Below are 115343 nucleotides of genomic sequence, written 5' to 3' on the forward strand. Positions count from 1 at the left end.
CCGACCGGGCTTTGTCAGAGATCGGCGGCAAGGGGCTGTTTACGGAGGAACTGGAGAGCCAGCTTCTGTCCGGCGAACTCGATATTGCCGTGCATTCCTCCAAGGACATGCCAACCGTTCCGCCTCAAGGTCTGCATCTCTCTGCCTTCCTGCCGCGCGAAGACATGCGCGATGCCTTTATCGGCCGCACCGCACCGAAACTTCTGGAGCTACCGCAGGGTGCCGTGGTCGGCTCGGCATCCCTGCGCCGCCAGGCGCTGATCCGCCGCCTGCGGCCGGATCTGAGCGTCATCATCTTTCGCGGCCAGGTGGAAACCCGCCTGCGTAAACTCGAAGAAGGTCAGGCGGATGCCACGCTTCTCGCCTTTGCCGGCTTGAAGAGGCTGGGCATGGACAATGTCCCGACGGAAATCCTCGATCCGAAGGATTTCCCGCCAGCTCCCGCGCAGGGTGCGATCTGCGTCGAGAGCCGCGTCGGTGACACGCGCATGGACGTGTTGCTGTCATCCATCAACGACATGCCCACCTATGATGCGGTCACCTGCGAGCGCGCCTTTCTGGCAGCCCTCGATGGTTCCTGTCGCACCCCCATTGCGGGCTATGCCACGTGTGACAGTGAGGAGCTGCATTTTTCCGGCCTGATCCTCACCCCGGACGGACAGACGAGCCACAGCGTCGAGATTTCCGGAGCTCGCAAGGATGCCGAAGCTTTGGGTCGCAAGGCCGGCGAGGACGTGCGCGCCCGGGCCGGCAGCAACTTCTTCGATGGCTGGAGCTGAGCCGATGCGGATCGTCGTCACCCGGCCGCATCGTTCGGGCGAAAAGACGGCCGCAAAGCTTGAAGCCCTCGGCCACGAGCCGGTGCTTCTCCCGCTGTTTCATCCTGTCCACCACGGCCAGCGCGCCATCCCGGCATTGTCGGACCCGCTATCAGCCATTGCGGCCACCAGCGCCGAGGCCCTGCGATCGCTGGAGACCCTGCGCGACCGACTTGCACCCCATTGGTCAAAACCGCTCTTCGCCGTCGGCGAGGCGACGGCGGAAGCGGCAGAAACAATCGGCTTCACGAATATCTTCACCGCCTCGGGCGATGCGGTGGGTCTCGCCGGGCTCGTCGCGGAGCATCGCTCCCTTTTGAAGAACGAGGGCCCCCTGCTTTATCTCGCCGGTACGCCACGAGGCACCGTGTTCGAAGACGGCCTTGCTGCTGCCGGGATCCCATTCCGGGCAGTCGACTGTTACGAAATGCAGCTGTCAGATCTTTCGGACGATATGCTTGAAACGGCGCTTCTGAAGAGAACTGCCGATGTGGTGCTGCTTTATTCATCGGAAGCGGCAAAGGCATTTTTCCGTCACGCGTCGGCGGAAAAATATGTGGCGGCGCTGGGCTCTACACAATTCGTCTGCATCAGCCGCAATGTGCTTTCGCTGGTTCCGGAAATCTTTCGCGAGAATACAGCGGCGGCAGAAAGCGCGAACGAAGCGGCGATGTTTGAACTTCTTCCCGGTAAGTCGGGAACCTAATTCGGGCTCGCCCCTTTCCTTTGCCGCCGTCACTGACTAGGTTTAGACTATTGCAGGCAGAAATGAGGTTGTCATGGTATCGGGAAAGCCGCCACGCCACTCCAAGTCCAAAGCCGAACCGGTCACCATCGACCTGGACGCAAAAGACGTGAAAGCAATTTCCGCCGACGTGGACGCTGCCAAGACTGACGACCGGACCAGCGAGAAGGCCACAACCGGAGAACCCGGCGTTTCTGAACAAAAGCCTGCGGCAACCGCAGCGGCGAACCCTGCCCCGGTTTGGGACCAGCCACACAAGACCCCGATCGAGCCCGAACCGAACGTCCACAAGGCAGAGGCCGCAGCCGAACGGCCACAGGGGGAGAAGCCCGTGGACAAGCAGACAGAAGCCGTTTCGACGACCCCTGTTCCGCCTAAAACCGATGCGAAGCCCACGACAGGTACCATCGGGGCAAGCGCCTCTTCCTCCGCCGCAACCGGCGCAAAGCCTGCGACTTCTGCTTCCACATCATCGGCCTCTGCCGCATCCGGAAGCGCGACTGCCAGCGCAAGACCCTCGACCAGCACCCCATCGTCGGGACCGGTCAGGCCCTCCACGCCGCAGCAACCCGAACGCAAACAGGCCGCAACCTCCGGCCTCATCGCGGCCGGTATCGTTGGTGGCCTCGTGGCGCTCGCCGCTGCCGGCAGCATGCAATATGCCGGCATCCTGCCGTCCTTTAGTGCCGGCAGAACCGGAAGCGATGAGATCGCGGCACTGAAAACCGATCTCGGTAGTCTGCGTCAACAGCTCGCCAATGTTCCGACCAGCAGCGGAGATACTTCGGCGCTGGAACAACGCATCGCAACCCTCGAGAACGCAAAGGGCGAGGCGCCACAGGTAGATGCACTTTCGGAAAAAATAGCAGCACTGGAATCCGCGCTCCAGTCGGAGCGATCCGCGCAGGCTTCAGCGACGGCGGATTTGACGCGTCGACTGACCGATGCGGAAGCGAAGGTCAATGAACCGCGCGACGATATCGAAGTCGCCCGCGCCATCGCATCGGCCGCTCTGAAGGCCGCGATTGATCGGAGCGGACCGTTCCTGACCGAACTCGATACGCTCTCCAAGGTGACCCCTGACGATCCCGCCATCGCATCGCTGCAATCCTTTGCCGCAACCGGTGTGCCATCGCGTTCGGAACTGATGCAGAAGTTTCCGGACGTTGCCAATTCCATGCTGTCCGCCATCAATCAGCCCGATCCCAACCAAGGCATCGTTGAGCGCCTGACGGAAAGCGCCTTTTCGCTGGTGAAGGTGCGCCCGGTTGGAAATATCGAAGGCGAGACACCCGACGCCATGATCGCGCGGATGGAGAACAAGCTGCGCAATGGCGATCTTCAGGGAGCGGCGCTCGAATGGAATGGACTTCCCGAGGTCGCCAGGACGGCATCCGCCGATTACAAAAAATCTCTGGATGCACGGATCGAGGTTGAAAACCTGGTGGGTGGCACCTTGACCCGCGCCATCACCAGCACCGGTAAGCAGGGGTGAGGGCATGACCAGAATTCTGACTTTCGCCCTTATCGTTCTGGCGCTCGGCTTCGGTTTCTCGTGGCTGGCGGATAGGCCCGGCGTGCTTTCCATCGTCTGGCAGGGCCAGCTGATCGAAATGAGCCTGATGGTCGCCGCCTCGATCATCGCGGCGCTGGTTGCCGCCGTCATGCTGGTCTGGTGGATCGTCAACGCCATATGGACGTCGCCGAACGCCGCCCGGCGTTATTTTCGCGCCCGCAAGCGCGACCGTGGTTATCAGGCGCTCTCCACCGGCCTCATCGCCGCCGGCGCCGGCAATGCCATCCTCGCCCGCAAGATGACGGCCCGTACCCAAGGGTTGCTCAGCGCCGACCAGGAGCCGCTTATCCACCTGCTCGATGCACAGGCTGACCTCATTGAAGGCAAATATGACGAGGCGCGACGCAAATTCGAGGCGATGTCCCGCGATCCCGAGACCCGGGAGCTTGGTCTTCGCGGCCTCTATATCGAGGCCCGCCGTCAGGGGGCCTATGAGGCCGCCCAGCAATATGCCGAGGACGCGGCGGAAAAGGCCCCTTACCTGCCATGGGCAGCGCAGGCGACGCTGGAAAACCGCTGCCGCAATGGACAATGGGACGACGCGATCCGCCTCCTCGACCAGCAGAAGGCGGCAGGCGTCATCGAACGCGGTGAGGCGGAACGCCTGAAAGCCGTGCTTCTCACTGCGAAGGCCGGTGAAAAACTGGAAAGCGATCCGGTGGGCGCACGCGAGGATGCCAAACACGCCCTCAAGCTCGCGAAAAGCCTTGTGCCTGCAGCATTGATCGCCGCAAAATCCTATCTGCGCGAGGACAATCTGCGCAAGGCAGCAACGGTTCTGGAGCCGGTCTGGAAGACCGATCCGCACCCGCAGATAGCAGAGCTTTACGTGCGGGCGCGCAGCGGCGATACGGCTATTGACCGCCTGAAACGCGCCGAACGGCTTGAAAGCCTGAAGCCCAACAACATCGAATCCCTCTTCGCCGTGGCGCAGGCCGCACTCGACGCCAAGGAATTTGCCAAGGCGCGAGCCAAGGCAGAGGCCGCCGCCCGCATCGAGCCACGCGAAAGCATCTTCCTGCTGATGGCCGATATCGAGGAGGCTGAAACCGGCGATCAGGGCCGGGTGCGCTACTGGATGGCGCAGGCCCTGCGCGCGCCGCGTGATCCGGCCTGGGTGGCCGACGGCATCGCCTCGGAAAAATGGCTGCCCGTTTCGCCCGTCACCGGCCGTCTCGATGCCTTCGAATGGAAAGCGCCTTTCGGCCAGCTCGAAGGCCCCGTCGAAGATCTGACCATCGAAAATGCGATTGCTGCAGCACCGCCCCGCGCCGAACCCGCTCCCGCAACCATCATTGTCGACAAGGCCGCCGAGCCTGTTCTCGAGCCGAAACCCGCTCCACCGGCTGCGCCGATCGAGGTCAAGCCGGTCGTATCGGTTCCCAAGGAAAAAGAACCGGCGACAATCGAAGCACCGGCGGAAGCGGACATGGCCGACGCGAAGGCCGAAGCGGTACCCTTTTTCGGCGGCGCGCCGGATGATCCGGGCGTCAAGAAACCGGGCGTGGAAGCCGAACCCAAGACCCGGCTCAAACTCTTCTGACGAACAGGCTATCAATGTTCAACCAAATACAGTCGTTTATTCAGAACCTCGTCGGCCAGCACACGGATGAATTCGGCCCTGATGATCTGAGGGTAGCAGTTGCCGCCCTCTGTTTTCAGGTGATGGAAGCCGACGGCACAGTCTCGAAAAGCGAGCGCGACCGTCTTCGCGAAATCCTCCAGGATTATTATCATCTCGACGCCGGCAAGCTGGACGCGCTTCTCACCGCAGGCCAGGAGGCCGGCAAGGAAGCCGTCGATTATTATCGTTTCACCACCGATATCCGCCGCCATCTCGATGAAGATCAGCGCGTGGAGCTTATTGGCATACTCTGGGATATTGTTTACGCTGACGGCGAACGAAGCGAAATGGAAGACCATGTGATCTGGCGTGTCGCCGATCTGCTTGGCGTTTCAGTTCGCGACAGGGTTCTGCAACGTCAGCAGGCCGCCACGAGGTCCGGGCCCGCTGAAGAAAGCGAAAACAAAGACGATGCTGTTTGACCCTTCCAGGCAACAGAGCAGACAACCTTCCCTGCTCGTGGTCCTGCATCAGGAACGTTCCACGCCCGGCCGCGTTGGCCAGATGCTGGTGGAAAAAGGCTATCGTCTGGATATAAGACGCCCCGCGCTCGGCGATGACCTGCCGCAAACGCTGGAAAAACATGCGGGCGCCATCATCTTCGGCGGCCCGATGAGCGCCAATGACCCGCATGATTACGTCAAGGCCGAAATCGACTGGCTGAAGGTACCGTTGAAGGAAAACAAGCCCTTTCTCGGCATCTGTCTTGGCGCGCAGATGCTGTCCAAACATCTGGGCGGCAAGGTCGAGGCCGACAGGGAAGGCAAGGTGGAGATCGGCTGGTATCCGCTTCACGCCACCGAACACGGACGGCTCCTGATGCCGCATTGGCCGAAGATGGTCTATCATTTTCACCGCGAGGGTTTCGAACTTCCCCGGGGAGCCGAGCTTCTGGCGTCAGGCGAGACCTATCCCAATCAGGCTTATCGATATGGAAAAAATGCCTGGGGCCTGCAGTTTCACGCCGAATTGACACGCGCCATGATGCATAGCTGGGTGGTGCGCGGCGCGCAGCGTTTCGGCATGCCTAATGCGCAGGTCGGCAGCCAGCATCTGGAGGGCCGTATGTTGTTCGACACGCCGCTCCGGTCATGGCTCGGCAATTTCCTTGATCTGGTTTTTGAAGGCAAGGCGCAGCGCTGAAGCAATCCGCCGTCAGTGCGGCGCATCCAGATTGTCGATCCTGCGCAGCTTTGAAAAGCCGAGCGCCCAGATAACCGCGACAGCAAGCGTGCCCGCTCCCCCGATGACGACGGCAGGCACCGCACCGACCACATGGGCCATGGTGCCGGCGCGGAATTCCCCCAGCTCGTTGGAAGCGCCGACAAACACCATGTTGACCGCATTCACGCGCCCGCGCACCTCATCCGGCGTCCAGAGCGCGATCAATGTCTCCCGCACATAGACGGACACCATGTCCGATGCGCCCATGACCACCAATGCGGCAATGGACACCCATGCCGTTTCGGAAAGCCCGAATACCACGGTGGAAATACCGAAGAGGCCGACGCCAACGAACATCAGAAGGCCGGCGTGGTGGCGGATGGGCCTGAACGCCAGAATAACCGCAACGGTGATGGCGCCGATACCGGGAGCCGCGCGCAGAAGCCCAAGGCCCCATGGGCCCAGCGTCAACACTTCTTTGGCGAAAATCGGCATCAGAGCGACAGCGCCGCCGAGCAGGACGGCAAAGAGGTCGAGCGAAATTGCGCCGAGAACAACTTTCTCCTGCGAGATGAATTTAAACCCGGCCAGCATTGTCTCAAGGCTGATGGCTTTCGCCGGGCCGCGCTGTTCCGGTTTACGGATTGTCACGGCCAGCGCCGCCGACACGATGAAGAGAACGAATGCGACGCTATAGGCGACGGAGGCGCCAGCACCATAAAGCAGGCCGCCGGCGACGGGACCAAGAATGGACGCCATCTGCCAGGAGGAAGAATTCCAGGCTATGGCGTTCGGCAAATCCTCGACGGGTATGAGATTGGGCGCCAGCGACTGAACCGCAGGCCCCATGAAGGCACGCTCGATCCCGAACACGACGAGAATTGCGAAGACCGGCCAGGGAGAAAAATTGTGCGTCACCGTCAAGCCAAGCAGGGCTGCGGCGCAACCGGCCGCGATCACAAGACATATGGCCATGATGCGCCGGCGATTGTGCCTGTCGGCGACAGTTCCGGTGACGAGGATCAAAAGCAGCGACGGCAGAAACTGGAAGAGACCGATCAGACCAAGATAAAAGGCATTGCCGGTGACCTCATACATCTGCCAGCCAACGGAAACGCTGACGATCTGGATGGCGAAGGCCGAAAAAAACCGGGCGCTGAAAAAACGACGATAGGAACTGTGCCGGAATGCACCGAAGCGGTTTTCGGCAGAAGGCAGGGACATCGGCTGGGCGCTCTCGAGACAATGAGAAGTTTGCAATAGAGCGATATCACGGGAAGCGCCAGCCCTTCCGTTCAGGGGGATGACGAAAAATATGATCGGTTTCCGTCCGAAATCCCGCTGCAAATCCATGAACGGGATTATGGTGATCGACGGTCGATCCGACCAAAGATCATTACGATCTGGCACAACACTTGCCGGTTCACGGTTCAATGTCTAAATGTCTAGCAACCAAGATACGGAGATATTGATGCTTGCCCTGTTTCAGACCATCGATCTGGCCTTGAACCTCTATACGTGGGTGCTGATTGCCAGCGCTATTTTTTCCTGGCTTTACGCCTTCAACGTCATCAATTCCCGCAACCAGTTCGTGAACGCCATAGGGAGTTTCCTGGTCAACGTCACGGAACCGGCCCTGCGCCCCATTCGCCGCATTCTGCCCAATCTCGGCGGTATCGACATTTCGCCGATCATCCTGCTGCTGATCATCTTCTTCATCCGCTCCTTCATGTGGAACACGCTCTATCCGATGACCGTTTGAGCGGCCCCTGGCAAAAGCACCATGATCATGTCCGCCTGCCTGTTCGCCTCACACCGAATGGCGGGCGGGATGCGATTGACGGCGTGGAACAGGATGCGGACGGAAACGCGCATCTGAAGATACGCGTCAGCGCCGTGCCCGAAGGCGGCAAGGCGAACAAGGCCCTCATTGTTTTGCTGGCGAAAAAGCTGGGCCTGCCCAAATCTTCCATCACCTTCATTTCAGGCGAAACGGCGCGCAAAAAAATCCTCCGGATCGATACCGACCCGGAGGATTTCGAAAAGCTTTTTAAAAATCTGGAAGCATCGACCCGATGCTTACACAAAGCCCAGCGCTGATCAGCCCTGTGCCTTGTAGCGCTCGATGGCTTCAACGATCAGCTTCTTGGCAACGTCGACATCCTGCCAGCCGCCCATCTTCACCCACTTGCCGGGCTCCAGATCCTTGTAGTGCTCGAAGAAGTGCTCGATCTGCTTCAGCGTGATTTCCGGCAGGTCGGTGTAGTTGTGGACCTTGTCGTAGCGGCGCGTCAGCTTCGGAACCGGCACGGCCAGAATCTTCTCATCCTTACCGCCGTCATCTTCCATGATCATGACGCCGATGGGGCGAACATTGATCACGCAGCCCGGAACCAGCGGACGGGTGTTGCAGATGAGAACGTCGATCGGGTCGCCATCGTCAGACAGCGTGTGCGGCACGAAACCATAGTTACCCGGATAGGTCATCGGCGTGTAGAGGAAGCGATCGACGACCAGCGCACCCGCATCCTTGTCCATCTCGTACTTGATCGGATGGCCACCGACCGGCACTTCAACGATGACATTCACGTCATCCGGCGGATTCTTGCCTACGGAAATTGCATCGATACGCATTCGCTTCCCTCAATTCGACGGGTTGGATTTGGTTTTCGATACTGGGAAAGTCGCCGCATTGCAACATGGCTTTGGGCGGATAAGGCAGAATGCGGGATTTGAGGGTATCGCTATTGCGCATGGCAAAGGCGGAAAGATCAAACGGGCTTAAAATCCACCCGCAATTTTTATCAGTTCCAGACGAAACCGACTTTGCGCAGTGATTTGCCGCCGAAGTCTTCCATGCCTTCTGCAATATCGCGGCCGCCATGCGAGCGGAAAAAACGATTGGCGACATCGCTGTCTTCAAGGCACCAGACGACGATACCGTTGCAGCCGAGCGACGTCAGCAGCCGGCGCGCCTCCGTGAACAACAGGGAGCCAAGCCCGATGCCCTGATATTCCGGGCGCAGATAAAGCTCGTAAATCTCGCCATCATGCGGCAGCCCGCGCGCCCGGCTGAGGCCCAGCGTCGCATATCCGGCAACCACACCGGCCACTTCCACCACCAGCATGGTGGCGGATCCTTTGGTCGCCTTCTTCCACCAGATTTCGCCGCGGCGCTCCAGCATCTGCGTCAACGGCCTGTGCGGGATTAGCCCGGCATAGGCCTGTTGCCACGACAGACGGTGCGCCTCGGAGATGGCGCGCGCATCATGCGGTTCAGCACGGCGAACATCGATGGATAACGTTTTCATAACGCGATTCTGGCCCCGGCCACGGAAACTTACCAGTCATAAAGGTTAACGCCGGCAAGCTTACCCACAGCCTATTCATGTGGACGACCGACAAAAATTAACGCATCCTTAACCTTTGGCACAAGCACCTTTCGACTCATGCACACATAAAAACGAACGCATAAAAAAACCCGGCTCGAGGCCGGGTTTTTTCGAATTCATAACGACAAGCCGCAATCAGACAGCGAGCTTGGCCTTTTCGAAACGCTTGCGATCGTTGGCGTCCAGGAACATCTTGCGCAGACGGATGGACTTCGGCGTCACTTCCATCAGCTCGTCGTCCTGAATCCAGGAAAGCGCGCGATCGAGCGTCATGCGGATCGGCGGCGTCAGCTTCACGGCTTCATCCTTGCCGGCAGCGCGGATGTTGGTTAGCTGCTTGCCCTTCAGCACGTTCACTTCGAGATCGTTATCGCGAGAGTGAATACCGATGATCATGCCGGCATAGACCTTTTCACCCGGCTCGATGATCATCGGGCCGCGATCTTCCAGGTTGAACATGGCATAAGCCACAGCTTCGCCCGAACCGTTCGACAAGAGAACGCCGTTCACGCGGCCGGCAATCTGGCCCTTGAAGGGCTGATAGTCGTGGAACAGACGGTTCATGATCGCCGTGCCGCGGGTGTCGGTCAAAAGCTCCGACTGGTAGCCGATCAGGCCACGGGTCGGTGCATAGAACTTCAGACGAACGCGATTGCCGCCGGAAGGACGAAGCTCGGCCATTTCAGCCTTGCGCTCGGACATCTTCTGAACGACGACGCCGGAATGCTCTTCGTCAACGTCGATCACGACTTCTTCGATCGGCTCCAGCAGGGTGCCGTTCTCATCCTTGTGCATCACGACGCGCGGACGCGAAACGGCAAGCTCGAAGCCTTCGCGACGCATGGTTTCGATCAGAACCGCCAGCTGCAATTCGCCACGGCCGGAAACGAAGAACGAATCCTTGCCTTCGGCTTCTTCGATCTTCAGCGCAACGTTGCCTTCGGCTTCCTTGAACAGACGGTCACGGATAACGCGGCTCGTGACCTTGTCGCCTTCGGTGCCAGCCAGCGGGCTGTCGTTGACGATGAACGACATGGTAACGGTCGGCGGGTCGATCGGCTGCGCGGTCATCGCCTCGGTGACGGAGGGGTCACAGAAGGTGTCGGCAACAGTACCCTTGGAGAGGCCTGCAATGGCGACGATGTCGCCGGCATGGGCTTCTTCGATTGACGTGCGCTCAATGCCGCGGAATGCGAGGATCTTCGAGATACGGCCGTTTTCAATAACCTTGCCGTCCTGGCCGAGAACCTTCACCGCCTGGTTCGGCTTGATGGAACCGGAAGCGATGCGGCCGGTGATGATGCGGCCGAGGAAGTTGTTGGCTTCAAGGATGGTGCCGATCAGGCGGAACGGACCTTCTTCAACCTTGGGCTCCGGAACATGTTCGAGAACCAGATCGAGCAGCGGCGCAAGACCCTGATCCTTCGGGCCTTCCGGGTTAACGTTCATCCAGCCGTCACGGCCGGAACCGTAGAGGATCGGGAAATCGAGCTGCTCGTCGGTGGCGTCGAGGTTTGCGAAGAGGTCGAAGACTTCGTTGATGACTTCTTCGTGGCGGCCATCCGGACGGTCGATCTTGTTGATCGCGACGATCGGGCGAAGACCGACCTTCAGCGCCTTGCTGACCACGAACTTGGTCTGCGGCATCGGGCCTTCCGAGCTATCGACCAGAACGATCGCACCGTCCACCATCGACAGGATACGCTCGACTTCGCCGCCGAAGTCGGCGTGGCCGGGGGTGTCGACGATGTTGATGCGGACACCCTTCCACTCCACCGAGGTCGCCTTGGCGAGAATGGTGATGCCACGTTCCTTTTCGAGATCGTTGCTATCCATCACGCGCTCGGCGACACGCTGGTTGTCGCGGAACGAGCCGGACTGCTTCAGAAGCTCGTCCACGAGCGTCGTTTTTCCATGGTCAACGTGCGCGATGATCGCGATGTTGCGAAGTGCCATTGTTCAAAATCTCTGAGGTTGGGCGCCACTATCGTGAGATGCGCCAATTTAGTTTGGCGCGCTCATAACCTTTTTTTTGCAAATGCGAAAGGGGGGGCCTTGTCATAAGGCCCCTGCGCTCAGGTTCTAGCTCAGAAATATGACAGTCTTTTATACCGAACTCTTAGACGAGGCCACGCTTCAAAAGCATGGCGTCCGGGCTCGGCATCTTGCCGCGAAAAGCAAGATAGGCCTCCTCCGGATCGATGGAACCGCCGACGGAGTAGATATTGTCCTTCAATTTGCGCGCCATTTCACCATCGAAGGGATTGCCGGTTTCCTCGAAGGCCGAAAAGGCATCGGCGTCCAGCACTTCCGACCACATGTAGGAATAATAGCCGGCAGAATATCCGTCGCCCGAAAACACGTGCTGGAAATGCGGTGTCGCATGCCGCATGACAATGGACTTCGGCATATTGAGCGCGGAGAGCACCTCGCCTTGCACAGCCATGGGATCGCTCACGCTTTCCCGGGTATGGAACGCCATGTCGACGATTGCCGAAGACGTGAATTCCACCGTGCTGAAACCGGCATTGAAGGTCTGGGCCGCAAGCACCTTGTCCAGCAGTTCTTTCGGCATGGATGCGCCAGTTTCGTAATGCAGCGCGTATTTTTCCAGAATTTCCGGAACGGTCAGCCAATGTTCGTAAAGCTGCGACGGCAACTCCACGAAATCACGCGAGACGCCCGTTCCCGAAACGGAAGGATAGGTGACATCAGACAGCATGCCGTGCAGGGCGTGGCCAAATTCATGAAACAGCGTGCGCGCATCGTCAAGCGATAGCAGCGCAGGCTTGCCCTCGGCCGGTTTTGCGAAATTGCAGACATTGTAGATGATCGGTATTTCGCCAACGATGCCGTTCTTCAGGGGCAACTTGTGCTGCGACTGGAAAGAACTCATCCACGCGCCGGAACGCTTGGAAGGACGGGCGAAATAATCGCCAAGGAACATCGCTTTCAGATCACCCTTGTCGTCGCGGATTTCGAAAACCCGCACATCCGGATGATAGGCAGCGACATCCTTGATCTCGACGGCGCGAATTCCGAAGAGCCGGTTGGCCACATCGAAACAGGCCTCGATGATTTTTTCCAGCTGCAGATAGGGCTTCAATTCAGCCTCGGAGAAGTTGAATTTCTGCGCTCGCAGCTTTTCCGCATAATGGCGCCAGTCCCAGGGCATGACATCGTGGTTCTTGCCCTCCTGCGTGATGATAGCGGCAAGCTCTCCCTCTTCCTCGCCGGCGCGTGCCACGGCCTTTTCCCAGACCTGTCCCAGAAGGCTGTTCACGGCATCCGGCGTTTTCGCCATCGTGTCGTCCAGTTTGTAGGCCGCGAAATTCCTGTAGCCGAGTAGCTTTGCTTTTTCCTCACGCAGCTCCAGCGTGCGATGAACGGTATCGCGATTGTCGGTTTCGCCGCCGTTTTCACCACGCGCCACCCATGCCTTGAAGGCCTGTTCGCGCAAATCACGGCGCTCGGAAAAGGTGAGGAAAGGTTCGATGATGGAGCGGGAAAGGGTGACGGCGAATTTGCCGTCCTCACCATACTCGCGGGCGGCACCCGCCATCGCATCACGCAGGAAACCGGGAATGCCGGCAAGTTCCTCTTCTGCGGAGAGCAGCAGCTTCCAGCTCTTTTCATCCGCCAGCACATTCTGCCCGAATTTCGCACCAAGACCGGCAAGTTCCTCATTGATCGCCGCAAGACGCTCCTGGCGGTCTTTCTGCAGCTTGGCGCCGGAGCGCACGAAACCCTTCCAGTGTCGCTCGAGAACCCGCTTCTCCTCGCCCGTCAGGCCAAGCGCATCTCGCTCGTCCCACAGCGTGTCGATACGTTTGAACAGGGCCTCGTTCATGCCGATCTTCGAATAATGTCGTGACATTTTCGGCGCGATTTCCCGCTCCAGCGCCTGAATGGCGCTATTGGTGTGCGCCCCTGCCCTGTTCCAGAACAGGGCCGAAATACGGGAAAGCTCATCGCCCGCGATTTCGAGTGCGGTCACGGTATTTTCGAAGGTGGGCGCCTGAACATTGCCGGCAATCGCATCGATTTCCTGTTCGTGAGACAGAAGCGCAGCTTCGAAGGCGGGGCCGAAATCCTCATCCTTGACCGCATCGAATTTTGGCAGACCGTTATGACCGTTCCAGGTAACGAGTGCGGGATAAGCGACGGTCTTGGATGGCATTTCATCTTCCTTGTACAATTCCGGTTTAAGCCCATATGGGCACGCCTCCACCGCCAATTCAATATGCCGGAATTTGGTGTGGAATACGCAGGTGCCGCCATCGCGAAGTATTGACCGGCCGGGCGACGGCGTGGTCTGATTCATCGCAATAATATCCCATGATGGAGATATGTATTATGGAGATTTATTCTTTAAGAGCCTCTAATAATTTCCTTTTCAGAGACAATTCCAGAAACGCCAGACCTGTAGACGGCACCGATTTCGGCAAGGCAGCCCAGCCGGACGCAGCGACCGGCTTCGAAGAGACGATAAATCGCATCGATTTCACCCGCATCAGCCCCCGCGAACTACGGGAAATCGCACAGAAATATTACGAGGCCGGGAAAATCAGCCACGATACCTGGCTTGAGCTCTCGTCCGAACTACCGGCACAGACGCTGAACGCCAATGGCGAGGTGATCGATACAGCTGATGTAACCGATGATACGGATTTCGACTTTGTGACCTATTTTTCCGATAGGATGGAGATTGCCCGTTCTATCGGCACCGCAGATGAAGTGGAGAAAATGCAGGATGTGCTGTCTTTTTTAGCTTCGACGTGATGACTAGCATTATGTTGCGGAGCGTCCCGCGACCGAACTGACAAATACTTTACTCGATTTTCGACAATATGATTTGCTTACCATTGCTTATCGCCCGGAATTTAGTAAGGCTGGCTTACGAAAAGGCGAAGCATGGGCACTAAACGCGAAAAAGATTCATTGGCATTTTTGCTGAACAGCGGCGCGCGCCTGCTGAACAGTGCATTTGAGCGCCGTATTTCTGAGGCCGGACTGGGCCTGACACCCGGCGAGGCGAGAGCCTTGCTGACGGTTGCCGTTGTGGATGGCAGCAAGCAGTCGGACATCGCCGCCCGTCTCGGGATCGAACCCATGACAATCTGCGCCTATCTCGACAAGCTGCAATCGCTCAACCTCATCGAACGCCAGCAGGACCCTCAGGACAGGCGTTCCAAGCGCATCGTGCTGACGGAGACCTCCACCGACATGCTGGAAGCCGTGCGCCAGGAGATCGATGAACTCGTCCGCCATGCCACGCAGGGCCTGAATGAAGAGGAAGTCGCGCTCTTCCGCAGCTTCCTGCAGACGCTTCGCAACAATCTGCAGCCGGAACAGCCGGGCCAGAACGGCTGATCGCAATGTCGTCAAAAACGATCATGTCAACAAGGCGCACGGCAATTCTTGGAGCGTTGCTGACGGCGCTGGCCCCCATTTCCATGTCGATCTACACGCCGGCCATGCCGGAGCTGACACGGGTTTTCGCCACCACCGAGTCCGCCGTAAAACTCAGTCTCTCCCTCTATTTTGCCGGTTTCGCCATAGCGCAGCTGCTTGCCGGGCCGGCGTCCGACGCCTTCGGGCGGCGCAAGGCGAGCCTCGTCTTCCTGTCGATCTTTCTCGGCGGCGGCTTGCTCGCCATCCTTGCCCCGACAATTGAAGTGCTGCTTTTTGCCCGGCTTGTCCAGGGCATAGGCGCCTCCGTTGGCATGACGGTGGCGCGCGCCGTGGTGCGGGATCAGTTTGCCGGCGCGGAAGCCTCCAGCATCATGAACCTCATCGGCATCATGCTGGCCGTCGGTCCCGCCATGGGACCGACAATCGGCGGGCTATCGCTTGCGGCTTTCGGCTGGCAATCGGTATTTTTCCTGATGGCCGGCCTCGGCGCCATCGCCATCTTCTGCGTGGTGGTTTTTCTGCGCGAAACGACGGTCCCGGACAGAAGCCTGATCCGTCCCCGTCGGCTCCTCTCAGCCTATGGGACGTTGTTGACCGAGCCGCGTTTTCTTCTCGCCGCACTGGTACTCGGCGGCTCCATAGGCGCGCTTTATGCGCAGGCGACCATGCTGACTTTCATCCTTATCAACGAAGTCGGCATGTCCCCCACAGCCTTCGGCGTCGGCATGCTGATGCAGACCGGCGCTTATTTCTTCGGCTCCATCGCCCTGCGTTATATCGCACCGCGGCTGGGCGACCGCCGTTCGGTCATGCTCGGCCTCTGTTTTTCCGGCATGGGTGGCCTTCTCATCATGCTGTCGGTGTTCCTGGTGCCGCCGTCCTTCCTCTCCATCATGGGCCCAGTGGCAGTGGCGACAGTCGGCATCGCCTTGCTGACGCCCTCGATGGTGACGGCCGCCCTTGCGCCCTTCCCGCACATTGCCGGTTCGGCATCGGCCATGATGGGTTTTATCCAGATGGGATCGGGTTTTGCGGGCGGAGCCGCGGCCTCGCTGGTCGGCTCGCCTCTCACCGGCTTTGGCATCATCATCCCGGTGATGGAGTTTACGGCAGTCGCAAGCTACATCGGCTTCAGGATCGTCTCCAAAAGACAGACGTGAAAAAACCCGCAGGGCGTTCCCGCCTGCGGGTTTTTCTTATCTGTACCTCAGTGAAAATTACTTGCTGAGGTTACGCTTGGCCAGGGTGCGCAAGCGTAGCGCATTGAGCTTGATGAAGCCGGCCGCATCCTTCTGGTCGTAAGCACCGTGGTCGTCTTCGAAGGTTACCAGCGCGTCGGAATAAAGCGACTTGGCGCTCTCGCGGCCGGTTACCATGACGTTGCCCTTGTAGAGCTTCAGCGTCACTTCGCCTTCCACATGTTCCTGGCTCTTGTCGATCAGAGCCTGCAGCATTTCACGCTCGGGCGAGAACCAGAAGCCGTAATAGATCAGTTCGGCGTAACGCGGCATCAGCTCGTCCTTGAGGTGTGCTGCACCCCGGTCAAGCGTGATGGATTCGATCGCGCGATGCGCGGCCAGCAGGATGGTGCCGCCGGGCGTCTCGTAAACACCGCGAGACTTCATGCCGACGAAACGGTTCTCAACGAGATCGAGACGACCGATGCCGTTTTCACGACCGTAATTGTTGAGCGTTGCAAGAAGCGTGGCCGGCGACATTTCAACGCCGTTGATGGAGCAGGCATCGCCCTTGCGGAAACCGACCTTGATGACGGTTGCCTTGTCCGGGGCCGCTTCCGGCGAGATGGTGCGCATATGCACATATTCCGGAGCTTCCAGTGCCGGGTCTTCCAGAACCTTGCCCTCGGAGGAGGAATGCAGAAGGTTGGCGTCAACCGAGAAAGGCGCTTCGCCCTTCTTGTCCTTGGCAACGGGAATCTGGTGCTGTTCGGCGAAGTTCAGGAGGTCGGTACGGCTCTTGAACGTCCAGTCGCGCCAGGGGGCGATGATCTTGATATCCGGGTTCAGCGCATAAGCCGAAAGCTCGAAACGGACCTGGTCGTTACCCTTGCCGGTGGCGCCATGCGCAATGGCGTCGGCGCCGGTCTTCTTGGCGATCTCGATCAGGTGCTTGGAAATCAGCGGACGTGCAATGGAGGTGCCGAGCAGATAGACGCCTTCATAAACGGCGTTGGCACGGAACATCGGGAACACGAAATCCCGAACGAACTCTTCGCGGACGTCCTCGATGAAGATTTCCTTGATGCCCAGCATCTCGGCCTTCTTGCGTGCCGGCTCAAGCTCTTCGCCCTGGCCGAGATCGGCGGTGAAAGTCACGACTTCCGCGCCGAGTTCCGTCTGAAGCCACTTCAGGATAATCGAGGTGTCGAGGCCGCCGGAATAGGCGAGAACGACTTTCTTAACGTCTTTCGGGAGTGCCATAATGATGTCCATCTGCATGATGACGGCATCGGGGTACCGCCATTTCCTTGGGATTTCGGCACTTTTACAGTGCAACCCCAAAACTGTGAAGCGATTTTCCGAAAAGATGCGCGACAAAACAGCGAATGGCGCGAAAGGGCAACGCGCATTTGCGAAAGGCCAAATGCAAGCCACCGGCTCTTCATGACTGGAACGAAGGGTTTGTCACATGCATTATGGAATTTCGCGCTTTAACATGGAGCGTCTCGATCGACTTGAAGACCGTGAATGAAGCCACTCAGGGTTCAGGCAACGTTGCAAACGGCTGGAAACAGCACAAAACGACGCGAAGGAGAAACCTATGACGACCATCCACCCCGCATTCAAGGAAGATAATGTCGCCGTCATCACCGGTGCCGCATCCGGCATCGGACTTGCCGCCGCGCGCAAATTCGCCGGTTTCGGCATGAGCGTCGTGCTCGCTGATCTCGATGGCGACAGGCTCGCCGCAGCGCACGCGGATATTCTGGCCGTCGCAAAGGACGGCGAGGCGCAGATCGTCGCAATCCCCACCGACGTGTCGAAACTCGATGAGCTGGAAGCGCTGGAACGTGCTGTCATCCAGCGTTTCGGGCGGGTTCACGTGCTGATGAACAATGCCGGCATCCAGCCCGGAAGCGCCATTTTTGGCCCGCAGACCAATTGGGAAAAAGTCATCAACGTCAACCTGATGGGCGTGGTGAATGGCAGCCGCGTCTTCGGGCAGGGCATGATCGCCCATGGCGAGGCCTCGCTCATCATCAATACAGGCTCGAAACAGGGCATCACCACCCCGCCCGGCGATCCCGCCTATAATGTCTCGAAGGCGGGTGTAAAAGCCTTCACGGAAGCGCTCCAGCACGAACTGCGCAATATTCCGAACGGCGCAGTTTCCGCCCATCTCCTGATCCCTGGCTTCGTCTTTACGGGCCTGACGGCGCATGGCAGGACGGAAAAGCCGGCAGGGGCGTGGACCGGCGAGCAGACCGTCGACTTCATGGTCGACAGTATCGGCAAGGGTGATTTCTACATCCTTTGCCCCGATGGCGAAGTGGATCGCCCGACGGACGAGAAGCGCATTCTCTGGGCGGCTCAGGATATCGTGCAGAACCGTCCGCCGCTGTCGCGCTGGCACACGGAATATTCCGCCGCCTTCACCAGCTTCCTGAAAAACTGAATATCTGGAGCCACCGCGATTTGAAAATTGCGGTGGCTTTCGCCATGACCGGCTCGGCTTTGCCCGCCATTTCATCGGCACGCAAAAACATTGGCAGAAACGCGAAATCGCGTTAAGCAACGGCAACCTCCAGATTTCACGGGTGCCGCGATGGATTTCGTTCCAAGCCTGCCAACACTTGCCGCCTTCACCATCGCCATATTGCTCCTGGCGGTAACGCCCGGACCCGACATGACGTTGTGGATCAGCCGTTCGCTACGCGAGGGCCGCACAGCGGGTTTCATGACCCTTCTGGGAACCAATATCGGCATCACCGTACATACGATGCTTGTCGCTTTCGGTGTTGCCGCGCTCATCGTTGCCTCACCGACCGCCTTCATGATCCTAAAGACCGGCGGCGCCGCCTATCTGGTCTGGCTCGCCATTCAGGCGATCCGCAAGGGTTCGGATTTCGTGATGGTCAAGACGACCGACGAAAAACCGCAATCTTCCCTGAAGGGGGCCTTGCTGAACGGTATCTGGGTCAATCTGTTGAACCCGAAGATCATCATCTTTTTCATGACCTTCCTGCCGCAATTCGTCAGCGCATCCGATCCGCACGTCACCGGCAAGCTGATTTTTCTTGGGCTCTGGTCCATCATCGTGGCACTGCCGATCGGCATCGGTATCGTTATCGCCGCCGATGTCCTCTCCGCCTGGCTGCAACGCAACAGGAAGGTTCTGCGCGGGCTGGACTATACGATCGCCGGCGTCTTTTCGGTTTTCGCCTTCAAGATTTTCTTCACGCAAGCGCGCTGACGGCAAACGAAAAGGCGCCCGAAGGCGCCTTTTCAAACAATCAGCCGATCAGCAATTCGTCATCGTCGAGCGTCTGGCCGCGTATCTTGCGGAACATGTCGATCAGATCCTCGACCTCGAGACCCTTGCGGCTTTCACCGGATACGTCGAGCACGATTTCACCGGCATGCAGCATGATGGTGCGGTCACCATAATCCAGCGCCTGGCGCATGGAGTGGGTGACCATCAGCGTTGTCAGCTTGCGCTCGGAGACCACCTTGCGGGTCAGTTCCATCACGAACTCCGCCATACCAGGGTCGAGCGCTGCCGTATGTTCATCCAGCAGCAGCACATCCGAGCCTGAAAGCGTCGCCATGACAAGCGAGACCGCCTGTCTTTGTCCCCCGGACAACAGGTCCATACGGTCCTTCAGGCGATTTTCCAGGCCGAGATTGAGCGAAGCGATCCGCTCCTTGAAGAAATCCCGTCTGCCACGCCCAAGCGCCGGCAACAAACCGCGGCGCTGTCCGCGTGATGCCGCAAGCGCCAGATTTTCCTCGATGGTCAGCGCGCCGCAGCTGCCCGCCAGCGGGTCCTGAAACACGCGCGCCACGCGTCCAGCCCGGCTCGCGGTCGGCTTGCGGGTGACATCAGCGCCGCCGATCGTCACCTTTCCGGCCGTCGGCAGGACATCACCGGCCAGAACGCCGAGAAGCGTGGATTTTCCAGCCCCGTTCGAGCCGATGACGGTCACGAAAGAACCGGTCTCAATGGTAAGATCGATCTTGGCCAGCGCCTGCTTTTGCAGCGGCGTGCCGCGCCCGAAGACGACCTGGATATCGGAAAGGGAAATCACGATGTTGCTCCCCCGCGGCGCAGTCGGGGCAGGATCAATGCGATGGCCACCAATACCGCCGTTACGAAATTAAGATCGGATGCCTTGAGACCCAGCACATCACTCGACAAAGCGAGCTGGATGGCAAGGCGATAGGCGATGGAGCCGAAAACACAGCCGATCAGCGCAATCAGAATGCCCCGTGCGCCGAACAGCGTCTCACCAATGATGACGGCCGCAAGCCCGACGACGATGGTGCCGACACCCGAGGTCACATCCGCAAAACCGTTGGTCTGCGCAAACAGCGCGCCGCCGAGAGCGACCAGCGCATTGGAAAGCGCCATGCCGAGATAGATCTGGTTGCCGGTCTTCACACCCTGCGCCCGCGCCATGCGCGCATTGGCGCCCGTCGCCCGCATGGCAAGTCCAGCATCGCTTTCAAGGAAACGCCAGACCAGAATGACCGCAATCACCACCAGCGCGCCGACAAAGAGCGGCCGCACGAGATATTCGGAAAGGCCAAGACCATAAAATGGCGAGATCATCGTATCCTGATTAAGCAGCGCCACATTCGGTTTCCCCATCACACGGAGATTGACCGAAAACAACGCGATCATCGTTAGGATCGACGCAAGCAGGTTGAGTATCTTGAAGCGGACGTTCAGCGTGGCCGTAACGATGCCGGCGGCTGCACCCGCAACCATCGCAATCGCCGTCGCGACCCAGGCATTGAGACCGTAAATGATCAGCACGGCCGCCACGGCAGCGCCGAGCGGAAACGAACCGTCAACGGTCAGATCAGGAAAATCAAGCACGCGGAAAGCGAGATAGACGCCGATCGCCACGAAAGCGAAGACCAGTCCCAGCTCCACGGCACCCCAGAAGGCGATTTGGCTCACGATAATGTCCTTGTTATTGCCGCCACGTCGGCGGATGCGGGCATTGTTTTCGTGCCGCGCAAAGCGGGCGGCGGGTTTGCCGCCGCCCGAAGTTCGGTTGTTAGTCGATGACCTTGGTGGCGCGCTTGGTCACGCTTTCCGGGAAGGTGACGCCTGCTTTTTCAGCGGCCTTCTTGTTGATCACCAGATCAGTACCGACAGCAACGGTGGCCGGAATATCGCCCGGCTTTTCACCCTTGAGGATGCGGACAACCACGGCGCCGGTCTGCTTGCCAACGTCGAAATAGTTGAAGCCGAGGGCAGCAACCGCACCGCGCGCGACGGAATCCGTATCGGCGGCATAAAGCGGGATCTTGGCTTCCGCTGCAACGCCTGCTGCCGCCTCAAAAGCGGAAACGATGGTGTTGTCGGTCGGAACGTAGATCACGTCGGCCTTGCCGACCAGCGCGCGTGTTGCGCCCTGAACTTCAGCGGACTTGGTGGCGACGGATTCGACGATCTTCAAGCCGGCCTTTTCGGCTTCAGCCTTCAGCAGTGCGAGAGTGGAAGCGGAGTTGGCCTCGGCCGAGTTGTAGATGAAGCCGATGGACTTCGCGTTCGGCGAAATTTCCTTGATGAGCGCCAGATGCTCGCCAACCGGCAGCATGTCGGAAAGGCCGGTCACATTGCGGCCGGGCTTTTCCATGCTCTTGACGAGCTGTGCACCGACCGGATCGGAAACGGCCGTGAAAACGACCGGAATATCGCGCGTCGCCGCAACGACGGCCTGTGCCGACGGCGTGGAGATCGGCACGATGACATCAGGCGCATCGCCCACGAACTGGCGCGCGATCTGCGCTGCGGTGCCGGGGTTGCCCTGCGCGGACTCGTAGAGGAACTTGAGGTTCTCGCCTTCCTTGTAACCGGCTTCCGCAAGGGCTGCCTTGACGCCATCACGGGCGGCGTCAAGCGCCGGATGTTCGACAATGGCGGTGACGGCAACGGTGACGTTTTCAGCCTTGGCCGGCAGAACGAGGGCGCTCGCGGCTGCGAGCGCCAGAATAAATGCGCGCATGGGTATCCTCCAGTTGGTTTCTTATTGCCGTCTTATTAGAAACAAGACAGCCCGAAATCAATCGTAGAACCGCCGCAAGCCAAGCTTTCTGGCGCAGTTGTGACTTATTCAGTCGTCAGCGCCGTGGTTGGCGATCATCATCGCCTCGAAAGCCAGCCGCTCCGTCTTGCGCATGCGCTCCGATTCCGACTTCAGCTGACCGCAGGCGGCAAGAATGTCGCGGCCGCGCGGCGTTCGGATCGGCGAGGCATAACCCGCCTGATTGATGAAATCGGCGAACTTCTCGATCTGCGCCCAGTCGGAACACTGGTAATTCGTGCCCGGCCATGGATTGAACGGAATGAGGTTGATCTTGGCCGGAACGCCCTTCAAAAGCTGAACCAGCATCTTGGCGTCTTCCAGGCTGTCATTCACATCCTTCAGCATCACATATTCGAAGGTGATGCGGCGGGCATTGGAGAGGCCGGGATATTTGCGGCAGGCTTCGATCAACTCCTTCAGCGGATATTTCTTGTTGATCGGCACCAGCATGTCGCGCAGCTCATCACGCACCGCATGCAGCGAAATCGCCAGCATCACGCCGATCTCATCCCCGGTGCGGAAGATTTCCGGCACAACGCCGGAGGTGGAGAGCGTGACCCGGCGCTTGGAGAGCGACAGGCCGTCGCCGTCGGTCGCAATCAGCAGGGCCGTCTTCACATGCTCGAAATTATAGAGCGGTTCGCCCATGCCCATCATCACGATGTTGGAGACCTTGCGGCCTTCGCTTGGCACATAGGCGCCAACCGGTGTCGACCCATCGGGAAAATCGCCGAGACGGTCGCGGGCGAGCAGAAGCTGGGCGAGGATTTCCTCGGCCGTCAGGTTTCGCACCAGGCGCTGCGTGCCGGTGTGACAGAAGGAACAGGTCAGCGAACAGCCCACCTGGCTCGAAATGCACAGCGTGCCGCGACCCTCTTCGGGAATATAGACAGTCTCGATCTCGACGGGACGTCCCGCACCGCGCGGCGGGAAACGCATCAGCCATTTGCGGGTACCGTCATTGGAAATCTGCTCTTCGACGATTTCCGGGCGGGCGATGGTGAAGGCCGCCTTCAGCTTCTCGCGAAGCTCCTTGGCGACATTGGTCATATTGTCGAAATCCGAGACGCCGCGCACATAAAGCCAGTTCCACAACTGGCTGACGCGCATCTTCACCTGCTTCTGCGGCACGCCGATTTCGGCCAGCGCCTCGCCCATGTCCTCACGCGTCAGGCCGATCAGCGACGGCTTGCCGGACATGAGATCGCTATTGGCGATCAGCGGGGTTTTGACTGCCAGGCCGGCAGGGGCTTGCATTACGGACATCACGCTATCCCATCATTCCATGCATCGCACGACCGGCCTGTCAGATAGGCGGAAAATCGTCTACATGTCGAGAAAATCAAAGGCGGAGCACTTTTCGCGCATCCGCCTGTCAATGTTGCCGCGCGTTTAGCATTAAACTGGTAAAAACGCAAATGGCCGATCCATGATCGGCCATCCACCAAGCTGACAGAGTGTCAGTATTACTTGCAGCTCTCGATCTGCTTGAGAGCGGCCGAAATGCCCGAGAGCGAATAGGAATAGGAAGTCGCGGTGCCGCGGCCGGAGACGGCCTTGACGGTCATCGACTTGCCGCCCTTCATCGCAGCCACCAGAGCCGGTTCTTCGGCAGCATTTTCAACCCAGGCAGCCTTGTCCTTGGTGAACATGACGAAGTTCTTGTTATCGATCGTCACATTGACCTTAGAACCCTGCTTCAGCGGGTAACCCACCATGGCCTGCGGCTCATAGGATATGTTCTGGCCCGGACGCTGCGACACGATGAAGAAGATATCGCCGTGATCGACGCTCGCCGGTTCCTTGGCGGTCGGAATGGAAAGAACGTAGCAGACGGTGCTATTGCCCGATTTGTACGAATAGGCACCCCATGCATTGAACTGCTGGATGCGCGTGGGCGACTGTGCAGATGCTACGCCGACGCTGGTCAGCAAAATGGCCACTGCGGTTGCTACACTTCTTACAAACATAGAATTTCCTGCCGGGTTATTGTCTTCCATTGGCCCGAAGCAGCGGCGGGCTCCATTTTATGGATCGGCCACGTTCAGGTGCGGATCGTCTTTTCTCATTGTGGTCAGGAAGCGGTTACCAAACCGTCAACAACACGCATAAAATGCCGAAAACGTCTTACAGTGTTACAGATCGGCGACTCCCAGCACCCTGAGGAGAAGGGCGAGGCACGTCCTTCCGTCATGTGTATGACACACAAATTCAGGCAAGAATTTGTCACCTGCCGGGCTCGACCGGGCAGGCACATCACAGACACGTTACCCGGCTTCCTGCTGTCTTTTCAGCATGGCGTCCGCGGCGTCGTAATGTTCCATCTTGATATGGGCGCGGATCATGGCAAGGGCGGCGGTGATAACCGCGATGTCGTCGGTAAAACCGATGACCGCCAGCACATCCGGCACGGCATCCATTGGCATGATGAAATAGGCGAGAGCAGCGAGAATGATGCCCTTGGCGCGCAGCGGCGTGTCGCGGTCGATCGCGCAATAATAGGCAGCCGCCGCGTCGCGCGCAAACGGCACCTTCGTCATCACGCGCTTCAGCTTCGGCCAGAATTTGGCACGCACGACGCTCTCGCGCTCTTCCTGCCTGTCGTTTTCGCCGGGCAGAAGAATTTCACCGATTTTCACATCATCCATGATCGACGGTCCTCCGGTCACGGCTATTATATGGGACTTATGGCCCACCGTTCAATTCCCCCGGCCGGCGGCAGCCTTCTGCATGGCACCGGCCAGAAGAAAATCCTGCTCGGTCACGCCCTGCGAATCATGCGTGGTGAGGCAGACCTTCACTCGCGAGTAGACATTGGACCATTCCGGGTGGTGGTTGAGCTTTTCCGCCACAAGAGCGGACTCCGCCATGAAACCGAAAGCCTCCGCAAAACTCGAAAACTTGAAAGATCTGACGATCGCCGCGCCATCTTCCCGCAACGACCAGCCTTCAAGTTTTAAGAGCTCCTGCCGGATGGCGTCCTGCTCAAGTCTGGGATATTTCATGTTTTCACCTCCGCGTGACAGGGCGCCTGCCGTACCGGCACAACCATGGCACGCTTGAATTGCCGGAGCGACCCATAATCCTCATGAAACGCACATCCGTTCTGTTTGTTTGCATGGGCAACATCTGCCGTTCACCCCTCGCCGAAGGCGTTTTTGCCCATCTTGCCGAACTGAAAGGTGTCGCAGACCAGCTCACCGTCGATTCCGCCGGAACGGGCGGCTGGCACGCGGGCAACGCCCCGGACCGCAGATCGGTTGCGGTGGCCCGCAAGCATGGCATCGATATTTCCCGGCAACGGGCAAGGCAGGTCAGTCAGGCCGATTTCGAAACCTTCGATCTGATCCTTGCCATGGATACGAGCAACCTGGCGAAGCTGCTCCAAAAGGCGCCGGAAAACCGCAAGCACAAAATCCACCTTTTTCTGGACTATGCGTCGGGACGCCGCGATAGCGTCCCCGATCCATATTTCGGCGGTGAAGACGGCTTTCTGAGCGTCTACAACATGCTTTTGGCGGGATGCAGCTCGTTGCTCGAAAAGATGGAGCTGGATCGCGCCTCGTGAAGCGGGAAGGCCTCTTCGACGATGTAAGGTCCACCGCCCACCGATTCCTTCGACGACATCAGCACGAAACGGCCGACCGTGAAGGGCGAGGTGCGGAAGTTGCCGCGTCCGGAAAGATAATGCACCACATCGTCCAGACGCGAGGAGCGCAGTCGCGCCAGCGTCACATGCGGCATGAATTTGCGCGGATCGGGCGGGAGACCGATCCTCTGACAAATTCTCTCGACCTCGGCCTGCAGCGCATGCATTTCCGGTGAGGGGGAAACCCCTGCCCAGATGGAATGCGGTTTCTTGGAACCGAAGGAACCCATGCCGGTGAGATTGAGCTGGAATTCCGGCCTTTCGATCCGATCCAGCCGGTCAACGACCTCATCGGCGGTCCGTCCGTCGATATCACCGATAAAACGCAGGGTTATGTGATAATTCTCCACATCGATCCACCGGGCTCCCGGCAGACCACCGCGCAACAATGAGAGGCTCATAGCCGCATTGCGCGGAATTTCGAGGGCGGTAAACAGTCTCGGCATGGCGAGCTCCCCGAATCTCTTGGCAGAACAAGCATAGCGAATCACGCAATGCAGGCGGGCGCAAGTGCTTATTTTTTTTGCGCACCGATTGTCTTGATGAAGCTTTCAACAGCCGGCAAAGATTTCTCGACCATCATGGCAACTCCTTGCGTATTGGGGTGCATCTTGTCATCCAGCTTCAGCTTGTCATCTGTCACCACGCCATCCAGAAAGAAGGGATAAAGCGGCAGGTTGTATTTTTCCGCAAGCTGAGGATAGAGCGGATTGAAGCGCTTGGCATAATCTTCGCCCATATTCGGCGGCGCCATAATGCCGACCAGCAAGACGGCTATATTGCGTTTCTGAAAACCGGAAATAATGGCGTCGAGGTTCTTTTCCGTCTGTTCCGGCGCAATACCACGCAAAGCATCATTGGCGCCGAGCTCCAGAATGACCCCGTCCGTACCATCAGGAACAGACCATTCCGCCCGCGCCAGACCGCCGGAAGAGGTATCTCCGGACACACCGGCATTGGTAACGGTGACATTCATGCCCCTGGCTTTTAATGCAGCCTCAAGCTGTGCGGTGTAGCTGTCGGTGGGGGGCAGCTGATACCCGGCCATGAGGCTGTCGCCGAGGCCGACCAGTTGCAATGTCCGCTCCTGAGCCGTGGCCACGGAGGCAGAAAAGGCGGCTGCAAAAATGACGATGAAGTGAAACAGGGCGGCTTTAAATCTCATCTCGGCTTTCCTAACTTGTTTCGCATTGCCCGAAGTACCGACCGCATCGACTGCGCCATACCGCTTTCATCATATATAGGAACGAGAATTGTGACGAAAAGCATCATAGAGCTGAAGAAAGCCGACCTCACGCTCGGCAACGCCGCCGCCTCCGTTCACGTTCTCAAGAACATCGATCTTGCCATCGGTGAAGGCGAGGCGGTTGGCATTGTCGGCCCGTCCGGCTCGGGAAAATCGACCCTTCTGATGGTGCTTGCCGGGCTTGAGAGGCTTGATAGCGGTGAGATCGTCATCGCGAACACGGCGTTGCACAAGCTCGGCGAAGATGCGCTCGCGGATTTCCGCGGCAAGAATATCGGCATCGTTTTCCAGTCCTTCCATCTCATCGCAAACATGACGGCGCTGGAAAACGTCGCCGTCCCGCTGGAACTGGCCAATGTTCCGAACCCCTTCGAAATCGCCAAACGCGAACTTGTCGCCGTTGGTCTCGGGGAACGCCTCAACCACTATCCCGGTCAACTCTCCGGCGGCGAGCAGCAGCGTGTCGCCATCGCCCGCGCGCTGGCCCCCTCACCCGCCGTGTTGATCGCCGATGAACCGACGGGCAATCTCGATACCGATACCGGCAAGCAGATCGCCGATCTTCTTTTTACAAAACAGGCCGAACGCGGCATGACCATGGTCCTTGTCACCCATGACCCCTCGCTGGCTGCCCGCTGCTCACGGCAGATCAAGGTGCGCTCCGGCGAAATAGAGGGCGACAGCGCCAAGGCCCAGATGGCGCGGGCGGTCTCGGCATGATCGGCTCCTTTCTCCCGTCTTTTGCCAATATCAGAAACGCCGCGAGGCTCGCGCGGCGGGAAATTCGCGGCGGCCTGCGCGGTTTTTACATTTTCCTCGCCTGTATCGCGCTCGGAACCGGCGCCATTGCAGCCGTCAATTCCGTGTCACGCGCCGTTACCAGCGCCATCGCCACGGAAGGCCAATCCATATTGGCGGGCGATGTGCGTTTCGAACTGCGCAACAGGGAGGCGACCACAGAGGAAAGGGCCTATCTCGACGGTCTCGGCAAGATCGCCGTTTCCACCGGGCTGCGCTCCATGGCGCGCCTCGCCGACGGCTCCGAACAGACGCTGACGGAAGTGAAGGCCATCGATGGCGCCTATCCGCTCTACGGTACCTTCGTGGCGGATCCCAATCAGCCGCTGAGCGAACTTCTGGCCGCGGCCGGCGACACCTATGGCGCAATCGCTGCGCCGCTTTTGCTCGAGCGGCTCGGCATCAAGGTCGGTGACGAAATCCTGCTTGGCAATGCGAAGCTTAAACTGACAGGCACCGTGGTCGACGAACCGGACGCGCTGTCCGATGGCTTCGGTTTTGCACCGAGGCTGATGGTCAGCCGCGATGCCCTTTTTGCCTCGGGTCTCGTTCAGAACGGAAGTCTGGTCGAACATGCCTATAAAATCCGGCTGGACGATCCGGCAGCACGGACAACGATGACCGACGCGGCCAACAAGGCTTTTCCCGACGCCGGCTGGTCCATCCGCACTAGCGACCGGGCAGCCCCCTCGCTCACCGAAAACGTCAACCGCTTCTCGCAATTCCTGACGCTGGTGGGGCTTACCGCCCTCATCGTCGGCGGTGTCGGCGTCGCCAACGCCGTTCGCGCCTTTCTCGATTCCAAACGCACAACGATCGCCTCGCTGAAATGCCTGGGTGCACCGGCCTCCGTGGTCACCATGACCTATCTATTCCAGATCGCCTTCATTGCCGTTGTCGGCATCGTCATCGGCCTTGCGGTCGGCGCCATCGCGCCGCTGGTCGCCATGCGCTTTCTGGAAGGTGTGCTTCCGGTGCCGGAAGAACTCGCCTTCTACCCCGGCGCACTCGGCCTCGCCGCGCTGTTCGGTCTGTTGACGACGCTTGCCTTCGCCATCGTGCCTCTCGGTCAGGCACGCGAGGTCCCGGCGACGGCGCTTTTCCGCGAACAGGGTTTCGAAGAGGGCAGCTGGCCCTCCTGGCCCTATCTGGCCGCCACCGGTCTGCTGCTGGCAGCGCTCGCAGCACTTGCCATATTTTCGGCGGAAGACCGTTTCATCGCCTCGGTTTTCCTCGCCGCCATCGCCTTCGCTTTCGTGGTGTTGCGGCTCGTGGCGTCCGGTGTGAAGGCCATCGCCAAACGCAGCCCGCGTGTTCATTCGGCCGCCCTCCGTCTGGCGATCGGCAACATCCATCGCCCGGGCGCACTTACCCCCTCGGTCGTCCTTTCCCTTGGCCTCGGCCTCACCCTGCTTGTGACGCTGACGCTGATCGACGGCAATCTGCGGCGCGAACTGACGGACAGCCTGCCGGACCGTGCGCCGAATTTCTTCTTCGTGGATATTCAGGGCAGCGAACTGCAGGGCTTCCGCGATCTCCTGAAGCGGGAAGCGCCGGAAGGCACGCTGACCGAGGTGCCGATGCTGCGCGGGCGGATCCTCGCGCTCAACGGCGAAGATGTGACAAAAATGGATGTGCCGCCGGCCGGTCGATGGGTGCTGCGCGGCGATCGAGGCATTACCTATTCGCAGGATATTCCCGAAAACGCGACACTGACGGAAGGAACGTGGTGGGGACAGGACTATAGCGGCGAACCGCTTGTCTCTTTTGCGGCGGAAGAGGCGCGGGAACTGGGCCTCAAGATCGGCGACAGCGTCACCGTCAACGTGCTCGGCCGTAGCATCACCGCGAAGATCGCCAATCTGCGCAATGTTGAATGGGAATCCCTGTCGATCAATTTCGTCATGGTGTTTTCGCCAAACACGTTCCGCGGCGCACCGCATGCCTGGCTCGCGACACTCGCTGACCCTTCCGCATCCGCAAGTGATGAAGGCCAGATATTGCGCGCTGTCACCAACGCCTATCCGACGATCACCAGCGTGCGTGTGAAGGACGCCCTCGATGTCGTCAACCGGTTGGTCGGCCAGCTTGCCACTGCCATTCGTGCCGCGGCGGCCGTCGCACTGATAGCATCCGTCCTCGTTCTCGCCGGCGCTCTTGCCGCCGGAAACCGCGCCCGCACCCATGACGCCGTTATCCTGAAAACGCTGGGCGGCACGCGCAATCTGCTCATCCGCGCCTTCTCCTACGAATACATGATGCTCGGTCTCGCCACCGCCGTTTTCGCACTTTTCGCCGGTGGCGTCTCGGCATGGTTCGTGATTGCCCGTATCATGAAACTGCCCTCCACCTTCCTGCCGGATGTGGCGATCGGCACGCTCGTCGTCGCCCTCGTCATGACGGTTGGTATCGGCCTCATCGGTACCTGGCGGATTCTCGGACAGAAGGCCGCTCCGGTTTTGCGGCAGGCGGGTGAATAATCATCGGTTGTGCGCTGCTTAACTTTAACGATTAATTCTTTGTAATGATCGCCGAAACGTGAGCGCTTTTCGCGCATATGGTGTCTTTTCGGCCGGAAAAGGCCTTGTATCGGACACGTTCTGCCATCATATTCTTGGGCAGGCTTGCTGAAGCTCCGCAGCGGCGCCCGGGAGGTATCCCGACACCGTAGCAATTACGGAGCTCAAAAGAGGAAACAATGGCTGACTTCAATAACTACCAGAACCGCATGGCGCAGACCCGTGCACAGACTGGTGCGATGATCGATGAAGGTCTTCGCGCCTACATGCTCAAGGTTTACAACCTGATGGCGCTGGCTCTGGTCATCACCGGCATTGCGGCGTTCGCTACCTTCACGCTCGCGACCACCAATCCGGCCTTCGCACAGTTGCTCTATGCGTCGCCGCTGCGCTGGGTCGTCATGCTTGCACCGCTCGGACTGGTGTTCTTCCTTAGCTTCCGTATCCAGAACATGAGCGTTTCCGCCGCCCAGATGACCTTCTGGGTCTATGCGGCTCTGATGGGCGTGTCTCTGTCCTCGATCTTCCTGGTCTATACCGGCCAGAGCGTTGTACAGACGTTCTTCGTGACCGCTGCCTCGTTCGGCGCGCTCTCGCTTTACGGTTACACGACGAAAAAAGACCTTTCAGGCATGGGTTCGTTCCTGATCATGGGTCTGTTCGGCCTCATCATCGCGTCCATCGTCAACATCTTCCTCGCTTCCTCTGCGCTTCAGTTCGCGATTTCCGCGATCGGCGTGCTGATCTTCGCCGGCCTCACCGCCTATGACACGCAGAAGATCAAGGAAATGTATTTCGATGGTGACGAAGTTGCCGTGGCTGGCCGCAAGGCTATCATGGGTGCACTGACGCTTTATCTCGACTTCATCAACCTGTTCATGTTCCTCCTGCAGTTCATGGGCAACCGTGACAAGTAAGGGTAGGAACCCAACTGGCAAACATGCGAAAGGCGGCCCTTCGGCCGCCTTTTTATTTACCCGCATCGGAAGCTGAAGGCCCTAGGTCTGCTTGCCTTCCAGCGATGAGCAGGGTGCTGCAAAGTCACTCGATGAGCTTCAGGACCTTGTCGAAAACCTTGAGAACCTGCGGAAGCTCATGACCGCGTTTGAGAATGCGGCCATCCGTATTGACCACGCTATAGGCCCCCTGTTTCGTTGCCAGCTTGGGGTTTTTCTCGATCCTGTAGAGAGGCATTTCACCCGAGCGCTTGAAGACCGAAAATACCGCCTTTTCCCGCAGGTGGTCGATGGCATAATCGCGCCACTCGCCCTCTCCCACCATGCGGCCGTAAATGCGCAGGATCGCATCCAGCTCGCGCCGGTGGAAAGTGACCGGCAAAGGGTCCTTGTTCTTTTTATACTCACGGAGATCGATAACGGTGGAATTGTCGCGTGAAGCGGTCTGCACCTGCTGCACATCCGGTTGATCGGTCATCCAATACCTCCGATTCCACCCAAATCATCTAGTCAATGTGAGCCTGTGAAGGTGAAATTGCAAGCCTCGCGCTCGCCTTAAGAGACGGCATCGGCAATGACACGAAGGCATTTGACAATATTGGAACGACAGGAAAATCGGAAGGCGGCTACACAAAATGGCCCCCACCAAAGCCACTGCGGAGGCTGCCCTCGGCAAAAGCAGGGGTAAAAAATGGTAACCATTTAGGCAGCCATTTTGGCATGGCCTGCCGTATTTCGGTCAAACCATGGCCCGAATTGGGTGGAATAGTCCTATTGTCAATTGATGCCTAGGCACCAAGATGACCCGGTCCGGTGCATTGACCCTTTACCCCCAGCCCCCAATGCCCGGACCGGATCTTCAATCGCCCGATGGGCGATTAGGGGGTTTCATTTCCCAAAAGAATACTTGCGCCGACGATTGCCGCCGGATCGCCGCTGGCATTGGCCGTCTGCAGCAGAACGGCGCAGCCGCCCTTCTTCACCTTTGCCACCACGCTTGCTGGAAGTTTCACCGTCATCGGCGAGCCATCCCACATGCCAACGGTCTGCACATCATAGACGCTGTGCCAGTAGGACATTTTTTTCCCCTGGTTCTCGCCCTTCTGCACATCCACCGTCTGCTCGCGCGTGAAATAGGCAACCACAACATCGGCCTTGCCGCTGCCGGCGCCAATATCGATCTCCACCTCATCGCCGGCAAATTTTGACGAAACCGGCACGTTCAGCCCCTGCCCCTCGCGCTTGAAAGCATCGAGCCGGTCATAAATGCCGCGGACATCGGCGCCTTTGACATGATCGCGACCGTTCAGAATGGCCTGCGGCGTATAGACCCCGTTGCGACCAAGCGCGCGCATATAGCCATATTGCCGTTCGGTATTTTCCTTCGATGCCAGCGAATCGGTCCAGCCGAGATAATTCCAGTAGTCGACGTGGTAGGAGAGACCAACGACATCGCCCTTCTGGATCATCTTGCGCAGGGCCTCATCCGCCGGCGGGCAGGAGGCGCATCCCTGCGATGTGAACAATTCGACGACGCCCTTCACGGCCTCCTGCGCATGCGCGGATGTGACGAGGAACGTGCCGAGAAGACAAATCGACAGGCGGAATTTCAGTGGCATTACAAAAACCTTTGTCCGGCAAGATATCCAGACGAATTGATGCGATCAATCCCGCCGGGATGCAAACCGGAAAATAACGTCTATTCCCCTTCAATAGAAAGTCACGAAGGGGTGAGCGGCAATCACAAAAAAAGAGACAAAGAAACAGGAAAGACGCCGGGTTTTCTCCCGGCGTCTTTTATTGTCCTATGCTTGATCAGGCAGCCAGATCACGAAGAACGGTCTGCAGAATGCCGCCATTGTTCATATAGATCACTTCATCCAGCGTATCGATGCGGCACAGAAGCGGAACTTCCTTAACCGAACCGTCGCTGTAGGTGATCTTGGCGATCTTCTTTTCACGCGGCTTGATCTCACCTTCGAGACCATCGATCTCGACGATCTCGTCACCCTTGAGATCAAGGCTCGCCCAGGTCGTACCCTCTTCGAAAACGAAGGGAACGACACCCATGCCCACGAGGTTCGAACGGTGAATACGCTCAAAGGACTGTGCGATCACGGCCTTGACGCCAAGCAGGTTGGTGCCCTTCGCCGCCCAGTCACGGGAAGAACCGTTGCCATATTCGACACCGGCAAAGATGACGAGCGGAACGCCCTCCGCCTTGTATTTCATGGCGGCGTCATAGATCGACATCTCTTCCTTGGATGGATAGTGGATGGTGTAGCCACCTTCCTTGCCGTTCGGGCCGAGCATGTGGTTTCGGATGCGGATATTGGCGAAGGTGCCACGCATCATCACTTCATGGTTGCCACGACGCGTACCGTACTGGTTGAAGTCGGCAACGGCCACGCCATTCTCCGTCAGGTAAGCGCCGGCAGGAGAAGCGGCCTTGATCGAACCGGCCGGAGAAATATGGTCGGTGGTGATCTTGTCGCCGAAGAGACCAAGAACGCGCGCGCCCTTGATGTTCTTGAGGCCGGTGCCCTTTTTACCCATTCCGACGAAATAAGGCGGGTTCTGAACATAGGTCGACTTGTCGTCCCAGGCATAGGTCTGACCCGGAGGAACCTGGACGGCCTGCCAGTTCTCGTCACCCTTGAAGACATCGGCGTACTTCGATTCGTAAAGCTCGCGGGTGACATATTTCAGGATGAATTCCTGGATTTCCTTGGAGGTCGGCCAGATATCCTTGAGATAGACCGGATTGCCGTTCTGATCGTCGCCGATCGGCTCCTTCGTCAGGTCCTTCTGGACCGTGCCGGCAAGCGCGTAGGCCACGACGAGCGGCGGAGAGGCCAGATAGTTCGCCTGAACGTCCGGCGAAATACGGCCTTCGAAGTTTCGGTTGCCGGAAAGGACGCCAGCCGTGATCAGGCCCTTGTCGTTGATCGTCTTGGAGATCGCCGGTGGCAGCGGACCGGAGTTACCGATGCAGGTCGTGCAGCCGAAACCGACGAGGTTGAAGCCGATCGTGTCGAGGTCCTTCTGCAGGCCGGACTTGTCGAGATATTCTGCGACCACCTGCGACCCGGGCGCGAGCGACGTCTTCACCCACGGCTTGGACTTCAGACCCTTGGCAACAGCGTTGCGGGCAAGAAGGCCGGCGGCGATGAGAACCGAGGGGTTGGAGGTGTTGGTGCAAGAGGTGATGGCGGCAATCGCCACATCGCCATGGCCAAGATCGAAGTCCTCGCCCTCAACCGCGTAACGGCTGTGGAGCTGGCCGGGCTTCTTGTAGTCGTTTTCGAGAGCCGTTGCGAAATTCGGTGCAATGGTTTCGAGCGGCAGGCGGCCTTCCGGACGCTTCGGGCCGGCCATGGAGGGCACGACATCGCCGAGATGGAGTTCCAGCGTATCGGTGAAAACGAGATCCGAACCATCGCCGGTGCGCCACATGTCCTGCGCCTTCGAATAGGCTTCGACAAGCGCAATGCGGTCCTTGGTGCGGCCGGACATGGTCAGGTAGTTGATGGTTTCGCCGTCAACCGGGAAGAAGCCGCAGGTCGCGCCATATTCCGGGCCCATATTGCCGATGGTCGCGCGATCGGCCAGCGACATCGAATCGAGGCCGGGGCCGAAGAATTCGACGAACTTCGAAACCACGCCCTTCTTGCGCAGCATCTGCACGACAGTCAGCACGAGGTCGGTCGCGGTCACGCCTTCCTTCACCTTGCCGGTCAGCTTGAAGCCGATGACCTCAGGCAGCAGCATGGAAACCGGCTGACCAAGCATGGCCGCCTCAGCCTCAATACCGCCAACACCCCAGCCGAGAACGCCGAGACCATTGATCATCGTCGTGTGCGAATCGGTACCGACGCAGGTATCCGGATAAGCAATCGTCTCGCCGTCCTCTTCCTTCGTCCAGACGGTCTGGCCGAGATATTCGAGATTGACCTGGTGACAGATGCCCGTACCGGGCGGCACCACGCGAAAATTCTTGAATGCCTGCTGGCCCCACTTGAGGAAGCGGTAACGCTCGCCATTGCGCTCATATTCAAGCTCGACGTTGCGGGCAAAAGCGGTCGGCGTGCCGAATTCGTCGACGATAACCGAGTGGTCGATGACGAGGTCGACTGGAACGAGGGGATTGATCTTTTCCGGGTCGCCACCGAGCGACACCATGGCGTCGCGCATGGCCGCAAGGTCGACGACGGCCGGAACACCGGTGAAGTCCTGCATGAGAACGCGGGCGGGACGATAAGCGATTTCGGTTTCGGTCAGGCCCTTATTGTTCAGCCATTCGGCAACGGCCAGAATATGTTCCCTGGTGACGGACTGGCCGTCCTCGAAGCGAAGCAGATTTTCCAAGAGAACCTTCATGGAATAAGGCAGCTTGGATACGCCCTTCAGGCCGTTTGCCTCGGCTTTGGGAAGGCTGAAATAGATGTAATCCTTACCGTCCACGGTAAGGACGGAACGACATTGGAAACTGTCGAGTGATTTGGCCACGGTTTAAAACCCCGCATAATCTGATAGCCAACACGCGCGTGCGGACCCCCGTGCCCTAAGGCACATCAGGATGCGGGTACGGCCATTTCCGCTGTCCGCACGTGAAAGTTACTCCTCGTAACATTCAGGTCCGGCGCAAGATGATGATCACGCCGGCCGCTGGCGTGGTTGACACCCATATAGATAATTTCGGAGAAACGTGCCAGACCATTCAACGAACCTAATCGATTTTTTTATCGAGACCACGAAATCTTGTACGGAAACGCGGCATGGATTTGACGGCGGAAAATCTTGGCGTGCGGCGCGGTGAAGATTTTATATTCATGAATGTTTCCTTCAAGTTAAGCAATGGCGACGCGCTGGTGCTGACGGGTCGGAATGGCTCGGGCAAATCGACGCTTTTGCGCACGGTGGCCGGCCTGCTGCGGCCTGAAAAGGGGCGGATAACGATAGCCGGCAAAGAGATAGAGGAGGGCATGCGGCCCTCGGAGGCCTGCCATTATCTCGGCCACCGCAATGCGATGAAAACGGAACTGACCGTTTCGGAAAATCTCGAATTCTGGAAAGACTTCCTTGGCGATTTTTCCGGCGGCGCGGGTGTGAAGATCGATGAGGCGGCGGAGATCGTCGGCCTTGCCGGCATCACCCATCTGCCTTTCGGTTATCTGTCTGCGGGCCAGCAACGGCGTTTCGCCATGGCGAAGCTTTTGATCGCATGGCGGCCAGTGTGGATTCTCGATGAACCGACGGCGGCGCTTGATAAGACTGCGGACGGGATGTTTACGGATCTCGTCAAGAGCCACCTGGGGAAAGGCGGTATCGTCCTGGCTGCGACGCATCAGCCTTTGGGGCTGGAGAGTACGCAGGAATTGCGAATGACGGGGTTTGCGGGTGTGGAGGCTTGGGCATGATGGCGGTGCGCGTGGGTCATACCCCCCTCTGCCTTGCCGGGCATCTCCCCCTCAAGGGGGGAGATCGATCCGCGGCTAGGTCTCGCCCATCTCAACGCTTGAGAGTGGAGTGGTGGAAGAGTGTCTTGCCGATCTCCCCCCTTGTGGGGGAGATGCCCGGCAGGGCAGAGGGGGGTAAAGCCGCAAACTCGAGGCCGGCGCCCCAATGACCGCCCTCTTCCTCCGCGACATCAAACTCTCCATCCGTGCCGGCGGCGGTGCCTTGATCGGCGTGCTGTTCTTCATGACCGTGGTTGCCGTCATCCCCTTCGGTGTCGGCCCCGATCTTAATCTGCTCGCCCGCATCGGCCCGGCCATCGTCTGGATCGGCGCGCTTCTGTCCGCCCTCCTCGGCCTCGACCGGCTGTTTCAGGCAGAACGGGACGATGGCTCCCTTGATCTGATCCTGATGCAGGAAACCCCGCTGGTCCTGACCGTGCTCATCAAATGCCTGGCGCATTGGGTGGCGACTGGCCTGCCGCTGGTGCTGGCCTCGCCGCTGCTCGGTCTTTTCATGAATATGGACGAAGTGGCGATCGGCGCCGTCATGTTGACCCTTCTCGTCGGCTCACCCGCCATCACCTTCATCGGCGCGGTTGGGGCAGCTGTTGCCGTCGCCCTGCCACGCGGCGGTCTTCTGGTCTCCATCCTCGTCCTGCCGCTTGCCATCCCTGTCCTGATCTTCGGCGTCAGCGCCTCTTACGCAGCAGTGCAGGACCCGGCACCCTTTGTGCCGCCATTTCTCATTCTGTGCGCGATCACGTTATTTTCAGCCGTGACCGGCCCTTTCTTTGCCGCTTTGGCATTGCGCAATGTTATGGATTGATGAAACCGGCCAGACGATCCCCGATTGACAGGGATCAATTGCGGGATGGCCATTCTCGGGTTACACAAACGGCATGAACGAGCAGACTTTCGCCATCACCAAATTCAGCGATCTCGCCAATCCCACGCGGTTTCTGGCGCTGGCATCACGCATCCTGCCCTGGCTCGCAATCCTGACAGCGCTGGTACTGGCCGCTGGCCTCTATCTGTCCTTCACAACCGAAGGCGATTATCAGCAGGGTTACACCGTGCGCATCATGTATGTGCACGTGCCCTCCGCATGGCTTGCCATGATGTGCTACACGGTGATGGCGGTTTCGGCCATCGGCACCCTTGTCTGGCGTCATCCGCTGGCGGATGTCAGCCACAAGGCCGCCGCCCCCATCGGCGCCGCCTTCACGCTCATCGCTCTCATCACCGGCTCGCTCTGGGGCAAGCCCATGTGGGGAACCTGGTGGGTGTGGGATGCGCGGCTGACCTCCGTTTTCGTGCTCTTCCTGATGTATCTCGGGCTGATCGCGCTCAACCGCGCCATGGATGACCCGTCCAGAGCCGCCCGCGTCAGCGCAGTGCTGATCCTTGTCGGTTTCGTGAATATTCCCATCATCAAGTTTTCGGTCGAATGGTGGAACACGCTGCACCAGCCGGCAAGCGTCATCCGCATGGGTGGCTCCGCCATTGATGCGGAATTCCTCTGGCCGCTTTTGACCATGGCAATCGGCTTCACGCTGCTGTTCTTCACCTTGCACATCGCCGCCATGCGCAATGAAATCTGGCGCCGGCGCGTGGCCGCACAGCGGCGGCTCGCCGCCCGCATGGCGAACCGGGAGGGCTGAGGTGATGACGCACGCCTTTTATATCGGCATGTCCTATGCGGCGACCGGTCTTGTCGTTCTCTGTCTCATCGCCTGGGTGGTCATGGACGGTCAGGCGCGCAAACGGGAACTGAAGGAACTGGAGGCATCCGGCGTGCGCCGCCGGGCAAGAGCCGGCTCCGCTGGTGACGCGCAATGACGCAGGCCAGCCAGGAACAGGACACCAAAGCAAAAACAAAGGGTCGCGCACGTTATGCGCTGGCACTGCTGCCGCTTCTGCTTTTCGGCGGTTTTGCCCTTGTCGCCGGAAAAATGCTCTATGACCAGGATGTCAACGGGCTGGATATCAGCGCCATTCCCTCGGCGCTCATTGGCACCAAGGCGCCGTCGCTGTCTCTGCCGCCGCTGGAAGGCTCCAACCTACCGGCGCTCACCGACGCCGCCATCAGCGGCAAGCTGACGCTGGTCAACGTCTTTGCTTCCTGGTGCATTCCCTGCCGTCAGGAACACCCGCTGCTTCAGGAACTGGCCAAAGACAGCCGCATCACCGTTGTCGGTATCAATTACAAAGACAAGCAGGACAATGCGCTGCGCTTCCTCGGCGAACTCGGCAATCCTTTTGCCGCCATCGGTGTCGATCCGAACGGCAAGGCCGCTATCGACTGGGGCGTCTATGGTATTCCAGAAAGTTATCTCGTCGGTGCTGATGGCACGATCCTTTATAAAAAGGTCGGCCCCTTCGATGCCCGCAGCGTCGAGCGCGATCTTCTGCCGGCCATCACGGCCGCAGCCGGAAACTAACCTGCCGGCCGCACTACCTCACCCCTTGGAAATCACCCTCAGCGACGGGCCTTCAGCGATCGCCGGAAGACGGGTGCCCTCCAGCACGACCTGATCGCGACCACCGCGCTTTGCGGCATACAGGCTGTCATCAGCCCGCTTGATGGCGTCGTGGATGGAATGATCTCCCCTCGCGACGGCCGAAACGCCGAAGCTTGCGGTGATCTGTGTCGCCACGCCCCGGTTGCGCCAGTCGAGCGACGAAAGGCCAAGTCGCATGCCATTGGCAAGCTGGCCGGCCACGGCAGCTGTCTGGCCGGGCAAAAAGACCACGAATTCCTCACCGCCAAAGCGGGCCACCAGCGCATCTTCGGGCACATTTCGCCTGAGAAGATCGGAAAGGCCGATAAGGACAATATCTCCGGCGGCATGGCCGTAGACATCGTTGATGCGCTTGAAATGGTCTATGTCGCAGACAATGACCACGCCCTGCGGCGTATCGTTACGAAAATCGGGAACACGCCGGTCGAAACCGCGGCGGTTCAGCACATCCGTCAGCGGATCATGCTCCGCCGCATGCAGGTGCCGGTCAACGGTAACGGAAATCTGGCTCGCAAGCACGGAAAGCGCCAGCAGGAAGCCGAATATGCTCGCGGCAAGCTGCATGTAGAACGCATAGTCAGATTCGAAGAATTCGCCGAGCTCGACCATCGAGCCGTTCGGCGTCATCACCAGCAGCATCCCGATGCGCACCAGGGTTTCCAGCACCACAAGCGACGCGATCGCCACCATCAGCCTGTCGGCAAGCGTCACGGGCAGGTTTCTTACGAACCAGATCGGGATGGCAAGCAGCAAAGCACAAACAAAATCACCGACCACCAGTTCGCGTTTCAAATCCGGCGTGATGAAGACATGGAACGAGACGAACAAAACCGCCGCAGCCACGATAGACAGTCGCACGGTCGAATAAAGCGGTCGCTCGAAATGAATGAGCAGCGCGTGACCGTAGAGAAAAAAGGCGGAAAAGAACAACAGGTTCGAGACGATTGCCTGAACTTCAAAAGGTAGCGCGCCAAGCACCAGAGGCGTCGCGAAACCGAAAGCCGCCGAAAGATATCCAAAACCCCAGTATCGCGCCGAAGCGTGGCCGATCCTCTGCAGGAACAGGAACACCACACCAAATGTCAGCATGATGAAGGGAAGAAGATAGGCGAAATTATCTTGCACAGTGTTCTGCCGGACGGAAAGACGAGCCTTTGAACCCGGACACTACCCCAATGCCATTAAGAAAACTTGCATATAGCGCAGGGTTTTCGTGCCTCTCCGGCGAAATCCCGGCAGGCATGTTCACATTTGCGGGAGCGCGTTCTGCCATTCCTTTATCGCCTCGACAGGCCAGACCAGCATGACGACGTTCAGCGTCAGATTATCGCGGATCAGCCAGCCGGTGAAGATTTCGAAGAAGATGGCGATTATTACCGTCAGCCACACCGGCACGCGGGCGGCAAAAAGGAAACCCAGCGCCATGAAAACCGTATCCATGGCCGAGTTCAGGATGCTGTCGCCGGTGTAACCAAGCGCCATAGTCGCCGTACGGTAACGATCAATGATGATGGGCGAGTTTTCGAGGATTTCCCATGCCGCTTCCACCAGAACAGCAAGCGAAAGCCGCATGGAAAGCGGCTTGTTTCGGAACAGCAGCCAAGCGAACCAGTAGAACAGGAAGCCATGAATGATATGCGACGGCGTATACCAGTCGGCGAGATGCTGGGAATTGCCCGGCGTATTGACACCCGGCTCGAACAGCTTCACATAACCGCATTCGCAAATGGGAATGCGGTCCATGAAATAAAGGATGACGATCTGCAGGAGAAGCAGCCCGGCGGCCACACCGAACCATTTAAGCGAGCGCGAACGGGAAGCCGACATCTCCGCAACGGTCATTTTTCGTCCTTGTTGAGCGGTTCCAACGAATGGCGCATGACGAGCGGCATCTGGGCCATGGTGAAGATTATGGTGATTGGCATCGTGCCCCACACCTTGAAGGCAACCCATGTGTCGGTGGTGAACATGCGCCAGACGACCTCGTTCAGCACCGCAAGGAAGAGGAAGAATACGCCCCAGCGCAGCGTCAGCTTGCGCCAGCCCTCATCCGTCAGCTTGAAGGCCGAGTTGAAGACATAACCCAGCAGCGATTGCCCGAAAAACAGGCCGCCCAGCAGGATGACGCCAAACAGCGTATTGACGATGGTTGGCTTCATCTTGATGAAGGTATCGTTCTGCAGCCACAGCGTCAGCGCGCCGAACACGAAGACCACGATGCCTGATATCAGCGGCATGATCGGCAGCTTGCGCGTCAGCACCCATGAGACAGAAAGCGCCAGGGCCGTTGCGATCATGAAAAGACCGGTGGCGATGAAGATCGGCCCGCCGAACTCCGTCAGAACAGGGAAAGTGGAGGCCAGCCATTCGCCGCGGGAATTGGCGAAGAAGAACACCATGAGCGGGCCAAGCTCGAGCACGAATTTCAGGAGCGGGCTGATTTCCGCCACCATCTTTTCGCTTTCCTTGGAATTGCTTTCAATATCCATACTCAAACTCCCGCAATGGCCTTGGCGAAATCTTCCGCCTCGAAGGGCTCCAGATCATCAACACCTTCACCCACACCGATAAAATAGACCGGCAGCTTGTGTTTGGCGGCAATGGCAACGAGGATACCGCCCCGCGCCGTGCCATCCAATTTTGTCATAATCAGGCCCGAAACTCCCGCGACATTGCGGAATATTTCCACCTGGTTCATGGCGTTCTGGCCGGTCGTCGCATCCAGCGTCTGCAGCACGGTGTGCGGTGCGTCCGGATCGAGCTTGCCGAGCACGCGTACGATCTTTTCCAGCTCCGCCATCAGTTCCGTCTTGTTCTGCAGGCGACCGGCCGTATCGATGATGAGAACGTCGCTTTTCTGCGCCCGCGCCTGTTCATAGGCGTCATAAGCCAGACCCGAGGCATCCGCTCCAAGCTTGGTGCCGATGAATTGCGAGCCTGTGCGGTCGGCCCAGATCTTGAGCTGCTCGATGGCCGCCGCGCGGAACGTATCGCCCGCCGCCAGCATCACCTTGAGGCCGGAGCCGGAAAGCTTGGCGGCAAGCTTGCCGATGGTTGTCGTCTTGCCCGTACCGTTGACGCCGACAACGAGAATGACATGCGGCTTGTGTGAAAGATCAAGCTCCAGCGGCCTGGCCACAGGCTTCAGGACCTTCGTGATCTCACCGGCCATGATGCGAGCCACATCCTCGCCGCTCACATCCTTGCCGTAACGCTCGGAAGACAGGGCGCCAGTGATGCGCATGGCGGTCTCAACGCCGAGATCCGACTGGATGAGAAGATCCTCCAGCTCGTCGAGCGTATCCTCATCCAGCTTGCGCTTGGTGAAAAGCGCCGAAATCTGTATGGTCAGCTGTGACGACGTGCGGGCAAGTCCGGCTCGCAGGCGCTGAAACCATGTCAGCTTGGCCTGAGGCACTTCCGGAACCGGCTCTTGCCGTTCGCTCGCCGATGAGAAGCCCTTGGGCAAGGATGGTGAAACCACAGAAGGCTCGGCAGCGGCAGCCTCCGCCTCATCGAGCAGTGCATCCATCACATCCGCATCGAGCACGCCATCCACAACATCCGGCAAAGCTTCGACCTGCTCTTCGGCAGCAGCTTCCGCCTGCAACAGCGACAACGGCACGACACCCATATCGCCGGAAAGCTCGGCACCGGGCAGAAGCGGTGCGTCCTCTTCCTCGTCATCGTCGGAAAGGACCACGTCCGTGGCCTCATCCGGGGCTGGTCCGCCGGCCGTCTCCATCTCCAGTTCGGAAACCGGGTCCTTGTCGACAGGGCCATGCGCTTCGGCGTCGCTCAGCGCCGCTTCGAAGGAAGCGTTTTCATTGCCGCGTTCAGGCGCGGCATCCTCTTGCGGCCGGTCGTCCGTTTCGGCCTTGTCCTTGCCGAACGAAAAGACTTTTTTGATGAAGCCGAGGGCCATGGTCGTTCCCGTGTCTTTATCTCGTACCGCTTCAGGCCGCGTCAGCCGCCAGAAGCTTCATGTTCAGATGTTTGCCGTTGTGGCCGGTAATCGCAACCTGCGCAAGAGTGCGCGGGGCAAGATGCAGCGCCTCCACCAGCGTGAAATTGTCGGTATGGGCAAAACCGTTGTTTTCAACGAGGATCGTCTGCACCGACCCCACCATATTTTGCAGATGCGCCAGCTTCAGCGCCTCGCCGCGCTCACGGAGCCTCGCCGCCCGCTCCTTCACCAAAGCTCGGTCAAGCTGCGGCATGCGCGCCGCCGGCGTGCCGGCACGCGGGCTATAAGGAAACACATGCAGGCTGGAAATGCCGCATTCTTCCGCAAGCGTCGCGGCGTTTTCGAACATGTCTTCCGTCTCGGTCGGGAAACCGGCAATCATATCCGCCCCGAAGGCGATATCCGGCCGAAGCGACCGCACCTCATGACAGAAACGAACGGCATCTGCCCGCAAATGGCGGCGTTTCATGCGTTTCAGGATCATGTCGTCGCCATGCTGGAGGGACAGGTGCAGATGTGGCATGAAACGCGGCTCATCAGCAATAAGATCCATCAGATGGTGGTCGGCCTCGATACTGTCGATGGAGGAAAGCCGCAGCCGCAGGATGTCCGGCACCTGCTTGAGCAATGTCTTGGCGAGATAACCGAGGGAAGGCTCGCCCGGCAGGTCCGCGCCATAGCTCGTGGCGTCCACCCCCGTCAGAACGATCTCGCAATAGCCGCTTTCGGTCAGCCGGCGCGCCTGATCCACCACGGCACCCATCGGTACGGAGCGGGAATTACCGCGCCCATAGGGAATGATGCAGAAGGTGCAGCGATGATCGCAGCCGTTCTGCACCTGAATGAAGGCGCGCACATGCCCATCTATGTGCTTCACCATCTGCGGCGCGGTCGCCTTGATGCTCATGATATCGTTGACGCGCAGCTTTTCTTCCGCCGAGACGCCGAAATCCGGCAGCGCGCGATAGGAGGCGCTTTTCAGCTTTTCTTCATTGCCGAGCACCGCATCCACCTCGGGCATCTCGGCAAAGGTCTGCTTTTCCGTCTGCGCGGCACAGCCGGTGACGATGATACGGGCATGCGGATTGTCGCGCCTTGCCCGGCGGATGGCCTGGCGCGCCTGGCGCACCGCCTCGCCCGTCACCGCGCAGGTATTGACCAGCACGGCATTGTTGAGCCCGGCCTTTTCAGCCTCCGCCCGCATCACTTCCGATTCATAGGTGTTGAGACGACAGCCGAAGGTTATGACCTCGACGCCGCTCATACGGCCCCCTGCTCCGCCGCGACATCCCGCGACCATGCACCAGTAACGGGATCGACGGAGCCCGACCATTCCCATTCCGCCGGGCCGGTCATGATGACATGGTTGTCCTCGCGCCAGTCAATGGTCAGCGGCACACGGACGGGGCTGGAGGCGACATCGATGGTAACCTTCCTGCCGGTGCGACCCGTGCGCGCCGCAGAAACCGCTGAAGCGCAGGCGGCCGAACCGCAGGCGAGTGTCAATCCAGCGCCGCGTTCCCAGGTGCGGGTGCGCAGCGCGCTGTCTGAAATCACCTGCGCCAGCGTGATATTGGCCTTTTCCGGGAACATCGGATGGTTTTCGAGCAGCGGTCCGAAACGTTCAAGATCGAACTCCATCGGATCGCGGTCCACCCAGAAAATCGCATGCGGGTTGCCCATGGACATGACGGCGGGCGAATGCAGGATTGGCGCATCGATCGGCCCGATCTGCAATTCGATACGGCTGGTATCGTGGAATTCTTCCGACAGCGGAATATCGCTCCAGCGGAAACGCGGCAGGCCCATATCGACTGATATCATGCCGTCTTCATGCTCGACGGCATTCAAAATGCCGGCCACCGTCTGGAAGGTGAAGCTGGTCTTGCCGGTTTCGGAAGACAGAGCCTGCACCACACAGCGCGTGCCGTTGCCGCAGGCCTGCGCCTTCGTGCCATCGCAATTGAGGATGTCGATAAATGCATCCGTGCCACTGACACGCGGATCGTGAATGGCCATGATCTGGTCGAACTGGGTCGAAGGATCGGCGTTGAGCGCAATCGCCGCCGCCGGCGTGACCATATCCTTGCGGCCGCGCATGTCGATAACGAGGATCTTGTTGCCAAGCCCGTTCATCTTTGCAAATTCGACCGTATCCGCCATTGCCCTAAACCTGAAAATTATCTGAAAATCGGATTGCATAGGGGATTTCCCCGCGCTTTCGCCCTATATGGCGGAAAGGACAGCAAATTACCAGACTGTTACGGCGCAAACGGGGCAGCGATCAGGCGGAAGGCGCGTCGAAGACTTCGCCTGGGCGCATGGGCTGAAAACGGCTCTCATCCACCCCCTGCTCCTTGAGTGCCGCCTTGAGCGCCACGAGCGGGGCGTCCACCGCCTCATCGGTCAGCTGCACCGTACCCCAGTGATGGCCGCAGACATGCGCCGCACCGCAAAGCTTCATGCCCTCCACGGCTTCGGCCGGGTTCTGGTGCTGGCCCTTCATGAACCAGCGCGGTTCATAAGCACCGAAGGGCAGGTTGGCGAGGCGGAAATCGCCGTGCTTCTTGAGCGCGGCGCGGTAGTTGAGGCCTTCGTGGAAGCCGGTATCACCGATATGGTAGATTTTGCCGCCGGGCGTTTCGATGACGAAGGCTGCCCATAATGCCATGCGCCGGTCGTTCAGACCGCGGGCTGACCAATGGTGGCAAGGCTCGAAGTGAATTTTCACTGCGCCCACCTCAATCACATCGTCCCAGTCACCCACGTCTATACGCGCCGCTTCGACACCGGTGCGGATGATGGCATCATTGCCGAGCGGTGTGATGAAGAGCGGCTTGTGCGCCACATGCAGGCGCTTCAGCGTTTCCATATCCAGATGGTCGTAGTGATTATGCGTCACCAGCACCAGATCGATGGGCGGCAGATCCTCGAAACGGATGCCGGGAGGATTGACCCGTTTGGGACCGACGAAACTGAAGGGGCTGGTCCGCTGCGACCAAACCGGGTCAATGAGTATATTCAGCCCCGCCGTCTGGATGAGGAAGGAAGCGTGGCCAATGAAGGTAACACGGATGCCCTTGCCCTCAACCCGGGTTTCCGGCTTCGCAAAGGGAAATGGGCTTGGATAGCTTTCCGGCCAGGTGGCACGCTCGCCATTGAAGCGCCATTTCAGCAGACCCATGAAATTGCCCGGCGGCGAACCGCCGGGGTTGAAGAAGCGCACTCCGTCGAAATGATCGGAGATCGGGCCGCTATAATAGGCGCTGGCGCTCGAACGACGGGCATAGAGGGCGCCGCCCGCCAGAGCGAGCAGTCCAAGCGTGGAAAAGCGAAAGAAGTTTCGACGGTTCATGCTAAAGGTATAGGGAGCGGAATGGCGCCGTTCAAGCGGCACCAATCGCGGCTTGCAGCCGATCACGCAAAGATGAAATGCAGGCTTTGTCGGGCGGACAGCGGCATCGCCTTGACTTTTCCTGCACTTTCCTGTTTATCCCGCCCATCAGCTGGCAGTTTCACGACTCCAAGCCGCCGACCGGGACCCGCAAAGGTATAAAGAGATCCCGGAGGTCAACACCCGACAGCGCGACGCGCCCTCGGGTGCTTTTTGGCTTTGCGTCTTGTTTTTGCCAGCGAAAGCACCGACGTTTCGGAGACCCCGGAACGAAGAAGGAAGAAACGATGTTTGAAAACCTCCAGGACCGCCTTGGTTCCATTCTGAATGGACTGACCGGCCGTGGCGCGCTGACGGAAGCCGATGTTGCCGCCGCCCTGCGCGAGGTTCGCCGTGCGCTCCTGGAAGCGGACGTGGCGCTGGAAGTCGTGCGTTCCTTCACCGACAGGGTGCGTGAAAAGGCTGTTGGTGCCGCCGTCCTGAAGTCCATCAAGCCCGGCCAGATGGTCGTCAAGATCGTTCATGACGAGCTTGTCGAGATGCTCGGCACCGAAGGCGTCTCCATCGACCTGCATGCGGCCGCCCCGGTCGTCATCATGATGGTCGGTCTGCAGGGTTCTGGTAAAACAACCACCACCGGCAAGATCGCCAAGCGCCTGACGGACCGCGAGAAGAAGAAGGTGCTGATGGCATCTCTCGACACGCGCCGTCCCGCCGCACAGGAACAGCTTCGCCAGCTCGGCGTGCAGACCGGCGTCGACACGCTGCCCATTATCGCAGGCCAGTCGCCGACCGATATCGCCGCGCGTGCCGTGCAGGCTGCAAAACTCGGCGGCCATGACGTCGTCATTCTCGACACCGCCGGCCGTACCCATATCGACGAACCCTTGATGCTGGAAATGGCCGACATCAAGAAGAAGTCCAACCCGCATGAAATCCTGCTGGTCGCGGATTCGCTGACCGGTCAGGACGCCGTCAATCTGGCGCGCAATTTCGATGAGCGCGTCGGCATCACCGGCCTCGTGCTCACCCGTATGGATGGCGACGGACGCGGCGGCGCGGCCCTCTCCATGCGCGCCGTCACCGGCAAGCCGATTAAGCTGATCGGTATCGGCGAGCGCATGAACGAACTCGACGAGTTCCATCCGCGCCGTATCGCCGACCGTATTCTCGGCATGGGCGACATCGTCTCGCTGGTCGAAAAGGCCGCCGAAAACATCGATGCGGAAAAAGCCCGCGCCATGGCCGAGAAAATGGCCAAGGGCAAGTTCGACCTCAACGATCTCGCCGACCAGCTTGGCCAGATGAAGAAGATGGGCGGCATGGGCGGCATCATGGGGCTGATGCCCGGCATGGCCGGCATGAAGGACAAGATGGCTTCGGCCGGTATGAACGACAAGATGTTCGATCGCCAGATCGCCATCATCTCCTCCATGACCAAGGCGGAACGCGCCAATCCCGATATTCTGAAGCACAGCCGCAAGAAGCGCATTGCCGCCGGTTCCGGCACGGATGCCGCTGAAATCAACAAGCTTCTGAAGATGCATCGCGGCATGGCCGACATGATGAAGGCCATGGGCGGCAAGGGCAAAGGCGGCATCATGAAGCAGATGATGGGCGGCCTTGCCGGCAAGATGGGCCTCGGTGGCCTTGGCGGCGGCATGCCTGATCTGTCGAATATCGATCCGAAGCAGCTCGAGGCGCTCCAGAAACAGGCGGAAGCAGCCGGTCTCGGCAAGCCGGGCGCAATGCCCGGTCTTGGCGGTCTGCCGGGCGGATTGCCGGGTCTGGGTGGCGCCAAGCTGCCCGGTCTTGGCGGCATGCCGGGCCTGCCCGGCTTTCCGAAAAAGAAGTGAGGGGGACACCAGTGAACAATGCAGAGGTGAAAGCCCAGCTTTCCGAATACCGCCAGTCGATCGACAATATCGATGCCGCACTGGTTCACATTCTTGCCGAACGTTTCCGCTGTACCAAGGCGGTGGGCGTGCTGAAGGCAAAGTACAATTTGCCGCCGGCCGACCCGGCGCGCGAGGAATACCAGATCGAACGCCTTCGCCGCCTGGCGAAGGATGCCAATCTGGACCCGGATTTCGCCGAGAAGTTCTTGAACTTCATCATCAAGGAAGTCATCCGGCATCATGAAGCAATCGCCGCCGAACATGGCGGCACCGAAAAGACCGCCTGAACGGCGGACAAGCCATCCTAAGGAGTAAATAACATGGCACTGAAAATTCGTCTCGCACGCGGTGGCTCCAAGAAGCGCCCGTATTACCAGATCGTCGTTGCTGACGCCCGTTCGCCCCGCGACGGCCGTTTCCTCGAGAAGGTCGGTTCCTGGAACCCGATGCTCGGCAAGGACAACCCGCAGCGCGTTGAGCTGAAGGCTGACCTCATCAAGGAATGGATCGCCAAGGGCGCACAGCCGACCGACCGCGTTCTGCGCTTCCTCGCTGAAGCCGGTCTTGCCGAGCGCGCCGCTCGCAGCAACCCGGAAAAGGCAAAGCCGGGCAAGCGCGCTCTGGAACGCGTTGCTGAAAAGAAGCAGAAGGCTGAAGATGCAGCCGCTGCTGCTGCGGAAGCCTCTGCTGCAGAATAATCTGCACGGAAACTTTTGAAGAACGGGTGGCGTGGTTTTCCATGCCGCCCGTTTTTTGTTTATTTTGGCGTCAACAAACCTTAAAGCTGACGCAACCAACACCAGAAGACGGACGGCCCGATGGCAAAGCTGGAAAACCCGGTACTCATGGCAAAGATCGGCGGCGCACAGGGCCTGCGCGGCGAAGTCCGTGTCAGCACCTATACGGCCGATCCGATGGCGCTCGGCGATTATGGCAATCTGGTTACCGCCGATGGCCGCATCTTCGAAATTCTGGAAGTCCGCGAGGGCAAGAATGTCGTCGTTGTTCGTTTCAGGGGAATCAATGACCGCAATGCGGCGGAGAGCCTGAACGGTCTGGAACTTTTCGTCGACCGCGACAATCTGCCTGACGACGAGCTTGACGATGACGAGTTTTATTATGCCGATCTCGAAGGGCTGGAGGCCGTCGATGCGGAAGGCAAAAGTTATGGCGCCGTCAGCGCCGTCTATGATTTCGGCGCAGGTGATCTGCTGGAGCTGAAAGGTGCAGGCCGTCGCCCTGCCCTCATTCCCTTTTCGGAAGCAGCCGTGCTGGAAATCGACCTCGAAGCCGGTCGCATTCTCATCGATCCGATGGCCGCCGGCCTGATCGATAATCCTGACGACAAGGACGAAACCGGCGCATCGCCGTTCGGCAAGAAATAAAGTCATGACCTTCAAGGCTACCGTTCTGACGCTCTACCCGGAAATGTTTCCGGGGCATCTCGGATATTCTCTGGCGGGCAAGGCGCTCGAGCGGGGACAATGGTCGCTGGACGCCGTACAGATCCGCGAATTCGCCACCGACAAACACAGAAGCGTCGATGACACCCCGGCAGGCGGCGGCGCCGGCATGGTGCTGAAGCCCGATGTGCTGGCAGCCGCCATCGACCATGTTTCGGATGGCGACGCACGCCCGCGCCTGCTGATGAGCCCGCGCGGCAAGCCGCTGTCCCAGAACCGCGTGCGCGAACTGGCAGCGGGTGAAGGTGCAATCATCGTCTGCGGTCGCTTCGAAGGTGTCGACCAGCGGGTGATAGAGGCGCGCGGGCTGGAGGAAGTGTCGATCGGCGATTACATCCTCTCCGGCGGCGAGCCGGCGGCGCTGACGCTTCTTGATGCCGTCGTCCGTATCCTGCCGGGCGTCATGGGCAACGATCTTTCCGGCGTGCATGAAAGCTTCGAGGGCGGGCTACTGGAACATCCGCATTATACCCGCCCGCAGGCCTGGGAAGGCCGCGATATTCCGGCCGTCCTCACTTCCGGTAACCACGCCGTCATCGACAAATGGCGGCACGAGCAGGCGCTGGCTCTGACGAAAGAAAGACGCCCCGACCTTCTTGAGAAGGCTCAGGCCGAGAAGAAATAATAGGCGGTCAGCACCAGCCCGACCGCAATCACCAGCCAGCGGATGATCCATTGCGGCACGCGCCGTGCCGTATGCACCCCCGCATAGCCGCCAAGTGCGGCCGCGGGGAACATGATAAGCGCTGCCCACCAGGACACAACGCCACCGCTGACGAAGATCGTGATTGCAATGACGGCAATCACGACTGACAGCAGGTTCTTCAGCGCGTTCAGATGATGATAGCTGCCGCCCGAGGTTATTCCGAGGATGGCCAGCATCATGATGCCCATGCCGGCGCCGAAAAAGCCGCCATAGATGGAAGCAAGCCCCTGAAAGACAAGGCTCGGCAGATTGCCGGGCGAACGTTCCGCACTCGCCTTCGGTCGCAGCCATGGGCCGGCGGCGAAAACGGCGGTGGCTGCCAGAAGCAGCCACGGAACCAGCTGACGGAAGGAAGGATTGTCGAGCGACAGCAGCAGAAGCGATCCGGCCAGCCCGCCGACGACTGAAACACCCGACAGAAGGATCGCCTCGCGCCAATGGGCGCGGATTTCCGGACCATAGGCGATTACGGAGGTGATGTAGCCCGGAAACTGCACGATCGCCGATGTGGCATTGGCGACGATGGGGGGCAGGCCGGCCAGCGTCATCGCCCCGAAGGTCAGGAAGGTGCCGCCACCGGCAATCGCATTGACGACGCCCGACAGAAAGCCGGTCGCAAACAGCATAAGAACGATGAATATGGACATGGCCCCTCCCAAGGTTCTCATGCCATATCCGGCAAGTCGCCCCTTCGCAACTGCTGCAACGCGACGCACAATTGATAAAATATTGTCATGAAAGGGATGACAAATGGCGCATGCTAGTATATGTGCGCGCTTGGAATTGGGGTTTGCCCCTTTAACCGCAAGCAAAGAATGGCGAACCCGCTCCTGCCGCAAGGCATGGTCTGAAGGCATTGACCGACAGACAAAACGTTGAGCGCTCTGGCTGTTTCAGAAGAAATCAGAGGTTAACATGACCAATATCATTCAGCAGCTGGAAGCCGAACAGGCTGCCAAGATCGAAGCAAAGCGTACCCTGCCTGAGTTTTCTCCGGGCGACACGCTGCGCGTGAACGTGCGCGTTACCGAAGGTAACCGTACCCGCGTTCAGGCTTACGAAGGCGTTTGCATCGCCCGTTCCGGCGGTGGCCTTTCCGAAAGCTTCACCGTTCGCAAGATTTCCTACGGCGAAGGCGTCGAGCGCGTATTCCCGATCTACTCCCCGCTTGTCGAAGGCGTTGAAATTGTTCGCCGCGGTAAGGTTCGCCGCGCGAAGCTCTATTACCTGCGCGACCGTCGCGGCAAGGCTGCCCGTATCGTTGAAAACACCGGTACCCGCGCACGCAAGCTGAACGAGTCCGAGCGCCAGGCCGTCGCCGAAGAAAAGGCACGTCTGGAAGCCGAAAAGGTAGCAGCAGCACAGGCTCTCGCCGCCGAGAAGGCAGCAGCCGAAGCCGCAGAAGCCAAGGCAGCGGAAGAAGCAGCAAAGGCTGCGGAAACCGCAGCGGAATAAGATTTCCATTTAGATGGATTTACGGAAAGGCGGTCTTCGGGCCGCCTTTTTTGTTGTGCCAAAATGTCGGGGCGATCAAGAAAGCGGTGTAGCGGGAACACCCTGCTTGAGCCCATTCCTCCATCAAAATACATCGGCCAACCGAGTTCAAAAAACAGATTGCTTTAGGTCATACTCGAACAGCATTGCCTAATTTCACTTATTGTGCAATTTTCATGCAGTTTTAGGTGTTGATATGCTTTTTTTTAATTCTTTTTTAACAAAAAATAAGAGAGCTTTTTTTGCTGTTGGTCTTGCCAGCGCATTGATGAATATACTTCATCTTTCAGGCTCTCTCTTCATGCTGGAGGTCTATGACCGCATCTTGCCGAGCAAGAGTATTCCTTCTCTTGTGGCTCTGGTCGTCCTCCTTGTGGTCCTCTATGCCTTTCTGATGGGCTTTGATGTTTTGCGAGGCCGGATATTGGCGCGCATCGCGGACAATATGGATGACGCGCTCAATCAAAAGCTTTTCAGAGCCTCGATCAGTGCGCCGCTTGTCGCCTCCGCCAAAGTCGATGGGCTACAGATCGTCGGCGATCTCGATCAGATACGGCAGTTTCTTTCAGGTCCGGGGCCCGGCGCTTTTTTTGATATTCCCTGGCTGCCGATCTATCTGCTGATCTGTTTCGCCCTGCATCTCTGGATCGGCTTCGCCGTGCTTGGCGGCGCGGTGGTCCTTGTCATGCTGACGCTTCTGACCAATTGGCTGACCGAAAGGGCGACCAAGCAGGCTTATGCCGTGCGTGGACAGAGAAACGCACTGGTCGGCAGCAGCCAGCGCAACATCGAATCCGTCAAAACCATGGGCATGATGGGGGCGGTGACGTCGATGTGGGACGAGCTGCATTACCAGTATCGCGCCGTCACCCTGTCGACCTCCGATACCGCAGGCATGCTCGGCGCCATTTCCCGAACGTTCCGGCTGCTGCTGCAATCCGGCGTGATGGCCATCGGCGCAGTGCTGGTCATCGACGGCAATGCATCCGCGGGCAGCATCATTGCCGGCTCCATCCTTTCGGCAAAGGCGCTCGGCCCTGTCGAACATGTCATTGCAAACTGGCGCAGCTTCATGACTGCGCGGCAAGGCTGGAAACGCGTCAACGAATTTCTTGAAATGACGCCTGAGCCCGCTCCGCCGCTTTCCCTGCCGCGTCCGCAATTTACCGTCGCCGTCGACCGGGTAACCGGCGGTCCGCCCAATGGCGCGCGCGATACCGTTGCCGATATTTCGTTCACATTGAATGCGGGCGATGGTCTTGGGATCATTGGCCCCAGCGCCTCCGGTAAATCCACGCTGGCACGTCTCATGACCGGTATCTGGCCCTATGAGCGCGGCTCCGTGCGTTTCGATGGGGCGGCATTGAACCAGTGGGATTTCGAAGTTCTCGGCAAATCCATCGGTTATATGCCCCAGCAGGTGGAGTTGATGCCGGGAACGGTGGCGCAAAATATTGCCCGCTTCGATCGCAATGCAACGGCGGAATCCATCGTTGCCGCCGCCAAGGCCGCGCAGGTGCATGAGCTGATCCTCAATCTGCCGAATGGTTACGATACCTATATTGGCGATCGAGGGGAGGCGTTGTCGGGCGGGCAGAAACAGCGCATCGGCCTTGCACGCGCGCTTTTCGGCGAACCTTTTTTCGTGCTTCTCGATGAGCCGAACTCCAATCTCGACAGCGAAGGCGAGGCAGCTCTGCGCAATGCCATCGCGGACATCCGGGCGCGCGGCGGTATCGTTGTCGTCATTGCCCATCGCCCGAGCGCCATCGAAAGCATCAATCTTGTGATGGTGATGAGCAATGGCCGGATGTTCCGTTTCGGCACCAAGGAAGAGGTGCTCGCGCAGATCCTGCGACAAAACATCCATCAGGTACCGGCAGCAGAGGAAGAAACACGCAAGATCGAAAACCGGGTGAGCGAAAATGGCTGAGATGAAACAAGCCAGTACGACAAATGCGTCTATTCTCACACACTCGGCAGCAGTGATCCTTCTGGCGATAGGCCTTCTGGTCGGATTGGGAGGCTGGGCGGCTCTGGCGAAACTTGCTGGTGCGGTTGTGGCAAGCGGCCGGGTTGTTGTCGAAGGCAATTCCAAAAAGATCCAGCATCTCTCGGGCGGTATCGTCAGCGAGATCGATGTCGCCGAAGGCGACAGGGTGGAGGCTGGCCAGGTTTTGCTGCGCCTTAGCGCCACAATCGTTCAGGCCAACCTGTCCATTGTCGAGAACACGCTGGCGCAGCTCTATTCACGCCGGGCGCGTCTGGGGGCGGAGCTTGCCGAAGCATCATCCTTCACTGTCCCGGAAGATCTTGAGGTCCTGACCAATTTAAAGGCTGCAAAGACTTTTATCGATAGTGAACAGAGCCTCTTCAACAGCCGTCGCAACGCGCTGAGCGGCATGAAAAAACAATTGGCGACACGCAAGGATCAGCTCGCCGACGAGGCGCGTGGTCTAAGCGTTCAGGTGGAGGCAACCGACAACGAGCTTGCCATCGTCAAGGAAGATGTTTCCAAGACGCAGGAGCTTTACAAGAAGGGGCTCGTCACGCTTCAGCGCCTCAATTTGCTGAAGCGGCAGCTTTCCAATCTCGAAGGTCAGCAAGGCCAGTATATGGCCGCACGCGCGCAGACGGTCGGCAAGCTGAGCGAACTGGACCTGCAATTGCTTCAGCTTGACGAGGACCGCAAGTCCGAGGTGACCAAAGACCTGACCTCGATCGAAGCGACCGTGGCGGAATATGAAGAGCGACTTGCGGCAACACGCGACCAGCTGGATCGCCTCGATATTCGCTCACCGATCGCAGGGCGCATCTATCAGCTCTCGGTGCACAACATAAACGGCGTCATCCAGCCGGGTGAAGTGCTGATGCTGGTGGTGCCGGAGAAGGAAGAGCTCGCAATAGAAGCCAACATAGTTCCCAAAGACATTGACCAGATCTACGTGGGACAACCGGTGACCATTCGGTTCACGGCATTCAATCAAAGTACCACGCCGGATGTCAGCGCGGAGGTCGCCGTCGTCGCTCCCGACCTGCAGACGGATTCCCGAACAGGAACGTCGTATTACTCGCTGCGCATCAAACCAAGCAAAGCTGGAATGGAGCACATACCCGGCGGAAGATTATACCCCGGCATGCCTGCCGAAGTATTCATACAGACAAGCGAAAGGAGTGTTCTTTCTTATTTTGTAAAACCATTCCAGGACAGGCTTAAGAAGACTTTTGTTCAGGAATAAATAATTTACAAATACGCAATAATTTGATAAAAATTTATCGAAAATATTGATAGTATTTATTTTTCTAAAAAATGAATTAATATATTGTACTGTTATTTTTTATGGATTAAATATCACATACATTTTTGCCCAAAAGTAAATTTCACATCATTTCATTCTCAAAAATTTATAGGAGAGTAACATGGCATTGAAGGTAACTTTCGGTAACGGCGGTGCTTCCACAGTTTCATCGCTTACCAGCCTGGTTGACCAGGAAGCTTATAAGCTCCTCACGGAATCCACGGCACAGATCAAGAACGGCTCCTCGCTCGACTCCGGCGTTGTCAATGTCGGCGCCGTCTCGGTTCCCGGCAGCGGCGCAGGCGGCACGGTGGATGTCGGATACGACGCCAGCAAAAACGGCTTCACCTTCGACGTATCGTCGGCATGGAATTCGGTGAAGAATGCTCTCGCCCAGTCCGATACCTCTGAAAACCTTACATTCAAGGATTTCGTTCAGGTCGACGTTCACCTTGGCGGCTCGGGTTCTTCCAATGTTGAAGTTCTCAATGCCAAGCGCGGCAACATCACGACCGGCGCCGGCAACGACACGGTCACGGTCTCCGTCGTATCGAACGACAAGGCCTGGGTAAACGCTTTCAACATCGACACAGGCGCCGGCAACGACACCATCGTGGTCAAGGCAGGCGCGTTCGACGGCGGCGTTGCTGCCGGTACCAATGTCGTGAACGGTGGCGCTGGCGTCACCGACGGTAGCTTCACATCTGTCACCATCAATGCCGGCGCCGGCAACGACACCATTGACCTGAGCGGTGTGAACCTCGCATCGTCGCTGGTAACCGGCGGCAAGGGCATTGACCACATCATCGCAAGCGGTGGCGCCGATACCTTCGTCTTCAATCTCGGTGACATGGCCAAGAGCTTCGCCACCGATACCATCGAAGGCTTCAACGCCGCCGTGGACAAGCTGAAGCTGGTTGGCACGGTAATCGATAACTGGGCGGTGTCGACAATCGATAACGACACCATCCTCAGCTACAACGTCACTGGCGAGCACAAGGGTGAAAAAATTATTGTTTCCGGCGTTCACCTGACAGGTAGCGATTGGTTCACCGCATAATTCTCTTGAAGAGAATACTATTTAGCGTGGTTTAAAATGATCGTGGCCCGGAAATATCCGGGCCACGATTTTTATTATGCGCGGACAGTCGGCAATCGTGCCGGCTGCCGCAATCTTCCAAGATCAGGCCGCATTGACCTGATTGCCCATTTTACGCGCTGCGATGATGACCAGCACTCCGGCAAGCGCCAGGCAGAAGGCAAGGAAGAACATCGGCGCAATCGTGCTGCCGGTCTGATCCTTGATCCAGGGGACCACGTTCTGCGCCACGAAGCCACCCAGATTGCCGACGGAGTTGATGGCGGCGATGCCGGCGGCGGCACCCGCACCCTTGAGGAAGCGGCCGGGCAGGCTCCAGAACACCGGCTGGCCGGCGAAAATACCGGCGGCAGCGATGCAGAGGAAGGCGAACTGCAGCACCGGGTCGCTGAGCAATGCAGACATCAACAGGCAAAAGGCACCGATGAAGGCAGGGCCGACAATATAGGGCGTCTTGTTCTTTGCCTTGTCGGCGGCCAGAGGCACGACGAACAGGGCAATGGCCACAATCACCCAGGGGATGATGTTGATGAAGCCGTTGGCGGTGTTGGAAACGCCGAAGCTCTTCACGATTGTCGGCAGCCAGTAGCTGAGACCATAGGCCGCCAGCGGAAAGCCGACATAGCAAAGCGCCATGAACAGCACGCGCGGATTGATCAGCGCCTTGAAGCCGTCCTCCGCATGGTCTTCCATGCCCTTGTTTTCTTCAGCCAGACGGTTCTTCAACCAGTCCTTCTCAGCCTGCGTCAGGAACTTCGCCTTTTCCGGCGTATCATCGAGATAGAAGAAGGTGGCGATACCGGCGATAACGGCGGGAATACCTGTCGCCAGGAACACCCACTCCCATCCAGCATAACCGAGGAAACCATCGAGATCGAGCAACATGCCGCCGAGCGGCGCGCCGATGGCGTTGGCAAGCGCACTGAAGATCATGAACAGGCCGATCATGCGGCCGCGATAATCACGCGGGAACCAGAGCGTCATCAAAAACAGCACGCCCGGGAAGAAACCGGCTTCGCAAAGCCCCAGCAGGAAGCGCAGGATGTAGAACATCGTGGCGTTCTGCGTATAGGCCAGCGCGATGGTGACGGCACCCCATGAAACCAGAATACGGGCGAACCATTTGCTGGCGCCGAAACGGTTGAGGAACAGGTTGCTCGGCACTTCGAAGATGAAGTAACCGATGAAGAACAGCGAGGCGCCAAGGCCATAGGCATATTCGCTGAGGCTCAGCGCATCGACCATCTGCAGCTTGGCATAGCTGACATTCTGCCGGTCGATATAGGCGATGAGATAGAGAAGGCCAAGAAACGGCATAAGCCGCCAGGTGATCTTCGAGATAAGGGATTTTTCCGATACCATATGCTTTTCCCTCCCTTCGATTGCTCGTCGAAATGCAAATGATAAGGGGACCCATCTATATGTGCATCGCAAAATACGCAAGTTGCATTGCATCATAACCATTGGGAAGGCGCCGGAAGACAGGCCCTTTACGGGCTTTCCCTCATGATGCAGCGCATATAGAAATGTCCTGCCACTGCCTTCCGCGGCTCTGTGCATTCATATTGCCGTAAAACCGGCGATCTGCTATGAAGGTTGCCATGGGATCTAAATTCGGATGTCTCGCGCAGAATGTTTATGTGCTGCAGGACCACAAGCGTCTGCCGGCACGCTTCTTTGCGCGCGTTTCCGGGGCGCTCACAAGCCGACTTAGGCTCGCCTGACAGCATCCGCTGTCCACCGCCTTTCTGAACCCTGATTACCCTTTTCCATGACAAGGCATAGAGCCATGAGCGCACCCCGCACCCTGTACGACAAGATCTGGGACGACCACGTCGTCAATCGTGACCCGGACGGAACCTGTCTTCTCTACATCGACCGTCACCTCGTCCATGAGGTGACGAGCCCGCAGGCCTTCGAAGGCCTGCGCATGGCCGGCCGGCCAGTGCATTCGCCTGCCCGCACGCTGGCCGTCGTCGACCATAACGTTCCGACCACGGCCGACCGGCTGGAAGGCATCAAGAACGAGGAAAGCCGTATTCAGGTGGAAGCGCTTGCGCAGAACGCCAAGGATTTCGGCGTCGAATATTATTCCGAGCGCGACAAGCGCCAGGGCATCGTTCACATTGTCGGCCCCGAACAGGGTTTCACCCTGCCGGGCATGACGATCGTCTGCGGCGACAGCCACACCTCCACCCACGGCGCTTTCGGCGCGCTGGCACATGGCATCGGCACGTCCGAAGTCGAGCACGTTCTGGCCACCCAGACGCTGATCCAGAAGAAAGCCAAGAACATGCTGGTGCGTGTCGATGGCAGGATCCCCGATGGCGTCACCGCCAAGGATATCATCCTCGCCATTATTGGCGAGATCGGCACGGCCGGAGGCACCGGCCATGTGATCGAATTTGCCGGCGAGGCGATCCGGTCGCTTTCCATGGAAGGCCGCATGACGGTCTGCAACATGACCATTGAGGGCGGCGCCCGTGCGGGTCTTATCGCACCTGACGAAACCACCTTCGATTACATCAAGGACAAGCCGCGCTCACCAAAGGGCGAAACGCTGGAACAGGCCATCGCCTATTGGAAAACGCTGAAATCCGACGAAGGCGCCCACTACGACAAGGTTGTGGTTCTTGATGCGGCCAATCTGCCGCCCATCGTCTCTTGGGGTTCTTCGCCTGAAGACGTCACCTCCGTTGAAGGCATCGTCCCCAATCCGGATGATATCGAAGAGGAAAACAAGCGCACATCCAAATGGCGTGCTCTGGATTACATGGGACTGAAACCCGGCACGCGCATCACCGATATCGCCATCGACCGCGTCTTCATCGGTTCCTGTACCAATGGCCGTATCGAGGATCTGCGCGCCGCGGCGAAAATCGTCGATGGCCGCAAGGTGGCTCCCACCGTTTCTGCCATGATCGTGCCCGGCTCCGGCCTCGTGAAGGAACAGGCGGAAAAGGAAGGTCTGGACAAGATTTTCCTCGAAGCAGGTTTCGAATGGCGCGAGCCAGGCTGCTCCATGTGCCTTGCCATGAATGACGACCGTCTGAAGCCCGGCGAACGCTGCGCCTCCACCTCGAACCGCAATTTCGAGGGCCGTCAGGGTTATAAGAGCCGCACCCACCTCGTCTCCCCAGCCATGGCGGCGGCGGCGGCGATCGCCGGTCATTTCGTCGATGTGCGTGAATGGCAATAAGTTCCTGAGGCCATCGTTTCAGGAAAGCCACCCGTCCCCACAAGGGCGGGTGGCTTTTTATTATAGCCCCTGCAAACGCCGCTGCGGCTCCGTGCCGTGCAGAAACACGGCAAAAGTATCCCAGGGTGGCGTGATGGAGAGCTGGCTCAGAATACGCGCGACCTCGCCTCTGTGAATGCCCGCATGCAGGACCATATGTGAGATCATCTCAGCGCGGGACATGTAACCCTTGTCCCCATCCGTGAAGTTGAAGGCGACACATTCGCCAAGCGATGCCGGCGATGTGTTCTCGATATAATCGAGATACCAGCCATCGAGAGCGGCGACATCCTTCGCAAGATCATCCAGCTGCGGCGTTGCCTCGGTATTATCCGAGAGAAAGCCATGCGCCGTTCCCGTGAGGTGACCCGAAAAAATCCTCGCGACGACGTAATAGTGATTGATCAGCCGGATTGCCGTGTGCCGTTCGGATGCATTTTGGACGGGATCGAGGTGTTTCAGCTTCTCGAACAAGTCCCTGTTCGCCCATTGGTGATAGCCGAGCAGGCTCCTGAGCAGATCCCTCATCAGAATATCCTTTACATCTGAAAAATGTGAGCACTATGTTTATATTTTCGCCATGGAGGATGCCTTGTCTACTCGCATTGCAAAGCGGAAGACCGAGATGCGCAAGGAGCCGCGTCAGGAGCGTTCGCGGGCCACGGTCGACGCCGTCATTCACGCAGCGGCTCGCATTTTGAGCGATCATGGCTGGCGGGTTTTACCACGAACAGGGTCGCCGAAACGGCCGGCGTCAGCATCGGCTCGCTCTATCAATATTTCCCGGACAAGATTTCAATCGTGGAAGCGGTGCGCCATCGTCACCTCGAGGACTGTCTCTCTGTCATGAAGAGCGTCTCGCAAAAGCGGCAATCGCTTGCGAAATTCGTGGAAGAGCTCGTGACCGGCATGATTGGGGTACACAGCATCCATCGCGGTCTTCACAAGGTCCTTCTGGACGATGCGCCCAGCCACGAAGGGACGAACGATCCCAACAGCGTTTTCGAACAGGAATATCTCGGTCTCTACGCTGCAGCGATCGCGGCACATATGACAGCCGGCACAAAGGTCGAAAGCAGAACCACGGCGCTGATCGTATCCGATGCCATTGACGGCATCATTCATAATGCCGCCCGCCGCGGAGAGTTGCAGTCGCCCAAAGTCAGACGGGAAATGATTGTACTCGTTCACGCCTACCTGTCTCAGACAACCGGTGAATGAGAGGCCGTCAGCTCATTCCGAAATAATCTTCACCCGCTGGCCGGGCTGAAGCGTGGCGGTGGCGCTCATCGCATTGATCATGCGGAACATGTCGAGCTTCCGGTCGGTCCCCATCATCCGCGCGGCGATCGTCGCCACGGTTTCGCCGGGCTTCACCGTCACCACCCGTACCCGCAGCGGCTTCAGTGAAGCGATCTCCGGCGGCGTCATCTTGCGGAAACTGGTGCGCAGCACATTGGCGATGGAATCAAGCTGCGTATTGCCCTTCGGCACCGCCGTCAGGAAACGGAATATCTGCTGCCCGACACGAATGACGGTCACGTCGAAATCCCATTTATCCGCGCTTGCCCGGGCTGTCGCAGCCTCCAGACCGTTGATCTGCGTCTCCCTGACAGTTTCCGGCAACAGGCCGGCAACCCAGCCGCTGGTCAGGTAATTGGCAAGGGTGGTCTGTTTCGGATCGGCCACACCGTCGAAACGGATGGCCATGTCACCCGGCCCCGTCGCCAGAACCGCCTCAACCTTGTTGTCGATGACGAAACCTTCCGGCACGTCGAAACGTATACCGAGCGTTCCGTGCAGGAACGTCTGGCCCCGGACGTAGCCTTCCTGCGGGCTGTCACCGTAAAGCAGTCCGTCTATGCCATCCAGAAACCAGTCGCGTCCGCGGTCCCCAACCTGGCCTTCCTGGCCAAAAGCACGGGCATGACGGCGCGCAAGCTCGATGCGCTGCGGCGTGTTGGGGTGGCTGGAAAGAAAGTCGAGGCTCTGGTCATTTTCGGGATCGGCCGAGGAGAACCGCGCATAGGCCGCCATGGAATCCAGAAAACGCGGCGATGCGTAGGGGTCGTAACCCGCCTCGCCCAGCATGCGCACGCCAATCACATCCGCCTGCAATTCCTGCTGGCGCGAGAAAGCCGCAAGTCGCAGCTTGCCGCGTGCCAGCGCCTGCTTGCCGGCAAGATCGCTCGACAGCACTTCGGCAACCACGCGGCTGGCAATCACCTCCGCCTCCTCCCGGCGCTGGCGCTCGATGCCGTGGTTCGCCGTGACATGGCCCATCTCATGCGAAAGCACGGCTGCCACTTCCGAAGCGTCGTTGGCAAGCGCCAGAAGCCCGCGTGTCACGTAAAGATAACCGCCCGGCAGCGCAAAGGCGTTGATGGCAGGCGAATTGAGGATGGTAATGCGATAGGATTGCTGCGGATTTTCCGAAACGGCCGTCAGCGCGCCGGCAATTCGGGCAACAAGCCGTTCCGTCTTGGCGTCACGATATTCGCCGCCATAACTCGCCACGATGCGCGGATGTTCACGCGCGCCCATCTGCGCACGGGGATCGTTCTTCTGCACCTCTTCCACGGTCTGCGGATTGTCCGAGGGGCGCAGGGTGGACTGGTAGGCCGGGCTGAAAAGGGACTGGCACGACGACAGGAACACGGCAGACGCCGTCAGCACGGAACACGCGGCCGCCATCCTGCCCGAACGGCGAAGGCCTGAACGGGAGAAAAGACTCCACTGTGCAGTCATGCTATTTCTCATTCTCTATGCCTGCCCCTAACGTTCCTGATCATCCGTTAATTGCAGACCAGAATAACAGATTCGCCCCAACGAGCCATGAATGCCGAAACGGTAAAAACGATCCATCAAGTCCGGAATATTCCTGAAGAACGCAATAATTCTCGTCTTTTCTCGGGCAACAACTTGAAACTGGCAAGTGCAAATTAGCGCCATTGAAGTCATCTAAAGCGATTGCCAGCGGCACGCGTCGAAAATAAGGCGATCAGCCGTTCAGAAAACTGTCCACCGCCTTCACATTTTGTGTGGCGAAGAAATCTGCGGTCGAGCCCGCATAAACAACACGGCCGCGATCAAGAAAAACCACGCGCTGCGCCAGCTTTTTTATGTCTTCGGGGTGATGGGTGACAATAATCACCGTGTTTTTTGTTTCGCCATGCAAGTCGAGAAGCAGGGATGCCATGCCCGCTCGCAACCCCGGATCGAGCGCCGCGAAAGGTTCGTCGAGCAGCATGACAGGTTTTTTCCTGACCAGTGCCCGCGCCAAAGCGGCTCTTTGCCTTTCCCCACCGGAAAGCGTGCCCGGCAGACGTTTGTCAAAACCAGCAAGATCCACGCGTGTAAGCGCCACGTCGATCCCCTGCCGGTCTTCCGCCCGCAGCTTCAGCCCGGGGCTGACGCCGAGCGCAATATTGGTGAAAATATCGAGATGGGCAAAAAGATTATTGTCCTGGAAAATCGATGAGACCGGTCTTTCGGAAGGATCGCGCGCCTTCATATCCTCTCCACCGATCAAGATGCGACCGGAATCGGGATCCTCAAAACCGGCGATGAGATTAAGGAGCGTCGACTTGCCCGAACCGGATGCGCCGACAACGGCGGTCACCTGACCTTGCGGGAATACGCAATCGAGATCAAAATCCTGCGTTCCGAGCCGCAGCCTCACCTTGTCCAGCTCCACTGCAAAATCCGTCATATGCTCGCCCTTGCCGATTGCGATTGCCGTGAAACACCGCCTGCGGCAAGCAGCAGGCAGACAATACCAAGGATGAACGCATATCCGGCGGCATCATTGGTGCGGTAACTGCCCATATTGCTGTAAACCAGCCATGGCAGGGTGACGAAGTTTTCCGATCCGAACAGGGCAACCGCCCCTAGATCACCAAGCGACAGGGCCATGGCGAAGGAAAACGCCATGAGCAGTGGCCGCCACAGGACCGGCAGATCGGCAAACCGCAGCCGCGCCAGACCCTGAAGCCCGAGACTGGCGGAGAGCCGGCCTGTGCGCAAAAAGTGACTGTTGAAGGCAGGCTCAAGCACCCGCATGGCCAGCGGCAGGGCCATCAGCATGTTGATGAGCGCCACCAGAACGGGAGCATAAAAGCTGACATCTCCAAAGGGCCGCAACAGCAGGAACCACCCGCTCCCCAGAACGACGGGCGGCACCAGCAGCACAAGCGAAGACCCTGCCCCAAGCGTGGTGGACAGAAATCGTAGAAGTCGGACCGCATGTCGTCCGGAACCCACGGCCTGGCGCGCGCTGATGATCGCGAAGCAGCAAAGCACGACAAGGGCTGCGGAAAGCATGGCGATCGCAAGGCTGGTCGCGGCCGCGCGCAGAAAGATCGGCGCGGACAGAAGGCGCAGCAGATCGGCGCTCAGCCCTGAGACTGTTATGGCGACAAGCGGCAAACCAATCAGCAGAACCGCAAAAACGATTGCCATTCCATCCCAAAGACGGGCGCCAATACCCTTGCCGTCAAAACGGCGAAGGAGGCGGCCAAGCGAGGCAATTTCCGCTTCGGGTGCCGGCAAAAAAGCCAGAAGGCCGAGCAGGATCGCTGTGAGGACGATCTGCAGAACCGAAAGCGCGATCGCCCGCTGCGGATCGAAATCAAACCGCAGCGCCTGATAGATCGCCACTTCCAGCGTCGTTGCCGCAGGCCCCCCGCCCAGCAGAAGCACGAGCGTGAAGCTGGTGGCGCACAGCATGAAGACAAGCCCTGCAACGCCGGGAACAAGCCGCGAGACCGCCGGCCATTCAATGAAGCGGAACACGGAAACCGGCCCCATGCCGAGGCTCGCCGCCATGCGCCAATATTCGCCCGGAATACGCTCCAGCCCGGCCAGCATCAGCCGCACCGCCAGCGGCAGATTGAAGAACACGTGGGCAATGAGGATGCCGGAAAGGCCATAAATACTGAAAGGCTCATCCGCGCCGGCAAAAACGAGAGCCTTGTTCAAAACACCCTGCCTTCCCCAGATGGCAATGATGCCGAAAGCGCCGACAATCACCGGCAGCCCCATCGGCACCGCCATCAGCCGGATGATCCAGATACGCCCTGGAAAGTCCTGCCGACGGGAGAGAGCCAGTGCCACCGGCAGGCCGAGAACAATGGAGAGAAGAGTGGAAAGCATTGCCTGATAAAGCGTGAAACGCAGGATGCGCAGCGTATAGGCATCCATGATACCGGCAGCTGAAGCCCCGGCATCGAAAAACAGAAGGGCCGCGATGGCGAGCGCCATGAACAGGAAAACGGCGGCAAACGCCGCCGTTCCGAAAATGATCGACCACCTGTAGTCGCGACGCAGCATCATGCGCGAGTGTGCCTCTTCCTTAATTCATGCTCATGGCGGCAAGCCATTCATCGATCCAGGCCTTGCGGTTTTTTGCCACCTCTTCCGGGTCCATCAGGAAAGTCTTCTGCGGCACAACGAGCTTTGAAAAAGCCTCGGGCAAAGGCTTGGACGTAGCCGCGACCGGCATCATCCAGTTGTTTTCCGGAATCGCATCCTGAAAACCTGATGTCAGCGTGAAAGCGAGGAACTGTTTCGCCAGTTCCTTATGCGGCGCGTTTTTGAGAAGGCCGGAAACCTCGATCTGGATGTAATGCCCTTCGGAGAAAGCGGCCGCCTGGTATCGGTCGGTCTTTTCCGAGACCATATGATAGGCGGGCGACGTGGTATAGGAAAGCACCATCGGTACCTCACCCTTGGTGAAGAGACCGTAGGATTCCGACCAGCCCGGCGTGACGGTAAGAATACGCTTCCGGAGCTTCGCCCAGGCTTCCGGAGCCTTGTCGCCATAAACCGATTTTACCCAGAGCAGCAGGCCAAGCCCCGGCGTGGAGGTGCGCGGATCCTGAATGGCGATCTTCTGCGAGGGATCGCCTTCCACCAGCTCCTTCAGGCTCGTCGGCGGGCTTTTCACCGTCTGCGTGTCATAGATAACGGCGAAATGACCGTAGTCATAAGGAACGAAAACATCGTCCGTGTAGCCGCCCGGCACCTTGGCCGCCGATGCATCGATGCCGCTGACATCGAAGAGACCGGTCTGTTTCGCTTCCGCAACAAGATTGGTGTCGAGACCAACGACGACGTCGGCCTTGGACCCCGCCCCTTCAAGCTTCAGACGATTGAGCAGCGCCACGCCATCCGCCACACCGACGAAGTTGACCGTGCAGTTGCAAACCTTCTCGAAGGCCTCCTTCACCTTGGGACCGGGACCCCATTCGGAAACGAAGCTCTCATAGGTATAGACGGTCAGTTCCTGCCTATCCTGCGCGACGGCAAGACCGGGCAGAAACAGCGAAGCGGCAACAAGGGAATTCAGGAAAAGACGACGGCGCACGGGTACCTCCTCAAAACAAAAAGGGAAATAGCCGCTTGCCTTGAAGCCGTCTAATCCCTCCGCCGGTATGAACCGGATCAGGTTCTTCGGGTTGGCAAGCCTCTCAGCCTTTTGCACGCAAGCACAAAAGACACCCCGTTAGATCATGATGATGATGTAGTCCCGCTGTCGCTGATTGGCAAGATGGCCGAGATCAGCCCTGCGCCGTCATATGGACCAGTTCCCAGACGTGACCGTCGGGATCCTGAAAGCTGCCAGCATACATGAAGCCATGGTCCTGAACGGGTTTCCAGCCGCTTCCGCCGGAAGCAAGCGCCGTTTCGATCATCCGGTCGATTTCTTCGCGGCTTCCCGCCGTAAGACAGGTCAGCACCTCTGTGCTGCGCGTCGCATCGGCTATATCGCCATTGATGAAATCGCGGAAACGCTCTTCCTGAAGCAGCATCACGAAGATGTTCTCCTCAACGATCATGCAGAGCGTGCGGTCATCCGAATATTCCGGATTAAAGCTGAAACCCAGAGCCGTAAAAAAGCTTCTCGATGTCTCGATATTCTTGACCGGCAGATTGACGAAGATCATGCGCATTTTCTGAACTCCTCCGAACCGGGACAGGAAACGGCAATTCCGCCTCCCTGTCAAAGGCGGATGAGATATCAATCAAGAAATCGCAACCGCCGTCAGCCTTCGATTTCCTCACGCAGCATCTCCAGCTCCAGCCATTCCTCTTCCATGGCTTCAAGCTTTTCGCGCAGCTTTGTCATTTCCTGCGCCAGCGTGTTGAAGGCGGCCGGGTCCTTGGCAAAGAGATTGGGATCAGCCATGCGCTGCTCACGTTTTGCGATTTCGCCCTGCGCCTTTTCCATCTCCTTGGGAAGGTTTTCGAGCGCGAATTTCTGCTTGAAGGAAAGCTTGGCCTTGGCCTTTGAGGGATCCTGCGATGCGGAGGCGGAAGGTGCGGCCTTCGCCTTTTCCTGCTTCTCCGCCTTGCGTTTTTCTTCCGTCGCACCCTTGCGCTGCGCCATCATGTCCGAATAGCCGCCAGCATATTCGATCCAGCGTCCGTCCGGTTGATCCGGATTGGCGGGCGCGATGGTGGAAGTGACGGTACGGTCGAGAAAATCGCGGTCGTGGCTGACGAGGATGACGGTGCCCGAAAAGCCCGCTACGATTTCCTGCAACAGATCGAGCGTTTCGATATCGAGATCGTTGGTCGGCTCGTCCAGGATCAGGAGGTTGGTCGGCCTTGCCAGAATACGCGCCAGAATAAGACGGGCGCGCTCCCCCCCGGAAAGATTGCGGATTGGCGTGCGCGCCTGTTCCGGCTGGAACAGGAAGTCCTTCATATAGCCCGTCACATGTTTCAATTCGCCATTGACCAGCAGATTATCGCCGCGCCCGTCAGTCAGGTAATGCGCGAGCGTATCGTTTGGATTGAGATCCTCGCGCTTCTGGTCAAGCGTCGCAATTTCCAGATTGGTGCCGAGCTTCACCGTGCCGCTATCGGGCTCAAGCTGACCGGTCAGCATCTTCAGAAGTGTTGTCTTGCCCGCGCCGTTCGGACCGACAAGACCGATGCAATCGCCGCGATGGACGCGCAGTGAAAACGGCGCGATGATCACGCGCTCGCCGTAAGACTTGGTGATGGCTTCGGCCTCGATGACCAGCTTGCCGGATTCCCGCACGTCCGCGGCCGTCGCCTGCACCGCACCCTGCGGTCCCTTGTGGCCGCGATATTCCGCGCGCATGGCCTGGAGCTCGCCGACGCGGCGCATGTTACGCTTGCGCCGCGCGGTCACACCATAACGCATCCAGTGTTCTTCACGCTCGATGGCCTTGCCGAGCTTGTGCTGCTCCAGTTCTTCCTCTTCCAGCACTTTGTCGCGCCATTCCTCGAAATGGGCAAAACCGCGGTTGAGACGACGGGACTGGCCGCGATCGAGCCACACGGTGGAGGTCGAAACCTTCTCGAGAAAACGCCGGTCATGCGAAATCAGCACAAGCGCGCTGCGCGTCTGCTGCAACTCGCTTTCAAGCCATTCAATCGTGGGCAGATCCAGATGGTTGGTCGGCTCGTCCAGCATCAGAATATCGGGTTCGGGCGCCATGACACGGGCAAGGGCCGCGCGCCGCGCTTCGCCGCCGGAAAGGCTTTCCGGATGTTCCTGTCCCGTCAGGCCGAGATGCTCGAGCAGGTAAGTAACGCGATAGGGATCATCACCCGGCCCCAACCCCGCTTCGGCATAGGCCTGAACGGTATCGTAACCGGCAAAATCCGGCGCCTGCTCCAGATAGCGGATGGTGGCAGCGGGATGACGGAAAACCTCGCCCGACTGCGCCTCGACCAGACCGGCGGCGATCTTCATCAGGGTTGACTTGCCCGAACCATTTCGCCCGACAAGGCAGATGCGATCGCCCGGTTCCACCTGGAGATTGGCACCATCGAGCAGCGGGGTCACGCCGAAGGTCAGCTTGATGTCATCGAGTTTCAAAATAGGGGGTGCCAAGGCGTCAGGCTCCGGTCAGATCATAAGGGCGGGCGAGCACGATGGCTTTTCCGCTTTTCAGCGAGAAATGCACGGGGCCGCCATTCGCGACATTGGAAATAGTGCGGGACGAACCGAAAGCAAGCGCGAAATCCCTGAGCGGATAACGCACATTTTCAATATCAAGCCCCGCAAGGGTGGTGAGCCCGGCGACAGAAAACAGCGAACCAGGCGGAAGATCGATATCCAGTGATCCGGCAAGCAGCGGTCGCGCCTCCTCTTCACCGGAGGTCAGCGTAACCTTCAAACCCTGTTCGGCGAGCGCCACCGCATAAAGAAGATGCTGAAGCGCATGGTCGCTTCTCGCACCTCCAAGTGCACCGACCAGCAGCAGCGAGCGCGCACCGCGGGAGAGCGCCTCCGAGACCGCAATCTCGCCATCTGTCACAGCCTTTGCAGCCGGATAAGGCTGCCGCGTCACATCCGGCCAGGTCTCGAGCAACTCCTTGCTGGCGGAATCGAAATCCCCGACCCAAAGCTCCGGCACAAGCCCAAGCGGCGCGGCATGGCGCATGCCGCCATCGGCCGCAATCACGCGGCTTTCGGCAACCGCCTCTTCAAGACGATCCGTGACCGTGACATCGCCGCCAAGCAGAATGGTGAAGCGCTCTTTATCCATGCCCTGCCTTATCGCAACTGGCACGAAAAGGGAAAGCCGAAACCCGATGAAATCAGCCTATATTGATTTTCGCCGGCTTCGGGATTATGAAACGCCTCAGTGGTGATTTGCCGACCGGCTTGCAGCCACTTTAAAGAAGTCGCTAAAGGGTCGAGGAAAAGGGCAATTTCCTGGGACCGGCCGCGATTTCGCTGCCGGTTTTTTTGTTTTCGCAACGTTCTTTACGTCATCCGAAAAGAGAGTTCGACATGCCGATCAAGATTCCCGATACGCTTCCCGCTTTTGAGACCCTCGTGCATGAGGGTGTGCGGGTCATGACCGAAACGGCGGCCATCCGGCAGGATATCCGCCCGCTCCAGATCGGGCTTCTCAACCTCATGCCGAACAAGATCAAGACGGAAGTACAGATGGCGCGGCTCGTTGGCGCCTCTCCCCTGCAGGTCGAATTTTCGCTGATACGTATCGGCGGCCATCGCGCCAAGAATACGCCGGAAGAACATCTTCTGTCCTTCTATGAGACCTGGGAAGAAGTACGCCACCGCAAGTTCGACGGCTTCATCATTACCGGCGCGCCCGTCGAGACGCTGGCCTACGAGGACGTGACCTACTGGAATGAAATGCAGAAGATTTTCGAATGGACGCAGACCAACGTCCATTCGACGCTAAATGTCTGCTGGGGGGCAATGGCCGCCATCTATCATTTCCATGGTGTGCCGAAACACGAACTGAAGGAAAAGGCTTTCGGAGTCTATCGTCACCGCAATCTTTGCCCCTCATCGATCTATCTGAACGGCTTTTCGGATGATTTCCAGGTACCGGTCTCGCGCTGGACGGAAGTGCGTCGTACCGACATCGAAAAACACCCGAAACTCGAAATTCTGATGGAGTCAGAGGAAATGGGCGTTTGTCTGGTGCATGAAAAAGAGGGCAACCGGCTCTATATGTTCAACCACGTCGAATATGATTCGACCTCGCTTTCGGACGAATATTTCCGCGACGTGAACTCCGGCGTCCCCATCAAGCTGCCGCATGATTATTTTCCGCACAATGATCCGGAACTAGCCCCGCTCAACCGTTGGCGCAGCCATGCCCATCTGTTTTTCGGCAACTGGATCAACGAGATATACCAGACGACGCCCTACGATCTCGAATCCATCGGCAAACTCGCTGCGTAAATTGCGGATTGCGAATTGCCGGAAAATGACGCAACGTCCGCCGGCAATTCACGGCAATCGGAGAATGACGTTATGAGCGACGCGGCGGCACGGGAGAATTTCGGTTTCACGGCGACCGGCGAAAAGGTCGAACGCGTCACCATCTCGAAAGGCGGTTTGACGGCCAAGGTCATCACCTGGGGCGCGGTCATTCAGGATCTGCGCCTCGAGGGTCACCAGCCGCCGCTCGTTCTCGGCTTCGATAAATTCGAGGACTACAAATATTCCTCCTATTTCGGTGCCACGCCCGGCCGGAATGCCAACCGGGTCGGTGACGGCAGGTTCGCCATCGACGGGCACGAATACCAGCTGGAACTGAACGAAAAGGGCGTGACCCACCTGCATGGCGGCAGCGACGGCATGGGCAAACGCAACTGGATGCTGATGGAACATGGCGAAAGCCATGCGGTTCTGCAGATCATCGATCCCGATGGCCGCGCCGGTTATCCCGGCAATTGCACGGTCACCGCCACCTATACGATCCGCGATGGCGGCGTGCTTTCTGTGGTCTATGAAACGGTGACCGACAAGCCGACCATCGCCAATGTCTGCCAGCATTCCTATTTCAACCTCGACGGTGCGGATACCGCCCTTGGACATGAGATCAGCATCGCCGCCGACTTTTACCTGCCGACCGACGACAGACAGATACCGACCGGCGAAATCCGTTCCGTCGAAGGCACCGTCTTTGACCTGCGCCACCCGACGCCGATGCGGCGCAAGGACAATGGCGAACAGGTTCTCTACGACCACAATTTCTGCCTCTCGCCCGAGCGCCGCGCCAAGCGCAAGGTCGCCCGCGCCTATTCACCGGCCTCCGATATCGCCCTTGAGGTTCACACCACCGAACCCGGTGTGCAGTTCTATTCGGCTTTCAAGCTGAACGTTCCGGTTCCGGGCCTCGATGGCCGCCACTATGGCCCCTTTGCCGGTTTTTGCCTGGAAACGCAGATATGGCCGGATGCCGTCAATCACCCTGATTTTCCGCACGCGATCCTGCGGCCGGGCGAAACCCTGCGTCAGGAAACAGATTATATTTTCACGAAGGGCTGAGTGGACGGGCTGGTTCAGTCCAGCACGCAACCGACATAGGCACCCGAGGCCCGGGCGCGCCGCTCAATAAGGCCAGCCAGCCGTTGCAGACCGCGACCCGGTTTGCTGGCGACCCGGTCAATGGGATTGGGTAGTGAAACGGCAAGCAGCGCCGCCTGACGGGAACTGAGCTTTGCCGCCGGCACCTTGAAATGATGCTGCGCGGCGGCCTCGATGCCATAGATGCCCGGTCCCCATTCGGCAACGTTGAGATAGATCTCCATCATCCGTTTTTTCGACCAGACGAAATCAGCCGCAATCGCCAGCGGCAGTTCCAGTCCCTTGCGCAGGAAAGAACGGCCGTTCCATAAAAACAGGTTCTTGGCCGTCTGCATCGGAATGGTGCTTGCGCCGCGGGTGGAGGCCCCATCGAGCGCATTGCTGACCACGGATTGCATCTGGTTCCAGTCCACGCCGCCATGGAAACAGAATTGCCCGTCCTCGGACATCATCACGGATTGCACAAGGCGCGGCGAAATATCCTCAAGCGGCACCCAGCGCCGGTCATATCCCTGCAGGGTCACCAGATCGGCAAGCATCAGCGTTGAGACCGGCCGGAAGAACGGCAGGGCATAGACCGGGATCAGCAGATAGGGCAGGATCAGCAATGCCAGCAAGGTCATGACGATGCGCTTGGCCAACGTGCGAAAATCCACCTTCGGACTGCTCCGGTCTTCCGCCAGCACGGCGTAATCTGCGTCGCTTTCAGGCGTACTGCTCAATATCGGTCCCAGCCCCGCGCCAAATCGAAGCCTTTCATAGTCCATCGCCGCCTTCAAGGCGAGTCCGGTCAAACACTTGCGCTCCGGAATCACAAAAAGGTTTGCTTGGCCCGGCGCGGCATGCCAAAGAGCGGCATGGACGCTCAGATGACGAATTTCGAAACAAGGCTGCGCGAAAACGCGGCAAAGACCGAAGCCTTGCTTGGCCGCCTGCTATCCGCAGAGACGCGCACGGACGAGATCACGCGTCCGCAAAACCTGCTCGAAGCCATGCGCCATGGCGTGCTGAACGGCGGCAAACGCCTTCGGCCTTTCCTCGTCATTGAAAGCGCTGCCCTGCTTGGTGGAGATGCCGACGCTGCCCATTATGTCGGTGCCGCACTTGAATGCCTCCATTGTTATTCGCTGGTGCACGACGATCTTCCGGCCATGGACGATGACGATCTGCGCCGCGGCCAACCGACCGTGCATCGAAAATTCGATGAGGCGACAGCCATTCTCGCCGGCGACAGCCTGCTGACGCTCGCCTTCGATATCATCGCATCGGATGAGAATCCGCTTCCGGCGGATCGCAAGGCGGCACTGGTCTTGGCGCTGGCCCGCGCGGCGGGTATCGGCGGCATGGCGGGTGGTCAGGCGCTCGATCTTGCTGCGGAAAAAAAGGGTCCGGACGAAGCCGGCGTCATTACATTGCAGGCTATGAAAACCGGTGCGTTGCTGCGGTTTGCCTGCGAGGCCGGCGCGATCATCGCCGGCAGCGATATTTCCGAAAGGCAAAGACTGCGCCTCTTCGGTGAAAAGATCGGCCTCGCCTTCCAGCTTGCCGACGACCTTCTGGATTTGACGGCCGATGCCGCCACCATGGGCAAGGCAACCGGCAAGGATGCCGCGCGCGGCAAGGGAACGCTCGTGGCGCTGCGCGGCGAAGACTGGGCGCGCAGCCAGCTGCGGGAGCAAGTGGCGGAAGCCGGCGAGCTCCTGGCCCCTTATGGCGAAAAGGCCGCGATTCTCATCGCGGCCGCCAGATTCATTGCTGAAAGAAAAAGCTGAGCGGCTCCCACTCAGCTTTTCATCATCCAATCAGCCCTTGAGCGGCGAAATCAGCACTTCGACGCGACGGTTCTGGGCGCGACCGTCAGGCGTTGCATTGGATGCGATCGGCTGCGAGGCACCGAAACCGAGTGTCGAAATACGACGCTGATCGACGCCGCGCGCACCGAGATAATTGGCAACCGAGGCGGCACGACGCTCCGAGAGGCCCTGATTGTAATCGGCGCGGCCGGTAGAATCGGTGTGGCCGTTGATGTCGATCAGCGTGCGGTTGAACTTGTTCAGAACGATGCCGACGGAATCGAGGGTCTGATAGAAGGGCGGGATGACCTGATCCTGATCCGTCGCGAAGGTGATGTTCGACGGCATGTTCAGCACGATGCTGTCACCACGGCGGCTAACCGAAACGCCTGTACCCTGAAGCTGGGCGCGAAGTTCGGCTTCCTGGCCATCCATGTAATTGCCGATGGCGCCACCGGCGAGCGCGCCGATGCCCGCGCCGATAAGCGCGGCATTACGGCGGCCGGTCGGTGAACCGCCGACAGCCAGACCACCGAGAGCGCCGACGACGGCGCCGATGCCGGCACCGCCCGCGGTGTTCGACATCTTCTGCTCACCCGTATAGGGATCCGTCGTGGTGCACGAAGAAAGATAGGTCGCGCAAAGGGCAACGATCGCAATTTTTTTGATCATGTAGTTTAATGCTCCGAGAGGTTCAGGAGGTATGACAGTGGAATTCCGGCCTTTTCACGGTACTCTTTACTCCGCCGCATCTTTCCGGCCAAAACGCTTTTCGATGTAATCGGCGACAAGCGCTTCGAAATCGCCGGCAATGTTGGGACCACGCAGGGTGAGCGCCTTTTCTCCGTCGATGAAGACCGGTGCTGCCGGGCTTTCGCCGGTACCGGGCAGGGAAATGCCGATATCGGCATGTTTGCTTTCACCCGGACCGTTGACGATACAGCCCATGACGGCGACATTCAGCGCCTCGACACCGGGATATTTGTCACGCCAGATCGGCATGTTCTTGCGAATGTCGTTCTGAATGTTCTGGGCAAGTTCCTGAAACACGGTGGACGTGGTGCGCCCGCAGCCAGGACATGCCGCAACGACCGGAATGAACTGGCGAAAACCCATGACCTGCAGCAGTTCCTGCGCCACCTGGACCTCGCGGGTGCGGTCGCCATTCGGCTCCGGCGTCAGCGAAACGCGGATCGTGTCACCGATGCCATGCTGCAGCACATAACCCATGGCGGCGGAAGAGGCGACAATACCCTTGGAACCCATGCCCGCTTCGGTAAGACCGAGATGCAAGGCGTGGTTGGACCGCTCAGACAGCATCGAATAGACGGCGATCAGGTCCTGCACCTGGCTGACCTTGGCCGAAAGAATGATACGGTTACGCGGCAGGCCGATCTCTTCGGCAAGCTCGGCGGAAATAAGCGCCGACTGCACGATGGCCTCACGCGTGACCTGACGGGCGGAGAGCGGAAAACCCTCCTCCTTGTTCCTGTCCATCAGCGCGGTCAGCAATTCCTGGTCAAGCGACCCCCAGTTGACACCGATGCGAACCGGCTTGTCATAGCGGATCGCCATTTCGATGATTTCGCCGAACTGTTTGTCCTTCTTGTCCTTGAAACCGACATTGCCCGGATTGATGCGGTACTTCGCCAGCGCCTCGGCGCAGGCCGGGTAATCGGCCAGAAGCTTGTGGCCGATATAATGGAAATCGCCGATCAACGGCACATCCATGCCCAGACGCAGCAGCCGCTCGCGGATTTTCGGCACCGCTGCGGCGCTCTCATCCCGGTCGACGGTAATGCGCACCATTTCCGAACCGGCCCGGAAAAGGGCCGCCACCTGCTGCACGGTGGCATCGATATCCGCCGTGTCGGTATTGGTCATCGACTGTACGACAACGGGCGCACCACCCCCCACGATGACGCCGCCCACGTCGACGGCGACGGATGCGCGGCGGGGCTTTGGATCGTAATCGGCATGTGACGTCATGGCGGTCTCTGGAGCTTGCGGCAAGGTCTGGCAATTGAGGTGAAACAAGGGGGCCTGCTTGTCAACACCCAACGCATAAGAGCTTCTACTTTACCGCAATCATGGCAAAATTCGAGACGCCTATTCTTTGCCCGCACCATCCGCGTGCCGGGCGAGCCGCGAAAGCAGCAAAACCACCACATGCAGCAACGGCAGAGCGAGAAAGACGCTGGCAAGCCCGGTATGTTCGGCAATGAAGCCGATGGCCGAGGGCGCCACCAGAATGCCGGAATAACCCATGGTGGTGACGACCGACAGGCCTATGCCAGGCGCCAGCCCCGGCATATTGCCGGCCGCCGAAAAAGCGATCGGCACCATGTTGGAGATACCGATGCCGGCAATGGCGAAACCGATGATCACGAAAGTGGAATTTCCCGCAAGGCCGGCAATCAGAAGACCGGTGATCGACATGACCGAGCAGAAACGCAAGGTCCGGACGGCCCCGAACCTGTCGCGCACCAGATCGCCGGCGAAACGCATGATCGCCATGGTCATGGAAAATGCCGCGAAAGCGAAACCGGACTGAGATACGGAAGCACCGAGTTCGTTACGCAGATAAAGAGCGCCCCAATCGAGGATCGCACCTTCCGGGATCATCGAAAACAGCGCCATCAGGCCAATGATCCACGGCAGGGGTGTCAGCGGCAAGCCGCCCTTCGGGCGCTCTTCCTCGGCGTGCGGACGATCCGCAAGAACACGCGGCCACGCAATAACCAGCAGGATGAGGGCGATAATCGTCAGCGCAATCGCATGCCCCTGAACGCCGATGGCTGTGATGAGGTAACCGCCAAGACCGGCACCGATCAGGCCGCCGAGGCTCCAGAAGGCATGGCACGACGACATAATGGCGCGGCGCATGTCACGCTCGACAGCCACGGCATTGGCGTTCATGGCGACATCCATGGCCCCCGTCAGACCGCCAAACAGGAAAACCGCAATCACCCCCGCCCAGATTGTGCCTGCCCAGGAGATGAAAAGCAGTGTCGGCAGAAAGATTGCCGCAGTCACAAGGCTGACCGTGCGCGATCCGAAACGCGCAATCTGGGAACCGGCGATCGGCATGAAAACCAGTGAACCAATACCAAAAACCAGAATGATCAGGCCAAGTGCACTCTCACTGAGCGATAAACGCGCCGCAAATTCCGGAATCTTCGGAGCCCAAGACCCCATCATGAAACCGTTCATCAAAAACAGCAGGGACACGCCAAGCCTGTGACGCGTCAGATAGGATGAGCGCTTCACCGTCGGCGAAAATGTCGTGGGGCCATTCATCGGCAATATCCTTCAGACTTGACCATGGGAAAATCGAACGGCGTCATCATCGCCGCAATGAAGCTGTACGCCTCTTGCCGACAGCGCCTCGATCAGTGCCGGGTCGGCATCATGTTCGAGTACGAGGGAAAGAGGCGGTGAAAAATCATGCACGTGAAAGGCCGCTCTGTGGCCAAGCTTTTCCGTGGTAACGGCGGCGACAATCCGCTGGCTGGCGCTACAGGCAAGCCGCTTGAACACCGCATCCTCGAAAACATCCGCCGACAGGCCGGTCTCCTCCGCAACGCCGCAAACGCCGAGAATACACAGATCGGGTCGCATCAGCTCCAGTTGCCGCAACGCCATGGCGTCGATCGCAGCACCAACCGCCGGATCGACCTTACCGCCGATCAGCACCAGATCGATATCGGCCCGCCCCGTGAGTTCAGCGGCAATGGCCGGCGTATTCGTCACGACAGTCAGGTTGATACCGGCGGGGATAGCTCTTGCAATGGCCAGATTGGTGGAGCCGGCATCGATGAAGACAACCATGCCTGGCGCGAGAAGCGGAACCGCTGCACGCGCCAGAGAGGCCTTGCGGTCGGCATCCTCGGCAATCCGCGTCTTCAACGGCACCGTTTTGCTATCGGAAAGCAGCGCTCCGCCATAAACGCGCAGGCATTCGCCACGTGCCGCCATCTCGCGCAGATCCCGGCGGACGGTATCTTCGGAAACGCCGAAATTCTGGGCCAGATCCTGCGCAAGCACACGACCACTTTGCCGCAGCTGCGCGAGAATGAGCGCCTGCCGCTCGCTGACAAAATGATCGCTCATGGAAACTCATGCATAAACAGGAATAAACGTGCACGAACAGGCATATTCGAGTTTTGACGAATACGCAACAGCAAAACGCCCGCCGGAAGGCGGGCGTCTAACTCGTAACTGACGATAGGAAACGCCCTTATTCGGCGTATGATATCAGCAGATCCTTGGCGTCGATCTGATCGCCTGGCTTGACGAGAACTTCGGCGATCTTGCCCTCGCGCTCCGCATGAAGCGCCGTTTCCATCTTCATCGCTTCGATGGAGAGCAGCACGTCGCCGGCCTTGACCTCCTGTCCCTGATTAACGAAGACGCGGCTGATCACGCCCGGCATAGGCGCACCGATATGCGTGCCATTGCCGAGTTCCGCCTTACGGCGCACGGCGGAACCGGAAGCGCCATGGGCACGGTCCGGCACCTTGATTCGACGAGGCTGACCATTGATCTCGAAGAAGACTGTCACCATGCCCTTGTCGTCAGTGCCGGATGAAGCCTGATTGACGATAACCAGCGTTTTGCCGCGTTCAATATCGGCAAACAGCTCCTCGCCATCCTCCATGCCGTAGAAGTAGGCATCGGTAGGCAGCACGGAAACGGGACCATAGGTCTCGGCGGTAAGCGCGAAGTCCGTGAACACCTTCGGATACATCAGATAGGACGCGAACTCGAAATCATCGACCTTACGCTCCAGCTTCGTCTCGATCGTCTTTCTTTCGGCATCGAGATCGGCATCCGCCAGCAACGAACCAGGACGAACCGTGTAGGGAGCCTCGCCTTTCAGCGCCTTTTTCTGCAGGGCCTCCGGCCAGCCACCCGGTGACTGCCCAAGATCGCCCTTCAGCATCGACACCACGGAGTCAGGGAAAGACACCTCACGGTCGGGATTCTCGACATCGGCAACCGTGAGATCCTGGCTCACCATCATGAGCGCCATATCGCCGACGACCTTGGAAGACGGCGTTACCTTGACGATATCGCCGAACATCCGGTTGGCATCGGCATAGGCCTGCGCCACCTCGTGCCAACGGCTCTCGAGACCGAGCGAGCGGGCCTGTTCCTTGAGATTGGTGAACTGCCCGCCCGGCATTTCATGCAGATAGACTTCCGAGGCCGGTCCCTTCAGATCGCTTTCAAAAGCCGCATATTGATTGCGCACGGCCTCCCAGTAGAAGGAAATGCGGCGGATCCATTCGGTATCGAGACCCGTATCCCGTTCCGACCCAGCAAGTGCCTCCACAATGGAGCCGAGGCATGGCTGCGACGTGTTGCCGGAGAAGGCATCCATCGCCGCATCCACGGCATCGACGCCCGCATCCACGGCAGCAAGAACAGTCGCGGCGGAAATGCCCGATGTATCATGGGTGTGGAAATGGATCGGCAGACCGGTCGCCTCACGCAGGGCCTTGAACAGAACCTTGGCGGCGGCCGGTTTCAACAGGCCCGCCATATCCTTGACGGCGATGATATGCGCACCGGCCTTTTCCAGCTCGGCGGCAAGGCTGGTATAATATTTGAGATCGTATTTCGGGCGCGCCGAATTCAGCAGATCGCCGGTATAGCAGATGGTCGCCTCGCAGAGCTTGTTCTCCTCGGCGATCGCATCCATCGAGACGCGCATATTCTCCACCCAGTTCAGGCAGTCGAAGACGCGGAAAAGATCGACCCCGCCCCTTGCTGCCTGACGAACGAAATATTTCACAACGTTGTCGGGATAGTTCTTGTAACCGACGCCGTTTGCGCCGCGCAACAGCATTTGCAGCAGCAGGTTCGGCGCGCCTTCGCGGATCAGGGCAAGACGCTCCCATGGGTCTTCCGTCAGGAAGCGCATGGAGACATCGAAGGTCGCACCACCCCAGCATTCCAGCGACAGAAGCTCAGGCAGCGCCTTGGCATAAACGCTGGCGACGCGGGCGATATCATGCGTGCGAACGCGAGTCGCCAGAAGCGACTGGTGCCCGTCGCGCATGGTCGTGTCGGTGACCAGCACACGCTTTTCATTGCGCATCCAGTCCGCAAAGCCTTTCGGGCCGAGCTTGTCCAGCAGCTGCTTGGTGCCGTCGGGCGTCGGCGCATCGATATAGGGCACGACGGGCTTTGCCGCCTTTTCGGACGGCCTGGCGCGACCCTTGGTTTCCGGGTGGCCGTTGACCGTCACATCGGCAAGATAGGTCAGAAGCTTGGTGGCGCGGTCCTGACGCTTGACCTGTGCGAAGAGCTCCGGCGTCGAATCGATGAAACGCGTCGTATAGGTATTGTTGCGGAAGCTGTCGTGACCGATGATGGCTTCGAGGAAGGTCAGGTTGGTGGCGACGCCGCGGATACGGAATTCGCGCAGCGCGCGGTCCATGCGGTTGATCGCCTCATCCGGTCGCGGCGCCCAGGCCGTCACCTTGACGAGCAGCGGATCGTAATAGCGCGTAATGACAGCACCGGTATAGGACGTGCCGCCGTCCAGACGGATGCCGAAGCCCGAAGCGGAGCGGTAAGCGGTGATACGGCCATAATCCGGAATGAAGTTGTGTTCCGGATCTTCCGTGGTGATGCGGCACTGCAGCGCATGCCCGTTGAGGCGGATATCTTCCTGCTTCGGCACACCCGATTCCGGCGTGCCGATTGCGGCCCCCTCCAGAATATGGATCTGCGCCTTGACGATATCAATACCGGTCACGACTTCGGTGACGGTATGCTCCACCTGAATGCGTGGATTGACCTCGATGAAGTAGAACTTGCCGGTATCGGCATCCATCAGATATTCGACCGTGCCGGCGCCGATATAATTTGTCGCGGCAGCGATCTTCAGCGAATAGGCCGCCAGCTCCTGGCGTTGCGCTTCGCTGAGATATGGTGCCGGCGCACGCTCGACCACCTTCTGGTTACGACGCTGGATCGAACAATCGCGCTCGAACAGATGTACGACGTTTCCATGCGTATCGCCGAGAACCTGGCTCTCGACGTGGCGGGCGCGCTCGACCAGCTTTTCGAGATAGACCTCGTCCTTGCCGAAGGCGGCCTTCGCTTCGCGCTTGGCCTCGGTCACTTCACGCGCCAGGTCTTCCTTTTTGCGGATGGCGCGCATGCCGCGGCCGCCGCCGCCCCAGGAGGCCTTCAGCATGACGGGATAGCCGATTTCCTCGGCCATGCGCTCCACTTCCGATATATCGTCCGGCAGCGGATCGGTGGCGGGAACGACGGGCACATCAACAGAAATCGCCAGATTGCGGGCAGCCACCTTGTTGCCGAGCTGGCGCATCGTATCCGCGGTCGGTCCAATGAAGGTTATGCCGGCCTTGTTGCAGGCCTCCACGAATTCCGGGCTTTCCGACAGAAGGCCGTAACCGGGATGGATCGCGTCGGCTCCGGAAAGCTTGGCAACGCGGATAACCTCTTCGATCGAAAGATAACTTTCAATCGGCCCCATATCCTTGGCGAGATGTGGCCCTCTGCCGACCTGATAGGATTCGTCCGCCTTGAAGCGGTGCAAAGACAGCTTGTCCTCTTCCGCCCAAATCGCAACGGTTTTAATCCCAAGCTCGTTGGCTGCCCGGAAAACGCGGATCGCAATTTCGGATCGGTTGGCAACAAGTATTTTCGATATTTTCAAGACGGTCTCCCCACACGCCAAAACAAAATTTCTGCTGCACTGCGGAATTAAGCAGCAAAACCCGGTCTTGGAAAGGGCAATTCGGGAGAGAACCGTCCTGTCGCCGCTAGCTCAGCAAGCCATGGCGAAAAGCAAGCGCGACCGTATGCTGCCGGTTCTTGGCGCTGAACCGGCGCTGGATTCCGTTGATATACCAGTCGACCGTGTGGTTGGAGATCGATAGCTGGCGTCCGATTTCCGTCGAGGTCATGCCGTCCGCCATCAGCGTCAGCACTTCCATTTCCCGTTTTGTAAGCTCGAGAGCGGAAACGTCCGGGCCATTGTTGAGGCCATGGGCCTGACCCGAAAGGTCGAGCAGGCGCCAGAACACGGCACGCGTGGCCGCATCCAGCAGCTCCACCTGAAGCAAAGGCAATTGCCGGTCCTGGCCGCCAATGAACACCGCGCCGATAAATCCCGCGCGTCCGTGCACGGGAAAGGCATAACCGCCCTGCAGGCCATATCGACCGGCATCGTTAAAAAAGACGCTCGCCCTTTTTCGATGCATGGCGCGGGGCAGGCCCTCCAGGGCCTCTTTCCACTGGAACGGCTTGTGGACCATGCCGATCACTTTACGGACGGGATCGACGAGATTGTATTTCTTGGCCCTGTAGACCTCGATCCAGCCTTCCGGCAGATGTTGTGCGAGAATCTGGCCGGTGGAGGCAAGCTCCCCGGTCATCCGCCTGCTGACAAGGAAGTATTCGAAACCATATTCGCGAATAAGGGTCACGAATTCGGAACGAACGCGGTCGGCGCTTCCCGCCTGGTAACATGCAGAGATGAAGTGAAGAATATCATGCATAAAGACACATGGCCCGGAACTTGGCTTGAAAGGAATGACCGAAGGACATGGTCCCGCGATGACGTCATGTTACTCGGGCGCCGGTCGGATGAGATTGATCATGTCATCGTTAGCAATCCCTGAAACGAACATGCAAAATCTTGTGACGGCGTCCCCTGGAGATATCGGGTTCGTTTTTTTCGGTTCGCATGCGCGGTCAGTTTGTTAAGCCGCCATTCAGACAGAAAGAGCGATAATTACACAAATTTCGCCGTCTCATGCAACCTTGCTAAAGAAGCATTGCCTTGAGACCGAACAATCAACCGCTCGAAAAAGATGCCCGGACTGGATTGAAAATTTGACTTTGTTTCAGGTTTACACACGCGCTCTGCGCTATCTGACCGTACATAAATGGCGTGTGACGGTGGTTGTCATCGCCAACGTCATTCTTGCGGCGATCACCATTGCCGAACCCGTGCTGTTCGGCCGGATCATCGACGCCATTTCTTCCGGCACCAACGTCACGCCCATTCTCATTCTCTGGGCGGGCTTCGGCGTCTTCAATACCGTCGCTTACGTTGCTGTCGCACGCGAGGCGGACCGGCTGGCGCATGGCCGCCGTGCAACGCTGCTGACGGAAGCCTTCGGGCGCATCATTTCGATGCCGCTCTCCTGGCACCATCAGCGCGGCACGTCCAACGCCCTGCATACGCTGCTGCGCGCCAGCGAGACGCTGTTTGGCCTCTGGCTGGAATTCATGCGCACCCATCTGGCAACCTTCGTGGCACTCGTGCTGCTTGTCCCGACAGCCATGTCCATGGACCTGCGCCTCAGCTTCGTTCTGATTGGCCTCGGCATCGTCTACTGGTTCATCGGCAAATGGGTGATGGGCCGCACCAAGGACGGCCAGGCTTCGGTCGAAGAGCACTATCACAGCGTTTTTGCCCATGTCAGCGATTCCATCAGCAACGTGTCGGTGCTGCATAGCTACAACCGCATCGAAGCCGAAACGAAGGCGCTGAAATCCTTCACCGAGAAGCTGCTGAGCGCCCAGTATCCGGTGCTCGACTGGTGGGCTTTCGCCAGCGCGCTGAACCGTACGGCCTCCACCGTTTCAATGATGATCATCCTCGTCATCGGCACGGTATTGGTGAAAAACGGCGAGTTGCGCGTCGGCGACGTCATTGCCTTCATCGGTTTTGCCAATCTTCTGATCGGCAGGCTCGACCAGATGCGCCAGTTCGTGACGCAGATTTTCGAGGCCCGCGCCAAGCTCGAGGACTTCTTCGTGCTGGAAGATTCCGTCAAGGAACGGGAAGAACCGGGCGATGCGCGCGAATTGTCGAATGTCTCCGGCACGGTGGAGTTCCGCAACATCAACTTCGGCTTCGCCAACACAAAGCAGGGCGTTCACGACGTTTCGTTCACCGCCAAGGCCGGACAGACCATTGCAATCGTCGGGCCGACAGGTGCGGGCAAGACCACGCTCATCAACCTTCTGCAGCGTGTCTACGATCCGGATTCCGGCCAGATTCTGATCGATGGAACCGATATTTCGACGGTGACCAAGAATTCGCTCAGAAACTCCATCGCCACCGTGTTTCAGGATGCCGGCCTTTTGAACCGTTCCATCCGTGAGAACATCCGCCTCGGTCGCGAATCGGCCACGGATGCGGAAGTGATGGAAGCGGCAGCCGCCGCGGCAGCGACGGATTTCATCGATAGTCGCATCAATGGCTACCTGACGCAGGTGGGCGAACGCGGCAACCGCCTGTCCGGCGGCGAACGCCAGCGCATCGCCATCGCCCGCGCCATTCTGAAGAACGCCCCCATTCTGGTTCTCGATGAGGCAACCAGCGCGCTGGACGTGGAAACGGAAGCACGCGTGAAGGCCGCGGTGGACGCGCTCAGAATGAATCGCACGACCTTCATCATCGCCCACCGCCTTTCCACGGTTCGCGATGCCGATCTGGTGCTGTTCCTCGATCAGGGCCGTATCATCGAAAAGGGCACATTTGATGAACTCAGCCAACGCGGCGGACGCTTCACCTCGCTGCTGCGCACCAGCGGCCTTTTGACGGAAGACGAAGGCCAGCCCCGGCCGAAAGCTATCGCTTCCTGAGAATTTGGATAATCGAATACAGAGAGGGCGGACACCGTGTTGTCCGCCCTTTTTCTTTGTCCGCTTTGTGAGTGTTGCGCTGCGGCGGACATGATCTCTTTACCCGCGCGAACAATGTTTGCCCCAGACTGGTCCCACAGACATTCCGTCATGCGGCAATTGATGTCCCCTCCCACGATAATCACTTGGGGGAAGTCTCGGCTTATAATAGCGAAGGGAGAGCGACGCGTGCCGTGACAGGAGCGCACGAGTGACACAAAGGTCACCGGACGCTACGCGCTCAAAGATTGCTGACAAAGCCTTGCCGACTCGGTTCGCCATGCTCGGACCTGTCCGGGCATCCGCGATGTAGTGATTTTATCGTATTTGATTACATCCTCGACCGAGGACGACGTTGCATTTCTCAAAAGGCTGGGGTGCCACGCGACCATGCAAAACCAAACAAATATCAGAGGCGAGGCAGCTCATAAAAATTCAGGCCCCTGCGTCACCGCAGGAGCCTGGCTTTAAAAGCGCGTAAAATCGGTCGTCTCAATCGAAGGGGATCACCCGATCGTCTGCCGAGAGCGGCTTGCCATCGACGGATACGGAGACGTCCGCTGTGCCGGCCTTGCGGCTGACGGCAATGTCCTTCGCCTTTCCGTCGAGCGTGATCTTCACCGAGAAACCGCTCCAGTCCTCCGGCAGCGATGGCGAGATGTGAAGCTTGCCGTCGGTGCGGGTGATGCCGAGAATACCTTCGACTGCCGCACGGTAGAGCCAGCCGGCTGAACCCGTGTACCAGCTCCAGCCACCACGGCCCGCATAAGCGCCTTCACCGTAGACATCCGCAGTCACCACATAGGGTTCGACCCGATAGGTTTCCGACGCTGCCGCATCGAGCGCATGATTGACGGGGTTGAGCAGCTTGAAGCAGTTCCATGCCTCCTGCGCCCTACCCTGCTTGGCAAGGGCGAGAACCACCCAGGTTGCCGCATGGGTATATTGTCCGCCGTTTTCGCGCACACCCGGCGGATATCCCTTGATGTAGCCCGGATCATGCGGCGCCCGCGAGAAGGGCGGCGTAAACAGCCTGATAATACCGGTCTGCTCATCGACCAGATGCTCCATGACGGCATCCATTGCCTGCCGCGACCGAGCCTCTTCACCCTCGCCGGAGAGAACGCTCCAGCTCTGGCCGAGTGAATCGATCCGGCATTCCTCGCTTTCGGTGGAACCGAGCGGCGTGCCGTCATCGAAATAACCACGCCGATAATAGCTGCCGTCCCAACCCGCTGTTTCGAGAACATTGCGCAGCTTTTCCCGATGCGCCGTCCATTTGCCGACACGGTCAGCATCGCCACGCTTCTCGGCGATCCCGATGAAATCACGCAGGGCCCCGGCCAGGAACCAACCGAGCCACACGCTGGTGCCCTTACCGCCAACACCAACACGGTTCATGCCGTCGTTCCAGTCACCGCCGAGGATCAGCGGCAGGCCGTTTTCGCCGGTGCGATGGATGGCAAGATCGAGCGCCAGCGCCGCATGTTCGTAAAGTGTGACGGACCTGTCGCTCGTCTCCGGCTGGAAGAAAGCATCATGCTGGCCAGGCATCAATGCCGGACCTTTCAGGAAGGGAATGCTTTCATCGAGGATGGCGGCATCACCCGTGGCCGAGACATATTGGTTGATCGCATAAGCAAGCCAAACCACGTCGTCCGAAATGGTGGTGCGAACACCGGCGCCCGTCAGCGGCAGCCACCAGTGCTGCACATCGCCTTCAGGGAACTGGCGGCCTGCCGCGCGCAGGATCTGCTTGCGGGCGAGATCCGGCTGGTAGAGCAGGAAGGCCAGCGTATCCTGAAGCTGGTCGCGGAAGCCGAAGGCACCGCTCGACTGGTAGAAGGCCGTGCGCGCCAGAATGCGGCAGGCAAGCGCCTGATAGGGTAGCCAGTTATTGACCATGTGGTTGAAGCCGGCATCCGGCGTGGAAACCTGCAACTGCCCGGTAAAGCCCGTCCAGAACGCCTTGCTTTCGTCCAGCACCGTCTGGAAGTCCGCCTGGCGAACATCCTTCACCAGCGCTTCGGCCTCTTCCGCATTGTCGGCATCACCAAGAATGAAGGTCATGTGCCGTTCTTCGCCGGGCTTCAGGTGGATTTCCTGCATCAGTGCGGCACAGGGATCGCCGTCGACCTCGGTGCTGCCGCTGAGTGCGGCACCGGACACGATGCCCTGCGGCGCCTGCGCCGACCCGAAGCGACCGATGAATTCCCGGCGGCTGGTGGTGAAGCCGCTAGCCTCACTGTCGAGCGTCAGGAACGCCGTGCGGGCGCTATAGTCGATGCTGTAGGGGTTCGACGCGAAGATGGCGTTATTGCCGGCATCGTGCCTGCTCAGAATGAACGGCGCGGATTTCTGGCCGTTATTGCCGAGCACCCATTCCACATAGGCGTAAACCTTCAGGCGGCGGCTTTTCGATCCCTTGTTGCGAACGATGACCTGCGAGAGCTTGACCGGTTTTTCACGGTCCACGGTCTGCGTCAGCTCCACCTCCAGCGTATCCGCCACGCCCGTCAGCACGGAGTAACCGAGACCATGGCGGGTTTCGAACATGGCTTCGGGATCGCGCGACAGCGCGGCACATGGCGTATAGAGCTTTCCTGTCTCCACATCGGCGACATAGAAGGCCTCACCCGGCCGGTTGATGACCGGGTCGTTGCTCCAGGGCGTCAGCTGGTAGTCGCGTGAATTGCGGCTCCAGCTAAAACCGGCGCCTTCGGCCGAAATATGGAAGCCGAAATTCTCGTTCGAGATGACGTTGATCCACGGATGCGGCGTCGACTGCCCGCCATTGAGGCGCACGACATATTCCTGACCGCTTCTGGCAAAACCGCCGAAACCGTTCCAGAAATCGAGATCACCCGCATCCTCCACCGGCTCCGCAACAGGGAAGACCGGCACAGGCAGACGGGCCTGCGCGGCGTCGCTTGTGCCGTCGGGGCCGCGATGGGCCGCAAACAGCGATACCGCACGGTTGATCTGGTCGACGATCTTGCCGTTACGGACATGGAGAACGACGCGGGAGGCGGCGAGAAGCGCGCTCCAGGTCTCTTCATCCATCAGGTCACGGCGCACCGAGAAGACGTGCGGACGTCCGCCATCGGCGGGATTGATGCGGCGTTGCGCCTCGGAAATATGATCCAGCGCATGCTGCATGTCCTGCGCATAGGACGCAGCCCGTTCGTTGACGATGACGAGATCGAAGATCACGCCGCGCGAGCGCAGATATTCATGGGCGCTCAGCGCCTCACGGGCGATATCCATATCCATATCGTCGTTGATACGCAGGCTGAAGATCGGGAAATCGCCAGAAATCGCAAGCGGCCACAAAGCGCGCTGCGAAGCGAGACCTGTTTTCAGCGTTTCCGAATCCGCACGCAGATGCATGTCGGGATAGGTCAGATAACGGCCGAGATGCTGGAAGGCGGCCGCCTGCTGCGAGGTGACGCCCACATGGCGCATCTGTACCTGCGTACGCGTCCAGGCATGCACGAGTTCATGGGCGAAGGCGTCCGGATGACGATAACGGTCGATTGCCTTGTCGACTTCCTCGCGGCTTGGCGCGGCAATCGTCCAGAAGATCACGCTCACCTTCTTGCCCGCCGGCACGCGCACGGTGCGGCGCAGCGACAGGATCGGATCAAGCGTGAAGCCGTCGGTGCTGGAAAGCGTCGCACCGGCATCGAAAGCCGCCGCTTCACGCAGCGAACGTCCGCGACCGATGAACTTGGCGCGATCCGTCTCGAATTCCGTTGGCCGCGACGGGCCGGCATTGTCGGCGGCAAGATGCGCAATGACGGTGCCGGCCTCGTTCGGACTGCGGCGGTTGCGCCAGGCGCGGATAACGTCGCCGCGCCGGCCGATCTCCGTCTGCACGAACATGCGCGAGAACAGCGGATGGGCGTTGTCGTCGTCCTCCGACGCAATCACCGGCTCCATATAGGAGGTCACTTCGATATAGCGATCCTCGGAACCGACATTGAGCAGGGTGACGCGGCGGCCCTCGGCATCATGCTCGGTGGCGACGATGCATTCGACCACGCTCTGCAGATCGCCGGTGGTTTTGTGGAATTCAGCCTTGTCGTCGGTGAAGATCGTCTTGGTCTTTTCACCTTCGATGACGCGCGGCTCCGCCGTCGCACTCCACCATTGTCCATTGGTGGTGTCGCGCAGGAAGATGAAGGTGCCCCAGCGATCCTCCGTCGGGTCGGCCTTCCAGCGGGAAATCGCCTGTCCGTTCCACTTCGAATACCCGGCACCCGTGGAGGTGAGCATGGTCGAGTAGTGGCCATTCGACAGGAACACCACTTCGCGGTCGCGCACGGCCGGGTCGGCAATGGAGCGCACTTCTGCGCGCAGGAGGTCGGCCTGTTCCTTGCCGGGAGTTTCCGGCTCGTATTTGGCGCTCATGACCGGCACTTCGCGCGGCGCCTTTTCCTGCAGCAGCAGTTCGGCGGCCTCGATCACCGGATCGGAGTGGAACAGTTCGCGCAGCACGCCGTCAAAGGCGACGTTGGCGACGGCCGCAATCGACATGCCATGGTGGTGGGCGTAATAATTGTAGACCACCGCGCAGACCTTGCCATCGGGCACACGTGTCGGCGTGAAATCCACCGCGTCGTGGAAACCGTACTGGCCGAGAGCGCCAAGCTTGCGCAGCTTGTCGAGGTTTTCGAGCGCACCGTCAGGATCATACTGGCTGGCGAGGATCGACGCATAAGGCGCGATCACCGCATTCTGGCCAAGGCCGCGCTTGAGGCCGAGCGTCGGCACACCGAAATTGGTGTACTGATAGTTCATGTTGTGATCGCGGGCGTTGAACGCCGCTTCGGAAATGCCCCATGGCGTGCCGAGACGACGGCCATGGTTCATCTGTTCCTTGACGATCAGATTGTTGGTCTGGTTGAGAATGCCACCCTGACGCTCCTGCATGACGAGCGGCGGCATCAGATATTCGAACATCGAGCCGGACCAGGAGACCAGCGCACCCTGCGCACCGATCGGCACGACCTGGCGACCGAGACGATACCAGTGCTCGGTCGGCAGATCACCCTTGGCGATGGCGAAGAGGCTCGTCAGGCGGCATTCGGACGCCAGAAGGTCGTAGCAGGCCTCATCCAGCTCCTTGCTTTCGACGCGATAGCCAATCGACAGAAGACGGCGATCCTTGCGGTAAAGGAAGGTGAAATCCATCGAGAAGGCAAGGTTACGGCTGCGGTCGCGCAGCGATGCGAGACGCTGGCGCAGCGGCTCCATATTGGTGAGGTCGATGGCGCTGTCGGAAATATGCGCTTCGCAGGATTCCACGAGCAATTGCGCCCAACGGGTCACTTCCGCGCTCTGCGCGGACTTCACCTCGTGATCAACATTGGTGGCAAGCTTCTGGATGTCGCGCGCCAGCACCGCAAGATTGATGACGCGGATGGAAGCAAATTCATGCTCGCGCTTGACCGAGGCCAGAGCGTTCGAGAAGCCGATGATGCGCTCCTCAAGGCGACGATGCAGCGGACGCAGGTTCTTGCGGTCGTCGGGCAGCGCCTTCAACGTTTCACGCAGAATGCCGGCAACATCGCCGATACCGTCAAGATTGCCCTGAAGATGCGCCGACGGCGCTTCCGCCCAATCACGGCAGGCGGACGAAACCGCGATCAGGTGGCCGGCGAGATTGCCGCTATCCACCGCCGAAACATAGCGCGGCCCAAGCGTCTGCAAGGTGTCGGTATGATACCAGTTGTAGAGATGGCCACGATGCTTTTCCATCTTCTCGACGGTCTGGATCGTGTTCTCGATCCGCTCCAGCGTATCGGCAAAGCTGATCCAGCCGAACTGGCGGGCCGAAATAATGGAAAGCAGATAAACGCCGATATTGGTGGGCGAGGTACGCGAAGCGACGATCGGCTCCGGCGTTTCCTGGAAGTTATCCGGCGGCAGGTGGTTTTCCTGCGGCGTCACGAAGGCCTCGTAATAACGCCAGGTGCGGCGTGCGATCTTGCGAAGCTCGAAGGAGACGTGTTCCGAAACGAACAGCCGGTCTTCGGTTTCAGCCGACTGGCTGACATACCAGGCAACGGCGGGGGACAGAACCCAGAGCAGCGTGAAAGGAATGCCAATCAGGAAGGCGTTGTCGCCCGGCAGCGCCGCAAACAGCAGGCCAAGCATCGCCACCACGGGCGCATGCCACATCTGGCGATAATAATCGATGATGCTGCCCTGCGCGCTCGACTGCATGCTGGCGGCGGTACGCCATTCCAGCATCAGCTTGTGGCTGACGAGCAGGCGGTAAAGCGAACGGGCAATCGCATCCGTCATCATGCAGGCGGCATCGGCGATGAAGACGATACGCAGCGCAACCTGTGCATTGGTGGCGCGGATTTCCGACCAGATGGTATGGAAATGCGCCTGCGGCACGATATCAGTGGAGCGCGGCACGAGACCGGACAGCAGGGACAGCGTGGGCGCGACGAACAGCGAGAAGATCAGCAGGATCTGCCAGATCAGCGCACCGAGCGGATCCATGAAATACCAGCCGAGGATCGAGGCGAAGAACCAGGCGATCGGCGTGAGCGAGCGACGCAGATTGTCGACCATCTTCCAGCGGCCGATGGCGGTAACGCCGCGGGCACGATCGAGGATAAAGGGCAGAAGCTGCCAGTCGCCACGCGCCCAGCGATGCTGGCGCGACACTTCCACCTCATAGCGGGTCGGGAAGTCCTCCACCAGTTCCACGTCGGTCACCAGCGCACAGCGCGCAAAGGAGCCTTCGAGCAGATCGTGGCTGAGGATGGAGTTTTCCTCGATACGGCCCTTCAGCGCCGCCTCGAAGGCATCCACATCGTAAAGACCCTTGCCGGTGAAGGTGCCTTCCGAGGTCAGGTCCTGATAGACGTCGGAAACGGTAAAGACGTAAGGATCGATACCGCGGTTGATCGAGAAGACGCGCTGGAAGACGGAGGCGTCCTTGCCGGTCGTCAGCGAGGGCGTTACCCGCGGCTGCAGCAGGCCATAGCCTTCGACAACCCGTCCGGATACCGGATCGATCACCGGACGGTTGATCGGGTGGTGCATCTTGCCGACGAGCTTGGTCACTGCATCGCGCATCAGGCGCGTATCAGCATCCAGCGTCATGACGTATTTGACATCGGCCGGGACGATGTTCGCGCCGCCGAGGAAGGTCGTATCCTTGTCGCCGCGCAGCAGCATGTTCAGTTCGTGCAGCTTGCCGCGCTTGCGCTCCCAGCCCATCCAGCAGCCTTCGGCCGGATTGTAGATGCGGCGGCGATGCAGCAGGTAAAAGCGCGTCTTGCCATCAAAGGCATAACGGCTGTTCAGCGCCGCAAGCTCGCGCTTGGCATAGTCGAGAATTTCAAGGTCATCGTCGGACTGTTCATACTGCGCATCGCGCCAGTCGCTCACCAGCGAGAAATAAATCTCGCCATGCGGATTTGCGAGATAATGCACCTCGATATTGCGCATCATCTCATCGACGCTGTCGCGGCTGGTCAGCATGCAGGGCACGGCGACCAATGTGCGGGCATCCTGCGGAATGCCGTTCTTGAACTCGTATCCGACCAGCCGGAACGGTTTCACGAAGAAGGTGACGAGGGTGTTGAAGAGGCCGGTCGCGCCTTCGGATGCCGGCAATGCGAACATCAGCAGGAAGGCGGTCACAACATACCAGGGCATGCCGGCCTGCGCCAGGAACCAGCCGACAGCGAGCATGGCGAGCGCAGTGATCAGCAGCACCGGCGCGGCGATTGCCAGCCAGTTGAACTTGCGCATCGAGCGCACGATACGCTGCGACACCAGCGGCCGGTAACCCAAAGCCTTTTCAAGCTCGAAGCGACGCTGGCCGACAAGCACGGAGCCGACATTGACGCGATGAGTTTCATCCGCACCGGCCGGCGTCTCCGAACGCGCCATTTCGACGGCGGCGCGCGCAACCTCCACTTCGGTCTTGGGAGAACGGCGCGCCAGAAGTTCGATCGTATTGCGGTAGGTGTTGCGCGAACCGAAATCGAGAACCTCGTAGTCGGTCTCTTCGCGCAGGACCTTGTCGATATGGCTGACTTCCTCGAACCACACCGACCATTCGGTATCGTCGATTTCGCGCAGGCTCTTGACGATATTGCCCATCGTCACATTGCCGGATGCCAGGCGGTTATGTTCCGACATCATGACGTTTTCGGCATCGGTGCCGGCAGCGTGAAGACGCTCTTCGAGCCAGGCCACCGCAAAACCGGAGGTCTGCGAACCGTTCCTCAGACGATAAAGGAATTGCGTCGCGAAAGTCGGGTCGTCCACCAGCGAATCGACCTGCTTGAGAAGCGCCGCCGACGCTTCCGCATCGTTCAGACGGATGATTTCATCGACGACCTCATTCGCCTTCTGGCGCATGCGGCGCGAACGCTCGACACGGATGGAGATGCGGCGAAGATTTTCGATGAGAACGAAACGGATGATCGACGGCAAAGCCCACAATTCGCCGATCTGCAACGTCTTCGAGGTCTGGTAGCCATCCACCAGCGCCGTCATGTTCTCGCGCGAAACCGTGCTGTGGGTATGGGCGACATAAAGCCAGCCGAGCGCCATGACCCGCGGGATCGTAACACCGCCCACCGTCATCGTCGGCAGCTGGCGATAGAACTTGCGCGGAAAATCGCGGCGGACTTCCTGGATCGCCTCTTCGATGACGTAGTGATTGTCGAGCAGCCATTCCGCCGCCGGCGTTATCGTCGCGCCATTTTCCGCGTCGACGGCCGTCGTGCGATAGACCCTGAGGATTTCCTTCTCGTTCTCGCGATGACGCTCGAAGAAATCGAACTCCATGAAGCCGGGAAGACTGTCGGCGCCATCGCGCGAAAGCGCGGCGCCCGCATCATGAAGTTCCTCAACCGTCATATACGACGCGCGGATCGAATCATTGTGATCGATCTGCTTCGTCTCGGAATCACGGGCGGCGGCGGTCGGGGTAATATGAAATGACATCGGGCTCGTATTCTGAACTTTATGGAGACTTGTTCGACTTGACCGGCATTTCGTCCGTGGCGGGAACACGCACGAAAATCGGGCCACGCTATATTTATGACTTATCCTGAACCTTCGGTGAACCGGACCGGACGCTGTCCGGAACGGATCGTCATGAGCAGCACATCCACAGGCGCATCATGCTGCGGTATAATTAATCCGGAATGTTCGCGAAGCTGGAGATCGGTACGGCCATCGTGTTTTCGATAGGCGGAAGAATATGCCGTCCTGCGGCCCGGCAACGCCGTTCCGACCGGATTTCGCACCCTCCCCGATGGCGAAAATTGTTCGCACAACGTCCGATAATCCCCCGTTGACAACCTGAAGGGCAACACGAACCGAGAGGCCCGCGCTACATCCGAAAGAAGCTAATGCCCCAGGACGTCAATAGTTCCATGCCACCTGTCGCGGCACGATGCAAGCGCTGAATTTCGGGGCATTTCCGGGCAGGCACGCCCCTTACGCATGGCTGCATATGCTGCTATGTCATTTACAAAAGACGCCGGAAAAAACGGCCGAACTCGGGACTTTAAAAATGACCAGACAGACCGCAAATCTCGCATCTTTTGCCAACCATATGCCGGATGTGGTGGCCATTCGCCGCCACCTGCACCGCAACCCCGAAATCGGCCTTTCGGAGTTCAAGACGTCGGATTTTATCGCCGAACAATTGGCGGGAATGGGCTATGAGGTCACGCGGGGGCTGGCCGGAACCGGTGTCGTCGCCACGCTCAGCAGTGGCGACAGTACCCGCACGCTCGGCATCCGCGCCGATATCGACGCCCTGCCGATCCATGAAGAAACCGGGGCGGATTATGCGAGCGCCAATCAAGGCGTGATGCATGCCTGCGGTCATGACGGCCACACCGCCATGCTGCTCGGTGCGGCGAAGATCATTGCGGAGCGCAAAAATTTCGACGGAACCCTGCATCTGATCTTCCAGCCGGCGGAAGAGAATTTCGGCGGCGCCCGCATCATGATCGAGGACGGCCTGTTCGAGCGTTTTCCCTGCGATGCGGTTTTTGCCCTTCATAACGATCCCGGCGTGCCCTTCGGGCAATTCGTGCTACGCGACGGGCCGATCCTTGCCGCCGTCGACGAATGCAAGATTACCGTCAACGGATATGGCGGCCACGGCGCCGAACCGCAGGATGCGGCCGACCCCATCGTTGCCGGCGCAAGCATCATCATGGCGCTGCAAACCGTGGTGTCGCGCAACATCCATCCGCAACTATCGGCGGTTGTCACCGTTGGCGCGTTCCATGCCGGTGCTGCCAGCAATGTCATTCCCGAAACGGCGGAAATGCTGCTGACCATCCGCTCCTTCGATCCGGGCGTGCGCGACGAGCTGGAAAAGCGCATCCGGGCGATAGCCGAAGGCCAGGCGGCCAGCTATGGCATGAGCGTCACCATCGATTACGAGCGCGGTTATAATGCAACCGTCAACCACAAGGCGGAAACGGATTATGTCGCCGATCTCGCCCGGCGTTTTGCCGGCCCTGAAAAGGTGGCCCAGATGCAGCGCCCATCAATGGGTGCGGAAGACTTCGCCTATATGCTGGAGAAACGGCCCGGCTGTTATTTCTTCCTCGGCACTGCGCGCACGGAGAATGACCCGCCGCTGCACCATCCGAAATTCGATTTCAACGACGATATCCTGCCGATCGGAACCGCGTTCTGGGTTGATCTGGCGGAAGATTACCTGAAGGCGTGAGCGGTCATGAAAAAGGCCGGTCGGAGGAGCGACCGGCCTTTTATTCTCAAATTACCTGATGAGAAATCGGGAGGATCAGGGAACGAGACCGAAGATGACGGCAGCGACAAAAGCCACGCAGACGCCGACAAGAGCCGCATGAACCGAATCTTTCCAGTTGCGCGGCGACTGGGGCTGCGAGACAAAGTCTTTTACTTTTCCTGCCTTGGAATAAGACATTGTACACTCCCTTCCTGCTCGGCCCTTCAAAGCGGGCATTGCTTATTTCACTTATAGAATAGCTTTATTCCCCACTGTTTCAGTAGAGATAAAATTCCATAAGATTGGCGCATCGGGAAAAATACCGATTGCAACTTGCCCACCGGCAAGCATCAATCTACCCATGGCTCGGGATTAACGCGGTGGAGGGCATTTCCGTTCAAAAACCAGTGGCGGGCACGGAAAAGACCATGACGGACATCGACGCCATCATCATCGGAGCCGGGGTGATAGGGCTCGCGACAGCGCGTGAACTGGCGATGCGTGGCCTTTCCGTCATCATCCTCGAAAGCGGGAAGGAATTCGGCTCTGCCACCTCCTCCCGCAACAGCGAAGTCATCCACGCCGGGCTTTATTATCCGTCCGGAAGCCTCAAGGCCCGACTTTGCGTGGAGGGCAAGGAGCGGCTCTATGCCTTCTGCCAAAGCCATGGCGTGGCACATCGCCGCTGCGGCAAGCTCATCGTCGCCACGAGCGATGAAGAGGTCGCCATGCTCGCCACCCTACGCGAAAAAGGCAAAGCTAACGGCTGCAACGACCTTGAGCTGATCGATGCGCGACAGGCGCGCCTGCTCGAACCCGCACTCGCCTGCGTCGCAGCCCTGATATCGCCCTCGACGGGCATCATCGACAGCCACGCCTATATGCTGGCGCTGCTTGGAGACGCGCAGGATCATGGCGCAGCCCTTGCCCTGAATGCACCCTTCGAAAAGGCAGAGGCGATGGGCGATGGTTTCCGTGTTTACGTCGGCGGAACAGAGCCCACCAGCCTGACATGCCGGCTGCTCGTCAATTCCGCCGGGCTTGTTGCACCCATGGTGGCGAGAAAGATCGAAGGATTGCCGGAGGATATGATTCCGCAGGCGCGTTTCGCCAAGGGCAGCTATTTTTCGCTGGCCGGCAAGTCGCCCTTTTCACGGCTGATCTACCCCGCGCCGAACACCCATGGCCTCGGCGTGCATCTCACGCTCGATCTCGCCGGCCAGGCCCGCTTCGGGCCGGATGTGGAGTGGGTGGACACCATCGATTATGCCGTCGATCCCCGCCGCATGGAGGGGTTTTGCGATGCGATCCGTCGTTATTGGCCGGGCCTTCCCGATAACGCGCTGATCCCGGCCTATTCCGGTATCCGGCCGAAGATTTCCGGCCCGGACGAACCGGCCATGGACTTCCGCATCGATGGGCCGGCAACGCATGGCCTTGCCGGCCTCGTCAATCTTTTCGGCATAGAAAGCCCCGGCCTCACCGCCTCGCTGGCGATTGCCGATGAGGTCGCTGCACGGCTAGACGCCTAACCTTGACCTCAGCCGAAACGGGACAGGGCGCCGGCCATGATCTCCAGATCGACATTGCCGCCGGAAGCGACTGCGATCACCGTTTCGCTTTCCAGTTCATCGCCGTGGAAGAGGGCCGCCGCCAGCGCCACCGCACCACCGGGTTCGACAACGATCTTCAGCCGGTTGAAGGCGAGAACCATAGCCCGCAGCGCTTCCTCCTCGGTCACGGCAATGCCTTTTCCGCAGAGCCCGGCCATGATGGGGAAAGTAATGTTGCCGGGCTGCGGCGTGACGATCGCGTCGCAGATCGAGCCCGAGGTCGTAGCGTTACGCTCGATCTTACCCGCAGCAAGGGAGCGCGCCACATCGTCGAACCGCTCCGGTTCCGACGTCCTGACCTTGTAGTCTGGCGCTTTTGCTGCGAGTGCCAGGGAGATGCCGGAGGTGAGGCCGCCGCCACCGCAGGGCACCAGAACCTCGGCCGCACCGATGCCCAGCTCCGCGCCCTGTTCGGCAATCTCCAGCCCCACTGTCCCCTGCCCGGCAATGACCAGCGGTTCGTCATAGGGCCTGATCAGCGTCAGCCCACGCTCGCGAGAAATGCGATCTCCGATAGCGTCGCGATCTTCGTTAGCACGGTCATAGAGCACCACCTCCGCACCAAAGGCCCGGGTATTGTCGATTTTGATCTTCGGCGCATCCGACGGCATGATGATGACGGCGGGAACATTGTGCAGCCGGGCGGCAAGCGCCACGCCCTGCGCATGGTTGCCGGAGGAGAAGGCGATCACGCCCTTGGCGCGCACCTCCGCCGGAAGGCCAGAGACGGCCGACCAGCCGCCGCGAAACTTGAAGGAACCCGTTCTCTGCAGGCATTCGGCCTTTATGAACAGCTTCCGCCCGGCAATCTCGTCCAGAAAAGGCGATGAGAGAAGCGGTGTGCGAACCGCATGGTTGCCGATGCGCCCACGCGCGGCTTCTATCATCGAAATATCTGTCATGTCCTGCCCCTGTGATGCGGATTTGCGGGTACATTAAGAGGTCGCAATCAATTGCGAAACCGCCCGGAAAAGAAAAATCCCCGGACGTGACCGGGGATTTTGTCCTATGTGATCAATGATTGTGCCGGGGCATCTTCTCGGCAATCCGGCGGAAATCCGCGGCCCCTTCCAGAACCGCGCCATCCGAAAGCTGGGTCACCGACTGGCGGTAGATGCGCTGCCATGGCGTCGCATCCGCAGGAACGGCAGGAATGCCATCGGCCTTGCGGGCGGCAAGCTCCTCATCCGGCACCAGCGCATTGCATTGCCCCCCATTGAAATCGATGCGGATCACATCGCCCGTGCGAAGCCATGCCAGTCCGCCGCCTGCGGCACTTTCCGGCGAGGCGTTGAGGATGGACGGGCTGTCCGCCGTTCCCGATTGCCGGCCGTCGCCGATCGTCGGCAGGCTGGTGATACCCTTTTTCAACAGCGCATCCGGCGGCTGCATGTTGACGACCTCAGCCGAACCCGGCCAGCCGAGCGGCCCCGCACCGCGAATGACGAGAATGGTGCGCTCATCAATATCGAGGGACGGATCGTTGATACGGGCGTGATAGTCTTCCGAACCATCAAACACCACGCATTTGCCCTCGAAAATCCCCTCACGGCCCGGCTCGCTCAGATAACGCTGGCGGAATTCCGCCGAGATCACGCTCGTCTTCATGATGGCGAAATCGAACAGATTGCCCTTGAGAACGAGGAAACCGGCCCGTTCCTTCAGTGGCTTATCGTAAGGCAGGATCACGTCGCGGTCGGTCGATTCCCGCCCTTCCAGATTATCCGCCATGGTCTTGCCGGTTACGGTGGGACAGCTTCCGTCGAGCTTGCCGGCCTTGAGAAGCTCCCACATGATGGCGGGCGTGCCGCCGGCGCGGTGATATTTCTCACCCAGCCATTTGCCGGCCGGCTGAACATTGGCGATGAGCGGAATGTCGTAACCGTGGACCTGCCAGTCTTCCTCGCGAAGCTCGACGCCCGCATGTTTGGCCATGGCTGCCAGATGCGGCTGGGCGTTGGTGGAACCGCCGATTGCCGAGTTGACGCGGATCGCGTTCAAAAACGCCTCTCGCGTCATGATGTCGGAAGGCTTGATATTTTCGACAACCAGCTCGACGGCGCGGCGGCCGGTGCGATAGGCCATCTGGCCGCGTTCACGGTAAGCGGCGGGAATGGCGCCGCAGCCGGTAAGCGACATGCCGAGCGCCTCCGCCATGGCGTTCATGGTAGAGGCCGTGCCCATGGTGTTGCAATGGCCGACCGACGGGGCTGATTCCAGCGCTGCCTGCAAGAATTCCTCACGGGTGATTTCGCCAGCGCCGTATTTGCGGCGCATGCGCCAGATGACCGTGCCGGAACCAACCAGATCGCCATCATGATAACCGTCGAGCATCGGCCCGCCGGATAGAACGATGGCCGGAATATCCACCGTGCTTGCCGCCATCAATGCCGAAGGCGTGGTCTTGTCGCAACCCGTGGTCAAAACGACACCATCAAGCGGATAACCGTAAAGCACTTCCACAAGGCTGAGATAGGCAAGATTGCGGTCAAGCGCCGCCGTCGGGCGCTTGCAGTTTTCAAACATCGGATGGGTCGGAAACTCGATGGGAATGCCACCCGCATCGCGGATGCCGTCCCGCACCCGCTTGACCAGTTCCACATGGACGCGGTTACAGGGCGTCAGGTCGCTGCCGCTCTGGGCAATGCCGATGACCGGCTTGCCGGAACGCAGCTCTTCCGGCGTCACGCCGTAATTCATGAAGCGCTCCAGATAGAGCGCCGTCATGTCGAGATGGTCGGGATTGTCGAACCAGTCCTGCGACCGCAGGCGGCGCATCGGTGTCTTCTCGTCGCTCATGAACCTGCCTCAGCCCTGTTCCCGGTTGTTCAGTTTTTCGAGGTAAAGCAGGATGCCGCTATGGTCGATATCGGCACCGCCATCACCGACGAAGTCATCGAATTCCCGCGTCACCTGCTGGGTAAGCGGCAGGTTGAGAGACAGATCCTTCGCCGTCGCCAGCACGCCATTCAGATCCTTGAGCTGGAACTTGGAGGGACCGCCAGGCACGAAATTGCGCTTCACCATGCGGTCGCCATGCAGTTCCAGAATCCGGCTTTCAGCAAAACCGCCGCGTATGGCGTTGCGGAACCCTTCACGCGATGCGCCGCCCGCTTCCACCAGCATCATCGCCTCGGCAACCGCGCCGATGGTGATGGCGACGATCTGCTGGTTTGCGAGCTTGCAGAGCTGGCCAGCGCCAGAGGGACCGACATAGGTGAGGCGACCCATCGGCGCGAAAACATCCGCAAGACCCGCGATCAGCGCCTCATCGCCACCCGCCATGATCGCAAGCGTACCGGCGGTCGCGCCCGGCACACCGCCGGAAACCGGCGCGTCGACATGATGAATGCCCATCGACTCAAGCCGGGAGGAGTGTTCACGCGCAATCGGTGGCGCAATCGAACTGCTGTCAATAACGATCGCGCCCTTTTTCAGCGCTTCGGCCACGCCGGCCGCAAACAGCACCTCGCCCACAGCCTTGCCGTCGCTCAGCATGGTGATGACGATATCGGCGCCCTTGGCGGCATCCGCCGGCGATGCCGCGACGACCGCGCCATCGGCAACCAGTGCCTCGGCCTTATCGACGCTGCGGTTCCAGACGGTGACCGAAAAGCCGGCGCCGAGCAGGCGCCGGGCCATCGGCCCGCCCATCAGGCCCGTGCCGATAAAGGCGACGGACCGCTTCTTCTCCTCCCCACTGATCCTCATTTCAGTGAACCTCCCAGTTCGTCCTCGATATGAACCTGAATGATCTCTTCGAACGAGCTTTCAGCCGTAAAGCCGAGTTCGCGGGCGCGCTTGGCTTCGAAACCGGGGGCCCAGCCTTCGCACATGCGCATGATCATCTCGTTCGGCTCGCGGCGAATGAGGGCGACGGCCTTTTCGCCAGCGACCTTGCGCAGCGCTTCGATCTGTTCGCCAACGGTGGCGCTGAGGCCCGGCATCGACAGGTTGCGGCGCGGGCCGACCTTTTCGACGTCAATCGTTGCGCCATGGATCAGGAAGCCAACGGCGGAACGTGGCGAAGCGTGCCAGTGGCGAATGCTTTCCGGCACCGGCAGAACCGCTTCCTGGCCGACCAGCGGCTCGCGCAGGATATTGGAGAAGAAGCCGGAGGCGGCCGCATTCGGCTTGCCGGGACGAATGCAGATGGTCGGCAGACGAATGCCGATGCCGTCAAAGAAACCGCGACGGCTGTAGTCGGACAGCAGCAATTCGCAGATCGCCTTCTGCGTACCATAGCTGGTCAGCGGCGTGGTGTGGAACTCGTCCGGGATCGGATAGGGAAGCGGCGCACCGAAGACGGCGATAGACGAGGTGAAGACCACGCGCGGCTTGTAACCATCCTTGCCATTGGCAATGCGGATGGCATCGAAGAGATAACGCGTACCGTCGAGATTGATGCGGTAGCCCTTGTCAAAATCGAGTTCGGCTTCACCGGAGACGATGGCAGCGAGGTGAAAAATGGCATCGGGACGGGCTTCAACCAGCTTTTCAGCCTCACCCGGCGCGGAGAGATCGGCGGCACGCGCATCGACTGTACCGGAAAAACCGGCCGGCGCTTCGGGCTGGAACACGTCGATAAGCGTGAACTTGTCGATCGGCTTGCCGCCAAGCGATCCATCCTTGACGAGACGCTGCGTCAGCTTGCGGCCAACCATGCCTGCGGCGCCGATGATTGCGATATGCATGTCTTCCTCCTCTTTGTCCCGGCCATTCTCCCGGGACCGAAAAAACATCATCGGCCAGTCGCCGATAAATTAGCTTGTAAGGTTGTCTGATAACCTTATATGATCGGATTGAAAATAGTATTTTTTCACAAACGGGCAAAAGCAAGGGCGAAAGAGCCCTGTCCGGAAATTTAGGGCGGATTGGACGGAGAGGGTGGAATGACGATCGTGAGCGAAACCGATATCGAGGAATTGCGGTTCTCGTTGAAGAACAGGCTCGGCGAGGCTTTGCTGCTGACATCGCAGGAAGACATGCTGCGCTATTGCCGCGACTGGCACGGCGATGTCACCAGTTCGGCCGTGGCCGTTATCCGCCCCCGTTCTACCAAGGAAGTCTCCGACACTGTTCGCGCCTGCGCGGAACTCGGCCTTGCCATCATCCCCCAGGGCGGCAACACCGGACTGGTGCTCGGTGGCATTCCCGATGCCCCCAAACATCAGGTCGTATTGAGCCTCGAGCGCATGAACGCCATCCGCACCATCGATAGCGACGATTTTTCCGCCGTCGTGGAAGCCGGTTGCATTCTCTCGGAATTCAAGGATGCGGTTCAGGACAAAGGCATGTTCTTCCCGCTGTCGCTCGGTGCACAGGGCAGCTGCCGCATCGGCGGCAACGTCTCCACCAATGCCGGCGGCATCAATGTCCTGCGCTACGGCATGACCCGCGAACTGGTGCTGGGTCTGGAAGTGGTCCTGCCTGATGGCACCATCTGGAACGGGCTGTCGACACTGCGCAAGGACAATCGCGGCATCGATCTGAAGCAGCTCTTCATCGGCGCTGAAGGAACGCTCGGCATCGTCACCGCCGTTGCCGTCAAGCTTTATCCCAATCCCGAACATGTCGAGACGGCGCTGCTCGGCCTCAATTCGCTTGACGATGCCATCAAGCTTTACCGACGCGCCCGACGCGAATGCTGCGATCTCATGTCCGCCTTCGAATTCATGCCGCCCGTCGCCTTCACGCTGGCGATCGAAGCCATACCCGACCTCAAGATGCCGATCGCCGGCGATTACCCTGCCTATGTGCTGATGGAAATTTCCGGCTCGGGTCTGGTCGATACCGCCGACCTGATGGGACGCTTCCTCGAGGGTGTAATGGAAGACGGCCTGGTGCTGGACGGCGTCATCGCCTCCTCGCGGGCACAGGCGCAATCGCTGTGGCTTTTCCGTGAGGGCATGAACGAAGGCCAGGCGCTGCGCGGCAGCCATATGCGCACCGATATTTCGGTGCCGCTGTCCAAGCTCGCGGCTTTCGTGGCCGAAGCGGAAGCGGAACTGGCGGAAAAGCTGCCGGAGTGCCTCGCGGTTTCTTACGGCCATGTTGGAGACGGCAACGTCCACCTCAACGTGCTGCCGCCCGACGGCTCGACGCCGGAAGAGCGCGACGCCTTCATCTACAAGTCCAAGACACTCGTTAACGAGGTGCTCGACCGCTACGTCGGCAGCATCAGCGCCGAACACGGTATCGGCCGTCTGAAGCGCTCCGATTTCGAAAGCCGGCTATCTGATGTGCAGCGCCGGATGATCACGGGCCTGAAAAACGCCTTCGACCCCGATTTGCGAATGAATCCAGGTTGCCAGATAAGCCTGCAACCGGATAGCTAATCAAGAAAAGGCAAAGGCGGCCAAGCTGCCGCCTTTGAAAAACCTGCTGGCAGCGGAGGAGGAAGCTGCTGCCACGGGGAAAACGAACCAATCGTTTCTGTGGAACGGGAGCAACCATGACGCTGGAGTTCAATCAGATACATCGCAACGACCATCTTCCCGGCCGGATCGCCGCGGAGATCGCCCGCGAGATCAATGATTCGAAACTCGGGCCGGGCGACAGGTTGCCGACGGAACATGTTCTGGCGAAAACCTTCGGCGTCAGCCGCTCGGTCATCCGCGAGGCGATCGCGCAATTGCGCAATGAGGGTTTTGTCGAAACACGGCAGGGCGTGGGCGCATTCGTCACCGATCCCCGGCAGCGACTGTCCATCCGCATCGAGCGCTCCCGCCTCAACGACCCGGAAAATTTCCGCGATCTATTCCAGCTTCGTATGCCGCTGGAAATCGAGGCGGCGGGTCTGGCAGCACTGCACCGCACGCCACAACAATTGACGCGGCTCGCTGCGGCGCTGGAAAAGATGAAGACCGCCGACGACTGGGCGACAGAGGGCGTTGCGGCCGATCTCGACTTCCACCGCATTCTGGCGGAAGCGACGCAGAACGAATATTTTCTGATGTTCCTCGGCTTTATTGCGGAACGCATCAGCTCCGCCATCAACATCGCTTTCTCCCGGGCTGTTTTTGGTGAAATTCTCGAGGTGACGATCGCCGAACATGTCGCCATCTACGAAGCTGTCGAAAGCGCCGATGCGACTGCGGCCAAGAATGCCATGCGCAAGCACCTGATGGGTGCGGCAAGCCGGGTCAACCTCGAACTGGATATATTCTGAGGATAGAATAAAGGCCTCAACCGCAAAGCTATAGGACAGGTTTCACAGCTTTCCGGTAGTCCAGAGGCGAAACACGATAATTTTGTCCGCGACACCGCTAGACTCGTCAGAAAAGTCATACTAAGAAGAATGGGATTTGGTTGTCAGACATCCAGACAATAAGACCGCAGGAGGCGGATTGTCTGGAGACTGAAGGGGAGGACTACATGGCCGGTACAAGGTCCATCGACGCTGCCGCAATTTTGCCTGAAGATTTCGAGAACGCGCTGCTCGTTGGCCGCGTCTGGTCGAAAAGCGAAGGTGGCCCCTGCCCGGTCCTGCTCAAGGGCGGCGTCCTTTACGATCTCACCTCCGTCTCGCCCACCATGTCGGAGCTGCTGGAAAAGACGGATCTGGTTGAGCGGCTTGCCGACACCGGCACTTTTGTCGCCTTGGGCGCACTGGAAGCATTTCTGGACGGTTCCGCAGGCGAACTTCTTGCCCCCAATGATATTCAGGCCGTCAAGGCCGCAGGCGTCACCTTCGCCGACAGCATGCTGGAGCGTGTGATCGAAGAACAGGCCAAGGGTGACCCGCTTCGCGCGCAGGAAATCCGCGGGAGGCTGGCGCCGGTTCTCGGCGACAATCTCAAGGGACTTGAAGCTGGCTCCGAAAAAGCGGCCGAAGTGAAGAAACTGCTCCAGGAAATGGGCCTCTGGTCGCAATATCTGGAAGTGGGCATTGGCCCGGATGCGGAAATTTTCTCCAAGGCGCAGGCCATGGCTTCCGTCGGCTGCGGCGCGCTGATCGGCGTTCACCCGAAATCGCAATGGAACAACCCGGAACCGGAAGTGGTGCTGGCCATCGCTTCCGATGGTCGCATCGTCGGCGCGACACTTGGCAACGATGTTAATCTGCGCGATTTCGAAGGCCGTTCCGCCCTGCTTCTCAGCAAGGCAAAGGACAATAACGCTTCCTGCGCGATTGGTCCTTTCATCCGCCTGTTTGACGGCAACTTCACCATCGAAGACGTGAAGAAGTCGCAGATATCACTTCTGGTCGAAGGCGAAGACGGCTTCACCATGACGGGCGTCAGCCCCATGGAAGCGATCAGCCGCACACCGGAAAACCTCGCTTCGCAGCTCTTGAACCGCAACCACCAATATCCTGACGGCGCCGTCTTTTTCCTTGGCACGATGTTCGCGCCGGTGAAGGATCGCCATGGCCCAGGCCTCGGCTTCACCCATTCAAAGGGTGACCGTGTCGAAATCTCCACGCCCAAGCTCGGTAAGCTGATCAACTGGGTCACCACGACCGACGAATGCCCGGAATGGACATTCGGCACCGCGGCCCTGATGCGCAACCTGGCGAAACGAGGGCTGCTCTAGATATTTCTTCGGGAGGGGAAAATGCAAAAGACCATCAATCTCTTTTACCGGATTCTCGAAATCATTCTCGTCCTGCTGCTCGCCGGCATGTCGATCATGGTCTTCGTCAACGTCGTCATGCGTTATACGATGAATTCCGGCATCAACATCTCGGAAGAACTGTCGCGATATTTCTTCGTGTGGCTGACCTTCATCGGCGCCGTGCTTACCTTCCGCGAAAACAGCCATATGGGCATCGAAACGCTCGTGATGTTCCTGTCGCGCCGCGCCCGCGTCGTCTGCATGATCGTGTCGAACATCATCATTCTGGCCTGTTCCGCCATCTTCTTCTGGGGCACCTGGAAACAGTCCGGCATCAATGCCAGCATGCACGCTCCCGTCACCAAGCTGTCGATGATCTGGGTCTATGGCATCGGCATGTTCACCGGCGGCCTGATGTTCATCATCGCACTGGAGCGCCTGTACCGTTATGTGACGGGCCGCGTGACAGAAGACGAAATCGCCCAGTTCGCGGGCGAGAATCTGACGATCGAACAGCTTTCGGAGCGCTGATACCATGACACTTCTCGTTTTTGTCGGCTCTCTGCTGGGAGCCATGGCTATTGGCGTTCCCGTCGCTTTCTCGCTGATGTTCTGCGGCGTCGTGCTCATGTGGTACATGGGCATGTTCAACACCGCGATCATCGCCCAGAACATGATCTCGGGCGCAGACACCTTCACGCTGCTTGCCATCCCCTTCTTCATCTTGGCCGGCGAACTGATGAATTCCGGCGGCCTTTCCCGCCGCATCATCGACTTTGCGATCGCGCTTGTCGGTCACATCCGTGGTGGTCTCGGCATCGTGGCCATCGTGGCGGCCATCATCATGGCCAGCATCTCCGGCTCGGCCGCAGCCGATACCGCAGCCCTTGCCGCAATCCTTATCCCGATGATGGCGAAGGCCGGTTACAACATTCCGCGCTCGGGTGGCCTCATCGCCGCAGGCGGTATCATCGCCCCGGTCATTCCGCCGTCCATGGCCTTCATCGTTTTCGGTGTTGCCGCCAACGTCTCGATCACCCAGCTTTTCCTTGCGGGTATCGTTCCCGGCATTCTCATGGGCATTTCGCTGATCGTCGCCTGGCTGATCGTGGTCCGCAAGGATAACGTCCAGCCGCTGCCGAAGACCTCCGCCAAGGAACGTCTGACCGCCACGGCTCGCGCCGGCTGGGCGCTCGGCATGCCTGTCATCATTCTCGGCGGCATCAAAGCAGGCATCATGACGCCGACGGAAGCTGCCGTCGTTGCGGCTGTCTACGCGCTTTTCGTCGGTATGGTGATCTATCGCGAACTGAAGCCGGCGGATCTGTTCCACGTGCTTCTGCGCGCCGCCAAGAGCACGTCCATCATCATGTTCCTGGTTTGCGCGGCACTCGTCTCCGCATGGCTTATCACGGCAGCGAACATTCCGAACGAAGTCGCAGGCTATATCGAGCCGCTGATCGACCGCCCGATGCTTCTGATGGCCGCAATGATGGTACTGGTCTTCATTGTCGGAACGGCACTCGACCTGACGCCGACCATCCTGATCCTGACGCCTGTTCTGATGCCTATCGTCAAACAGGCGGGCATTGATCCGGTCTATTTCGGTGTTCTCTTCATCATCAACAACGCCATCGGCCTGATTACGCCTCCGGTCGGCGTCGTGCTGAACGTCGTCAGCGGTGTCGGCCGCATTCCACTCGGCAAGGTCACGATCGGTGTCTGGCCGTTCCTCGTCGCCGAAACCATCGTCCTGGCGCTGCTGGTGATTTTCCCGGACATCGTCCTCGTACCGCTGCAGTATCTCCGTTAATCCGCAACCTGTTTCTCGAACATAATCCAAGGGAGGATATTATGAGAAAGCTTCTTCTGACTACCACGGCCATCGCTTTCGCCGTTGGCGCCGCAGCTCCGGCAATGGCCGAATTCAACAGCCGTAACATCCGTGTTTCGAACGGCATCAACCAGGATCACCCCGTCGGCAACGGCATCAAGGCCATGCAGGCCTGCCTCGACGACAAGTCGGGCGGCAAGCTGAAGCTGACGGCATTCTGGGGCGGCGCTCTCGGCGGTGACCTTCAGGCAACGCAGGCCCTGCGCTCCGGCGTTCAGGAAGCCGTTGTGACATCGTCCTCGCCGCTCGTTGGCCTCATCCCGTCGCTCGGCGTCTTCGACCTGCCGTTCCTCTTTGCAAACGACAAGGAAGCCGATGCCGTCATGGACGGCGCCTTCGGCGACATGATGAACAAGAAGCTGGAAGAGCAGGGTCTCGTGAACCTCGCTTACTGGGAAAACGGCTTCCGCAATCTCTCGAACTCCAAGCATGCCGTTACGAAGTGGGAAGACTTCTCCGGCCTCAAGGTTCGCGTGATGCAGAACAACATCTTCCTCGACACCTTCCAGAACCTCGGCGCCAATGCAACGCCGATGGCTTTCGGCGAAGTCTTCTCCGCGCTTGAAACCAACGCGATCGACGCACAGGAAAACCCCTATGTAACGATCGACACCTCCAAGTTCTACGAGGTGCAGAAGTACATCACCGAGACGAATCACGCTTACACGCCGTTCCTCTTCCTCTTCTCCAAGCCGATCTTCGACAGCTACACGCCCGAAGAACAGACGGCCCTGCGTGAATGCGCAGTCGTCGGCCGCGACGAAGAGCGCAAGGTCATCCGCGACCTGAACCAGAAGTCGCTGGAAAAGATCAAGGCTGCCGGTCTCGAAGTGAACGCTCTGTCTGCGGAAGAGCAGACCCGCATTCGCGAAAAGTCGATGGTCGTCTACGAAAAGCACAAGGCTGAAATCGGTGCCGACGTCGTTGACGCCGTTCTGGCGGACCTGAAGAAGATCCGCGGCCAGTAAGCCCATCAGGTTGAAACGAAAAACACCCGGAGGTTCCGCCTCCGGGTGTTTTTGTTTGTAAAAATAGCTGACAGAAAAGGCCGCCGAAGCAGCCTTTTCAAAAGATCACGCCGTGCGGTTCTGCCGGTTGGCGATCAAATCTTCGACAACCGCCGGATCGGCGAGCGTCGATGTATCCCCCAGCGCACCGAAATCGTCCTCGGCGATTTTCCGCAGGATACGCCGCATGATCTTGCCCGAACGGGTCTTCGGCAGGCCCGGCGCGAACTGGATCTTGTCAGGCGTAGCAACGGGCCCGATCTCGTTGCGGACGTGCTTTATCAGCTCCTCCCGCAGCGCATAGTCACCATTCTGACCCGCCATCAGCGTGACATAACAATAAATGCCCTGCCCCTTGATGGGATGCGGATAACCGACCACTGCCGCTTCCGAAACCTGGTGATGCGACACCAGCGCCGATTCCACCTCGGCCGTGCCGAGGCGATGGCCGGAAACGTTCAGGACATCATCGACGCGGCCGGTGATCCAGTAATAGCCGTCCTCATCGCGCCGGCAGCCGTCACCGGTGAAGTACTTGCCCTTATAGGTCGAGAAATAGGTATCGATAAAACGCTGGTGATCGCCATAGACGGACCGCGACTGGCCCGGCCAGCTGTCGATGATGCAGAGATTACCATCGGCCGGCCCCTCCAGCACCTTGCCTTCGGCATCGACCAGCTGCGGCTGCACGCCGAAGAACGGCCTTGTCGCCGAACCCGGCTTCAAATCGGTCGCGCCCGGTAGCGGCGAGATGAGAATGCCGCCGGTTTCCGTCTGCCACCAGGTGTCGACGATGGGGCTCTTGTCCTCACCGACCACATGGTAATACCACTCCCAGGCTTCCGGATTGATCGGCTCGCCAACCGTGCCGAGAAGCCTGATGCTGGAGCGCGAGGAGCGCTGGACGAACTGGTCTCCGGCCCCCATCAGCGATCTGAGCGCCGTCGGTGCGGTATAGAAGATATTGACCTTGTGCTTGTCGATGACTTCCCAGAAACGACCCTGGTCCGGGAAGTTGGGAACGCCTTCGAACATCAGCGTCGTCGCGCAGTTCGCAAGCGGCCCGTAGACGATGTAGGAATGGCCCGTGACCCAGCCGACATCAGCGGTACACCAATAGACCTCACCGTCCTTGTAGTCGAAGACATATTCATGCGTCATCGACGTATAAACGAGATAGCCGCCCGTGGTGTGCAGCACGCCCTTCGGCTTGCCGGTGGAGCCTGACGTGTAAAGAATGAAAAGCGGATCTTCCGCCCGCATCTTCACCGGCGGGCAATCCGGCTTCACGGTAGCGATTTCCTGATGGTACCAGATGTCGCGGCCCGGCGCCCAGCCGGTCTTGCCGCCGGTGCGGCGCACGACCAGAACCTTGTTGACGATGACATATTGCTTGGCGGCAATATCGATCGCCTTGTCGGTGTTTTCCTTGAGCGGGATCGGTTTACCGCCGCGTACGCCCTCATCGCAGGTGATGACGAAAGTGGACTGGCAGTCGACGATACGGCCCGCCAACGCTTCCGGTGAGAACCCGCCGAACACGACGGAGTGAATGGCGCCGATACGGGCGCAGGCGAGCATGGCATAGGCCGCCTCGGGTATCATCGGCATGTAGATGGTGACGCGGTCGCCCTTCTTCACGCCATGCTTCTTCAGCACGTTCGCCAGGCGGCAGACATAGTCATAGAGTTGGTTATAGGTGATCTTCTTGTCGATATAGGGATTGTCGCCTTCCCAGATGATCGCCGTGCGCTCACCATGGGTCTTCAGATGCCGGTCGATACAGTTATAGGAGACGTTGGTCAGGCCGTCCTCGAACCACTTGATCGGCACCCTTCCCTTGAAGGAGGTGTTCTTGACCTTGGTATAGGGTTTGAACCAGTCGATCCGCCGGCCGTGCTTGTCCCAGAACTTTTCGGGATCCTCGACGCTCTCCTGATACCATTTCTGGTAACGCTCATTGTCGATGAGCGTGCGGGCTTTTGCCGATTTGAGCACCGGATAAATCTTGGCAGACATAAACTCCTCCTGAAACCATAAATGTCTTGTTCTAAACGGGCGCCTTGAGACTCCCACCTCAGGCATGTGGTGAATTCATAGCAGGTCGATCACGCACGGCAATTAGACAAAGGCATTTGTTTTGCAAAGAATTGCAATTATGATGCAATCCGGTTATAGAGCGCCAATATCCCGGAAATCAGTGGTTGATACCACGCCCGCGACACCGGCGCGGACGGACAGAAGGACTGTATCTATGGCTCAACAATTGCTCATGCCAAAGGCTACGGCTGTATGGCTGGTTGACAACACCGCGCTGTCGTTCGATCAGATCGCCACGTTCTGCAAACTGCATCCGCTTGAAGTCAAGGCGATTGCCGACGGTGAAGCCGCGCAGGGCATCAAGGGCCTCGACCCCATCGCGACCGGACAGCTTTCCCGCGACGAGATTGCCCGCGCTGAAGGCAATCCGAACCACAAGCTCAAGCTCTCCGAGCCGAAGGTCCGCGTGCCGGAATCCAAGCGCCGCGGCCCGCGCTACACGCCGGTTTCCAAGCGTCAGGATCGTCCGAACGCCATTCTCTGGCTGGTTCGCAACCATCCGGAACTGAAGGATGCACAGATTTCGCGCCTCGTCGGCACGACCAAATCCACCATCGAGCAGATCCGCGACCGCACCCACTGGAATTCCGCCAACCTGACGCCGATGGATCCGGTAACGCTCGGCCTCTGCAGCCAGATTGATCTCGACCTCGAAGTTGAACGCGCCTCTCGCGGCCGTCCGCTGCCGACCGCCGAAGAACTCGGCAACACGCTGCAGCCGGCAACGGCAACGGAAGGTCTGGACTACAGCTTCCAGCGCGAAGAAGAAGAACAGATCGATGCAGACGCGGTCTTCAAGAAGCTCTCTTCGCTGAAGTCGACACCGAAGGACGAAGACGAGGACGATCACTACTGATCGAAAGTCTTGCATTGTCTGAAAACCCGGCCGAAACGCCGGGTTTTTTGTTTGATGATTTATCGAGCGCCGAAGATCGCCGAGCCGACGCGCACGCTCGTTGCGCCGAATTCGACTGCGGTTTCGAAATCGCCGGACATGCCCATGGAAAGCTTCTCGAGGCCGCATTGTTTTGCAAGCTTCGCCAGAAGCGCAAAATGCGGACCGGGATTTTCCTCCGCCGGCGGAATGCACATCAGCCCCTCGACCGGCAATTTCAGCTCATCCCGGCAAAAAGCAACAAAGGTAGCCGTCTCGCGCGGATCGATGCCGGCCTTCTGCGGCTCAAGCCCGGTATTGACCTGCACATAGAAACGAAGGCTGCGGCCCTGCTTGACGCATTCTTCGGAAAGCGCGCGGGCGATCTTTTCCCGGTCGATGCTCTGCACGACATCAAATAATGCAACGGCATCCGCCGCCTTGTTGGATTGCAGCGGGCCGATCAGATGCAGCTCGATGTCAGGTGTCTTTTCTTTCAGGGCAGGCCATTTGCCCTGCGCTTCCTGTACGCGGTTCTCGCCGAACACGCGCTGGCCACCATTGATGACCGGCTGGATCGCCTCCGCGTCGAATGTCTTCGAGACGGCGACCAGTGCCACCGCCTCTGCCTTGCGGCCGGATTTCTCCGCAGCTTCCGCGATCCGCTGCCTGACATCCTCAAGACGTGCTTCGATTTCCATCACAGAACCTTTATTTGAACCATTCGCAAGCTAACTAGACGCCGATTGCCTTGATGCCAAGCGGGTTTAGCACCATTTGAGGCACGCTGGCCAAGATTGAACGCCCGGACGCCCCGCCAAACTTGACGCCCCGGTCGTTTCATGGTGAAGGTCAGCGCAAATTTTTCCCCTCGATACCCGGAATTCAGAACAATGGCCATCGAACGTTACAATCCTCGCGACGCCGAGCCGCGCTGGCAGCAGAAATGGAACGAAGACAAGGTTTTCGTGACCGACAACAGCGATCCGCGCGAGAAGTATTACGTTCTAGAGATGTTTCCCTACCCATCGGGACGCATCCATATGGGCCATGTCCGCAACTACGCGATGGGTGATGTGGTTGCGCGCTACAAGCGCGCGCGCGGCTTCAACGTTCTGCACCCGATGGGCTGGGACGCCTTCGGCATGCCTGCGGAAAACGCGGCCATGCAGAACAAGGTTCACCCGAAGGACTGGACCTACCAGAACATCGCCACCATGCGCGGCCAGCTGAAGTCCATGGGCCTGTCGCTGGACTGGACCCGCGAATTCGCGACCTGCGACGTGGAATATTACCATCGCCAGCAGGCGCTGTTCGTCGATTTCATGGAAAAGGGCCTGGTTTACCGCAAGCAGTCCAAGGTCAACTGGGATCCGGTCGACCACACGGTTCTGGCCAATGAGCAGGTGATCGACGGCCGCGGCTGGCGCTCCGGCGCACTGGTCGAACAGCGCGAACTGACACAATGGTTCTTCCGCATCACCGATTTCAGCCAGGACCTGCTGGACGAACTGGATGAACTGGACCAGTGGCCGGAAAAAGTGCGCCTGATGCAGAAGAACTGGATCGGCCGTTCCGAAGGCCTGTCGCTGCGCTGGCAAACCGTCACTGAGACGGCGCCAGAAGGTTTTTCCGATATCACCGTTTATACAACGCGTCCCGACACCCTGTTCGGCGCATCCTTCCTGGCGATCGCCGCCGACCATCCGCTGGCAAAGGAACTGTCGGCGAACAACCCCGATATTGCCGCGTTCTGCGATGAATGCCGCCGCCATGGTACCTCTCTGGCAGCACTGGAAACCGCTGAAAAGAAGGGTATCGATACTGGCGTGAAGGTCGTTCACCCGCTGGATCCGACCTGGGAACTGCCCGTCTATGTCGCCAATTTCGTCTTGATGGATTACGGCACCGGCGCAATCTTCGGCTGCCCCTCGGGTGACCAGCGCGATCTGGATTTCGCTCGCAAATACGGCCTGCCGGTCGTGGCCGTCGTCGCACCCGAAGGCCCGGATGCAGAAAGCTTCACCGTCGACGACACGGCCTATACCGATGACGGCGTGATGATCAATTCCGGCTTCCTGAACGGCATGAAGACGGCTGACGCCTTTGAGGCAGTCGTGCAGAAGCTCTCCGCCGAGATGCTGGGCAATGCGCCGCAGGCTGAGCGCAAGGTCAATTTCCGCCTGCGCGACTGGGGCATTTCCCGCCAGCGCTACTGGGGTTGCCCCATCCCCGTCATCCATTGCGAAGTCTGCGGCGTGGTGCCGGTTCCGAAGAAGGACCTGCCGGTCAAGCTGCCCGATGACGTGACCTTCGACGTGCCCGGCAACCCGCTGGACCGGCACCCCACATGGCGTCATGTCGCCTGCCCGCAATGCGGTCATGACGCGCGGCGCGAAACCGACACGATGGATACCTTTGTCGATTCCAGCTGGTATTACACCCGCTTCACAGCACCGTGGGAAGACCAGCCGACCGACCCGAAGGTTGCCAATCACTGGCTGCCGGTCGATCAATATATTGGCGGCATCGAGCACGCCATCCTGCACCTGCTCTATTCGCGTTTCTTCACCCGCGCCATGCGCGAGACCGGTCATGTCGGCGTCAAGGAACCCTTCAAGGGCCTGTTCACGCAGGGCATGGTGGTGCACGAGACCTACAGCCATGGCGAGGGCACAGGCCGCGAATGGATAGCACCCGCCGACCTGCGTATCGAAGAGACGGACGGCGCCCGCCGGGCATTCCTCCTGTCTTCTGGCGCGGAAGTGAAGATCGGCTCGATCGAGAAGATGTCGAAATCTAAGAAGAACGTGGTCGACCCGGACGATATCATCGCATCCTACGGGGCGGATACCGCACGCTTCTTCGTCCTGTCGGACTCTCCGCCGGATCGCGACGTCATCTGGTCGGAAGCTGGCGTGGAGGGTGCAAACCGTTTCGTCCAGCGCGTCTGGCGCATCATCGGCGAAGTCGCCGGGGAACTGAAGAGCGTCAAGCCGAAGCCTGCGGCCGAAGGCGAAGGTCTGGCAGCCTCCAAGGCCGCCCACAAGACGCTGAAGGCTGTTCAGGAAGATCTGGACAAGCTCGCCTTCAACAAGGCGATTGCCCGCATTTACGAGCTGGTCAACGCCTTGGCAGGACCACTTGCCGATGTCGCGGCGGGCGGCAAGTCGGATGACGTGAGGGCGGCGGCACGCGACGCCGTCGAAATTCTCATCCGCATCATCGCCCCCATGACACCGCATCTGGCCGAAGAATGCTGGTCGGCCCTAGGCAACACAGGTCTCGTCGCCCAGACGCCGTGGCCAGCTTTCGTCGCCTCACTGGTCGAGGAAAACGATGTGGTCATGCCCGTCCAGGTCAACGGCAAGAAGCGCGGCGAATTGACAATCGCGCGCGATGCGGATCAAGATGCGGTCCGCACGGCCGCCCTTGCGCTGGATGCCGTCAAATCCATTCTTGCCGGTGGCGAGCCCAAGAAAGTCATCGTGGTTCCGCAGAGGATTGTGAACATTGTTGTCTGACGTTTTTTCGAGATGGAGCCGCGTCGCGGCAGCAATTTCCGTCGTGATGATGGCTGGTCTTCTAGCGGGTTGCCAGGTGCGCCCGCTATATGGCGAAGCTTCCGGGACCAAGGAGAGACTGGCAGCCGTCAGCATTTCCGACGTCGGTGGCAGAGTTGGGCAGGAAGTCCGTAATCAGTTGATCTTTCTGATGGGCGGCGGTGCAGGCCAACCGGCAACGGCGCAATATAACGTCAAGATTTCCGTCAGCTCGAGCTCCTCAACGACGGAAGTGCAGAATTACGACCTGACGACCCGCGCGAACAACAATTACGACGGCCCCTACCCCGGCCGTGTGGTGATGACCGGCAACTATGTTCTGACCCGTATTTCCGACGGTCAGATCCTGCGCTCCGCACGCCGCAGCGTAACGGCGCAGGTCGATCTGCCGCAGCAGGAATTCGCCAAGATCAGGGCAACCCGCGATGCTGAAAACCGGGCGGCTCGCGAACTGGCTGAAATCATCCGTACCGATATCGCCGCCACTCTCGGCCGCTGAGAGCCGGGGCCGTGGCAGAGATAAAATCGCATGAATTTGAGCGCTTCGCCGAAAACCCGGCGGAGCGCTTTCGCATTTTTGTACTTTACGGTCCGGATCGGGGCCTCGTGTCGGAGCGGGCGAGCATCATCGCGAAGAAAACCGGCATCGATCCCGACGACGCTTTTGCGTCGCTGAAGCTGACCGCATCCGATCTGCAGGGTGACCCGGGCCGTCTGCTAGACGAGGTGAATGCCATAGGCCTTTTCGGCGGTGAGAAACTCGTCTGGGTCAAAGGTGCTTCGGCCGAACGGGCGCTGGTGGATGCCCTCCAGCTATTGGCCGAGACGCCACCGGAAGCGAGCTTCCTGATCATCGAAGCCGGCGATGTCAAAAAGGGCACGGGGCTGCGCAAGATCGCGGAACCTGCGCGTTCCATCGCCGCGATCCCCTGC

98 protein-coding genes, 1 pseudogene and 2 riboswitches (2 of these 101 running past the window's edge) are annotated in these 115343 nt (G+C 59.2%); of the genes and pseudogenes, 50 read left to right on the forward strand and 49 right to left on the reverse strand.

Annotated features, from left to right (window positions below):
- From hemC to FY152_11595, 6 genes are all read left to right on the forward strand, one after another.
- A protein-coding gene (gene hemC / locus FY152_11570; GenBank protein UXS32700.1) for a hydroxymethylbilane synthase crosses the window boundary here: on the forward strand, positions 1-779 show its 3' portion. It extends 151 nt beyond the left edge of the window; only the last 779 of its 930 coding nucleotides appear in the window; the start codon falls outside the window, past its left edge; its stop codon occupies positions 777-779.
- Between the two features lie 4 nt (positions 780-783).
- Positions 784-1524, forward strand: coding sequence for a uroporphyrinogen-III synthase (locus FY152_11575; GenBank protein UXS32701.1), 741 nt, complete (start codon positions 784-786; stop codon positions 1522-1524).
- A 73-nt stretch (positions 1525-1597) separates the two neighbouring features.
- Positions 1598-3058, forward strand: a complete 1461-nt coding sequence (locus FY152_11580) for a hypothetical protein (GenBank protein ID UXS32702.1) — start codon at positions 1598-1600, stop codon at positions 3056-3058.
- Positions 3059-3062: 4 nt separating this feature from the next.
- Positions 3063-4682, forward strand: a complete 1620-nt coding sequence (locus FY152_11585) for a heme biosynthesis protein HemY (GenBank protein ID UXS32703.1) — start codon at positions 3063-3065, stop codon at positions 4680-4682.
- Positions 4683-4696: 14 nt separating this feature from the next.
- Positions 4697-5185 carry a hypothetical protein gene (locus FY152_11590; protein UXS32704.1) on the forward strand — a complete coding sequence of 163 codons (489 nt, stop codon included), beginning with the start codon at positions 4697-4699 and terminating at the stop codon, positions 5183-5185.
- The gene (locus FY152_11595) at positions 5175-5906 is read left to right on the forward strand and encodes a glutamine amidotransferase (GenBank protein ID UXS32705.1); all 732 of its coding nucleotides are present in this window, start codon (positions 5175-5177) and stop codon (positions 5904-5906) included. The genes FY152_11590 and FY152_11595 overlap by 11 nt, the downstream gene beginning before the upstream one ends.
- Positions 5907-5918: 12 nt before the next feature.
- On the opposite strand, the gene FY152_11600 is transcribed toward FY152_11595, so the two are convergent.
- Entirely contained in the window at positions 5919-7151 is a 1233-nt protein-coding gene (locus FY152_11600; GenBank protein UXS32706.1) for an MFS transporter, read from the reverse strand.
- Positions 7152-7398: 247 nt separating this feature from the next.
- Between FY152_11600 and FY152_11605 the strand changes: the two genes are divergently transcribed.
- Positions 7399-7689 carry a YggT family protein gene (locus FY152_11605; GenBank protein ID UXS32707.1) on the forward strand — a complete coding sequence of 97 codons (291 nt, stop codon included), beginning with the start codon at positions 7399-7401 and terminating at the stop codon, positions 7687-7689.
- On the forward strand, positions 7686-8027 hold the full coding sequence (locus FY152_11610) for a DUF167 domain-containing protein (GenBank protein UXS32708.1): 342 nt from the start codon (positions 7686-7688) through the stop codon (positions 8025-8027). Before FY152_11605 ends, FY152_11610 begins: the two co-directional genes overlap by 4 nt.
- Here the strand turns inward: FY152_11610 and ppa are convergent, their stop codons facing one another.
- The 4 genes from ppa to FY152_11630 all read right to left on the reverse strand — a co-directional run bounded on the left by ppa (position 8028) and on the right by FY152_11630 (position 13499).
- Positions 8028-8561: an inorganic diphosphatase gene (gene ppa / locus FY152_11615; GenBank protein ID UXS32709.1), complete on the reverse strand. Its 534-nt coding sequence runs from the start codon at positions 8559-8561 to the stop codon at positions 8028-8030. It lies immediately after the preceding gene.
- A gap of 170 nt (positions 8562-8731) precedes the next feature.
- Positions 8732-9238 (reverse strand): GNAT family N-acetyltransferase, encoded by a 507-nt coding sequence (locus tag FY152_11620; protein ID UXS32710.1) that lies wholly within the window; start codon positions 9236-9238, stop codon positions 8732-8734.
- 216 nt (positions 9239-9454) lie between these two features.
- Positions 9455-11275: a translational GTPase TypA gene (gene typA, locus FY152_11625; GenBank protein ID UXS32711.1), complete on the reverse strand. Its 1821-nt coding sequence runs from the start codon at positions 11273-11275 to the stop codon at positions 9455-9457.
- Positions 11276-11438: 163 nt separating this feature from the next.
- Complete coding sequence (locus FY152_11630; GenBank protein UXS32712.1) at positions 11439-13499, reverse strand: M3 family metallopeptidase; 2061 nt, start codon at positions 13497-13499, stop codon at positions 11439-11441.
- A gap of 176 nt (positions 13500-13675) precedes the next feature.
- On the opposite strand from FY152_11630, the gene FY152_11635 reads away from it, so the two are divergent.
- The 3 genes from FY152_11635 (at position 13676) to FY152_11645 (ending at position 15894) form a co-directional block, all read left to right on the forward strand.
- On the forward strand, positions 13676-14101 hold the full coding sequence (locus FY152_11635; GenBank protein ID UXS32713.1) for a hypothetical protein: 426 nt from the start codon (positions 13676-13678) through the stop codon (positions 14099-14101).
- 132 nt (positions 14102-14233) lie between these two features.
- Complete coding sequence (locus tag FY152_11640) at positions 14234-14692, forward strand: winged helix-turn-helix transcriptional regulator (protein ID UXS32714.1); 459 nt, start codon at positions 14234-14236, stop codon at positions 14690-14692.
- A gap of 23 nt (positions 14693-14715) precedes the next feature.
- On the forward strand, positions 14716-15894 hold the full coding sequence (locus tag FY152_11645) for a multidrug effflux MFS transporter (GenBank protein ID UXS32715.1): 1179 nt from the start codon (positions 14716-14718) through the stop codon (positions 15892-15894).
- A gap of 57 nt (positions 15895-15951) precedes the next feature.
- On the opposite strand, the gene FY152_11650 is transcribed toward FY152_11645, so the two are convergent.
- Positions 15952-17175, reverse strand: coding sequence for an argininosuccinate synthase (locus tag FY152_11650; GenBank protein UXS32716.1), 1224 nt, complete (start codon positions 17173-17175; stop codon positions 15952-15954).
- 1 nt (position 17176) lies between these two features.
- Here FY152_11650 and FY152_11655 point away from each other — a divergent pair, with 1 nt between their 5' ends.
- From FY152_11655 to FY152_11665, 3 genes are all read left to right on the forward strand, one after another.
- A complete protein-coding gene (locus tag FY152_11655) occupies positions 17177-17362 on the forward strand; it encodes a hypothetical protein (protein ID UXS32717.1) in 186 nt (61 codons plus the stop codon).
- Between the two features lie 153 nt (positions 17363-17515).
- Entirely contained in the window at positions 17516-18370 is an 855-nt protein-coding gene (locus FY152_11660) for an SDR family NAD(P)-dependent oxidoreductase (GenBank protein UXS32718.1), read from the forward strand.
- Between the two features lie 150 nt (positions 18371-18520).
- Positions 18521-19168, forward strand: coding sequence for a LysE family translocator (locus FY152_11665; GenBank protein UXS32719.1), 648 nt, complete (start codon positions 18521-18523; stop codon positions 19166-19168).
- A 40-nt stretch (positions 19169-19208) separates the two neighbouring features.
- Here the strand turns inward: FY152_11665 and FY152_11670 are convergent, their stop codons facing one another.
- The 7 genes from FY152_11670 to FY152_11700 form a co-directional block, all read right to left on the reverse strand.
- Positions 19209-20003 carry an ABC transporter ATP-binding protein gene (locus tag FY152_11670; protein ID UXS32720.1) on the reverse strand — a complete coding sequence of 265 codons (795 nt, stop codon included), beginning with the start codon at positions 20001-20003 and terminating at the stop codon, positions 19209-19211.
- Complete coding sequence (locus FY152_11675; protein UXS32721.1) at positions 20000-20881, reverse strand: ABC transporter permease; 882 nt, start codon at positions 20879-20881, stop codon at positions 20000-20002. Before FY152_11675 ends, FY152_11670 begins: the two co-directional genes overlap by 4 nt.
- Before the next feature lie 100 nt (positions 20882-20981).
- Positions 20982-21935, reverse strand: coding sequence for an ABC transporter permease (locus tag FY152_11680; protein UXS32722.1), 954 nt, complete (start codon positions 21933-21935; stop codon positions 20982-20984).
- Positions 21936-22043: 108 nt separating this feature from the next.
- Positions 22044-23273: a 23S rRNA (adenine(2503)-C(2))-methyltransferase RlmN gene (gene rlmN / locus FY152_11685; protein ID UXS33272.1), complete on the reverse strand. Its 1230-nt coding sequence runs from the start codon at positions 23271-23273 to the stop codon at positions 22044-22046.
- 209 nt (positions 23274-23482) lie between these two features.
- Positions 23483-23986 (reverse strand): hypothetical protein, encoded by a 504-nt coding sequence (locus tag FY152_11690; protein UXS32723.1) that lies wholly within the window; start codon positions 23984-23986, stop codon positions 23483-23485.
- Positions 23987-24283: 297 nt separating this feature from the next.
- Positions 24284-24664 (reverse strand): DUF1232 domain-containing protein, encoded by a 381-nt coding sequence (locus FY152_11695; GenBank protein UXS32724.1) that lies wholly within the window; start codon positions 24662-24664, stop codon positions 24284-24286.
- A gap of 51 nt (positions 24665-24715) precedes the next feature.
- The gene (locus FY152_11700) at positions 24716-25021 is read right to left on the reverse strand and encodes a 4a-hydroxytetrahydrobiopterin dehydratase (GenBank protein UXS32725.1); all 306 of its coding nucleotides are present in this window, start codon (positions 25019-25021) and stop codon (positions 24716-24718) included.
- A gap of 83 nt (positions 25022-25104) precedes the next feature.
- On the opposite strand from FY152_11700, the gene FY152_11705 reads away from it, so the two are divergent.
- Complete coding sequence (locus FY152_11705; protein ID UXS32726.1) at positions 25105-25584, forward strand: low molecular weight phosphotyrosine protein phosphatase; 480 nt, start codon at positions 25105-25107, stop codon at positions 25582-25584.
- Here FY152_11705 and thpR read toward each other — a convergent pair.
- Positions 25518-26111 carry an RNA 2',3'-cyclic phosphodiesterase gene (gene thpR / locus FY152_11710; protein ID UXS32727.1) on the reverse strand — a complete coding sequence of 198 codons (594 nt, stop codon included), beginning with the start codon at positions 26109-26111 and terminating at the stop codon, positions 25518-25520. The two genes, FY152_11705 and thpR, sit on opposite strands and share 67 nt — an antisense overlap.
- 68 nt (positions 26112-26179) lie before the next feature.
- Positions 26180-26830 (reverse strand): arylesterase, encoded by a 651-nt coding sequence (locus tag FY152_11715; GenBank protein UXS32728.1) that lies wholly within the window; start codon positions 26828-26830, stop codon positions 26180-26182.
- Between the two features lie 90 nt (positions 26831-26920).
- Between FY152_11715 and FY152_11720 the strand changes: the two genes are divergently transcribed.
- The 3 genes from FY152_11720 (at position 26921) to FY152_11730 (ending at position 31145) form a co-directional block, all read left to right on the forward strand.
- Complete coding sequence (locus tag FY152_11720) at positions 26921-27631, forward strand: ABC transporter ATP-binding protein (protein UXS32729.1); 711 nt, start codon at positions 26921-26923, stop codon at positions 27629-27631.
- Complete coding sequence (locus tag FY152_11725) at positions 27628-30189, forward strand: ABC transporter permease (protein ID UXS32730.1); 2562 nt, start codon at positions 27628-27630, stop codon at positions 30187-30189. The genes FY152_11720 and FY152_11725 overlap by 4 nt, the downstream gene beginning before the upstream one ends.
- A 218-nt stretch (positions 30190-30407) precedes the next feature.
- On the forward strand, positions 30408-31145 hold the full coding sequence (locus FY152_11730) for a Bax inhibitor-1/YccA family protein (protein UXS32731.1): 738 nt from the start codon (positions 30408-30410) through the stop codon (positions 31143-31145).
- Positions 31146-31269: 124 nt separating this feature from the next.
- Here the strand turns inward: FY152_11730 and FY152_11735 are convergent, their stop codons facing one another.
- The 3 genes from FY152_11735 to acnA all read right to left on the reverse strand — a co-directional run bounded on the left by FY152_11735 (position 31270) and on the right by acnA (position 35693).
- Positions 31270-31662 carry a DUF2794 domain-containing protein gene (locus FY152_11735; GenBank protein ID UXS32732.1) on the reverse strand — a complete coding sequence of 131 codons (393 nt, stop codon included), beginning with the start codon at positions 31660-31662 and terminating at the stop codon, positions 31270-31272.
- Between the two features lie 400 nt (positions 31663-32062).
- A complete protein-coding gene (locus FY152_11740; GenBank protein ID UXS32733.1) occupies positions 32063-32803 on the reverse strand; it encodes a DUF1223 domain-containing protein in 741 nt (246 codons plus the stop codon).
- A gap of 196 nt (positions 32804-32999) precedes the next feature.
- The gene (acnA, locus tag FY152_11745; protein UXS32734.1) at positions 33000-35693 is read right to left on the reverse strand and encodes an aconitate hydratase AcnA; all 2694 of its coding nucleotides are present in this window, start codon (positions 35691-35693) and stop codon (positions 33000-33002) included.
- Positions 35694-35962: 269 nt separating this feature from the next.
- On the opposite strand from acnA, the gene ccmA reads away from it, so the two are divergent.
- The 5 genes from ccmA (at position 35963) to FY152_11770 (ending at position 39084) form a co-directional block, all read left to right on the forward strand.
- Positions 35963-36604: a heme ABC exporter ATP-binding protein CcmA gene (ccmA, locus tag FY152_11750; GenBank protein UXS32735.1), complete on the forward strand. Its 642-nt coding sequence runs from the start codon at positions 35963-35965 to the stop codon at positions 36602-36604.
- A gap of 205 nt (positions 36605-36809) precedes the next feature.
- A complete protein-coding gene (gene ccmB / locus FY152_11755) occupies positions 36810-37469 on the forward strand; it encodes a heme exporter protein CcmB (protein UXS32736.1) in 660 nt (219 codons plus the stop codon).
- Positions 37470-37542: 73 nt separating this feature from the next.
- Positions 37543-38304 carry a heme ABC transporter permease gene (locus tag FY152_11760; GenBank protein UXS32737.1) on the forward strand — a complete coding sequence of 254 codons (762 nt, stop codon included), beginning with the start codon at positions 37543-37545 and terminating at the stop codon, positions 38302-38304.
- A gap of 4 nt (positions 38305-38308) precedes the next feature.
- Positions 38309-38482 (forward strand): heme exporter protein CcmD, encoded by a 174-nt coding sequence (gene ccmD, locus FY152_11765; protein UXS32738.1) that lies wholly within the window; start codon positions 38309-38311, stop codon positions 38480-38482.
- Positions 38479-39084 carry a DsbE family thiol:disulfide interchange protein gene (locus FY152_11770; protein UXS32739.1) on the forward strand — a complete coding sequence of 202 codons (606 nt, stop codon included), beginning with the start codon at positions 38479-38481 and terminating at the stop codon, positions 39082-39084. The genes ccmD and FY152_11770 overlap by 4 nt, the downstream gene beginning before the upstream one ends.
- Positions 39085-39102: 18 nt before the next feature.
- Here the strand turns inward: FY152_11770 and FY152_11775 are convergent, their stop codons facing one another.
- The 7 genes from FY152_11775 to FY152_11805 form a co-directional block, all read right to left on the reverse strand.
- Positions 39103-40290, reverse strand: a complete 1188-nt coding sequence (locus FY152_11775; GenBank protein UXS32740.1) for a GGDEF domain-containing protein — start codon at positions 40288-40290, stop codon at positions 39103-39105.
- A gap of 120 nt (positions 40291-40410) precedes the next feature.
- Positions 40411-41007, reverse strand: coding sequence for a DUF2585 domain-containing protein (locus FY152_11780; protein ID UXS32741.1), 597 nt, complete (start codon positions 41005-41007; stop codon positions 40411-40413).
- Positions 41004-41654, reverse strand: a complete 651-nt coding sequence (locus FY152_11785) for a septation protein A (protein UXS32742.1) — start codon at positions 41652-41654, stop codon at positions 41004-41006. Before FY152_11785 ends, FY152_11780 begins: the two co-directional genes overlap by 4 nt.
- 2 nt (positions 41655-41656) lie before the next feature.
- Positions 41657-43090: a signal recognition particle-docking protein FtsY gene (gene ftsY, locus FY152_11790; GenBank protein ID UXS32743.1), complete on the reverse strand. Its 1434-nt coding sequence runs from the start codon at positions 43088-43090 to the stop codon at positions 41657-41659.
- Positions 43091-43121: 31 nt separating this feature from the next.
- Complete coding sequence (gene mtaB / locus FY152_11795) at positions 43122-44396, reverse strand: tRNA (N(6)-L-threonylcarbamoyladenosine(37)-C(2))-methylthiotransferase MtaB (GenBank protein ID UXS32744.1); 1275 nt, start codon at positions 44394-44396, stop codon at positions 43122-43124.
- On the reverse strand, positions 44393-45295 hold the full coding sequence (locus FY152_11800; protein UXS32745.1) for a diaminopimelate epimerase: 903 nt from the start codon (positions 45293-45295) through the stop codon (positions 44393-44395). The genes mtaB and FY152_11800 overlap by 4 nt, the downstream gene beginning before the upstream one ends.
- A 121-nt stretch (positions 45296-45416) precedes the next feature.
- Positions 45417-46532 (reverse strand): MBL fold metallo-hydrolase, encoded by a 1116-nt coding sequence (locus tag FY152_11805; protein ID UXS32746.1) that lies wholly within the window; start codon positions 46530-46532, stop codon positions 45417-45419.
- A gap of 281 nt (positions 46533-46813) precedes the next feature.
- Here FY152_11805 and ffh point away from each other — a divergent pair, with 281 nt between their 5' ends.
- The 5 genes from ffh to trmD all read left to right on the forward strand — a co-directional run bounded on the left by ffh (position 46814) and on the right by trmD (position 50512).
- Positions 46814-48382 (forward strand): signal recognition particle protein, encoded by a 1569-nt coding sequence (gene ffh, locus FY152_11810; protein UXS32747.1) that lies wholly within the window; start codon positions 46814-46816, stop codon positions 48380-48382.
- A gap of 11 nt (positions 48383-48393) precedes the next feature.
- A complete protein-coding gene (locus tag FY152_11815) occupies positions 48394-48711 on the forward strand; it encodes a chorismate mutase (protein ID UXS32748.1) in 318 nt (105 codons plus the stop codon).
- 33 nt (positions 48712-48744) lie between these two features.
- A complete protein-coding gene (gene rpsP / locus FY152_11820; GenBank protein ID UXS32749.1) occupies positions 48745-49122 on the forward strand; it encodes a 30S ribosomal protein S16 in 378 nt (125 codons plus the stop codon).
- Between the two features lie 120 nt (positions 49123-49242).
- Positions 49243-49809 carry a ribosome maturation factor RimM gene (rimM, locus tag FY152_11825; GenBank protein ID UXS32750.1) on the forward strand — a complete coding sequence of 189 codons (567 nt, stop codon included), beginning with the start codon at positions 49243-49245 and terminating at the stop codon, positions 49807-49809.
- 4 nt (positions 49810-49813) lie between these two features.
- A complete protein-coding gene (gene trmD, locus FY152_11830; protein ID UXS32751.1) occupies positions 49814-50512 on the forward strand; it encodes a tRNA (guanosine(37)-N1)-methyltransferase TrmD in 699 nt (232 codons plus the stop codon).
- Here the strand turns inward: trmD and FY152_11835 are convergent.
- Positions 50494-51240, reverse strand: coding sequence for a sulfite exporter TauE/SafE family protein (locus FY152_11835; protein ID UXS32752.1), 747 nt, complete (start codon positions 51238-51240; stop codon positions 50494-50496). The two genes, trmD and FY152_11835, sit on opposite strands and share 19 nt — an antisense overlap.
- A gap of 268 nt (positions 51241-51508) precedes the next feature.
- Here FY152_11835 and rplS point away from each other — a divergent pair, with 268 nt between their 5' ends.
- The 4 genes from rplS to FY152_11855 all read left to right on the forward strand — a co-directional run bounded on the left by rplS (position 51509) and on the right by FY152_11855 (position 56446).
- Positions 51509-52048 (forward strand): 50S ribosomal protein L19, encoded by a 540-nt coding sequence (gene rplS, locus FY152_11840; protein UXS32753.1) that lies wholly within the window; start codon positions 51509-51511, stop codon positions 52046-52048.
- 235 nt (positions 52049-52283) lie between these two features.
- A complete protein-coding gene (locus tag FY152_11845) occupies positions 52284-54020 on the forward strand; it encodes a type I secretion system permease/ATPase (GenBank protein UXS32754.1) in 1737 nt (578 codons plus the stop codon).
- Entirely contained in the window at positions 54013-55326 is a 1314-nt protein-coding gene (locus tag FY152_11850; GenBank protein UXS32755.1) for an HlyD family type I secretion periplasmic adaptor subunit, read from the forward strand. Before FY152_11845 ends, FY152_11850 begins: the two co-directional genes overlap by 8 nt.
- Positions 55327-55507: 181 nt before the next feature.
- Positions 55508-56446 carry a rhizobiocin gene (locus FY152_11855; protein UXS32756.1) on the forward strand — a complete coding sequence of 313 codons (939 nt, stop codon included), beginning with the start codon at positions 55508-55510 and terminating at the stop codon, positions 56444-56446.
- 123 nt (positions 56447-56569) lie between these two features.
- On the opposite strand, the gene FY152_11860 is transcribed toward FY152_11855, so the two are convergent.
- Positions 56570-57847, reverse strand: a complete 1278-nt coding sequence (locus FY152_11860) for an MFS transporter (GenBank protein ID UXS32757.1) — start codon at positions 57845-57847, stop codon at positions 56570-56572.
- Positions 57848-58274: 427 nt separating this feature from the next.
- On the opposite strand from FY152_11860, the gene leuC reads away from it, so the two are divergent.
- On the forward strand, positions 58275-59684 hold the full coding sequence (gene leuC / locus FY152_11865; protein ID UXS32758.1) for a 3-isopropylmalate dehydratase large subunit: 1410 nt from the start codon (positions 58275-58277) through the stop codon (positions 59682-59684).
- A 60-nt stretch (positions 59685-59744) separates the two neighbouring features.
- Here the strand turns inward: leuC and FY152_11870 are convergent, their stop codons facing one another.
- Positions 59745-60251, reverse strand: a complete 507-nt coding sequence (locus FY152_11870; GenBank protein UXS32759.1) for a damage-inducible protein DinB — start codon at positions 60249-60251, stop codon at positions 59745-59747.
- Positions 60252-60348: 97 nt separating this feature from the next.
- Here FY152_11870 and FY152_11875 point away from each other — a divergent pair.
- Positions 60349-60944: pseudogene (locus tag FY152_11875) on the forward strand (TetR/AcrR family transcriptional regulator).
- 12 nt (positions 60945-60956) lie between these two features.
- Here FY152_11875 and FY152_11880 read toward each other — a convergent pair.
- The 7 genes from FY152_11880 to FY152_11910 all read right to left on the reverse strand — a co-directional run bounded on the left by FY152_11880 (position 60957) and on the right by FY152_11910 (position 69253).
- Entirely contained in the window at positions 60957-62417 is a 1461-nt protein-coding gene (locus FY152_11880) for a M48 family metalloprotease (GenBank protein ID UXS33273.1), read from the reverse strand.
- Between the two features lie 307 nt (positions 62418-62724).
- Positions 62725-63435 (reverse strand): ATP-binding cassette domain-containing protein, encoded by a 711-nt coding sequence (locus FY152_11885; GenBank protein ID UXS32760.1) that lies wholly within the window; start codon positions 63433-63435, stop codon positions 62725-62727.
- The gene (gene thiP, locus FY152_11890) at positions 63432-65057 is read right to left on the reverse strand and encodes a thiamine/thiamine pyrophosphate ABC transporter permease ThiP (GenBank protein UXS32761.1); all 1626 of its coding nucleotides are present in this window, start codon (positions 65055-65057) and stop codon (positions 63432-63434) included. Before thiP ends, FY152_11885 begins: the two co-directional genes overlap by 4 nt.
- Before the next feature lie 19 nt (positions 65058-65076).
- Positions 65077-66090, reverse strand: coding sequence for a thiamine ABC transporter substrate binding subunit (locus FY152_11895; GenBank protein UXS32762.1), 1014 nt, complete (start codon positions 66088-66090; stop codon positions 65077-65079).
- A gap of 37 nt (positions 66091-66127) precedes the next feature.
- Positions 66128-66238, reverse strand: a riboswitch (TPP riboswitch).
- Positions 66239-66283: 45 nt separating this feature from the next.
- Positions 66284-66676 carry a VOC family protein gene (locus tag FY152_11900; GenBank protein ID UXS32763.1) on the reverse strand — a complete coding sequence of 131 codons (393 nt, stop codon included), beginning with the start codon at positions 66674-66676 and terminating at the stop codon, positions 66284-66286.
- A gap of 92 nt (positions 66677-66768) precedes the next feature.
- Positions 66769-68595 (reverse strand): ABC-F family ATP-binding cassette domain-containing protein, encoded by a 1827-nt coding sequence (locus FY152_11905; protein UXS32764.1) that lies wholly within the window; start codon positions 68593-68595, stop codon positions 66769-66771.
- A 4-nt stretch (positions 68596-68599) separates the two neighbouring features.
- Positions 68600-69253, reverse strand: coding sequence for a thiamine diphosphokinase (locus FY152_11910; protein ID UXS32765.1), 654 nt, complete (start codon positions 69251-69253; stop codon positions 68600-68602).
- Between the two features lie 89 nt (positions 69254-69342).
- A riboswitch (SAM riboswitch) is annotated at positions 69343-69419 on the forward strand.
- Positions 69420-69501: 82 nt separating this feature from the next.
- Between FY152_11910 and FY152_11915 the strand changes: the two genes are divergently transcribed.
- Positions 69502-70428: a homoserine O-succinyltransferase gene (locus FY152_11915; protein UXS32766.1), complete on the forward strand. Its 927-nt coding sequence runs from the start codon at positions 69502-69504 to the stop codon at positions 70426-70428.
- A gap of 72 nt (positions 70429-70500) precedes the next feature.
- The gene (locus FY152_11920; GenBank protein UXS32767.1) at positions 70501-71520 is read left to right on the forward strand and encodes a galactose mutarotase; all 1020 of its coding nucleotides are present in this window, start codon (positions 70501-70503) and stop codon (positions 71518-71520) included.
- A gap of 14 nt (positions 71521-71534) precedes the next feature.
- Here the strand turns inward: FY152_11920 and mtgA are convergent, their stop codons facing one another.
- Positions 71535-72281, reverse strand: a complete 747-nt coding sequence (gene mtgA / locus FY152_11925) for a monofunctional biosynthetic peptidoglycan transglycosylase (protein UXS33274.1) — start codon at positions 72279-72281, stop codon at positions 71535-71537.
- Positions 72282-72416: 135 nt separating this feature from the next.
- Here mtgA and FY152_11930 point away from each other — a divergent pair, with 135 nt between their 5' ends.
- Positions 72417-73331 carry a polyprenyl synthetase family protein gene (locus FY152_11930; protein UXS32768.1) on the forward strand — a complete coding sequence of 305 codons (915 nt, stop codon included), beginning with the start codon at positions 72417-72419 and terminating at the stop codon, positions 73329-73331.
- Positions 73332-73361: 30 nt separating this feature from the next.
- Here the strand turns inward: FY152_11930 and FY152_11935 are convergent, their stop codons facing one another.
- From FY152_11935 to FY152_11960, 6 genes are all read right to left on the reverse strand, one after another.
- Positions 73362-74024: an OmpA family protein gene (locus FY152_11935; GenBank protein UXS32769.1), complete on the reverse strand. Its 663-nt coding sequence runs from the start codon at positions 74022-74024 to the stop codon at positions 73362-73364.
- Between the two features lie 66 nt (positions 74025-74090).
- Positions 74091-75341 carry a flavodoxin-dependent (E)-4-hydroxy-3-methylbut-2-enyl-diphosphate synthase gene (gene ispG / locus FY152_11940; GenBank protein ID UXS32770.1) on the reverse strand — a complete coding sequence of 417 codons (1251 nt, stop codon included), beginning with the start codon at positions 75339-75341 and terminating at the stop codon, positions 74091-74093.
- A gap of 120 nt (positions 75342-75461) precedes the next feature.
- Positions 75462-76652 (reverse strand): MFS transporter, encoded by a 1191-nt coding sequence (locus FY152_11945; protein UXS32771.1) that lies wholly within the window; start codon positions 76650-76652, stop codon positions 75462-75464.
- Positions 76653-76664: 12 nt separating this feature from the next.
- On the reverse strand, positions 76665-77465 hold the full coding sequence (locus FY152_11950; protein ID UXS32772.1) for a DeoR/GlpR transcriptional regulator: 801 nt from the start codon (positions 77463-77465) through the stop codon (positions 76665-76667).
- A 127-nt stretch (positions 77466-77592) separates the two neighbouring features.
- Entirely contained in the window at positions 77593-81054 is a 3462-nt protein-coding gene (gene pyc, locus FY152_11955) for a pyruvate carboxylase (GenBank protein UXS32773.1), read from the reverse strand.
- Between the two features lie 106 nt (positions 81055-81160).
- Positions 81161-81898, reverse strand: coding sequence for a LuxR family transcriptional regulator (locus FY152_11960; protein ID UXS32774.1), 738 nt, complete (start codon positions 81896-81898; stop codon positions 81161-81163).
- 337 nt (positions 81899-82235) lie between these two features.
- Between FY152_11960 and FY152_11965 the strand changes: the two genes are divergently transcribed.
- Positions 82236-83999, forward strand: a complete 1764-nt coding sequence (locus FY152_11965) for a glucan ABC transporter ATP-binding protein/ permease (protein UXS32775.1) — start codon at positions 82236-82238, stop codon at positions 83997-83999.
- Between the two features lie 531 nt (positions 84000-84530).
- On the opposite strand, the gene FY152_11970 is transcribed toward FY152_11965, so the two are convergent.
- Entirely contained in the window at positions 84531-93026 is an 8496-nt protein-coding gene (locus FY152_11970; protein UXS32776.1) for a protein ndvB, read from the reverse strand.
- A gap of 574 nt (positions 93027-93600) precedes the next feature.
- Here FY152_11970 and FY152_11975 point away from each other — a divergent pair.
- Together FY152_11975 and FY152_11980 are read left to right on the forward strand one after the other, a co-directional pair.
- Positions 93601-94779 carry an amidohydrolase gene (locus tag FY152_11975; GenBank protein ID UXS32777.1) on the forward strand — a complete coding sequence of 393 codons (1179 nt, stop codon included), beginning with the start codon at positions 93601-93603 and terminating at the stop codon, positions 94777-94779.
- Between the two features lie 449 nt (positions 94780-95228).
- A complete protein-coding gene (locus tag FY152_11980; GenBank protein UXS32778.1) occupies positions 95229-96332 on the forward strand; it encodes an NAD(P)/FAD-dependent oxidoreductase in 1104 nt (367 codons plus the stop codon).
- 8 nt (positions 96333-96340) lie between these two features.
- Here FY152_11980 and FY152_11985 read toward each other — a convergent pair whose 3' ends face one another.
- The 4 genes from FY152_11985 to FY152_12000 form a co-directional block, all read right to left on the reverse strand.
- Entirely contained in the window at positions 96341-97315 is a 975-nt protein-coding gene (locus tag FY152_11985; protein ID UXS32779.1) for a threonine/serine dehydratase, read from the reverse strand.
- A 112-nt stretch (positions 97316-97427) separates the two neighbouring features.
- On the reverse strand, positions 97428-99212 hold the full coding sequence (locus tag FY152_11990) for a dihydroxy-acid dehydratase family protein (GenBank protein UXS32780.1): 1785 nt from the start codon (positions 99210-99212) through the stop codon (positions 97428-97430).
- Positions 99213-99221: 9 nt separating this feature from the next.
- Positions 99222-100124, reverse strand: a complete 903-nt coding sequence (locus FY152_11995; GenBank protein ID UXS32781.1) for an NAD(P)-dependent oxidoreductase — start codon at positions 100122-100124, stop codon at positions 99222-99224.
- Positions 100121-101107, reverse strand: a complete 987-nt coding sequence (locus tag FY152_12000; GenBank protein UXS32782.1) for an SDR family oxidoreductase — start codon at positions 101105-101107, stop codon at positions 100121-100123. Before FY152_12000 ends, FY152_11995 begins: the two co-directional genes overlap by 4 nt.
- Before the next feature lie 198 nt (positions 101108-101305).
- On the opposite strand from FY152_12000, the gene FY152_12005 reads away from it, so the two are divergent.
- From FY152_12005 to FY152_12030, 6 genes are all read left to right on the forward strand, one after another.
- Positions 101306-102751: an FAD-binding oxidoreductase gene (locus FY152_12005; protein UXS32783.1), complete on the forward strand. Its 1446-nt coding sequence runs from the start codon at positions 101306-101308 to the stop codon at positions 102749-102751.
- 116 nt (positions 102752-102867) lie between these two features.
- Positions 102868-103584 (forward strand): FadR family transcriptional regulator, encoded by a 717-nt coding sequence (locus tag FY152_12010; protein UXS32784.1) that lies wholly within the window; start codon positions 102868-102870, stop codon positions 103582-103584.
- Between the two features lie 206 nt (positions 103585-103790).
- Positions 103791-104951 carry a fumarylacetoacetate hydrolase family protein gene (locus FY152_12015; GenBank protein UXS32785.1) on the forward strand — a complete coding sequence of 387 codons (1161 nt, stop codon included), beginning with the start codon at positions 103791-103793 and terminating at the stop codon, positions 104949-104951.
- 21 nt (positions 104952-104972) lie between these two features.
- Entirely contained in the window at positions 104973-105503 is a 531-nt protein-coding gene (locus tag FY152_12020; protein ID UXS32786.1) for a TRAP transporter small permease, read from the forward strand.
- Between the two features lie 4 nt (positions 105504-105507).
- Positions 105508-106785 (forward strand): TRAP transporter large permease subunit, encoded by a 1278-nt coding sequence (locus FY152_12025; GenBank protein UXS32787.1) that lies wholly within the window; start codon positions 105508-105510, stop codon positions 106783-106785.
- A gap of 41 nt (positions 106786-106826) precedes the next feature.
- Positions 106827-107834, forward strand: coding sequence for a TRAP transporter substrate-binding protein (locus tag FY152_12030; GenBank protein UXS32788.1), 1008 nt, complete (start codon positions 106827-106829; stop codon positions 107832-107834).
- 105 nt (positions 107835-107939) lie between these two features.
- On the opposite strand, the gene acs is transcribed toward FY152_12030, so the two are convergent.
- On the reverse strand, positions 107940-109892 hold the full coding sequence (gene acs, locus FY152_12035) for an acetate--CoA ligase (GenBank protein ID UXS32789.1): 1953 nt from the start codon (positions 109890-109892) through the stop codon (positions 107940-107942).
- A 235-nt stretch (positions 109893-110127) separates the two neighbouring features.
- Between acs and FY152_12040 the strand changes: the two genes are divergently transcribed.
- The gene (locus tag FY152_12040; protein UXS32790.1) at positions 110128-110829 is read left to right on the forward strand and encodes a DUF1013 domain-containing protein; all 702 of its coding nucleotides are present in this window, start codon (positions 110128-110130) and stop codon (positions 110827-110829) included.
- Between the two features lie 59 nt (positions 110830-110888).
- On the opposite strand, the gene FY152_12045 is transcribed toward FY152_12040, so the two are convergent.
- Positions 110889-111548 (reverse strand): YggS family pyridoxal phosphate-dependent enzyme, encoded by a 660-nt coding sequence (locus FY152_12045; protein ID UXS32791.1) that lies wholly within the window; start codon positions 111546-111548, stop codon positions 110889-110891.
- 192 nt (positions 111549-111740) lie between these two features.
- On the opposite strand from FY152_12045, the gene FY152_12050 reads away from it, so the two are divergent.
- The 3 genes in view from FY152_12050 to FY152_12060 are tightly spaced (at most 11 nt apart) and all read left to right on the forward strand, a layout consistent with a single transcriptional unit that may run on beyond the window.
- A complete protein-coding gene (locus tag FY152_12050) occupies positions 111741-114371 on the forward strand; it encodes a leucine--tRNA ligase (GenBank protein ID UXS32792.1) in 2631 nt (876 codons plus the stop codon).
- Complete coding sequence (locus FY152_12055; GenBank protein UXS32793.1) at positions 114364-114909, forward strand: hypothetical protein; 546 nt, start codon at positions 114364-114366, stop codon at positions 114907-114909. The genes FY152_12050 and FY152_12055 overlap by 8 nt, the downstream gene beginning before the upstream one ends.
- An 11-nt stretch (positions 114910-114920) precedes the next feature.
- Positions 114921-115343 carry the 5' portion of a DNA polymerase III subunit delta gene (locus tag FY152_12060; GenBank protein UXS32794.1) on the forward strand. It continues 615 nt past the right edge of the window, so only the first 423 of its 1038 coding nucleotides appear in the window; its start codon is at positions 114921-114923; its stop codon lies off the right edge, out of view.

The sequence above is a fragment of the Agrobacterium tumefaciens genome, from assembly GCA_025560025.1.
In the GTDB taxonomy this organism is placed as follows: Bacteria; Pseudomonadota; Alphaproteobacteria; order Rhizobiales; family Rhizobiaceae; genus Agrobacterium.

Bases quoted from the DNA above. Each gene is read 5' to 3' on its own strand.
- typA (UXS32711.1), bottom strand. From the start codon at position 11,275: ATGGCACTTCGCAACATCGCGATCATCGCGCACGTTGACCATGGAAAA.
- FY152_11650 (UXS32716.1), bottom strand. From the start codon at position 17,175: ATGGCACTCCCGAAAGACGTTAAGAAAGTCGTTCTCGCCTATTCCGGC.
- FY152_11595 (UXS32705.1), top strand. From the start codon at position 5,175: ATGCTGTTTGACCCTTCCAGGCAACAGAGCAGACAACCTTCCCTGCTC.
- FY152_12020 (UXS32786.1), top strand. From the start codon at position 104,973: ATGCAAAAGACCATCAATCTCTTTTACCGGATTCTCGAAATCATTCTC.
- FY152_12050 (UXS32792.1), top strand. From the start codon at position 111,741: ATGGCCATCGAACGTTACAATCCTCGCGACGCCGAGCCGCGCTGGCAG.
- FY152_11665 (UXS32719.1), top strand. From the start codon at position 18,521: ATGGATTTCGTTCCAAGCCTGCCAACACTTGCCGCCTTCACCATCGCC.
- FY152_11730 (UXS32731.1), top strand. From the start codon at position 30,408: ATGGCTGACTTCAATAACTACCAGAACCGCATGGCGCAGACCCGTGCA.
- FY152_12030 (UXS32788.1), top strand. From the start codon at position 106,827: ATGAGAAAGCTTCTTCTGACTACCACGGCCATCGCTTTCGCCGTTGGC.
- FY152_11860 (UXS32757.1), bottom strand. From the start codon at position 57,847: ATGGTATCGGAAAAATCCCTTATCTCGAAGATCACCTGGCGGCTTATG.
- FY152_11985 (UXS32779.1), bottom strand. From the start codon at position 97,315: ATGACAGATATTTCGATGATAGAAGCCGCGCGTGGGCGCATCGGCAAC.
- FY152_11690 (UXS32723.1), bottom strand. From the start codon at position 23,986: ATGTTTGTAAGAAGTGTAGCAACCGCAGTGGCCATTTTGCTGACCAGC.
- FY152_11800 (UXS32745.1), bottom strand. From the start codon at position 45,295: ATGGCGGATACGGTCGAATTTGCAAAGATGAACGGGCTTGGCAACAAG.
- FY152_11660 (UXS32718.1), top strand. From the start codon at position 17,516: ATGACGACCATCCACCCCGCATTCAAGGAAGATAATGTCGCCGTCATC.
- FY152_11885 (UXS32760.1), bottom strand. From the start codon at position 63,435: ATGACGGATTTTGCAGTGGAGCTGGACAAGGTGAGGCTGCGGCTCGGA.
- FY152_11705 (UXS32726.1), top strand. From the start codon at position 25,105: ATGAAACGCACATCCGTTCTGTTTGTTTGCATGGGCAACATCTGCCGT.
- FY152_11585 (UXS32703.1), top strand. From the start codon at position 3,063: ATGACCAGAATTCTGACTTTCGCCCTTATCGTTCTGGCGCTCGGCTTC.
- FY152_11855 (UXS32756.1), top strand. From the start codon at position 55,508: ATGGCATTGAAGGTAACTTTCGGTAACGGCGGTGCTTCCACAGTTTCA.
- FY152_11740 (UXS32733.1), bottom strand. From the start codon at position 32,803: ATGCCACTGAAATTCCGCCTGTCGATTTGTCTTCTCGGCACGTTCCTC.
- FY152_11785 (UXS32742.1), bottom strand. From the start codon at position 41,654: ATGGATATTGAAAGCAATTCCAAGGAAAGCGAAAAGATGGTGGCGGAA.
- FY152_11960 (UXS32774.1), bottom strand. From the start codon at position 81,898: ATGCATGATATTCTTCACTTCATCTCTGCATGTTACCAGGCGGGAAGC.
- leuC (UXS32758.1), top strand. From the start codon at position 58,275: ATGAGCGCACCCCGCACCCTGTACGACAAGATCTGGGACGACCACGTC.
- FY152_11930 (UXS32768.1), top strand. From the start codon at position 72,417: ATGGACGCTCAGATGACGAATTTCGAAACAAGGCTGCGCGAAAACGCG.
- FY152_11655 (UXS32717.1), top strand. From the start codon at position 17,177: ATGATGTCCATCTGCATGATGACGGCATCGGGGTACCGCCATTTCCTT.
- FY152_12015 (UXS32785.1), top strand. From the start codon at position 103,791: ATGGCCGGTACAAGGTCCATCGACGCTGCCGCAATTTTGCCTGAAGAT.
- rlmN (UXS33272.1), bottom strand. From the start codon at position 23,273: ATGCAAGCCCCTGCCGGCCTGGCAGTCAAAACCCCGCTGATCGCCAAT.
- FY152_12040 (UXS32790.1), top strand. From the start codon at position 110,128: ATGGCTCAACAATTGCTCATGCCAAAGGCTACGGCTGTATGGCTGGTT.
- FY152_11990 (UXS32780.1), bottom strand. From the start codon at position 99,212: ATGAGCGACGAGAAGACACCGATGCGCCGCCTGCGGTCGCAGGACTGG.
- rplS (UXS32753.1), top strand. From the start codon at position 51,509: ATGACCAATATCATTCAGCAGCTGGAAGCCGAACAGGCTGCCAAGATC.
- ffh (UXS32747.1), top strand. From the start codon at position 46,814: ATGTTTGAAAACCTCCAGGACCGCCTTGGTTCCATTCTGAATGGACTG.
- FY152_11715 (UXS32728.1), bottom strand. From the start codon at position 26,830: ATGAGATTTAAAGCCGCCCTGTTTCACTTCATCGTCATTTTTGCAGCC.
- FY152_11620 (UXS32710.1), bottom strand. From the start codon at position 9,238: ATGAAAACGTTATCCATCGATGTTCGCCGTGCTGAACCGCATGATGCG.
- FY152_12000 (UXS32782.1), bottom strand. From the start codon at position 101,107: ATGCATATCGCAATCATCGGCGCCGCAGGCATGGTTGGCCGCAAGCTG.
- FY152_11920 (UXS32767.1), top strand. From the start codon at position 70,501: ATGAGCGACGCGGCGGCACGGGAGAATTTCGGTTTCACGGCGACCGGC.
- FY152_11645 (UXS32715.1), top strand. From the start codon at position 14,716: ATGTCAACAAGGCGCACGGCAATTCTTGGAGCGTTGCTGACGGCGCTG.
- FY152_11900 (UXS32763.1), bottom strand. From the start codon at position 66,676: ATGCGCATGATCTTCGTCAATCTGCCGGTCAAGAATATCGAGACATCG.
- ispG (UXS32770.1), bottom strand. From the start codon at position 75,341: ATGACGTCACATGCCGATTACGATCCAAAGCCCCGCCGCGCATCCGTC.
- FY152_11605 (UXS32707.1), top strand. From the start codon at position 7,399: ATGCTTGCCCTGTTTCAGACCATCGATCTGGCCTTGAACCTCTATACG.
- FY152_12045 (UXS32791.1), bottom strand. From the start codon at position 111,548: ATGGAAATCGAAGCACGTCTTGAGGATGTCAGGCAGCGGATCGCGGAA.
- FY152_11910 (UXS32765.1), bottom strand. From the start codon at position 69,253: ATGGATAAAGAGCGCTTCACCATTCTGCTTGGCGGCGATGTCACGGTC.
- FY152_11950 (UXS32772.1), bottom strand. From the start codon at position 77,465: ATGAGCGATCATTTTGTCAGCGAGCGGCAGGCGCTCATTCTCGCGCAG.
- FY152_12025 (UXS32787.1), top strand. From the start codon at position 105,508: ATGACACTTCTCGTTTTTGTCGGCTCTCTGCTGGGAGCCATGGCTATT.
- trmD (UXS32751.1), top strand. From the start codon at position 49,814: ATGACCTTCAAGGCTACCGTTCTGACGCTCTACCCGGAAATGTTTCCG.
- FY152_11945 (UXS32771.1), bottom strand. From the start codon at position 76,652: ATGAATGGCCCCACGACATTTTCGCCGACGGTGAAGCGCTCATCCTAT.
- thpR (UXS32727.1), bottom strand. From the start codon at position 26,111: ATGCCGAGACTGTTTACCGCCCTCGAAATTCCGCGCAATGCGGCTATG.
- thiP (UXS32761.1), bottom strand. From the start codon at position 65,057: ATGATGCTGCGTCGCGACTACAGGTGGTCGATCATTTTCGGAACGGCG.
- FY152_11980 (UXS32778.1), top strand. From the start codon at position 95,229: ATGACGGACATCGACGCCATCATCATCGGAGCCGGGGTGATAGGGCTC.
- FY152_11580 (UXS32702.1), top strand. From the start codon at position 1,598: ATGGTATCGGGAAAGCCGCCACGCCACTCCAAGTCCAAAGCCGAACCG.
- FY152_11590 (UXS32704.1), top strand. From the start codon at position 4,697: ATGTTCAACCAAATACAGTCGTTTATTCAGAACCTCGTCGGCCAGCAC.
- ftsY (UXS32743.1), bottom strand. From the start codon at position 43,090: ATGGCCCTCGGCTTCATCAAAAAAGTCTTTTCGTTCGGCAAGGACAAG.
- FY152_11575 (UXS32701.1), top strand. From the start codon at position 784: ATGCGGATCGTCGTCACCCGGCCGCATCGTTCGGGCGAAAAGACGGCC.
- FY152_11935 (UXS32769.1), bottom strand. From the start codon at position 74,024: ATGATCAAAAAAATTGCGATCGTTGCCCTTTGCGCGACCTATCTTTCT.
- FY152_12010 (UXS32784.1), top strand. From the start codon at position 102,868: ATGACGCTGGAGTTCAATCAGATACATCGCAACGACCATCTTCCCGGC.
- FY152_11760 (UXS32737.1), top strand. From the start codon at position 37,543: ATGAACGAGCAGACTTTCGCCATCACCAAATTCAGCGATCTCGCCAAT.
- FY152_11725 (UXS32730.1), top strand. From the start codon at position 27,628: ATGATCGGCTCCTTTCTCCCGTCTTTTGCCAATATCAGAAACGCCGCG.
- FY152_11835 (UXS32752.1), bottom strand. From the start codon at position 51,240: ATGTCCATATTCATCGTTCTTATGCTGTTTGCGACCGGCTTTCTGTCG.
- rimM (UXS32750.1), top strand. From the start codon at position 49,243: ATGGCAAAGCTGGAAAACCCGGTACTCATGGCAAAGATCGGCGGCGCA.
- FY152_11845 (UXS32754.1), top strand. From the start codon at position 52,284: ATGCTTTTTTTTAATTCTTTTTTAACAAAAAATAAGAGAGCTTTTTTT.
- ccmA (UXS32735.1), top strand. From the start codon at position 35,963: ATGGATTTGACGGCGGAAAATCTTGGCGTGCGGCGCGGTGAAGATTTT.
- ccmD (UXS32738.1), top strand. From the start codon at position 38,309: ATGACGCACGCCTTTTATATCGGCATGTCCTATGCGGCGACCGGTCTT.
- acs (UXS32789.1), bottom strand. From the start codon at position 109,892: ATGTCTGCCAAGATTTATCCGGTGCTCAAATCGGCAAAAGCCCGCACG.
- FY152_11695 (UXS32724.1), bottom strand. From the start codon at position 24,664: ATGGATGATGTGAAAATCGGTGAAATTCTTCTGCCCGGCGAAAACGAC.
- FY152_11870 (UXS32759.1), bottom strand. From the start codon at position 60,251: ATGAGGGATCTGCTCAGGAGCCTGCTCGGCTATCACCAATGGGCGAAC.
- FY152_11770 (UXS32739.1), top strand. From the start codon at position 38,479: ATGACGCAGGCCAGCCAGGAACAGGACACCAAAGCAAAAACAAAGGGT.
- ppa (UXS32709.1), bottom strand. From the start codon at position 8,561: ATGCGTATCGATGCAATTTCCGTAGGCAAGAATCCGCCGGATGACGTG.
- FY152_11735 (UXS32732.1), bottom strand. From the start codon at position 31,662: ATGACCGATCAACCGGATGTGCAGCAGGTGCAGACCGCTTCACGCGAC.
- FY152_12005 (UXS32783.1), top strand. From the start codon at position 101,306: ATGACGATCGTGAGCGAAACCGATATCGAGGAATTGCGGTTCTCGTTG.
- FY152_11680 (UXS32722.1), bottom strand. From the start codon at position 21,935: ATGCGCGCATTTATTCTGGCGCTCGCAGCCGCGAGCGCCCTCGTTCTG.
- FY152_11700 (UXS32725.1), bottom strand. From the start codon at position 25,021: ATGAAATATCCCAGACTTGAGCAGGACGCCATCCGGCAGGAGCTCTTA.
- FY152_11975 (UXS32777.1), top strand. From the start codon at position 93,601: ATGACCAGACAGACCGCAAATCTCGCATCTTTTGCCAACCATATGCCG.
- FY152_11630 (UXS32712.1), bottom strand. From the start codon at position 13,499: ATGCCATCCAAGACCGTCGCTTATCCCGCACTCGTTACCTGGAACGGT.
- FY152_11780 (UXS32741.1), bottom strand. From the start codon at position 41,007: ATGACCGTTGCGGAGATGTCGGCTTCCCGTTCGCGCTCGCTTAAATGG.
- FY152_11640 (UXS32714.1), top strand. From the start codon at position 14,234: ATGGGCACTAAACGCGAAAAAGATTCATTGGCATTTTTGCTGAACAGC.
- mtaB (UXS32744.1), bottom strand. From the start codon at position 44,396: ATGAGCGGCGTCGAGGTCATAACCTTCGGCTGTCGTCTCAACACCTAT.
- FY152_11915 (UXS32766.1), top strand. From the start codon at position 69,502: ATGCCGATCAAGATTCCCGATACGCTTCCCGCTTTTGAGACCCTCGTG.
- FY152_11600 (UXS32706.1), bottom strand. From the start codon at position 7,151: ATGTCCCTGCCTTCTGCCGAAAACCGCTTCGGTGCATTCCGGCACAGT.
- rpsP (UXS32749.1), top strand. From the start codon at position 48,745: ATGGCACTGAAAATTCGTCTCGCACGCGGTGGCTCCAAGAAGCGCCCG.
- ccmB (UXS32736.1), top strand. From the start codon at position 36,810: ATGACCGCCCTCTTCCTCCGCGACATCAAACTCTCCATCCGTGCCGGC.
- FY152_11635 (UXS32713.1), top strand. From the start codon at position 13,676: ATGGAGATTTATTCTTTAAGAGCCTCTAATAATTTCCTTTTCAGAGAC.
- FY152_11850 (UXS32755.1), top strand. From the start codon at position 54,013: ATGGCTGAGATGAAACAAGCCAGTACGACAAATGCGTCTATTCTCACA.
- FY152_11995 (UXS32781.1), bottom strand. From the start codon at position 100,124: ATGAGGATCAGTGGGGAGGAGAAGAAGCGGTCCGTCGCCTTTATCGGC.
- FY152_11970 (UXS32776.1), bottom strand. From the start codon at position 93,026: ATGTCATTTCATATTACCCCGACCGCCGCCGCCCGTGATTCCGAGACG.
- FY152_11880 (UXS33273.1), bottom strand. From the start codon at position 62,417: ATGGCGGCCGCGTGTTCCGTGCTGACGGCGTCTGCCGTGTTCCTGTCG.